Genomic DNA, 115,343 nt, shown 5'->3' with positions numbered 1-115,343 from the left:
ATAACCTTTTTAAGGGCAATTTTAGCCTTATCATACTGACCGGCAAACAAATAAGCCTTTCCGGCAAGAGCATATGCAAAGCCCTTGGTTACCTTCACAGCTCCATCCTTGTCATCCTTACTTTTACGCTCATCCAAATCGTTGGCAGCATTCTCACATTCCTGCGCAATCCACTCTATCAACTGTTGGTGATTCATAGGATGCTCAGGATCCTTATCACAATTAAAAGGCTGCGCAGAAGCATCCAGAACATGAGTTACCAATGGTGGAGTACCCCAAAGATTAGCTAACAGGAAATAATCATAAGCACGAAGCACACGAGCCTCTGCAGCGCAACGTTTCTGCACAGCGGTAGTAGCATCGGCAAAGTGATCGAGTACAAGGTTACAGGTATATACAGAGAGATAGAGACCTGTGTACATAAACTTTGGCACCTCAGCCTCAGCATCATAATAGAACTGATTGAGCATGATACCAAACGTATTATCACCAGAGTTGGCACCTGCTGCCAACACATCGTCTCCACACTCATTGACTATCAGTTTCAATGGAGTATAAATACCTGGGCCACCACCATCGTGGTTACGTCCCATCACATTACACATAAAGCCTTCGTATGCAGCAACGAGGGCTGCCTCTGCATCAGCATCGGTCTTATAGAAGTTCTCGGTAGGTATTACACCCTTCTGCTCAATGTCTAGCTGATCCTCACAAGACGTAGTGAGCGTCATTGTTCCTGTGGCAGCAAGAGCCAATATTGTTGAAAATAATATTTTCTTCATTGTTTTTGAATATTAAAGGTTAGAATGTTACATTGATACCAAATACCACCTTCTTGGAAGTTGGATAAGTACCATTATCAAAACCACGAGATGCGCCACTATTCATAGAAGCGGTCTCCGGATCAGCACCAGGATACTTGGTGATGGTGAAGAAATCATCCAGTGAGCAATATACACGAAGATTGCTGATACCTGCCACGCTAGAGATAGCCTTTGGCAATGTATAGCCCAACTGAATCTGCTTGATCTTGAAATATGAGCCACTGAACACAGCTGCATCAGAACTGAAGAACTTCCAGTCTGTAGCAACCTTTTTCATATCAGGATATTTAGCATTGGTGCGGTCTGCTCTCCAAGAATCCTTCCAGTAGGTATCAATTCCATTGATCAACGGACGGTCTGCAGAAACCATCAAGTTGTAAATCTTGTTGCCAGCAGCGCCTGTTCCAAATACGGTGAGGTCAAAGCCCTTATATTCTGCATTAAGAGTAATACCATAAGTAAACTTAGGAATAGCTGAGCCCAAATCCTGCTTATCTTCATCGGTTGGAGCTGAAGTTGTTTCGCCATTCTTATTATAATAGAGAGCACTACCATCTTCGGCTACACCTGCATACTTGTAACCACGGAAATACCATACCTGATGGCCAGCCTCGAATGTAGGCTTAAGCTGGTTATTGAATCCATCAATACCTATTTCGGTCAAACGGCTTATAAGGTTAGAAACCTCCTTCACCTCATTCTTCAGAGTTGAACCATTTACGGTCACACTATACTTGAAGTCCTTGATGTTGTCTCTCCAACCCAACTCGAAATCAAGACCAGAGTTAAGTACCTTACCTGTATTAACAACACTCTTGTTTACACCAATCTCAGGAAGAGGAGTAATCTCAATCAAGAGGTCTTTGGTAGTCTTGCGATACCAGTCAACACCCAAGGTAAGACGGTCGTTAAGGAAACGAGCATCAAGTCCAAGGTCAATCTGCTCTGAAGTTTCCCACTTCAAGTCTGGGTTAGCAAGTCCAGAAGGCTTAGAACCAAAAGTCAGCTTACCATCTCCAATAGAAGGATTATACTGATAGAAACTCTGATTAAGAGCTAAGGTAGAAGCATAACGATAATTGTTCAAGATATTGACGTTACCATTCTGACCCCAAGAACCACGAAGTTTCAAGAAAGAAATGGCATCACGACTTATATTGTCCTTGAAGAACTTCTCATTGCTGATAGCCCATCCTGCTGAAACTGATGGGAAGTTACCCCAACGTGCCTTCTTTGAAAGTTTTGATGTATCGAAAGCATCACGACGGAAGTTAACCTGCATGAAGTAACGGTTGTCATAGCTGTAAGATACACGACCAAAGTAAGATAACTCTGTAGCATCTGAAGGAGCGTTACCTACATTCTTGGTTGCATTAGCCAACAAGTAGTCGATGTAATGGAAGTTTGGCTCATAAGATGTGAGTATGTTACCTCCTGTAGAACTGATGGAACTATTATCCCAATGATTCTTGGTAAACGACATACCTGCCATGGCACCAATAGTGTGCTTGCCGATTGTTGTCAAATAGTTGGCAAAGTTCTCCCACTGATAGTACAAACCATTATTGGTTTTCGCTTCAATGGTATAGTTTTCACTATGTGCCATAGATGATAACCAATATGGAGTCTCGTAGTTATGATAGTTACTCTGAGTGATACGATAACCTAAGCGAGAAGTAAATGTAAAGCCCTTGAATGGCTTGATATTGGCAGCAACGGTACCACGTACATTGATACCAGAAGTCCATGTGTCATGACGATCGCGCTGATAGAGAGGGTTACCAGTAGCATCATCTACATATTTAGAAGTACCATAGTAGTCATTGTTATGGCTTGGATCTCTTGGAACTGGGCCACCGGCTTCTACCTGGGCCTTCATGCCAGGAGCCAAATCCTCCACATTACTGATATAAGCTGGAGTCAAAGGATCGATAGAAACCACAGAGTTCAGCAATGAACCATAACCTCTAGTTACACCTTTGGTCTTGTACTTTTCAAAAGATGTATTAGTAGTCACGTTCAACCACTTATAGATATCATAGTCGGCATTGATCTGACCAGTGAAACGCTTATAAGTATCCTTGCTACCTTTAACGATACCATCATTGTTCAGGATATTCAAGCTGGCGAGGAAACGTCCCTTACCGTTACTTGCCTGCAAGGTGAGACTATGCTGGTGAGCCAGACTGTTCTCAAATACCTCGTCATACCAGTTGGTGTTCTGACCATTATAGTTGTTCTTCTTCAGAAGATCATCGTTCAAGTCGCCCAAATACTTGTGATACTCGATATACTCAGGAGCATCAAAGATATCAGCCTTCTTTCCCAACGACTGGATAGTGAACTTGCTGCTGTAAGAAATCTGAGCCTTACCGCCATTGGCAGCACCCGTCTTGGTAGTAATGATAACGACACCATTACCAGCCTGCGCACCATAGATGGCAGCAGAAGCGGCATCCTTCAATACCTCCATGCTCTCAATCATAGATGGATCCAGGTACTGGATGTTATCCACCTTCAGACCATCGACGATGAGCAACGGACCGATATTACCACTATTGGAAGAATAACCACGGATACGGATATCGGCAGCCTCACCCGGACCACCCGAGTTGATAATCTGCACACCGGCAGCCTTACCCTGGAGGGCAGCACCGGCATCGGTAGCTGACAAACCCTTGATGTCATCGCTCTTGATAGATGCAACTGCACCTGTCAAGTCGCTCTTCTTCTGAACGCCATAACCGATGACAACGACATCATTCAGAACTTTTGAATCATCCTTCAAGGTAATGGAAAGGGTTTTACCAGCCTCAGCTTTCACGGTCTTAGGCTCCATACCCACATAGGTAATTGTCAATGTTGCATCAGGTGCAGCATCAATGCTAAACTTACCATCCAAGTCGGTAACAACACCCAGCTTGCTACCATCTACTTTAACAGTAGCACCAATCACAGGTTCTCCACTTGGATCAGTCACTATACCTTTTACTATGCTCTGAGCCGAAACTCCCAAAGGAAGCAAACAGAGCAGGAATAGCAATACAAACGGCTTTTCAATCATTTTAAAATTCACCATCATAAAAATAGATTAATAGTTATACTTACTTGTCAGTTGCTAAATATTACATTATTATATTCTACATCCTAAATTCTCAAAAAAATCATTAAGGATGCTGAAACACGTCGCAAAAATAGATAAAAACATTAAAACGCATTTTATCTCAAGTAACAAATACTTTATCAAACATAACATCTACCCAAAAAGAGACAAAATGAAACATATTCTGAGACCTGAGAAAAAAGAATCACCTTATTATATAACAAAGGGAAAAGTTATTGATATATGAGACAAAGCACGTATGGAAATCTTTTCATAACTTTGCAAACAGAACAGAAAATGAAAATCAATCTAATAATTTAATTAAATATAAACTATGAAGAGATTATCAATCTTAGCATCGATGCTCGCGATGGCGTGCCTACCTATGATGGCACAGAAAACGGGCAGTAAGGTTCAGGAAAAGCCTGATCCAAATTTTCAGATTTATCTCTGCTTCGGACAGTCGAACATGGAAGGAAATGCGGCTATCGAAGACATCGACCGAACGGGCGTGAACCCGAGATTCCAGGCTATGTATGCCGTGGATGATGAAAAGGCAGGATGGAAGAAGGGACAATGGCACACCGCTGTGCCGCCACAGGCAAGACCCTCTACAGGACTGACTCCTGTTGACTATTTCGGAAGAAAGATGGTGGATAACCTGCCAGACAGCATCAAGGTGGGAACCATCACCGTGGCCGTGGGCGGAGCCAGCATCGACCTCTTCGATAAGCGTACCTATAAGGCTTATCTCAAGAAACAACCCGACTGGATGAAGAACTTTGCATCCCAATATAACGGAAATCCATACGCCCGACTGATAGAACTGGCAAAAATAGCCAAGAAGCAGGGTGTTATCAAGGGCATCCTCCTGCATCAGGGCGAAACCAACAACGGCGATGCCAACTGGCCTAACCGAGTAAAGACAGTTTATAACGACATCTTGAAGGATTTGAATCTGAAGGCAGAAGACGTACCTCTGCTCGTAGGCGAAACCGTACAGAAGGATATGGGCGGAAAATGCTGGGCACATATCGCCATCGTTGATGATATTGCCAAGACCATTCCTACAGCCCACGTCATTTCTTCAAAGGGCTGTCCACAACGTGGCGATGGTCTACACTTCATCGCAGAAAGCTACCGCACCATGGGCAAGCGCTATGCAAACATGATGCTCGCCCTGCAGGGAATCATTCCAGACAGCAACTATCCGCGTGTAGATAAGGACCGCAGAGCTTATGTAAAGCTCCATGCTCCTGAGGCAAAGAAAGTAATCTTCGACATCTGCGGCAAGCAATATGAGATGAAAAAGGATTTGGATGGCGACTGGTACGGCGTGAGCGATCCGCTGGTAGTAGGATTCCACTACTATTTTCTGAATGTAGATGGCGTGCAGGTAGTTGACCCTGCCAGCGAAACCTACTTCGGCTGCTGCCGTGAAGCAGGCGGTCTGGAAGTTCCAGAAGGAGCAGAAGGCAACTACTACCGTCCTCAGCAGGGCGTAGCCCACGGTCAGGTTCGCTCAGTATCTTACTATGCAGCCTCTCAGAAACAGTTCCGCCGCGCCATGGTTTACACCCCTGCCGAATATGAAACCAACACCACCAAGCGCTATCCTGTGCTCTATCTGCAGCATGGCATGGGCGAAGACGAAACGGGCTGGAGCAAGCAGGGAATGATGCAGCACATCATGGACAACCTGATAGCAGAAGGCAAGGCTGAGCCTATGATTGTTGTCATGGAGAGTGGCGATGTAAAGAAGCCTTTCGTTGCCCGTCCAGGCAAGAATGTAGATGAAGAGCGCAGCCACTATGGAGCTTCTTTCTATGATGTGATTATCAAGGATCTGATTCCGATGGTTGACAAGACATTCCGCACTTATACCGACCGCGAGCATCGTGCGATGGCAGGATTGTCATGGGGCGGATACCAGACATTCAACACCGTATTGCCTCACATGGACAAGTTTTCTGCCCTTGGAACCTTTAGCGGTGCACTCTTTGGCGTGGATGTAAAGACCTGTTTCAATGGAGTTTTTGCCGATGCAGAGAAATACAACAAGAACATTCATTATATGTTTATGGGCTGCGGTTCGGAAGAGAACTTCGGTACCGAGAAGATGGCACAGCAGTTGAAGGAACTGGGCATCAAGCTCGATGTTTATGTATCACCAGGCACTCATCATGAGTGGCTCACCTGGCGCCGTTGCTTCAAGGAATTTGTTCCTCACCTCTTTAAATGGTAAACAAACTATCAGACACAATAAATCCCAGAACTGCTTGGAAGAGCGATTCTGGGATTTATTTATATACTTCTTACCATTGAATTCCCGCACAGAAATTACGTCACGACGTATCTTTTACTACGTCCGGACGTAACTTTTGCTGCATCGGGACGTAGCAAATCCCTCAAAAACACCGTTATTTTGCAGATTTTATGCCAAAAGTGGTAATAGGTGGCAATAAGGTGACAATAAAAACACCCCTTATTGCCACACGTTATCCTCTAATAATCAAAGAGTTAAGTATAAGTGTGGCAAATGTGGCATTAAATTAGAAAAAAATACACAGGTTCTTCTCAAATTTTGGTACATTTATGTATCTAAGTTTGAGGAGACCTTTATCTGTAAAAGAGAAATCGATGCTCTTCCACCCATAATTCGCTTTGCGGTCTTTATCTTGTTGACCGAACCTTCAAGGATTCCATTGTTCAATTTGCTAGCAATAGAATTATTGATGGCGGAATAGTCCTTAATCAGTCCTTTGGCAAACTTTTCCATTTTCTCATTACCACATCCTATGACCATGTTAATCCATTTGTACAAGTTCATTTTGACCTCTCCGCTCAAAATGCCTTGAAATGTTGTTATATAATAGGCTAAATCGGTAACATGCAAGTCCTGCAGAAACAATCTGACAGTCTCCGTCTTGGTTTTCCAGTTGAAGTGAACTATTGAATTCCAAAGGTCATACTCTTCGTTCCTGATAGTTACCTTTGCAAGAAATGCCTTGTAGGCATCATCGTATGCCTTCCAGTCTTCCTTCCATTTTTCTCTCAGTAGAAAAAGAAGTCTTTTCAGTATTTCTTTCTTCTCTGTAGAATGTAACCCCTTGGTAACCACAGAGTAATCCAATGACTTTTTACAGAGAATCCTGTTTGTAATAGATTCTATGGCTTTGTAAGCCCTTAGTTGCGTTGGGTTGAGCAAGTCCTCATATTTGGTGTTCCTTAGCTTTCCCATCTTAAATCCATCAAACCCTGTTTTGTCATGGATTTCACTCAAAGTCAGTCCTTGCCTTGCATAAAGATCCATGAAAGTGTTCCATTCAGTCATTTTCTTGATTCTTCTTGCATCCTTGCACATCGATTCCAAGACTGCATATATGCTGTTATAAAGCCAACCTCTACTTATTTGTGGCTTAATGGGACCAACTAGACCTTGAGTCAGCAACTCCATTCTCTTATGCAAAAACTCCTGCAGAATCTTTGGAAAGACTGCGCTCGTCAAGTCTTCAATGACATGGAATTTGTCTGTGATAGCATGTGCTGATGGGGCTCCTTGCTTGATAGCCTTAATGAAGCATCGTCCCCTATCACGAGTGATAGTATTGACTTTCTTGTATTGTTTCAAGACATTTGCCACAATCGAAGAATCTCTAGAGTCTATCAGTTCCAAAATCTCGCCTGTGTCATGGTCTACGATAACACTGCCATAGGTATGTCTCTTTCTCTTGGCAAAGTCATCTATGCCTATATTCCTGGCAGTCCTGTCTGGAAGTCTTTGGATCTTTTTCAAATGATTTATGCAAGTATTTGGACAGCAAGTGATTCCCATCTTTCTCATGACCTTGGAGGTCGACACAGATGACATATGTATATGAAGCAGGTTCATCAACTCTATGCATCTTACACTGAATCTTGCATATTTGTTTAGCCACTTCGTCTGTTGCTCTACAAATATATGTTTATCAGACTGGCAGTAAAAACGGCGCATGTAAAGGGTGAGAACAAACCGTTTACACCCTAAAGGACACATCGTGACCGTTCTCTTTTGCCAGCCACGGGTATGAGTGGTTTTCTTGCCACAACGGTCGCAGAAGGCATGGGTAGCCGTACTCACGAGAACCATTTTGAGTTCCGTGGAAGAGAAGTCACAACTTGCGATAAAAAAGCCATCTATGGCAGGAAAAATGTCCATAAGAAGTTTTTCTCCGACCGTAGAAGCATTTATATCGGATTTTATTTGGTTGTTTCTTATCTTTTTTATAATTTTGCATCTGTTAGCGATTGTATCCATTGTAAGTCATATTTTATGATCACTTTAAACTTACATATTTTTGGAGACAATCGCTAATTTTTTATATTAAACTTTCTCAAAAATATTGCTCCTTCATATAAAATATGGGGCTTTGTACTAAAATTTGAGAAGAACCAATACACATGTAATACTACAGGATACTGATATAGCTCAGTCAGCTAACTCAAGTAGTTCAATCAGCTAACCCAAGTAGTTCAGTAAGCTAACTCAAGTGACTCAATCAGCTGACGCAGATATCTCGACAAGCCGAAGGATACGTCTCCGTTAGCCTACGGAGTCGTATCCGTAACCCAACGGAGTCATATTCTTAACCCAATGCAGTCATATTCTTAACCCCACGCAGCCATATCTGTAGGCAAACGGAAGCACATCATGGCAAACTATCAGACATAATAAATCCCAGAACTGCTTGGAAGAGCGATTCTGGGATTTATTATACCATTTGTTTAATATTTATATTATATAGATTAATTCGTTACTGAAGTTTCGCATGTAAGCCCCACACGCCCTAAAAGGGCGTGTGGGTAATTTCAACCGTACAGGTCGAAAAGTTTTAGAAAAAGTTATCAGATAGTATTGGGGATAGCAAAATCTTTACCTTTTTACCTTTTTACTTTTTTACCTTTAAAAATCCCAGAAATCTCTTGCAGATATGAAAATAAAACCGTAACTTTGCGGCATGGATTTTTAATACAGATGATTATGAAGCAGGTAGAAGAAAGATACATCAGCTTGCTGACCGACTTCGGTTTCAAGCGAATTTTTGGAACAGCAATGAACAAGGATTTGCTCATTTGCTTCCTCAACAGCTTGTTTAATGGCAGACAGGTTGTAAAGGACGTATCGTATCTGAACCCGGAGCATGTGGGAGATGTATATACCGACCGCAGAGCCATCTTTGATGTATATTGTGAGGGCGAAAACGGCGAGAAGTTCATCGTAGAAATGCAGAATGCGTACCAGACGTATTTCAAGGATCGCGCCCTCTTCTACTCCACCTTCCCTATCCGAGAACAGGCACCCAAGGGGAATGAGTGGGATTTCAAGCTCAATCATATCTATACCGTTGCCCTGCTCAACTTCAGCATGAACGAGGATGCATTCGACAAGGAGAAAATCCGCCATCATGTGCAGTTGTGCGACACTGCTACCCACAAAGTATTTTACGACAAGCTCGAATATATCTATGTAGAGATTTCCAAGTTCAACAAATCCCTGGAACAACTGGATACGCTCTACGAGAAGTGGCTCTATGCACTGAAGAACCTCTATAAACTTACCCAGCGCCCTAAAGAGCTGTGCGACAAGGTCTTCGACCGCCTCTTCGAGGAAGCCGAAATAGCCAAGTTTACTCCGCAGGAAATGAGGGAGTATGAGACCAGCAAGATGGCATATCGCGACATCAAGAATTCCGTAGACACTGCTAAGCGTGAAGGCAAACAAGAAGGTCTTGCGGAGGGTATAGAAATAGGCAGGGAAAAGGGCATGAAGGAAGGTATGGAAAAAGGTATGGAGAAAGGTAGAGCAGAAGGCAAGCATGAGGCCAACACAGAAACAGCACAACGATTGCTGGCAATGGGACTTTCTGCCGAACAGGTTTCCAAAGCTACCCAGCTACCTTTGGAAATCATTAAGAATCTGAGCAATACATAAAAAATATAATAGCGGAGATATTGATGCCAAATATCACCATAATAAATCCCAGAACTGCTTGGAAGAGCGATTCTGGGATTTTTTATACCATTTGTTTAATATTTATATTATATAGATTCTACATCATCGTACACATTATTATATATAGTACGATGCGAGCATTGTAAAACGTCTCATCTATTACTTGATAACCATCTTTTTACCATTCTTGATGACAACGCCCTTATAGTTCTTACCTACCTGCTGACCAGCGAGGTTGAAGCACTTGCCATCCTTAGCTACATTTGCACTCTCAATATTAGAAATGCCTGTAGTAGGCTCTTCTACAATTTCAAATGTAGCAGCATTCTGCCAAGCTGGATAGTGAATAGTCTTAGTAGCATCATACTCACCAACTGTTGCATTATCAAAATCCTCTGTTGAAAGGAGGTTGCCATCTGCATCATACACCTTAATGCTACCAATATAGATGACTGCATCCTTAGGCATCTTTCCTACATTCAGCAAGAGTGCAGTAGCTGCATACTCATAATCCTTCAAAATTTCCGGATTACAATTTTTGGTATTACCATTTGTATGATCTATCTCCATTCCTGGCTTTGCAGTACAGTGGGAGTGACAAGTAACCGTGGTCTTACCAGGGAAGTTTATTACTGCCTCTGACTTTTGATTAGTCAAGGTAAGTTCCTCAGTATAATTGAACACTGCAGAAGCATTCCACTCCGTCATATGCTCTGTCTGAGTCTCGTCAATAGCCTCTGTTCCGATTTTGAATTCGGTACCAGCTGTAGTGTACACATCAAACTTCACGACATAAGCCTTGCCCTTCTCTAGATTCTTAAGGTTGATATAACACTGGCTGTCCCAAGGATTAACCTTGTCAGCGGTGCCAGTAATCTTCAGCACCTTGTTAGCTGCACTCACGTTAACTGCCATCAAGGCAGCAGCAATCAAAGTAAAAATTTTTTTCATAAGCTTTTAATTTTAAGTTTATTGATAATAATTGTTCATTCGTGGAACGAGAAATGTTTCTCATTTCCGCTTGCAAAAGTAACAGAAAAGGCTGAAAAAGACTTTGCGTGGTATAACAAATACTTTGTGAGAAGTACCAAATAGGTTTGATAGCCAACATTATAACGAAAATGATACACCATCAAACCTATTTGAAGAGGAAATCACAACAAAGGAGTCATATAAATCGGTAAGAGGAGCGTTTGTCCATCTTTCTTCAAATCCTTTGTATACAAGAGATATCTCTTATCTATTCGATCAGAATATTTAGCACAAAACTCGTCTAGTGACTTATGAGTATTATATCCTGAGGATTTCACCTCTATCGGATAAATTTTCTTTCCTCTTGAAAGAAGGAAATCCACTTCATAACTTTTATGGCTAGTAGCATGAATACATCACGTCCTTCTCTAGGAAGCCAAATTAAAGATTTTGGCACGAAAACGCAAGGCATTGAATATTGGTGGCGTGGCTAGCGAGGCTTACATTTGGTGTTGCCAATGGCATCCATTCAAGTATAGTAAACAGCGAAGTCACACTAGACAATCTCTTTCAAGAATGACACATAGGAGAAAGAGAATATTTTCATCATTAAAAAAATGCAAAAAGGTTGACCGTGTCATCACAACACAGCCAACCTTAACGACTAACATCTTTTTTCGGTTAATCTTTGTATGATAAAACCTAAAACTAATGTCTTTTAGAGTAATTACTTGGCTTCCTTCCAATATTCTGGAGCACCAAGACCTACAGCGAAACCTGCATAGGTATGCTTGCGATAATAATCCAAATCCCAGAGGCCTACTGGCAAACCAGGACGCCAACCACTATTGGCAGGACTGTCAGTAGCACACCACTGGCAGATACCCCACTGCTGCTCCTTAGGAACAATCTCAAGATATTTCTTGACGATAAACTCGTAGTAAGCACGCATTGCCTTGTGCTGTTCCTCGGTCATATCAGTAGTCTTTACTTGGATATATGGGTCTTTGCTGTTCTTATCCACGTTCGGAACCTCCAAGCCCATATCCAACTCAGAAATACGAACCAACCTACCTGTACTAACCATCAGGTTGAGCATGTTCACGTAAGCATCCTCTCTTTTTTTCTGCTCAACAGGATCCATGCAGCATGAAACGTGCATCTGACTGCCGATACCATCAATCTTGGTAACGCCGTCCTTCTCCCACTCCTCAATCCAATGAATCAGACTCTTGAGCTTCTTGTTATCGTCGTAAGCAGTTTCGAGGTTATAATCATTGATGAAGAGCTTCAACTCCTCAGGTTTTCCACCAGCATCAGCAAAGCCCTTGCGAGCTGCAGCTACAGCAGTGCGAACATAATCAAGGTCACCCAGGTAATCCTGCCAGTAGAATTTGTTCTTGGCATCATCTGGAGAAACTGTACCACGTGTGGCAGACTGGAGATCGTAGTAACCATCGCCATCAATATCTTTACCAGAGATAGACTCGTTTACAACATCCCAAGCCTTCACCTTACCCTCGGTAGCTGCCATCATGCCGTAAATCCAATTCTGCAAAACAGGAGTAAGTGCTTTCTTCTTTTCCTCATCTGTAAGAGGAATAGTATTTGAAGGCTTCGTGTAGTAAACTTCAAAATCATCAATATGGAGGGTACCCGCATATTTGCCGATATTCAGCAGCAGGCGCAAGGCATTGTCACCATTACATGTGGTAGCTACATCAACTTCCTTCCAATCAGTTGTAACCTTGATGGTAGGGAAGTCACCACAGCCTATGTATCCTTCAGGATTCTGGAATCCAGCACCAAATTCGCCAGCTACAGAACCCTTGATTTTCATCTTCAAGTGATAGGTTTTACCATTCTCGAAAGCGAAACCTGGTTCATAGTTAACCTGTGCATTCCAAGGGTTTTCCTTGGCTGCGTTGTTACCAACCTCACAAACACCATTTACAATCTTTGGCGCATTATCCATACCCCATCCACCAAGGTTCTGACCATCATCAAAGGTAAGATGCCCAACACTTACAGGGATTTCAACAGAAGGAGCCTCGAAATGAGAGATTTTAATAGACTTCCAATAAATCTTACCTGCAAAATCTCCGTGCTGGAAGAAGAGACCATTACTATCCATGACAGGAGTTACATCGAACGAAACTTCTTTATAATCACCACCTACAGGAATCTTGAAGGTATTCTTGGCGCCAGCTCCCCAGTTACCCAACTTAAAGCGGATATTAGCAGGCGATTCACCTTCTGCCTTGCAAAGGAAGGTAATCTTATATTTAGTGCCTGTTTTAAGAGGAATGCCATTTACCAGCCAGTACTGAAGCTCATAAAATGGGTCTATCGGCTCTGGATTGGTTATGACCACAGCACCACCTTTATTCCACTCTGTTTTTACAGAAGCAGGCGAACCCGTCCAATCGTAAGATGAAAGAGTAGAACAGTCAAGTTCATAATCAGTCTTCTCAACTTTCTGACTAGGGTCTACTTCTATTACCTTATCAGCAATCAGCCCATTCAGATACTTGTTAGGCTGCTGTTCATGCCAAGCCAAGGTATGACCATAAACCGAAAGACCTGCATCTGTGGCATTCTTAACATATTCACTTACATTATCAAAATTCATGCGACCATCATCAGCAACACAAGAAGCCATCTTCATGGCGTTGCCGGCTACAGTCTCATTGAAATTGCTACCAGCAAGACAATATACAAGTCCCTGCTTGTTGAATTCGGCTGCTTCAAGCGCAATGCCCAACTTAAAGTTGGGATTGCACTTGCCGGCAGCTTTCATATCTTCCACGTATTTCTTCAAAGGCTCGTAGTTATTCAGATACTGATATTCCTTCAAACTCTTGGTCATATCAGTTCTGTACTCCGAGAACTTGTCATCAGCACAAGAAGACAAAGCCAAGAGAGCCATCAAGCCTAAACCTAAATTAATATTTTTCAATTTCATAATAATCAAATTATTAGAATGACACTTATCTATCAAGAATATTACTTCCTGATATACTGAGGACTGAATTGAACAATACCATTGGTGTTACCACGAGTCTGGGCAACAAACTGATCGGATGTTTCCAAAACAATGCCTGAACCGAAATCAACCTTGTAATTGAGAGTCAGGATGTCACGATCCTTGTTACCCCAAGCCAACTTTGCTCCCTTTTCTACAAACTTACCTGTACCAGAAGCAGTCATGCCCTCTGTATCAGAAGAAACGGTACAATTACCATTATCATCGAACGTAAGTTTCAAGTTGCAAGTGACCTTTGAGCCGTCAGCTTTATTTACAGAGGCTACGAAATTACATTCCTTCAAACTCTTGGTTGTAATTCGACTCACTTCATCCTTTTCAATAGTTGCACCTTCACGCTTTACCTCATGAGTTTGTCCATTCTCTGTAATCTTGTCAGTTCCTCTACGGAAATAAAAGCCATCCCATGGATTCATAAACTTAACGCAATAAAGGATATAATCCTTAGGAGCAATTAACCAAGCTGAAGCATCAGTACGAACAGGAGTTGTACCTGCAACGGCAGGAGAACCCGAAAGAATAGAATCGGCTCCCACCATTTCCTTGATGCGAACTGGGATTACATATGTATTCTTTGCACAATCAGGGTCAGCAAAAAAAGCATCCTCCAACTTAACCTGAAGACGTCCCTGCATTTTCCCATTATACGCAACCGTCTTGGTAGGAATTGTATAATAATTGCTAGGCATTGGCTTTACAGGAGTGACCCCATCCTCAAAATACAGATTGTCACACAATGAATTATCAACATCTACATTCAATGTGATGTTTTTTCCATTATATGCTCCACCCATTGTAGATACAATATACAATACATGATTATTATCATCCGTATTATCGCGATTCTCATCATTGCCTAAAACTACAGAACGTTCGATATACTGATAAGGATAATATACAGTAGTACCGCCCTCATAATCAGGAAATTCTTGGTTGCCATTCTCACAAGAGTTAAAGCCAAAAGCCAAGATTCCCAATGCAGCCATGGACAAATATTTGCTTATCTTCATTGTTTTCATCATTTTAAATATTAGTCGTTATTTTTTACTTCCCAGCCCTTATTCTGCTGCAAGTTGCTCCACTTCAACATTTCGCTCTGTGGTATAGGACCGTAATACATGTAATCTTTATAGTTGCGATCCTCAACCTTCATGACTTTGTATAATGGGGCACCAGCCTCTAAAGTGATTTCTATACCACGCACAGCCTCATTTAGAGGAGCTTTCCAACGGCGAAGGTCACTAAAGCGCTTATTTTCAAAACAAAGTTCCAAACGACGCTCGTTTCGAATCAACTCACGCATTTTCTCTTTGCTACCAGCGCACTCATCCAAGTATGGATCCTCGCCAAACTCGCCAATTCCGGCACGCTCACGGATTGCCTTGATTACATCGTAAGCTGAGTAGTTGTGAGTTCCCTTACCCTTTGGTCCCCAAGCCTCGTTGGCAGCCTCAGCGTAATCGAGGAATATCTCAGTATAGCGAATATACACAGGATAATGATACTGAGGATTCTTTGAATTAGGGTCAGGATTACAATCCTCACGCAACAGCTTTTTCATGTAATAGCCTGTACGAGTAGAATTGGAAATCTTATTCAAACCATCATTGTTATTAGCCGTCGTAATGTCTGTATGAATGGTCTTTCCCTTATAAGTACTACCATCATGAATGATATAAAGGTCAAGACGAGGATCTCGATTGCTGTAAGGATTCAACTTATCATACTCAGAACGATCATCGGTGATAGGATAACCATTTACAGCAGGGAATGCATCGACCAGATTCTGAGTTGGGTTGATTCTACCCTTACCATAAAGAGACGGAGGGAAATTATCAGACTCTTGGTTCAGACCAAGATCCCAGTCATCAGCACCATTGGTACGACTGCCACGCCAAAGAATTTCAGCAGGACAAGCACCTGAGCCAAGCGCATCGATTTCCCTGGTTTGCATAAACCAATTATTACCTGTAGCAGACAATCCATTCACACCATTGATACGGTCAAGAACGGTAGCTGCATCGTCAGCAGCCTTAGCATAATCCACGTTTGTACCTTCAGAGAAAGCAGGACTAGCTGCAAGCAAAGATACCTGTGAGCGAATAGCCTCAGCGATACGACCGCTGATACGACCACGCATAATGGAACCAAACACACGGTTGTAGTCTCCTGCGGTCTTTACTCCGATTTCCTTATACTTGGCAGGAACATCGTTATCATCAGTCAAATCATTGTAATCAAGAGGGAGAAGCTTGGCAGCCTCGTCCAAATCGCTATAGATTTGATCCAAGCACTCTTGGAATGTATTACGTGGCTTGTTGAAATCATCAGTAGAAGTCTCTGGTTCTGTCAAATTAGGAACGCCAAGCAATTTGCCATCGGCTGTCCATCCACCATGATTCATCAAAAGATAATACAAGTTGAGAGCTCTCAAAGCATAAGCTTCACCTTTACGGCTATCACAATACATCCTACGGGCATTTTCGTCCTTTGCCCAGTTTACCTTATCTACCTCCTGAAGGAAGATATTGAGATATTGGATACAAGCACGACCATTTGCCCATCTAGACATAGGATCGCTATTAGCAGTCCAAGAACCTGTAGCCATCTTGAGAAAGCTATTTGTCAAGTCATTGCTTACAGCGTCATCTGTAGCAATATCAGTAACACTCTTGGTATTGTAAGGAAGCATCGCATAACCATATCCCAATAGTCCCTGAGCGTATGTTGGCTCATTGTAAATCTCATCCAAGCCACGGTTGTTTTCCTCTGCAGGCTCGAAGAGATCTGAGCAAGAAACCAAGGTAAGCGACATTGCTGCTAATATAAATATATTTTTTACTTTCATTTCTTTCTACATTTTAAAATGATTAGAATGTTGCCTTTACACCTATATTATAATAGCGTGTCTGAGGCGCAGACCCAACGTTCATCTCTAAGACTTCGCGCTCTCCTGAAATGGTAAGCAAGTTAGCTCCGCTTACGTATGCCGACAACCCCTTAAGCCATGTCTTTTGGAACAAAGTACTAGGCAAGTCGTAAGTTATCTGGACCTTAGCCAAGCTGAAAGCATCCGTCTTGTACATCCAGAAGTCTGATGTCTGGAAGTTGTTGTTACCATCAAGAGATGTCAAACGAGGATAGGTTGCAGTCTCTTTGGTTTCCTCTGTCCATCGGTTACGAACTACAGCAGAATATTTGCTATCGCCCTTTACCCACCAATAAGAATTATTCTTGACTCCCCAAGCACCGAAGTTACCGGTACCAAGAGCGAAGAAGGTAAAGTTCTTCCACTTAGCTGTAAGATTGACACCAAGCGTGAATGGTGCTCCATACCAACCACCCTTACCCAAGAAGACTTGGTCGTATTGGTCAATTTTATTATCACCATTTACATCCACATACTTGATGTCACCAGGTTTAACTGTTCCACCAAAATAGCTTTGGTCTGGAGAAGTTTTGATTTCCTCCTCGCTTTGGAAGAGACCTGCGCTCTTGTAACCCCAAATGCCATCAACTGCCTTTCCTTGTCTGTTCTGATACTGCTCTACGTTGTTCTCATCTCGTTTGGTAGCCTTGGTTGTATAGTAAGTACCTGTCACACCAAGTGAGAGATCCACATCACCTACCTTCTTATTGAAGTTGGCTGCGAAATCAAATCCTACTCTACGATTATTGTTGTAATTCAGTACAGGCATAAACGAAGCCGCTGGATAACCAGTATTCAAATGAGATGGATAGAATGTTGGCGAAGAGATGAGATAACCCTCCATCGAATTGATGAAGAAACTTGCATCCAATGTCACCAATTTCTGCCACAGGGATGTCTTGAAATTCAGAGACAACTCTTTGCGCTTGATAAAATCAAGGTCTTTGTTCTCACCTCTTTTTGAATAGGTGTATTTATCGCTAGATCCATCATACCATCCATAGCCGTAATCAGAAGTCCAAATACTCTGATAGAGATAGTAGCGATTGTCACCATTTGCTATATCAATATCCTCATTGATAATACTACCTGATACACTAATCATCATGTCATCTACCACCTTGGAATTCTTCAAGAAAGACTCATTCTTGAGTCTCCAACCCAAAGAAAGTGATGGTGAGAGAGCCTCACGATGACCTGGAGCCAACTGGGCAGAGTGAATGGCAGCTAATCCAAAATCTGCGTAATACTTCTGGGCATAATTGTAAGAAGCATCGAATGCAAGATTGGCACTAGAGTTCTTATGATACTGTCCAGACTTCGACTGCTGGAAGCCAGAAGCTATCAACATTGCCGACAGATTGTGAACCTTGTTGAAAGTATTGTTGTAGTTGAACTGACCAGAGAAAAACATGGTCTGGTTATCTGTACTTCCGCTGATGTTCTGGTTGCCAGACTTTTTATCCTCACCTTCCTTCTTCAATGCGACAATCATATCCTTGCCATCAATGTTAGCCCATGTTGGGATATAAACAGCATAGCTATTATCGAAAGAAGTATTATAAGAGGTGGCATAGTCAACTGCGAAATGAGTCTCGAAAGACAAGCCCTTCAACACCTTGTGCAAGTTGATATTGATACCCGTATCAAACTGGAATTGACGACTAGTAAATTTACTACTTCCTGCAGAATAGATATCAGCAAAAACATTGGAAGAGTTTGCCTGAGTACCAGCAAGGAAGTATTTGCCATCTACCAACTTCGCAACGCTCATCAAGTCCCAAGCAGCCTTAGCATTAGGGGCTATCATATCTGTGGAGATAAGAGGAGCTGCATTCTGTGGAAAATTAGGACGCCAAGTAGCAGCAGCTTCCCAGTAATTACCCTTTGCAGAATGAGAATCATAGAAGGTTGCACTGGAGTTGACCCAAGCCTTAATATCATCAGTAATGTCTATATCCACATTACCACGAACGCTGAAGCGCTGGGTATTATTATTCTTTGCCTCACCAAACTTGAAATAATCGCCCTGACGATAATAGTTGATATTGCTATAGAAATGAGCTCGCTTACCACCACCGCTGATTTCTGCAGTAGCCTCATAACGGCTGTTCATCTTTCTGAGATAATCAGAAGAATAGAAATCGAGATTAGGATAACGATAAGGGTTCAAACCTGCTCCATGATTATAGATGTCCTCAGCAGAATAAAGCTCAGACAGACCATCATTACGACGAGCCTCGTTATAGAGAGTCATATACTCTGCACTGCTAAGATACTCAGGATAAGACTTTGCTACATTCAAACCTGCATTAGCCTGCACCTCGACCTTCAAGCCGTCATTATGACCACGCTTGGTAGTTATGACTACAGCACCCTTGGCAGCCTTGCTACCATAGAGCACCACAGCCTGCGCACCCTTGAGGAAAGAAATCTGTGCAATCTCACTTGGTTGAACGTTGTTAGCTTCACGAGGCACACCATCTACCAAGACGAGATAACCAGCGTTGTCGGCATCCATACCCCAGAGAGAATTGCCATTCCAACCACCTACATAACCTTGCATATTGTCGAGGCTATAAGTATGGTAATTCTTCTTCATCAAGTTCTCTACATCGACTACAGACACACCGCCCAAGATGTCATCCTTGGCTACCTTTCGGTAAGCCACCTGAACCATCTCCTTGTCGGCACTGGCTGTATCGGATTCGCTTGTCTGTGCAGTCTTGGCATTGGCACCAAGAGGAGCCAAAGCCACGAGACTTGCTACAAAAAGCTTATAATTATATGATTTGAATCTTGAATTCATACTATCATTATTCATTTAGTATTACTAATTTATAATTTTAAACCTTACCAGCCTGGATTTTGTTTAAACTCTGAACTGATCTGAGTCTCCTTGATTGGCAATGGGAACCAATAGTGCTTGGTACCAAAATTACGAGTCAATATCAACTTTCTACGATAATTGGCAACCCGAGCGTCCTTAGGATCATTCTTCGTATAGAAGTCTGCACTTTCCACACGGTCAAACTCCTGTGAGAATTTTTGATTATATGGTGCCTCTGTCAGAAGCAACCAACGCTGCAAGTCACAAAAACGGAATCCTTCGAAAGAAAGTTCTACCTCACGCTCACGACGGACCTCATCCATGAACTTATGGTTGTCTGCAACAAATTCTGGAGCAACATGACCTGCACCACAACGGTCGCGAAGTGTATTAATTGCATCTTCTGCGGTCTTGCCAAAGTTTGAAGACTTGCCAGAAGCACCACCGAATGCAGCACAAGCCTCTGCATACATCAAGTATATGTCTGCAAGACGCATATATGGCAAATAGCAGTGTAAAGCTGAACCCCAATCGTAATCTTTATCCACTTCATTACAAGTATGAGGCACCAACTTCTGAATGAAATAACCCGTACGGCTTGCATTTGCTATTGGGCGCATATTACCACCCGTATATAATTGGCAATACTGTAAATCTGCATACTGACCAGGTGTTCCGTTCAAATACTTAAAACCATCGAAGACGATATCGTGGTAGAAACGGGGATCACGATTTTTGAAAGGATGCTCAGGGTCGAAACCAGACTTTGGATTGGGTACATACTGACCATTCTCAACCAAATAGATTGGTTCTCCGTTAGCCATTCCATAAGCCTCTACAAGGTTGGCCGTAGGTTGGTGAATGACATTATCATGAGCAACTACTTTCTGTACCTTAGGGCCAAAGACCTTAGAGGTATTCCAGTTAGAGCCATTAAAATCAGGAGATGGACCACGGAAGATAGCTTCAACCGTTCCAGGCATTTTCCAGTTCTGCTTCTTGGTATAGAATATATCAGAAAAACAGCTATTGGCATCAGCAGATTTCTCATGATTGTAGATGTCTGAGTACTTAAACTCTGCCAATGCATATTGTGTCTGACCAGCTTCCACAAGAGAGAGCAGTTCACCAAAAGCCTCAGCTGCCTTCTTAGCATATTCCTGATCATAATCATAAGTCTTGCCATTCTTGCTGGCACCAATCTGCGCACCATTCTTCATCAAAGGACTAGCAGCCCAAAGATAGGTTTTACCAAGATAACCAAGAGCCATGATCTTATTGATGCGAAGATCATTCTTACCTTGTGTGGCAGCACCTGCAGAAGTCTTATCCCAATTAATAGGCAACAAATCGGCAGCCTTGCGGAAATCAGCTGCCGCTCTATCAGCGCATTCCTGATAAGAAAGACGTGGCAATCTCTGCTCGGCATTGGCATCGAGATAAGTATCCACATAAGGCATACCACCAAAATACTCCATCATTTCCTCATGCCACCATGCACGGAAGAAATAGAGCTGACCCTCTATCAGTTTTTTCTCTTCAGCACTTCCAGTCACAAACTTGTCGATATTCTGTAAACCGAGATTACATTTTCTGATGCAATACCACGCATGGTTCCAAATACCGTGTGCGAACTTATCTGTGGAAGTAGAAGAACCATCACGCTTTAGCCAGTTACCAGTAGATTCCCATGCACGGAAGTTACCTAAATCAACCTGATGGGTCATTCTATTATCAGCCTCAGGATTGAAGATTTCATCATCACCCCAGTTCCATGAAGGACAATAGTTACATTTCTCTTTATCAGGGATACAGTTGTATATTTCCTCAACGAAACCTTGGAAATTACGGAAATTGGCAAAGGCATCGTCTGCAGAAACTGTTGAGTCTGGCTCCTTGTCCAAGTAGTCTTGACAAGAACTCAGCGAAGTACCGAGAGCCAGCGAGACGCATCCCGTCAACAATATTGTCTTTATCTTATTTTTCATCTGAATATTTTTTTTAATAATTACAATGAGAATTTAACACCTAAGTTGAAGCGGCGAACCGTAGGGTATGCTCCCAACCAGCCACCACCACCGAGGTTTGCCTCACGGTCATCAGGCATACGAGTCCAGAGCCAGAGGTTATTACCATTCAAGTAAATCTTGAGGTAGTTTACGCCTAATGCCTTAATCCAACCCTTGGTCCAGGTATAAGCAATCTCGACATTCTTCAATCGAATGTAAGAACCATCATACATAAACTGTGTACCATAGGTGTAACTTGAAGCAGTGGCACCCCAACGAGGAAGGATACATTCTGCATTGCTTTGATTCTTATTCCACCAAGTACCAGTATCATAAACATTATCAAGCATATTACCAAAGCTTGTCAATGATACGTCACGGGTCACATTAGTTACTCCATAGAACTGAGCGAAAGCTGAGAACCCTTTCCATTCGAAACCAATAGTAGCATTATAGGTGTTCTGCGGACTACTGCTATAACCTACAGGAGCCGAGTCCCTGCTATCAACAACACCATCACCATTGAAATCAACAATGTAATAGTCACCAACCAAACGGTGATTGTCATTGGAGTCGTGCGCCGGAGAACCTATCAAATCATCAATATTATTGATAAAGCCCTTATCTATATAAGAGTGATACTGATTCATGGCAAATCCTGCCTCCTTTTGATAATTTGGAGTAAAGATGGCATCATCCTTCAAAATTACCTTATTCTTGGCATGGGTCATATTGAAATTACCCCAGAGACGCAAGCCATTAGCAAACACCTTATTAAGTTTCAATTCCCACTCGTAACCACTGGTACGAACCTTACCTTTATTAATAGTAGGTGCTGTCGTTCCGAAATAAGAAGGAACAGAACGGTTGGAGCCGAAAATCAAGATGTCATTACGACGATCACAGAAGAAATCCAAAGAACCAGTAATCAAGCCTCCCAAGAAACCATAATCAATACCGAAGTTGGTTTTCTTAACTGTTTCCCATTTCACATTATCATTTCCAAGAGTGTTCTGTCGATACCATGTATAGATGCTCTCTGTATGGTCGAGATCCATCGTAGTCTTGCCGCCATACGCCCACTGGCTCATATACAACCAGCGACGAGAAGAATCAAATGGGTCACCAATGTTGTCATCACCAATCTCACCATAGGAAGCGCGGAACTTCAACATATCGATGATGTGATTGTCACGAAGAGACTTCATGAAGTTTTCCTCAGTGATGGTCCATCCGATAGCACCTGAATTGAAGAAGGCAAAACGATTGTCCTTGCTGAACTTTTCTGATCCGTTATAGGCACCATTATACTCGATGTTATAACGACCTGCATAGCTATAGGTAGCACGGAACGCCCAGTCCTCACGGTAAGTTGGCATCACGCTACCACGTGCATTCTCCTGACGTGAGAACAAGCCCATGGCTGATACATCATGCTGTCCAAACTTGCGAGCCCAGTTGAGCTGCAACTGATAGTAGAGGTTGCGAACAGTCTGGTTATTATCTACAGAACCACCTTCCGTTGACCAGTTCACACCTTGCTGCCAATCAAACTTATTATTTCCTTCAAGTTCTTTACCATAAGTAACCTGACCTGTTTCAGGATCAATATACTTAGTCTGGGCTTCATTATTCAAGTCATTGATACCTCGTCCTGTCTCAACAAAAACATTATCCCAAGAGATAGTACCACGGAAATTTAAGCCTTTGGTTATGAAATCCAATTTCTGCTCAAGGGTAAAGTCTGTATTGATACGAGTGGTTGTAGCCTGTGCTGTACCACCGATAGCAAGATTCTGTGCAGAGTTACTTACATTGGAAGCAGATGGATAGAATCCCCATGTGCCGTCAGAATATTGTGGCAAGAACACATCTGGAGCGATGTTATAAGCACCAGCCCACTGCTGACCAATCTGCCACTCACTATTGCTCATGTTACTCCAAGGAGCTTTTCTTACGCCATTGCTACCAGCCACATTTACCTTCAAAGTAGTGCTACTTGTGATGGCAAAGTCCAAGTTACTACGAACATTGATACGATTGTATCCATAGCCAGAGTTGTAGTTACGACCATTGTCATACTCACGGAAGAGGTCACCCTCATGCACGAAATCAGCAGAAGCGAAGTACTTAACGAATTTTGTACCACCACTCACGTTCACGTTCGCATTATAGGACATAGCAGACTTTTTGAAAAGTGCATCCTGCCAATCCACATTGGCATAACGTTCACGCTGCTCCTGCGTAGTCTGGTTTCGATAGTTGTCTATAAAAGACTGAGGACGAAGATATGAAACACCTTCAGGATAAATGCCCAGTTCACGTTCTACCACTTGGTTGCGAAGCATCAACGCATCATAAGAGTCGTACTTATTAGGCAACTTAGAAGGAGCTTTCAACGTAGCATTGAAACCAATGTCAATCTTAGCCTTGCCTTCCTGACCACGCTTGGTGGTAACCAAGATGACACCATTGGCTCCCTTCACACCATAGACTGCAGTAGCAGAAGCATCCTTCAGTACAGAGATGCTCTCCACAGAAGAGATGTCCACGCTGCTCAGAGGACGTTCAATACCATCAACGAGAACGAGAGGGTCGGAATTGTTCCATGAACTAGAACCACGGATGATAATCTGAGGTTCCTCCTCACCAGGCATACCATTGCCTTGGATTGTAACAACTCCTGGGAGGTTACCTGTCAAGGCTGAACCGACGTCGCTGACACCAGCTGCACGCTCCAAAACCTCACCAGTAGTCTGGGTGATGGAACCTACGACAGAAGCCTTCTTCTGCTGACCATAACCAACGACTACAACTTCGCCGATGGCGTTGTCATCTTCAAGAGTAAGTTTGAACTCTCTCTTCTTACCAATCTTTACTTCCTTGGTCTTCATACCTACGTATGTAAATACGAGGATAGAATTCTCAGAAGGAACACTGATGCTGAAATTACCATCTAAGTCGGTGACCGCACCGACGCTGGCATTACCTTTCACTTTTACAGTGGCACCTATCAGAGGCTCACCTGTACCGTCAACAAGATTACCCTTGACCTGGATATTCTGTGCCTGAGCATTCAGGCTGCAGAAAGCTCCCACCAAGCATAAGGCTGCTGTCCGTTTCATTGTTAACACTTGTTCAATCATGTTCTATTCATTTTTGATTTATGCTTTAAAAATTTAGGCGTGCGCTAAAACTGTTTATTCACGGCGGCAAAGGTATGGATTTCTTTCGAAACATACTTTGCGTGGTGTAACAGAAAGTTTATCATTTTAGAAAAACCTTGCGAGAACGTATTTTTCCATTACTTAACAGTTGTTTTATTATATAAACACCTGCAGTTGGCTTTTCAACTTCTTTTCCTTCTATATTATAATATAAGGTGGAAACCACGTCTGCCTGGGTTTCTAATTGTTTAATTCCCGTTGTATTTTGTTTCAAATACCACTCTTTATACCAGTTCATACAGGCATAGCCGCAACACTCTTCGAACAATCCGTGTTTCTTGGCATTCTGGAAACCTGGAATCACCTTGCCCGTTTTAAGATATACATCAATATCGTAATATTCCTGTGGATGGGTAATCGTCATTCCGATATTGCCAAAGTGATCGTGAACTGCCTTCCATGCCAATCCCCATTTCGAGGTAGATGCTGTTGCCCAGCTTCCCAGGTTAGGTTGTATCCACTGTCCCCACTCATTATAGTGACCTTCGCTCGCCTTGTCGGGATCTTCCGGACTCCAGTCTATCTCCGTTACCATGATAGGCTTCGTCTCTACCATCGGCACCTGATTTTTGAAGTTGCGGATGAAAGTATCGTGATCGTAATTCTTATCGGTCATATTTCCATACCATCCGGAATAAACATGTACTGCATAAGAGAAATTGTCCTCGCTATCGGTGATAGGATACTTGACGTAATCCTGGTACTGACTCTGATAACCTGCGCCCGGAACCCAGATGATTCCCTTGAAGCCCTGCTCGCGAATCACATCCACCACCGGCTGGAAGTAGTCATGCAAAGCCCTTTCCGAATTCGTTCCGTCTGAAAGATGTACTCTCACAGGCTCGTTGGCAAGTTCGATGGAGATTACTCCTTCATTCTGCTTGATGTATTCATCGGCAGCAAATGCTTTCCAGATAGCCTTCAGATAGCGGTTATACTTGTCGCCAACACTGATATCACCAGGACAGACACCCGGTGGGCGTACGATGACGTAGAGTCCGTGGGCGATGGCATCCTTAATTAATGGGATATAGAGTTTCTGCAGATAGAGTCGGTAGCGCGCCATGTTGAATGCTGAGATGTCAGCCTCATTCTCTGCCTTCTTCGATGGATCGTTGGTCCAACATGGATCCATGTGCAATCGGAACACGGTACAATAAGCCCCCTGCTTCTTGTCGGTGATGGCAGAAAACTGCTTAGAGAAATATTCCAGGCAAGGCTTTATGTCTGACTCCGAATAGTCAGCCTTCCACTGTTGCCATCTCCACCCATTGAAGTAGCGGTTCGGTGTATCCATCACACCATGCAAGACAACAGTCTTACCATTGGCATCCACCAGATTCTTACCCTGCACACGGAGTGCCGGCAGATTATCTGCAGCCAGCCCCGCCATTGACAGCATAGTCATGGCGAGTGACATTAACAATTTCTTTCTGTTCATTGTTACAATTATTTTTAGATTTATCATATATTGTCAGTCTTCATATCAAATCATGGAGGATTGTCAGGTTCAAGTCTACAGAAAAGGATGCTGGTCTTTTAAAATGGAATGGCGCGTAATCACTACGCACCATTTCCGAAAACCAATTAATCATGATTCTATATAAAAACCATAATATCTAAATCATTTAGAAAATCTTAAACCTATTCTACAAACTATTATGTATAAACCTAACTAACCTAAATATACTAAATATATACAACTTAAAAACCGATGCAAAGATACTTCTAATCTATCATATATACTTTATAATAAGTAACCAATAGTTTTTCTCTCGTACCACATGTAACATTATCTTTACCCTACGTAACATTTTAACATCTTTTTTAATATATTCTCGTAAAAAACATACCTTATCATGCATTATTCTCCCATTAATTTTGTATTTTTGCAAACGAATATAAAAAAGCCAAAAAAGACAATGAAACCAAGAATCATGATGATTTCCATGAAATCAAATCTCAGAACAATGAGATACATCGGTCTTTTACTGATGTTTATCTTCTGTCTCACTGCGCAGAACATGATGGCGCAGCGAGGAAAACTTTTCAATTCAGACAACCAGCTTTCGAGCAACCTTGCCACTCAGGTGTTCCAGGATTCAAATGGTTTCATTTGGATTGCCACCCGTAACGGCTTGAATATCTATGATGGCTATAACTTTATGGTCATCAGAAAAACCTACAACAACAGTAACGGGCTCAACAGCAACTATATCAACTGTATAACACAGGATGAAAAGGGGCGTATTGTGCTGGGAACAAACAAGTCGCTACTTATACTTAATGGTAAAAGGTTCTGCAACGTACCTATGCTCGATTCAAGAAATAAGCCTATAAACACTTACGTTACCCAGGTAAGCCGTTTGCACAATGGCGATATTGCTGTCGTTACCTCCGGTTACGGCATCATGACCAAGAAAACAGATGCAAACGCCTGTTACACCATGAAAGGAGAAGTGGAGAACTTGAAATACATACATAAAATTCTGGAAGACAAACAAGAAAGGCTCTGGATTATCCTGGAAAACGGAAAGCTGTTACGGAAAGAAAAGAACGGCAAGCTTGTTTCACGCATCATGGGAACAGAGCAACTTAACACACAAGATATCAGGCAAGACGACAAGGGCAACATTTATCTTGCTACCAAGAATGAAGGTGTTTACCTTCTCAAGGCTGGTTCAACCGCCTTCACCAAGATAGCCGGCATTGGCAATCTTCCTATTGACAACATCTATATCAGCCGCGACCAGCGCTTGTTTATCGGTTGCGATGGTATGGGTATCTTCGTGTATAATCCTATAACAGGATTCTTGCAAAATAATCCTCTGTTCTGCCATGAAGTAAATCTTGCCAAGAGCAAGATTACCAGCATTATAGAAGATTCTACGGGAAACATCTGGGTGAGTATGCTCCAGAAGGGCGTATTCATGCAGTCGCAGGCTCAATGCGATTTCAACTATATGGGCTACCGTTTGGACAGCCGCAACGTGATAGGCGAAAACAGCATCACAAGTCTGTGTGCCAACCAGGGCGATCAAGTCTGGGTGGGCACCGACAAGGATGGTCTTTACCTCTTTGACATAAAAACAGGTAGCATCAAGAGCCATTTATTAAGCAACACCACGGTACTGGCACTCTGCAAAGACAAGAAAGGCAGAACATGGGTAGGAACCTATACTGACGGCATCGGATTGATAGATGCGGGGGGATCTTTCCATCCATTCAGCCTAGGCATAGGCAACCAGGCGGGCATCTTCGATATCCAGGAAGACCCGCAGGGCAATGTATGGTTTGCTACCATGGGCAAAGGACTTTTCCGCCTTTCTCCAGATGGAAGCATCAAGCAATGGAAAACACAAGATGGTGCCGACAACAACCTGAAAAAAAACAGTATTCCTAATGATTACCTCATAAAACTTAGCATCTCAAAAGATGGTAAGCGGGTTTTCGTAGCCACTTCTGTGGGTCTGGCTTGCTATGACCAGCAAAAAAATAGCTGGACTTCCACTTTCGGTGGCGTCAACTGTCTGAACAAGGGCAGTTTCTCTCATTGCGTTTATTCTGACAGCAAGAATCGCGTATGGTTTGGCACTGAAGACGGCGCAATCTGCTATGATCCGAAGAAGGGATATGCTCATCCGAAGATTTATAACACAGAACTTGGACTTTCAGACAACAGCGTAGCCAGCATCATAGAAGATTACAAGGGCAGAATCTGGATAGGAACTACCTGTGGCTTAAACCAGGTAGATACAGAAAAAGGAACTATCAACAAGTACTTCTCGGACAATGGCTTACAGAGCAATGAGTTCAGCGATGCAGCTGCCTGCACGCTCTGGGGAGGAAAGATGCTGGTGATGGGCGGAACCGGCGGTATCAACTGGTTTGATACGGACAAGGTGAAACAGCATCCTTGGCAGGCAAAAGTTACCATATCAGGACTTCTTGTTGGCAACAACCCTGTATACCCGGATATGGAATCGGGCATCTATACTATCACCGACAAAGGCGCCTACAACAGCGACAAGTTCTCCTTATCTCATGAAGACAACACCTTCACCATCCAATTGTCTACTCTTACATATAATAATGTAGAGCAGATCAGTTACGCCTACAGCATCAATGGTGAGGATTGGCGAACCATACAGTCTGGCATGAACGAACTGTCATTCTCACATATGCCAGCAGGTACCTATAAGTTCCGTGTCAAGGCCATCTGCAACGGATACGAAACCCCTGTCAAGGAGTTCTCCATCATCGTCCACCCAGCCTGGTACGCCAGCATCTGGGCAAGACTCTGCTATCTGCTTGCCTTCCTGGGGCTCTGTCTGCTCTATATCAAGCACCGCAAACGCAAGATGGAAGACCAGCTCATATTGCAGCAGCATATCCATGCGGAAGAGATGGGCGAAGCAAAACTGAAGTTCTTCATGAACATCAGCCACGAAATCCGTACCCCATTGACCCTTATCCTCACTCCGCTGTTCACGCTGATTAAGGAAGACAAAGACGCTCACCGACAGGGCATCTACGATATGATGCGTAAGAACTCGGAACGAATCCTGCACCTGATTAACCAGATGATGGACCTGAGAAAGATTGACAAGGGACAAATGGTGATGCACATGAGTGAAACCGATATGGTTGCCTTTATTGGCGATGAATACAAACTCTTCTGCCAGCAGGCGATAGCCAAGAGCATCCAATTCACCTTTGAGCACGAAGACGAGGCCCTCCCGGTATGGATAGACCGCGACAACTTTGACAAGGTATTGATGAATGTCCTGTCAAACGCCTTCAAGTTTACTCCTGCAGGCGGCAGAATCCGTATCACCCTCTCCCACTCGCCTCATTATGTCCGCATCGCCATCAAGGACAGCGGCAAGGGCATTCAGGAGGAAAAGCTCGAAACGATTTTCCAGCGCTTCTATCAGAGTACCACCACTTCTTATGACCGGAATGTAGGTACGGGAATCGGTCTCGACCTGACGCGCTCACTCGTGGAACTGCACTACGGAACCATTACAGCCGCCAACAACAAGACACTTGATGAAGCCGACTGGAAGGAAGGAAGCCAGTTCCTCATCACGCTGCCTCTGGGCAACGAGCATCTGAAACCGGAAGAAATGATAGATGCACCGGAGCCACAGACTGCTGAAGACATCAAGGAACTGGAAGAAAACATGGAGGAAGGAAACGAAGAGAATGCTGCCGATACAGCCAATGACGCCGAAGAAGATTTCAAGAGCAAGGCAAAGAGCACCATCGCTGTGGTAGAAGACGATGAGGCAATACGTAATTTCCTGAAGACCCAACTACAGGAAACCTACAATATCCTTACCTTCTGCAACGGAAAGGAGGCGCTGCCGGAGATTATCAAGCAGAAGCCAAGCCTCGTTATCTCAGACATCATGATGCCAGAGATGGACGGCAATACGCTCTGTACCAAGATCAAGAACAATGTGAACACCAACCACATTCCAGTGATTCTGCTTACAGCGATGAGCAGAGAGGAAGACCAGCTGACCGGTTTGCAGTCGGGTGCCGATGCCTATGTGGTGAAGCCGTTCAATATGGACATTCTGCGTCGCACCATCATCAACCTGCTCAACGTGCGCCGTACTTTGAAAAACAAGTTTATGGGCAACGAGAGACAGAGCGACAGGCAGATTGCGATAGAAAAAGCCCTTTCGCCAAAAGACCAGCTGATGGAACAGGTGATGAAGGTAATCAATGATAACATGGATAATGAGGACCTGAGTGTGGATATGATTGCCCGCGAAGTAGGACTGAGCCGTGTGCATCTGCACCGCCGAATGAAGAAGCTGACCAACCAGACACCACATGCCTTCATCCGCAATACCCGTCTGCAATATGCCGAAAAGTTGCTGACCCACTCTAACAAGACGATAACAGACATCATGTTTAGCTGCGGTTTCTCCAACCCAGCCAGCTTCAGCACCATGTTCAAGAACTTTTATGGCTCTTCGCCTCGCGATTATATGCAGGCACACCGGAAAATCTAGCCTTTTCACTGCAGAAAAGGCCAGATGTTTCCCAAAATAAAGTATTTGTTACATATAGAGATGTTTATGATACGCCTCGCAAAGTGTTGGTAACATTCTGTGGGGGTATATTTAAAAGGAAAGCGGTAACTTTGCAGCAGAATTCTGAATACATGTTTCAGCCATGAGTTCAGATACTCATTCTGTAATTTTAAACCCAATAATAAAATGAAGAAAATTGCAATCTTATCGCTTTCCCTGACGCTTGCAGCCGCTGCACAGGCGCAGACAGCTGAGTTTGACTATTTCAAGTATGCGGGTAATGACGCTCGCTTCAATGTTGAAATCGACAAGACTCACCAGTATTACAACCCGGTACTGGCTGGTTTCTATCCAGACCCATCACTCTGTCGCGTAGGCGACACCTACTATCTGGTAAACTCTTCGTTTACCTTCTTCCCAGGTGTGCCTCTCTCAACCAGTAAAGACCTGGTCAACTGGCAGCCTGCCGGTCATGTCCTCGACCGCACATCACAGGTTCCATTGAAGGGCCAGCAGGTATCAGCCGGTATCTTCGCACCAGCCATCAGCTATAACAAGAAGAACAAGACCTTCTATATGATTACCACCAATGTGGGAGCCGGCAACTTCTTTGTGAAATCAAAAGATCCTTCTAAAGGCTGGAGCGAGCCTATCTATCTGAAGAAGATTGACGGCATCGACCCTAGCTTCTTCTTCGATGACAACGGAAAGGGATATATCGTGCATAACGGTCCGGTAGTTGGCGGTGCCGACTATGAGGGTCAGCGTGCTATCCGCTGCTTCGAATTCGACGTGAAGGGCGACAGCATCAAGGGCGACTTCAAGGAGATTCTGCGTGGCGGAACCCATGTAGAGGCGCGTCCTATCTGGATTGAGGGTCCTCACCTCTTCAAGAAGGGCAAGTTCTATTATCTGATGTGCGCCGAAGGTGGTACAGGCGGATGGCACAGCGAGGTTATCCTGCGTGCCAAGAATCCGATGGGACCATGGGAGGAATGCCCTAACAACCCTATTCTTACCCAGCGTACCGGTCTCGACCCTAACCGCAAGGACCCAGTATCAAGTGCTGGTCATGCCGACATCGTAGAAGATGGCAAGGGTAACTGGTGGGCTGTATTCCTGGCTTGCCGTCCTTATGAAGAGGATATGTACAACACAGGTCGCGATACTTATCTCCTGCCGGTAACCTGGAAGAATGGATGGCCAGAGATTCTTGCCAAGAATACTCCTATCTCTACCGTTGGAGAGAAGGCTGGTTTGAAGCCTGCCGCAAAGAATGAGTTCTCAGGCAACTTCTCTTATGTGGATAACTTCGAAGTTGATAACAATAAGGCGGGTCTGAAAGAGTTGAATCCACGCTGGATGTTCCTCCGCGACTTCGTTGACTGTTACAAGGTAGAAAACGGCAAATTGAAGTTCAATCTCCTGCCAGGCAATATCTACAAGCGTGAGCCGATGTCTGCCATCTGGGCACGTCAGCAGCACGGCACCTTCACAGCTGAGACAGAAATCAACTTTACTCCTCGCAACGACAAGGATATCGCAGGCTTGGCACTTCTCCAGAAGGAAGATCACAACTTCGTATTGGGTAAGACCATGAAGAATGGCAAGCTGTTGATTACCCTGACCCGTGCCGAGAAGAACAACGTAACTATCGCCTCTGCTCCTATCAAGGGAGGTAAGCTGAAGCTGAAGGTAGAAGGTCATGACAGATATTATGATTTCTATTATGCTGAAGAAGGCGGCAGCTGGCAGCTTCTTGCCAAGGGTGTAGATGCATCTAACCTGAGCACCCAGAAGAGCGGTGGCTTCCTCGGTGCCTGCATCGGTCTCTATGCTTCTTCCAACAAGGAATAAGGATTTGAGAAAAGATTAACGTTTTAGGAATAGATAATTAAAGAAAAGGTTGATACCTCGCATTTTGCCTGGTATCAACCTTCTTTTTTTATTTATTCTTCACAATATCCAATGTCATTTTTCCTACCCAGATAGCGCTCTTGCCGTTCTGGTCGATTGGCACCGGTTTGCCATCGAGATTGTTCAGATACTCCAACTGCTTGAAGTAGGTATGGCTATGACCGCCCAGTATCAGGTCGATGTCACGGGTAGCTGGGGCTACCTCGGAATCGTCGATGCCATCTATCTTCCAGCCCAGGTGGGAGATGCAGATGATGACATCACACTTCTCTTTCTTCTTCAATATCTCTGTCATTTCCTTTGCCTTGGCGATAGGATCGAGATACTTGATGCAGCCATAGTTGGCTTCGGTTACCAAGCCGGCAAGTTCCGGACACAAGCCGAAAACGCCAATCTTCAGTCCCTTGCGCTTGATAATGGTATAAGGCTTTACGACATTTGCCAGTTCGGTACCGGTGAAATCATAGTTGGAGCAGACGATAGGAAACTTCGCCATCTTGAAGATGCGCACCATGTTGTCTATTCCGAAATCAAACTCATGGTTTCCGATGGTAGCAGCATCATATTTCATCTCGTTCATCAGTCCTACTTCCACATCTCCCTTGAAGAGAGAGTAATAAGGTGAACCCTGCGAGAAATCGCCACTGTCAAAGAGCAGCAAGTCGGGATTCGCCTTACGCTCCTGCTTGATCATCGCCACCCTACGGAGGAAACCGCCACGATTGGCAGTTGCCGTATCTGCGAGATTCGGATTGATGGGCATTACGCATGAATGCGTATCGTTGGTATGGAGCACTACGAGTTGCTTTACCACCTTTGCCTCTTTCTTAGCTTTAGCCTGAACGGCTGCCGGCTGCATCATGAAGGATGCCAGAGCCAGACCTATATATAATAATGTATGTTTCATCAGAATTATCAACTATAAACTATTAACTATTCTACCACGCAGCGACCTTCAATCTTAGATTCCACCCTCTTGCCCTGTGCCTGCATCTCACGGAAATAATTCATGATGATGTAGCGCACATTGTTCTCTTTCTGCTTAGGAGCAAAGACATCGGTTCCGCTCTTGAAGGCTACGAGCTGGTCATTACCTTCGGCAAGATAATCGAGGGTTGCAACGCGGTAATTCTTCTCCGGATCAACTGGTTCACCGTTCAGCGTAACGCTCTTCAGTTTTCCATCCTTGGTGATTACCATTCTAACAGCATGGCTCAAGCCTTCGCCGCCACGATGAGCTATCTGCTGGAAGAGTTCCAGAACCTTATCGCCCTTCAGGGTCAGGAAACAGATTTTGTTCTCGAAAGGAGCCATATCGTTCACATCGCCTACAGTAACCTTACCCCTAGCAAGATTAGAACGGATGCCACCCATATTGTAAACAGCGAAAACAGGCTGTTCTTCAAACTGCTTGCCACCCCATACCAGGATGTCACAGAGCAAGTTACTGAGTTTGCTCTCCGGACGGTGACGGGTCATATCATGAGCAATATGACCTACAACAGGGCCCATGATACTGTCTACCTTACTCTTATAAGGAGCGATAAATCGGGTAGCCTCAGCATCAGGCAGTGCATCCCATTTCTGATCAACCAATATTCGGGTTCTCTCCACCTTCGCCACCTTGTATTTCTGGGCGAAAGCCGGACTTGCCATCAGCAGCATCACCGTTGATGCAAGTGCCACCTTCATACCATTCTTTTTCTTCATATTTATTGTTATCTTAATGTTTTGGAGTGCAAAAATACAAAATAAATCTGTGAAATCCGTGAAATCTGTGGGAAAAGACGCTGACCAGAAAGAAAAATAGTTAAATCTGCGAGAAAAAAGAAAGAAAGTGTCTGAAAATTTGCGAGATACAAGAAAAAGTAGTAACTTTGCACCCGCTTTTCGGCGTAACCGCTGTTGTCTGGGCAGAAGTGTTGTCCAAGTCCATGTTGCGTTGGAACGACAAACAATTTTTAATTTTATACAAAAAATGGATTTGATTAAAGTTGCTGAAGAAGCATTTGCAACCGGCAAGAAGTTCCCTGAGTTCAAGGCAGGTGATACTATCACAGTCGCTTACAAAATCGTCGAGGGTACTAAGGAGCGTATCCAGCTCTATCGTGGTGTTGTTATCAAGATCTCTGGTCATGGTGACAAGAAGCGTTTCACAGTTCGCAAGATGTCTGGTACTGTAGGTGTTGAGCGTATCTTCCCTATCGAGTCACCAGCTATCGATTCTATCGAGGTGAACAAGCGTGGTAAGGTTCGTCGCGCTAAGTTGTATTACTTGCGTAAGCTTACTGGTAAGAAGGCTCGTATCGCTGAGAAGAAGACTGTAGCTAAGGGTGCAGAATAATTTTTCTTAGGAGACCTAATCAGAAAAAAATAAAGGGAATCCAGTCTCACGACCGGGTTCCCTTTTTATATCTACAATCTTATACCGAAAAACAACTATCTTTACAATTCAATAAATCATGGCTGCCTACTAAACCAACCATGCTCCATTCTTTCATTTTTCGCCCGCATCATAATTCACAAGCCCATCCTCCGTGCCGTGTAAAGCACCTTGGAAATCATCCCAACTCTGGAATCCGGCGAGCAGCGCCAACTTGTCCAAAGTCTGGCGGGAAGGCTTCTCCTTCCCTTTCAATACATCCCACATTTTGTGGAAAACATGTGCCTTGCCAACCTTCTTTTCTATGTGTTCAGCAAGGACTTTCAAATCCTGTTTCATAACAACCCTCTCATATTTACTAACTGGGAGCAAAAGTACTGAAAAAGAATGAAACAGAGTACATTTTTCCCGACTTTTTTATGTTTTGGGGTAAAAAAAATGCTTTATATCATAAAAATGCTGTTTTTTAGGGCTTTTTACGAAACAGAAGTCCAATATCTCAATCATTTTTTGTAACTTTGCGCCAAATTCCAAAATACATTTCTTAGAAGATGAAAGAATTAGCACTTAAGTACGGATGTAATCCAAATCAGAAACCTTCTCGCATCTATATGGATGACGGAAGGGAGCTTCCTATCGAAGTGATCAACGGCCGTCCTGGCTACATCAACTTCCTGGATGCCTTCAATTCCTGGCAATTGGTCAAGGAACTCAAGGCTGCTACAGGAATGCCTGCTGCCGCTAGTTTCAAACACGTTTCTCCTGCCGGTGCAGCTATCGGCTTGCCTCTGAGCGACACATTGAAGAAGATTTACTTCGTTGATGATGTCAAGTTTGAGCTCTCTCCATTGGCTTGTGCCTATGCTCGTGCGCGTGGCGCTGACCGCATGTGCTCTTATGGCGACTTTGTTGCGCTGAGCGATGTATGCGACGAGGCTACAGCCCTCCTCATCAAGCGTGAGGTGAGCGATGGTGTCATTGCTCCTGGCTATACTCCTGAGGCTATCGAGGTTCTGAAGGAAAAGCGCAAGGGTACCTACTGCGTTATCAAGATTGATCCTGACTATGTGCCAGCTCCTATCGAGCGCAAGCAGGTGTTCGGTGTTACCTTCGAACAGGGACGCAACGAGGTGAAGCTTGATGATCCTGCTCTCTTCGAGGATGTTCCTACCAAGAACAAGACTTTCACTCCTGAGGCTAAGCGCGATCTGATTATCTCGCTCATCACCCTGAAGTATACTCAGAGTAACTCTGTATGCTACGTAAAGGATGGTCAGGCTATCGGTATCGGTGCCGGCCAGCAGAGCCGTATCCACTGTACCCGTCTGGCTGGTTCTAAGGCTGATGAGTGGTGGTTGCGCCAGTGTCCTAAGGTGATGAACCTGCCTTTTAAGGAGAAGATCCGTCGTGCCGACCGCGACAATACCATCAATGTCTATATCTCCGATGAGTGGGAGGATGTATTGCAGGACGGCGTTTGGGAGCAGTTCTTTACAGAGAAGCCTGAGCCATTGACCCGCGAGGAGAAGAAGGCTTGGATTGCCCAGAACAAGGGTGTATCTGTAGGTAGTGATGCTTTCTTCCCATTCGGCGACAATATTGAGCGTGCTCATAAGAGTGGTGTTGAATACATAGCAGAAGCAGGCGGTAGTATCCGTGACGATCATGTTATTGATACCTGCGACAAGTACGGCATCGCTATGGCGTTCACTCACGTTCGCCTCTTCCATCACTAATTTATTATATAATTAAGGTATATGAGTGACATTGACGATATTATCATGGGCGGTATGGTCTTCAAGGGCGGCGGTGGTCCTAAGAAGGATGACGACGACAAGGTGAAGACCAAAGCTAAGAAGAAAAAGTACATAACGGGTGCTCACGGTAGTGGCTCTGCCCGTCAGAAGGCAAAGTATCGCCAGCAGAGAGCCAATCGTAAATCCCAGAAGAAGAAATAATACTTCTCTATCATAAATAAATGTTTCGCCCGTGTGCTGTATAATAACAGCGCACGGGCGAACTATTTTCAGATAATGGAAAACATGAATAGAGTACTGGCAAGCGAAAGACAGCATACTGGTATAAGTAAGACAGCCCACTAGCAAGCGTATTGCCAGTGGGCTGTTCTTCTTAAACAGTTACTGGTTCTTTACACTCTTTACGCCCCTGCCCTTCGTTAGATGAAGGGTTACAGGCTTCAATTGATGCTTTCCGTGGTCATAAATGATAGCTGGATCCAGTCGTCTACCGCCAAAGCTAACCTCGAAATGGAGGTGCTCTGTTGTAGCCCTACCGGTACGGCCCGTCAAACCGATTACCTGACCAGCCTTTACCTTATCGCCCTTCTTCACCTTGTTCCTACTCTGATGACTGTAGAGCGTCTCGAAACCATAAGCATGCTTGATACGGATGCAGTTTCCGTAGCCATAGAAGGGTCCTGATGCAACAACCGTACCGTCAAAGGCTGCCACAATCTCATCATTCGGGCACGTCTTGAGGTCAACCCCCGAATGACGGCGCTTGCCACCATAAGGACTGATTACCTTGGCACCCGGCAAAGGATAAGCCCAGGCTGTCTTTTCTATCTTCTCCAAATCAAGCTCGAAAGTATTGGTAATGGTAAACGGATCATTAACCTCATCAGGATCGAGCGTCATTCCATCTCCTATTCCACCCTTTTTCTTGCCAGATGCCTCCTTGTCAGCCTCAGCATTTCTTCCTACAGAAGAATCCTTGCCACCGATAACCGAAGCAATGACACGGGCACCATGCTTGCGGAACTGCACGGTCTGGCGGCGCAACTTATGCGATTTCAACTCTACGAAAGTTTCCGGATTCAACCTACCGCCATTCACCATGATAGAGAAGTCGCAATAAGTTTCCCCCTCCTTAGAGCCTACAATGGCAATCGTCTGTCCGGCATCCACATGCTGTCCAACCTTAACCAGGTTCTCGGCATTGTTGGCATAAACGGTTTCCAGACCGCAATCGTGGCGCACCACGATGACATTACCCATTGATTCCGACTTTCTGGAAAGTCGCACATAACCTTCGAGCATCGCCTTGACAGCATCGCCTTTAGAGGTAGAAATACGCAACACATGATTGTTCAGAAGGGTTGCTTTGCCCACAGGAAGCGGGAAGGAATATTCCTTAGCACGGAATATCTCAAAGTCTACATTAAATGCCTGACTCTGGGCAAAGAGACCGGGTGTTGCAATACTCACCTGCTGCTGTTCGGCTGCCGTGAATACATTTTTAGCGGGCATAAAACTGCTCAGCGAGAACACCATGAGTCCTGCCACAGCCAATAGCCGCAATCCTTTTTTCATTCTTTTCATTATTTACTTTTTCTTTCCGATTTTCAAAATATTCTATAAACTATAAACTGAAAAACATCCATTTCTCCCTCTCCGTTCTTACAGAAAAGGAAAAATGGATGTTATCTTGAAAACTATCTGATACTTACCTGCTACCAGGCTTTTACTTCAACAAGATGCCAGTATAGATTCTGCCGCTCTCGATACCCAGCTTTCTGGCAGAGAAGTACTCATCGCTATGGGCAAAGGTACAGATGCCACAATCCTGGATATTCTCTTCGGCCACTCCACAATGCAGAAGAATCTGTCTGTTGCAGAGCGGAAGATTGAGATGCCATTTCAGCGGCTGCACGATATTCCCCTCAGCAGCCAGACGCTCACGCTCAGCAGGATCAACCGAGAAGGCGGCATTAGGACGCTGTTCGGCAATCTCTTCCATAGGGAAAGCTGCCTGCTCGAACGCCTCGTAAACCTCATCGCCCACCTCGAAATGGTCGAACGAAATGCCCGGACCTATCACCGCCTTCAACTTCTTCGGGTCGGTATGATAGGTAAACGCCATCTCTTGAATGGTTTTATGCACGATGCGAGCCAGCGTACCACGCCAGCCGGCATGGATGGCAGCCACAGCATGATGCTCCTCATCATAAAGAAGCACAGGGATGCAATCGGCAGTAGAAACACCGATACATACACCTTTCTGGTCAGTCATCACGGCATCTACACCTTCGAGCACCATCTTGCGGATATTCTCAGGCATGGTGAGAAACTCGCCGGCAATATTGCGCACCTCTACTCCATGCACCTGATGGGGCATGATGATATGGGCTGTATCAATACCCAACTCTGTGGCAAGACGCTTGCGGTTCTCGGCAACATGCTCGGCAAAATCGCCGCAATATTCGTTGATATTAAATTCGCCATAGTTGCCCTGGCTTACTCCTCCCTTGCGGGTAGTAGAGAAAGCCATGACACCAGCGGCTACCTGATATTCTTTGATCATAACATTTACTCGTATTCGAAATCATCGAGGTCGTCAACATCCTCGATTTCATCCTCATCAATATATTCTACTACATCCTCGCCCTCTGCAGCCAGTTCCTGCTGGAAGCGAGACATATCCTTGTCACGGTGAACAAGCGTATCTTCGGCAGTAATCTCCTGAAGCTTGTTGCTCTCAGAATTGAGTTCCTTCCAGAGCACGTCCTTCAGTTCCTGAATACCCTGTCCGGTAACAGAGGAGATGAAGACCACCGGAAGATCGGTAGGCAAAGTTTCCTTGAGCATTTCAATCAGTTCTTCGTCGAGCAGATCGCACTTGGTGATAGCCAGCACGCGATGCTTGTCGAGCATCTCTGGATTGAAGTTCTTCAGTTCACCCAGCAATACTTCATATTCTTTCTTGATGTCGTCAGTATCGCCCGGAACCATGAAGAGCAGCAGAGAGTTGCGCTCAATATGGCGGAGGAATCGCAAGCCCAAACCTTTTCCTTCGCTCGCGCCCTCGATGATGCCAGGAATATCAGCCATGACAAAACTCTGGTGATCGCGATAATCTACGATACCCAGCGATGGTTCGAGCGTAGTAAACGGATAGTTTGCAATCTTAGGACGGGCACTTGATACGGCACTCAGCAAAGTTGACTTACCGGCATTAGGGAAACCTACCAGACCTACATCGGCAAGGAGCTTGAGCTCCATGATGATGGTCATCTCCTGCATAGGTTCGCCCGGCTGTGCATAGCGAGGAGCCTGGTTGGTAGAGGTACGGAACTGGAAGTTGCCCAATCCGCCACGACCGCCCTTGAGGAGCAGAACTTCCTGCCCGTCATAAGCCACATCGCATACAAACTTGCCTGTTTCGGCATTATATACCACGGTACCACAAGGCACATCGATATAAATATCCTTGCCATCGGTTCCATGACACTTATCACGGCCACCATTTCCACCATGCTCGGCAAAGAAGTGGCGCTGATACTTGAGGTGCAGCAACGTCCAGTAGTTATGGTTGCCGCGGAGATAGATGCTTCCTCCACGTCCGCCGTCGCCACCGTCAGGACCGCCGTTAGGCTGGTACTTTACGTGGCGCAGGTGCATGGAGCCCTTGCCACCCTTACCAGAGCGGCATTGTATCTTTACGTAGTCTACGAAATTGGATTCAGCCATTTATTCTTTTCTTTTTATTTATTTAATGAATAAATCTTCCCCACCATAGAGCGGGGAAGATTCTTTATCTTGATTACAAGTTGTCGATTACATTGCAAACACGAGCGAAGATCTCATCTACAGTACCGAGACCCTCGATGTGGTGATGAATGCCTTCCTTCTCATACCAGTCGATGAGCGGAGCAGTCTGTGTATGATAAACATTGAGACGCTTCTTGATAGTCTCCTCGTTATCATCAGAACGGCCGCTTTCCTTACCGCGGTTAATCAGGCGAGCCATCAGCTCATCCTCAGGAACAGCCAACTCAATCATCGCAGCAATCTTATGACCACGCTCAGAAAGCATCTTCTTCAGAGCCTCAGCCTGTGGAGTGGTACGTGGGAAACCGTCGAAGATTACACCAGCGTGATCCTTACCGAAGCTATCGTATACACTTGCGAGGATGTCAATCATCAACTCGTCTGGAATCAACTGACCATTGTCGATATAACCCTTAGCTGTCTTACCAAGTTCTGTACCGTTCTTGATTTCGTTACGAAGTACATCACCTGTAGAAATGTGACCGAGACCATACTTCTCGATCATCTTGTCGCTCTGTGTGCCTTTACCTGCACCTGGAGCGCCGAAAATTACGATATTTTTCATTTTTACCTTAATATATATATAAAATATTTATGTTGTGTCAGAAACTTAACTATATTTATTAACCCACTTCTGCCCCTTTGGAGACAAAAGAACTGCAAAAACAATTCCAAAGAGAACTGTTACAACGCCTAAGAAAAATAATGCATCCATTTTATGTCCTCCTATTTTTCTACAATGGTGTAGATGTCGCGGAGGTTTCTGCCTTCTTGGTCATAATCCAATCCATATCCCACGATGAAATCGTTAGGGATTTCCATAACAGCATAGTTGATATCAAGATCAACCTTCAAGTTGCCTGGTTTCACGAGGAGGGAACAAATTTCGATGCTGGCTGGGTTCATCTTCTTCAGGTCTTCAATCATGTGAGCCATGGTGAAACCGGAATCTACGATGTCCTCTACGATAACCACGTGGCGGCCTGCCAAATCCTGGTTCAAACCCATCAGGGTCTTCATGCTGCCCGTAGAGGAGGTACCCTCGTAAGAAGCATACTTCACGAATGAAATCTCGCTTGGCACGGTAATCATTCGCATCAAGTCGGCTGCAAAGATAAATGCGCCGTTCAATACTGCCAAGAACACGGGGGTCTTGCCTTCATAGTCCTTGTTCAGACGGTCTGCTACGACCTGTACTTTCTTCAGAATCTCAGCCTCAGGAATCGATGTTTTGAAGCTCTTATCCTTAATCTTTACTATGCTCATAGTCTGTTCTATAATAATATTTTCTGCAAAATTACGAAAAAAACATGAAACTTCGTGCTTTCATCAACTATTTTTTGTACTTTTGCATGAAAATAACCGTTTATCTGCATGGGTTGACAAATTATCACGACAGTTCGCGCAGATAATACTAAGATTATCAGATAATATGAAGATTTTCACAAGCGCTCAGATTCATGAGTTGGATAAATACACCATTGAGCACGAACCTATCAGTTCGCTCAACCTGATGGAACGTGCAGCCAAAGCGCTGACACGCGCCATAGAAGAGGAATGGTCTAACCGCACACCAGTAGTTGTCTTCGCCGGTCCGGGAAATAACGGCGGCGATGCGCTTGCTGTGGCGAGAATGCTCAGCGAGGATGGATATGATGTAAGTGTATACCTCTTTAATGTACAGAACAAACTGTCGGCAGACTGTCTTGCCAACAAGAAGCGTCTGCTGGATGCAAAGAGAGTGAAATTTACTGAGATTATCACTAACCTGGACCCTCCTAAGCTCAATGCAGAAACGCTGGTGGTAGACGGACTCTTTGGTAGCGGACTCAACAAACCATTGGCTGGCGGATTCGCCGCGATGGTGAAATATATCAACCAGAGTCCTGCCAAGGTAGTAAGCATCGATATCCCTTCGGGACTGATGACCGAGGACAATTCCTATAATATCCATGCCAACATCATCCGTGCCAGTCTGACCCTTACCCTGCAGCAGAAGAAACTGTCGATGCTGATGGCGGATAACCAGCAGTACCTGGGCAGACTGCGCGTTCTCGACATCCGACTTTCCCAGGAATTCATCCAGAATACGGAGTGCCAGTGCCGCATACTCGAAGAGAACGACATCCGTCCGCTCCTGAAATCGCGCAGCGACTTTGCTCATAAAGGCAGCATGGGTAATGCGCTGCTCATAGCGGGAAGTTACGGCATGAGCGGCGCTTCGGTATTAGCCACCAAGGCTTGTCTGAGAACCGGTGCGGGCAAGGTAACAGCCCATACCCCAAAGCGGAATTATGAAATCATGCAGATTTCGGTACCTGAAGCGGTACTGCAGATGGATGCAGAAGAAACCATATTCAGCGAACCGGTAGATACAGAGATGTTCGATGCGCTGGGCGTAGGTCCCGGATTGGGACAGAACGAGACAACAGCCATCGCCCTCATCGCCCAACTGCGCCGTGCTACCTGTCCGCTCGTCATTGATGCCGATGCGCTCAATATTCTTTCCAGCCACAGGGCGTGGATGCAGCAGTTGCCAAAGAATATCATCATGACACCTCATCCGAAGGAGTTCGACCGGCTTGCCGGCAATGCGAGCAGCAGCTGTACCGAAAGACTGATGAAGGCAAGCGAACTGGCTGAACGACTCCAGGCATACATTATATTAAAGGGACATTATTCTGCACTCTGCCACCCTGACGGAAAGATTGACTTCTGCAGTACGGGCAACAGCGGTATGGCTACAGCAGGCAGCGGTGATGTGCTGACAGGTATCATCACCGGCCTTCTGGCTAGAGGATACAAACAGGAAGATGCCTGTCGCCTGGGTATGCATCTTCATGGTCTGGCTGGCGATCTTGCTGCCAAAGATCTGGGCAAAGAGAGCCTCATCGCCAGCGACATTATCCAGTATCTTCCGAAAGCATTTCTCAGATTGGAAGAATAATTATCAAGAAAATAAGAATATCCATAAAAGTCAGGAGTTCTCGGCTTCTGACTTTTTTACTTGTTTCTGCGCATCATAGAACCTTACTTCCAAGGTTCTCCTCAAATCATCGCGACGGTCCATATTCAACTTTTTGCGGATATGGCAACGCTGGCTGGTGATATTTGATTCACTCTTATTGAGTTCTGCACAAATTTCCTTTAAAGTATGCCCCTGAAGAATCAGCTTGCATATTTCCTTTTCGCTGAACGTAAGCCCATCACAAACCTGATCCCATGCCACTCTATCCAATTCTTCATTAAACAGATGTTTAGAAGCATGGGGTATAATCTTCTCCCGGACATCAGGAGTCAGACGCTTCATCAGGCTTTCTGCTGCTTCCGGTTCATTATCCTTCAAATCGGCAAGCATATTCAACGCCTTGTTTTCAACCCGAGCCATCCGTTTCGGCTGGCGCAACCCCTTGGTTACAATACTCATATTATATACTGCCACATAAACCAGCATCATGAAACCCAGAAAAATCGTCTTCATACTGAACAGAGCTGGCACAAGCGGAGTGCTGAACAGGTATATCAGCAACATCGGTATCATACCCACCGTGATGATGATACAAGTCTTATATAAGGTTTGGCTCAACGCTGTAATAGCCAGGATAAAGACGACAAACAGGTTGCAGATAACGCTCAAATTATCATTAGCAAAACCGAAATTGATGCAAAATACGCTATCAAGAGCCAGTTTGGCGAACATCAGAAAGTAAAGAGAAGAAATACCTTTCACGAAAGCTATCTTCCGTTTCCAGACCAGGAACTGCAGGATGCAGAACACGAATGTATGCAAGCCACAGAGGCTTAAACCATAAGGTTCTTTCACAAGCAGAAAGAGCATAATATGATAAGGTATGATAATCAGCTCGCTTATCGTCAGAAGTAGAAAGGCGATAACGCGTCGGCGATCTACCACACCACAATATTGAGGGCATAAATGATGCTCTACCCTCACTATCAGGTTTACAATGTCATTCTTCAGTTTCATTTCGTTTTGGTTATTTTCTTAAATCTTGCTTATGCTTTCGTAAGTCAAACGGCTCTTTTTCTTGGAAATTGCCATTTTCTGGGAATTATTGATTTCGGCTGCAAAATTACAAATTATATCAAAAAATCTTGTTCAATTATCTGAAAATCGTGCAACTTTAACGATTTAAAGCATAAATTAGTGTACGATTTTGTTAAATAAGGCATTTTTCAGTATTTTTCAGTGCTTAAAAATTTGGTCATTTCTAATATTCATTCTAATATTACAGTTTCGCGGCTTTTTTATATTAAAAACCTTGCCACTTACAATTTTATTTTGTAATTTTGCACCCATTAGTAATATCATTAATTCCAATATAAAGATGATGGCAAGATTCATATTCCTCAGTTTCTTCATGCTGGTTGGAGCCTTAGCCCCAACCAAGGCTCAGAACAGTTTCCCTTACCCTGCTCTGCCAGACAGTCTGCGCAGCGTAGAGCAACGTGCTGCATACCTGAGTGAGCACTATTGGGACAACTTCAACTTCGCAGACACCCTGGAACTGGCAAACAAGGAGATGGCAGAACAGGGCTTTGTCAACTTCATCGACATTCTGGCACGTTTCGACCAGGAAATAGCCCAGAAGGGTATTGCAGCCTTTACAGCCAAAGCTTACCAGCAGAAGCCATCCAAAGAGAAGTTTGAAAGCCTCATCGAGCATTATTATGAGAACCCTGAGTCGCCCATGCGCAACGACAGGATATATGCCCTGTTTCTGGAAGACATGGCGAAATCGCCTTACTTCGATGAAACCGAGAAAGAAAGAATCGGTTTTAAACTGAAACAGGCAAGAAAGAATTTGCCTGGCACACAGGCTACCAACATCAGTTTTATGCTGGAAGACGGTAAGACGCACCAGTTGAGCGATTACCGGGCAAAAAAGGTTATCTTATATTTCTACGATCCTGACTGCGAGAACTGCCACAAGATATCTGCATGGCTCGACAAACAGACAATACCAGCCGGCATCAGCCTGCTCCGCATCGTAGCGGATAACCGATTGAGCACGATTTACGGGCTCAAAGCCATGCCAACCATTTACCTTTTGGATAAAGAGAATAAGGTGATATTAAAAGACTGTACACCGGAACAGCTCATGGAAACGTTACGGGGAAATGAAAACAGAAAGTAAAAACTAGACTGGTCGAAAGAAGCGACATCTGTTATTGAATAAACATATCATTTACTATAGGGCTTGTACCCCTCTTATATGTTCTTTCTTTCGTTTAGATATTGCAAATATAGGGAAAAAGCCAATAGAATGCAAGTTTTCATGGTTAAATAATGTAAAGATTTTCTTGTTATCGTGCACAATATGCATTACATGCTGACAGATTGTATGATTGCGAGAAAAAAGGGGATAAAACAAAAGCGGGAACCCTTTCGGATTCCCGCTCATATCTTGTGTTGTAAAATCTCGAAGATTAGTCGAGGTTAGCCAACTTGTTGTCAGAATGAAGAACATCCTTGATCTTGTGGCTATAGAGGTCAACCATGTACTCACGAGCCTTACCGCAGTACTGACGTGGGTCGAAGTACTCTGGGTGAAGAGCCAATGTCTCACGAACACCTGCTGTGAAAGCAAGACGAGAGTCAGAGTCGATGTTGATCTTGCAAACAGCGCTCTCAGAAGCCTTAGTCAACTGCTCCTCTGGGATACCAACTGCATCTGGCAACTTACCACCGAACTTGTTGATGATTTCAACATACTCCTGAGGAACTGAAGAAGAACCGTGGAGAACGATAGGGAAACCAGGAAGCTGCTCCTCAACTGCTGCCAATACGTCGAATGCCAATGGAGGAGGAACGAGGTGACCAGTCTTAGGGTCACGTGTGCACTGCTCTGGCTTGAACTTGTAAGCACCGTGAGAAGTACCGATAGAGATAGCCAATGAATCAACACCTGTACGTGTAGCGAAATCTACAACCTCCTCAGGCTTTGTATAGTGAGACTCCTCAGCTACTACGTCATCCTCAACACCAGCGAGGACACCGAGCTCACCCTCTACAGTTACACCGAACTGATGAGCGTAATCAACAACCTTCTTTGTCAATGCAATGTTCTCCTCGTATAGAAGTGCAGAACCATCGATCATTACAGAAGAGAAACCGAAATCTACACAGTCTTTACATGTCTCGAAGCTATCACCGTGATCGAGGTGAAGAACGATCTCAGGATGGTTGCAACCCAACTCCTTTGCATACTCTACAGCACCCTCTGCCATGTAGCGGAGCAATGTAGGGTTAGCATACTTACGAGCACCCTTAGATACCTGAAGGATAACTGGTGACTTCAAGTTTGAAGAAGCCTGGATGATAGCCTGGAGCTGCTCCAAGTTATTGAAGTTGAAAGCAGGAACGGCCCAACCGCCCTTGATAGCTCTTGCGAACATGTCCTTAGTGTTCACAAGACCGATTTTCTTGTAATCTACTGCCATAATTTTACTTAATTTATTGTTTAATGAAACATTCTTTTTTTCTTATATATAATAAGGTGTAGAACTTATGAGGCTCTTTCCTTACCGAGTGCAAATTTACCTTTTTCTTTTGAGACAACAAAATGATAATTCGATTTTTCGTGTTGCAATCGAGTTAAAAAAGTTAATTCCGCACCAATACCCTACAAAACACAAAGCTTTTGCTAAACGCAGTTAGCAATTTAACATCTTTATATTTACATCTTTCTGTCCAACCGCCAGTTACTTCTTGGCAAGTTTATATTCACGAGCCGCATAAGCCAGAACGATGACAAATCCTATGAGCGGTACCAGGAAAGGAAGTGTGAAATGAGTACGGTCGGCGATGAGTCCCATCAACAGGAAACCGCAACCTCCGATTGGCGTCATCATCAGAAGCGAAGAGGCTGTCTTGGTAAGGTTGCCCAAACCCGTGAGGGCGATACTGAAGATGGTAGGGAACATGATGGCCTCGAACATATAGTTGCAAAGCAGGGCTACCAGCGATAGCTTACCCAGATTTGACAGGACTAAAAGTATACAGACAACACACCCCACAGCGCAGATCAGCAACATCGTTGTTGCCTTGATTCGGCGCATAATCCAGGAACCGAGGAATCTGCCTACCATAAAGAATGCCAGCGCACAAGTCAGGGCTACGGAAGCCGTGCGGTCGTCCATCCATTTCATGCCCGTAACGAAATTGATGAAGTAGGAATTGATTGAAATCTCTGCCACTTCATAGCTCAGCAAAGCCAGAAGTCCAAACACGAACATCTTGTGATGGGAAAAGAGTTTGCTGATATTAGAACCGGCTGCCTCATCTTCTGCTGTTGCCACATGACTGATTTCCGGTAAATCTACACGTGAGAAAACCAGAGCTATCACCAGCACCAGAATACCCAGAATGGTATAAGGCACCACCACATTGCCGCCCTCTTCGGTCTGGTTGAAGAGGAACTGGCCGATGCAAAGTGTGGCAAAAATACCACCCAATCCATTAAACGACTGCGATAAGTTCAGTCGGCTGGTAGCTGTTTCCTTGGCACCCAGTTCGGTAACATAGGGATTGGCGGCTGTTTCCAGAAACACCAAACCGCACCCGATAATGAAAAGGCAGAGCAGGAATGCTGAGAAACTGCCCACCGTAGCACCCGGGATAAAGAGCAAGGCGCCCACACCAAAGAGGAGCAGACCGAAGACTACTCCACGGCGATAACCATACCGGTTGATAAAAAAGCCAGCAGGTATTGCCATCAGGAAATAACCCAGATAGGTGGTAACCTGAATAAGGGCGGAATGAGTAATACTGATGTGCAGAGCATTCTGGAAGTGCTTGTTGAGCACATCCAGAATGGCACGAGCGAAGCCCCACAAAAAGAAGAGCGACGTAATGAGAATAAATGGGACAAGATATCTCCTGTCGGTTGTCTGATTTGTATCTGTCTGTTGTTCTGTTAACATATTCATAAGGCATTCATTTTAGCTGGGAACAAAGGTAAGGCTTTTCGATGGAAATTCCAAACTTTCCCAGGATTATTTGTTGTTTATATCAAATATAATTGTCTTTACAGCCAGATGAAATCTCCGTTCATCGACGCTGAACGGCGGTTCAACGTCTTTGAACGGCGGTTCAACGTCGCTGAACGGACATTCAACGTCGATGAACGAAGATTTTATCTGATAGTAAATACATCTTTAACTAGAAATAGAACGTTTCTGATGGCTATTCAGAGACAACTCTTCCCGTCATTCCTTCGGAATCAAGACGGCTCCCTCCTGCTTCTTACCATCCATCAGAATTCTCATCGGGTGCTCAAAGCGTATATGACGGACATATTGCGTCTCCTCTACAGCCGGCATTGCATCCAGGATTTCCTTATTTACAAAGCCGCCTTCACCTGTATTTGTATCTACCGTAAAGTATCCCACGCCAAAAGAGGTGAGGTTCTGGAAGAAGTGAGTACCCTGACTAGGATCGATATTGTAATTCTTCAGAGCCACCTCTACGATAACCCGGGCAGCGCTGATATGCGGCCATTTTACAGGTACACCTAAATAATGGTCGCTGGAGCCCCAACGGCCAGGACCTATCAGCACATAGTTCTTGCCGTCAGCAAGGAACTTGCGGTTGATTCGTTCTATATCATCGGCTACATAAAAATTATTCATCGCAGAGAAGCGGTCATCATACTTCACATAAACCACATCAACCACATCTTCGCTGATGCCATGACCCAGCGAATTGTGCGAACGCAACAGGCAGTCGGAATCAGGGATAGCCTTCACATCTTCATCAAGCATCTCCTTGGCATCAACGATAGGACGAATCTGAAGAAGATAGAATTCGCAAGTCCTGTCATTATTGATATTGCAGGCAAACTCTATCTCCACAGGTCTGCGCATAGCCCCTGCTCCATACTTCATCGACATCTGCAGTATCTCTGGCAAAGGCACCACTCCATGCTGGAGCACACTTGAGAAAGTTATCAGTTTGCGGCCATTCTCATAGACTCCATCATTGATGACCTGATCGTATGGATCGAAAGTAGATGCGATATAGGTAAGGCTCTGGTCTTCTACGGCATCCTTCACTCGGAGTTTAAGAATATTAAAGCCATCATCTACCTTGAAATCATTGCCCACATGCTTCATATCCAGCGCATAGAACTGGGTCTGGGTGTCGCGCAGAGCCAGCTCGGTTTCCGATGTCTGGAGCACCTGATTCGGATGGTAAGGACAAACACGAAGGGTCTGACCTCCATCTACGATATATTTACCCAAGCCCAAGGCCAGACTGGCTATACCCTCTTCAGCCTCTTCATCACCTATCGGATAATAATTGAGCGAACGGAGCACACCGCTCATGGTAGGATAAAACCTTGTACCATAGTCTTTGCCCACAACCTGCTGCAAGATAACAGCCATCTTTTCCTGATCGATGACATTGCTCGTTGCGGTCATGTAAGCCTTCGAGTCGCGATAGAACACAGAAGCATAGACACCCTTGATGGCACAGGCCAGCATCTGCAGCATCTGATACTTATCTTCTAGATACGGAATCATATAGGTAGAATAGATACCGGCAAACGGCTGATAGTGGGCATCTTCGAGCAGCGAACTTGAACGGATTGCGATAGGACTCCTGGTTGCCTCAAAGAAGGTGAAGAAGTCGGCTATCAGCGAATCGGGCAGCTGGGCATGCAGGAAGTGCTTCAGAATCTCATCGTCGCTAGCATCACTCAAAGCTATCGGATAGAGATTGTTGCTCATCATAAATTCATCAAAGATATCGGTACAGAGCACAACGGTCTTCGGAATCTGCACGGTGGCATTCTCAAACTGATTGAACTCAGGGTGACGCTTGATGACATTATCCAGGAATGCAAGACCTCTACCCTTTCCGCCCAGGGAGCCTTCTCCGATACGGGCAAAGTGGGCATACTTGTCAAACTTCATGCGGTCGAAAACAGCCACTACACCGATGTTTTTCATGTGACGATACTGCACGATGGCATCGAAGATAATCTGTCGGTGAGCATCTACATCCTGTAATTTTTCCCAGGTAACATGCTTCAGGAAAGCTGATACAGGGAAGATGGCACGAGCACAAAGCCAACGGCTCATATGGTTGCGGCTGATATGATAGAGCATGGAATCGTTAGGAATATTGAAGATGTTATCCTGCAATTCCTTCAAACTATGAATGCGCATAATCTCCTCATGAGTCTTAGGATCACGGAATATGAAATCGCCAAAGCCCATGTGCTCTTCCATCAGACGGCGAAGATCTACGCTCATCTTCTTCGAGTTCTTGTCAACAAAGCGGAAACCTTCTGCCTCTGCCTTCGCACGGTTCTCACTTTCAGAACTTTCTATGATGAGCGGAACGAAAGGATCATTCTTCCTGATATAACGGAAAAGTTGCAAACCTGCATCTGGACATTTCTCGCGACCGAAAGTATCCGTACGATGCTTAGGCTTCTCTTCAGGCATCACTTCATTACCAAAAGCTTTGGCAGCACTCTTTAACGGGAAACGTGCATCGCTGATTACACCCAACGTGTTATCAGAATACTTATCATACAGTTTCTGGGCTTCCTCGTAAGTACGAGCCAAGACCACCTTAGGACGGCCACGCATACGCATGGTAGCCGCATGCCGGTTCAGAGCCTCCTGAGAAAAGTTCTTGCTCTGCTCCAATATGTAATTATAGAGATTAGGCAATATAGAACTATAGAAACGGATAGAATCTTCTACCAGCAGAATCATCTGCACGCCTGCTTCCTGTATGTCATGTTCAAGATTCATCTTATCCTCTATCAGCTTGATGATAGAAAGAATAAGATTGGTGTTGCCAAGCCAGCAGAAGACATAATCGAAGATACTCAAGTCTTCATTCTGCATACGCTTGGTAATGCCATGAGAGAAAGGCGTAAGAACAACACAATGGATATTGGGAAACTTACCCTTGATGTCGCGCGCTACGTCGAAGGCATCATTATCAGCATTGCCAGGCATGCAAATCACCAGATCAATGACGGTAGAACGCAGCACAGCAGCAGCCTCTTCGGTAGTAGAAACCTGAGTAAAGGTTGGCGGATAGCGGAGCCCCAGCTCCATATATTCATTATATATCTTCTCTTCGATACGTCCATCATCTTCAAGCATGAACGCATCGTAAGGATTGGCTACAATCAGTACATTGTAGATACGGCGCATCATCAGATTCACAAACGATACGTCTTTCAAGTAGAATTTATTCCACTCCTGAGGTATATTATTTTCCATAAATGAAGTTAAAGTTTGTGCAAAGATACTGATTTTCTGAGATTTACTTGCATCTTTCAACATTTTTTTTTATATTTGTGCCATAAAATATGAAGATATGGTTACAAAATCTTTCATCACAGCCATCTTGGCTATATTCAGCCTGGTTCCATGCTACGGACAAAAGCACCAGCACGGCAAGGCATCATATTACTCTAAAAGAGCAACAGGTGCCCGTTCTGCAAGCGGCCAGAGAATACATCATGACAGTTTAACATGCGCACATCGGTTTTATCCCTTCGGAACGCACCTCAAGGTTACAAACCTTAGCAATGGCAAGAGTACTATCGTAAAAGTCATCGACAGAGGGCCGTTTGGAAGAGGTAGAATCATCGACCTATCATGGAAGGCTGCAAAAGAAATTGGTATGATTGCACAAGGCGTAGCTTCTGTAAAAGTTGAAAGGGTGGAAAAACCGATTCCTTACAAGCCAGAGGACACAAAATTGCCTAAAGTTGATTTCGAAGTGGCTGAAACGGAATATGAATTTCCAAACAAGTGGGGAACTACTGACAGGAATAAGGAAAATCATCACAGCAGTAAAAAAGAAACAAATAAAATTACTTCAAAGGTAATAAATAAAACAGAACACCATAAAAGCAAAGAGGTGACAAAGGCTGAACTAAAAAAGCATAATACAGATAAAGCAAAAAGTAAAGGCGAGAATCATCATTGATTCTCGCCTTTACTTTTTTATTTATAACGGAATCCTAAAATAAGATACTATCATACAAATTCATGATCTTACCGGAATCTTATCTGGATTTTGTCGGAATATCAAACTGATTAACCTTGGAAATCGTCTTACCGCCTTGTATCACTGAAACACAGAAACAAGCAGTACCATTCTTCAAACGGTTATCAGCCTTGACCATTGCTGTATAGCGAATCACATGGCCAGGAGCAATACTTTCTACATGAACACTTGGAGATATGAAAATATGCTTATTGCCGGTAGTCTCAATAACGGTAGGAACTACATCATACAACGTGTGAGCTCCGTTATTTCGAATTTCAAAAATAACCTTAGCTGTTTCATTCCGATTCAAATAATTGTCCTCATTTGAATCAACAAAACGAGCATTCATTATTTTCAAAGATGATGAATAAGCATAATTCTGACCAAGTTCTTCCAGTGTAGAACTAGGAATAGTGGCAACAGGCTGCTGAGCACTGTAACTTCCGGTATAATCCCTATCATTGAAATCATAAATCCTATCATCACCAGAATTAGTAGAATCAAAGATTTCGTCATTGGAATAAACAGGTGAAGATTGCTGGTAAACTCCATCCTGATAAGAATGATGAACACGGTGTGATCTATCTCGATAAACAGATTCTCTTTGCTGCTGGGATTTCTGGTCAGCCTGACTACCAATGGCCGCTCCAACTGCAGCACCGCCAGCCATGCCGATAATAGTACCCATATCTGAACCTCTAGGACCACCAGACAAGCCACCGATAGCAGAACCAAGAATAGAACCAAATGTGGCACCAGCATAAGCACCACTTCCAGTATAAGTATCGCAGCTACTCAACAGCAAAGAAGAGCAAGCTACAAAAAACATAATCTTTTTCATCTTCATTAAGCTTTAAATTTCTGCTGCAAAGATACAAAGAACTAAAAGAATAAAAACAAAAAAAGCCCTAATAATGATAAGGAAAAACCCTCAAAAAGCAAATAGTTTTGATTAGAGACAAAAAAAGCGCCCTTGTCAAAACAAGGACGCTAAATTTATCTGAGATGGTTGAAAATTATTCAGCCTTTGGAGCCTCCTCAGTTGCAGGAGCCTCAGTCTCAGCTACAGGAGCCTCTTCAGCCTTTGTTGCCTTACGACTACGACGAGTCTTCTTAGCAGTAGCCTTCTGAGTCTTAGCCATATTCTCATCAAAGTCAACGAGCTCGATGAAAGCAATCTCAGCTGCATCACCCTGACGGGTACCCAACTTGATTACGCGAGTGTAACCACCTGGACGGTTAGCTACCTTCTCAGCTACCTCACCGAAGAGAGCCTTAACAGCATACTTATTCTGAAGATAACGGAAAACTACACGACGTGAAGTTGTTGTATCGTTCTTAGAACGAGTAATCAATGGCTCAACATACTTCTTAAGAGCCTTTGCCTTTGCGAGGGTCGTAGTGATTCTTTTGTGCTCGCTCAAGATAAGTGATGAAGCCATGTTAGCCAACATCGCGTTACGATGAGAAGCAGTACGACCTAAATGGTTGAATTTCTTATTATGTCTCATTTCTTGTTTTTGCTTTTTGGACTACGAACCTTTAAGATTCCTTGTCTAATTTATACTTTGAAATATCAGTTCCAAAAGACAGATTCAGACTCTCGAGCAAATCATCAAGCTCTGAGAGCGATTTCTTACCAAAGTTGCGGAACTTCAAGAGGTCAGTCTTGTTAAACTGAACCAAATCACCAAGAGTCTCAACATCAGCTGCCTTCAAGCAGTTGAGGGCACGAACACTAAGATTCATGTCTACGAGACGAGTTTTAAGCAACTGACGCATATGAAGAACCTCTTCATCAAACTCCTGATTACTCTCCTGATCCTGTGTCTCAAGAGTAATCTTCTCATCAGAGAAGAGCATGAAGTGATAAATAAGAATCTTCGCAGCCTCTTTCAGTGCATCCTTTGGACTAATGGAACCATCAGTTGTAACTTCAAGTACGAGCTTATCATAGTCGGTCTTTTGCTCAACACGATATGGTTCAACAGCGTACTTTACGTTACGAATAGGGGTGTAGATGGAATCGATTGGGAGAACGTTAACGTCAGTGCAGAATTGACGATTCTCATCAGCAGGAACATAACCGCGTCCCTTATTAATAGTCAAATCGATCTGCATCGAAGCTTTGGCATCTAAATGACAAATCACCAAATCAGGGTTTAACACTTCAAATCCAGTCAGATACTTACCGATATCACCTGCTTTGAATTCTGTAGAATTCTCAACGGTGATACTAACTTTCTCATTCTCGAATTCTTCTACTACTTGCTTGAATCGAACTTGTTTGAGATTCAAGATAATGTTAGTAACATCTTCCTTTACACCAGGAACTGAAGAGAACTCATGCTCAACACCCGCAATGCGGATAGTGTTAACAGCATAACCCTCCAATGATGAAAGGAGAATGCGGCGCAAGGCGTTACCAATGGTAACACCGAAGCCAGGCTCCAAAGGACGGAATTCAAACTTTCCGAACTGGTTATCAGCCTCTAACATTACTACTTTATCAGGTTTTTGAAATGCTAATATCGCCATTAATGTAATGATTTATTTAGAGTACAACTCAACGATTAACTGCTCCTTAATATTCTCTGGGATGTCGGCACGCTCTGGCTTGTGTAAGAACTTACCGCTCTTTGAATTATCGTCCCACTCAATCCATGGGTACTTGCTATGATTGAAACCTGCAAGAGCTGCTTCGATAACCTCGAGAGACTTAGACTTCTCACGAACACCAACAACCATACCAGGCTTAACTGCGAATGAAGGGATATTAACTACCTTACCATCAACAACGATGTGCTTGTGACCAACCAACTGACGCGCAGCAGCACGTGTTGGAGCGATACCAAGACGGAATACAACGTTATCAAGACGGCACTCGAGATTCTGAAGAAGAACCTCACCAGTAATACCATCAGCCTTAGCAGCCTTATCAAACATATTACGGAACTGACGCTCTAATACACCATAAGTGTACTTAGCTTTCTGCTTCTCTGCCAACATGACACCGTACTCAGACATCTTACGACGACGGTTGTTGCCATGCTGTCCAGGAGGGAAGTTTCTCTTGGACAAAACTTTGTCAGCGCCGAAGATTGGCTCACCAAAACGACGCGCAATTTTAGATTTCGGACCTATATATCTAGCCATAATATTATATAAATGCTATATTGTTTGTATCTTAATTAATAATGCTAACCTCAAGCGTTATACACGACGACGCTTTGGAGGACGGCAACCATTGTGTGGTAATGGAGTTACGTCAACGATTTCAGTAACCTCGATACCTGCACCGTGAATAGCACGGATAGCAGACTCACGACCATTACCTGGACCCTTAACATAAGCCTTAACCTTACGAAGACCAAGATCAAAAGCGACCTTTGCACAATCCTCTGCAGCCATCTGAGCAGCATAAGGAGTATTCTTCTTAGAACCACGGAAACCCATCTTACCAGCAGAAGACCAAGAAATGATCTGACCCTCATTATTAGCAAGAGATACAATAATGTTATTGAATGAGCTATGAACGTGAAGCTGACCGATAGCGTCAACGCGTACATTTCTCTTCTTAGATGTTGCTTTTTGCTTTGCCATAATTAATTTCCTCCTTCAGAATTACTTAGTAGCCTTCTTCTTATTAGCAACAGTCTTCTTCTTACCCTTACGTGTACGAGCATTATTCTTTGTGCTCTGACCGCGAACTGGAAGACCATTACGATGTCTAACTCCACGATAGCAACCAATATCCATCAGTCGCTTAATGTTCATCTGGATCTCAGAACGGAGATCACCTTCAACTTTGAACTCAGCGCCGATAATTTCACGGATCTTAGCTGCCTGGTCATCAGACCACTCGCTAACCTTCAGGTCACGGTTTACACCGGCCTTATCCAATATCTTTGCTGAACTACTTCGACCAATACCATAGATATAGGTCAATGCGATTTCGCCACGCTTATTCTGGGGCAAATCTACTCCAACAATTCTTATTGCCATTGTTTAAATAAATAATTAAAAAATTAATACCTTTCGTTTAAAGCGTTGCAAAAGTACAACTATTTTTTGAAATAACGGAACTTTTACAATACTTTAACATTAACCCTGACGTAATTTCATCTTAGGGTTCTTCTTGTTGATGACGAACAGACGACCTTTACGACGAACGATCTTACAGTCAGCTGAACGCTTCTTTAATGATGCTCTTGTCTTCATAACCTTATATATGATTATTATTTGTATCTAAAAACAATTCTACCTTTGGTAAGGTCATATGGACTCATCTCCACCTTTACCTTATCACCAGGTAAAATCTTGATGTAATGCATTCTCATCTTACCAGAGATATGAGCTGTGATGTCAACTCCATTCTCTAATTCTACTCGGAACATCGCATTTGACAATGCTTCTACAATTGTTCCATCTTGCTCAATAGCGGCTTGTTTTGCCATAATATAAATATTTGTCCTTCTTAAATGTTAAACTTCTACGAATGAAGATAAAATTGTGCTTTATCTTTTCGAGCAACTTTGTGCCATCACTATCAGATAAAATCATAATTAGATGACATATTAGCGGGAAAAGGCTCTCCAAGTGGATGAGGATTTACCTATCCAAATGGAGAGTCGTCTCACATAATATAGTAAATTCAAGTCAGCTTTACTTTAAGATGAAGTAAAACTGCACTCTGAATAATTTCATCTTCTGTCTTCAGAAATTTCTCATTTCAAAAGAAAAAGATTAATATGCAGCAACACCACCCTGACGCGTATGGCCTGAATTCAAAAGACCATCATAGTGGCGCATAAGCAAATGACTCTCGACTTGTTGTAATGTGTCAATGACAACACCAACCAAAATCAATAGAGATGTACCTCCAAAGAATTGAGAGAAAGCTTGCTGTACATCGAGAAGTCCTGCTAATGCAGGCATGATTGCAATAAACGCAATAAATAACGAACCTGGTAAAGTAATACGAGACATTACGGTATCAATGTACTCAGCTGTATCCTTTCCTGGTTTTACGCCAGGAATGAAACCATTGTTACGTTTCATATCCTCAGCCATCTGAGTAGGATTCAATGTAATAGCTGTATAGAAATAAGTAAATGCAATAACCAAGATTACATAAACAACATTATATAGTAAGCTACGATTATCCATCAACTGCTGAACAACACTGCTAGCATTTTCAGACTGATAGCGAACTATCGCCAATGGAATAAACATTAAAGCCTGTGCAAAGATGATAGGCATTACGTTAGCTGCAAAAAGCTTCAAAGGAATGTACTGACGTGCACCACCATATTGCTTATTTCCAACCAAGCGTTTAGCATACTGAACAGGAATCTTACGTGTACCTTGTACCAAAAGTATTGAAGCACAAACTACAGCATAAAGGATAAGAATCTCTACAATAAACATAATAAGACCACCACCAGAAATTGCCTGCAAACGAGAAGTTACCTCCTGAACGAAAGCCTGTGGCAAACGGGCGATAATACCAATCATAATAATAAGAGAGATACCATTACCTACTCCCTTGTCAGTGATACGCTCACCTAACCAAAGGATAAACATACTTCCTGCAGCCAAGATAATTGTTGCCGGTATCATGAATACCGTCCAACTAATACCTGTGGCTAGAGCATTGGCAGCCTGCATTTTCAAATTCAAAAGGTAACTAGGAGCCTGAAAGACCAAAATGGCCACAGTCAGGACTCTAGTATACCATTGTATTTTTTTGCGGCCGCTCTCGCCCTCGCGCTGCATCTTCTGGAAATAAGGTACAGCAATAGCAAGAAGCTGCATAACGATTGAAGCTGAGATATAAGGCATAATTCCGAGTGCAAAGATAGATGCATTGGAAAATGCACCACCAGAGAACATGTCCAATAGCGACATAAGACCGCCAGAGGTCTGCGACTGAAGTTTTTCCAACATGCCCGGATTGATACCTGGAAGTACCACAAACGAGCCAAAACGGTAAATAGCCGTAAACAGAAGAGTAATGAGGAGTCTCTGACGGAGATCCTCTATCTTCCAACAGTTCTTTAGTGTCTCAATAAACTTTTTCATTTACTTAGATTATAGTTGCGTTACCACCTACTGCCTTGATTGCTTCTTCGGCAGTCTTTGAGAAAGCATTAGCTTCAACTTCCAATTTTGCTTTAAGTTCACCGTTACCGAGAACCTTTACAAGTTCCTTGCCGTTTGTGAGGCCAGCAGCCTTAAGTTCCTCAATACCGATTTTAGTAAGGTTCTTTGCTTCAGCAAGAGCCTGAAGAGTTGAAAGGTTTACTGCGAAGTACTCCTTATGGTTGATATTCTTAAAACCAGCCTTTGGAACACGACGCTGCAATGGCATCTGACCACCTTCGAAACCAATCTTTCTCTTATAACCAGAACGAGCCTTGGCACCCTTATGACCACGTGTAGAAGTACCACCGAGACCAGAACCTGGACCACGACCAATACGACGACGTGAATGGGTAGAACCTGCAGCAGGTTTCAAATTATTTAATTTCATAATCGTTCCTAATTTAAAAAGATTAATTAATCAACTACACTTACGAGGTGATGAACCTTACGGATCATACCACGGTTGCTAGGAGTATCCTCTACCTCAACAACCTGAGAAATCTTGTGGAGACCAAGACAAGCGAGAGTACGCTTCTGATCTACTGGAGCACCGATTTTACTCTTAATCTGCTTGATTTTAATTGTTGCCATATTCGATTTTTCCTAATTAACCGTTAAATACTTTATCCATACTGATACCACGCTCACCTGCTACAGTATAAGCATCACGCATCTCTGCAAGAGCAGCGATAGTAGCCTTCACAAGGTTATGGGCATTTGAAGAACCCTTAGACTTAGCGATGACATCCTTGATACCTACGCTCTCAAGTACTGCACGCATAGCACCACCGGCCTTCAAACCAGTACCGGCTGCAGCTGGCTTAATAAGAACCTTAGCACCACCAAATGAAGTTTCAACCTCATGAGGAACAGTACCCTTGAGTACAGGAACCTTTACCAAGTTCTTCTTAGCAGCTTCAGTACCCTTTGCGATAGCAGCAGTAACCTCACCTGCCTTACCAAGACCGTAGCCGATTACGCCATTACCGTCACCTACAACGACGATAGCAGCGAATGTGAAAGTACGACCACCCTTTGTAACCTTAGTTACACGGTTGATAGCAACCAAGCGATCCTTAAGTACTTCTTCGTTATTTACTTTTACTTTATCCATTGCCATAATCGTTTAAAATTTAAGACCACCATTACGAGCACCTTCAGCCAACTGCTTTACACGACCATGGTAAAGGTAACCATTACGGTCGAAAACTACTGCCTCAACGCCAGCAGCCTTAGCCTTCTCAGCAATGAGCTCGCCAACCTTAGTTGCCTGCTCCTGCTTAGGCATCTTCTCCAAACCGAGTGAAGAAGCTGATGCAAGTGTAGTGCCTGTCAAATCGTTAATAACCTGAGCGTAAATCTGCTTGTTAGAGCGGAATACACTAAGACGTGGACGCTCAGCTGTACCGTTCACACTCTTACGAATGCGGAACTTTATCTTAATTCGTCTTTCTACTTTCTTTGTTGTCATAATCGTAAATAATTAAAATTACTTAGCTGAAGCACTCTTACCAGACTTTCTGCGAATAACTTCACCCTTAAAGAGAATACCCTTACCTTTATAAGGCTCAGGCTTGCGGAAAGAACGAATTTTTGCACAAACGAGTCCCAACAACTGCTTGTCGCAAGACTCCAATGTCAAGATTGGGTTCTGGTTTCTTTCAGACTTAGTCTCAACCTTAATCTCCTTAGGCAACTGGATGAAAATAGGGTGAGTGTAACCCAAAGCAAACTCAATGATATTACCCTGGTTAGAAACACGATAACCAACACCTACCAATTCCAAAACCTTTGTATAACCAGCGCTTACACCAACAACCATGTTGTTAACGAGAGAGCGATACAAACCGTGGAAAGCCTGCTTCTGCTTAATATTTACAGGACTATTTTCATCGATTTCAAAGCTAATCTGACCATCTGCATTATTAAACTTGATAGATGGATCAATCCACTGAGAAAGTTCACCCTTAGGGCCCTTTACTGTACAAACATGAGAAGCCTCATCATAATTTACAGTAACACCTGCAGGGATACTAATTGGCAATTTTCCTATTCTAGACATATAAAAGCCTCCAATTAATAAATATAGCAAAGAACCTCACCACCGATCTTAAGATCAGAAGCTTCTTTGTCTGTCATTACACCTTTGGATGTAGATAAGATTGCAATACCTAATCCGTTAATAACTCTTGGCATGTCCTTGTAACCGGTATACTTACGCAAACCTGGAGTTGACACGCGCTTCAAACACTTGATAGCGTTTTGCTTTGTAGTTGGGTTGTACTTCAAGGCAACCTTAATTGAGCCCTGAGGGCCATCCTCTACAAACTTGTAATTGAGGATGTAACCTTTCTCGAAGAGGATCTTAGTGATCTCTTTCTTCAAGTTAGACGCAGGAACTTCTACAACACGGTGATGAGCCATGATTGCATTTCTGAGTCTTGTCAGATAATCTGCTATTGGATCTGTCATAAAATATAAATGTTTAATTAATCGGGACTACCCCGACAATATTAAATAAAAAAATATTCTTACCTTTGAAAGGATTACCAGCTAGCCTTCTTTACACCTGGAATCAAACCAGCAGAAGCCATCTCACGGAACTGGATACGAGAAATACCGAACTGACGGATATAACCCTTTGGACGACCAGTAATCTTGCAACGATTGTGAAGACGGATTGGGTTTGCATTCTTAGGGATAGCCTGAAGCTTACGAGCTGCCTCGTATGCTTCGGCTGGATCATTAGAAGTTGCAATAATCTTTTTCAGTGCTTCGCGCTTTTCAGCGTAACGAGCTACAAGCTTTGCACGCTTAACCTCGCGAGCTTTCATTGATTCTTTTGCCATATCTCTTAATCTTTATTTGCGTTCTTGAATGGAAGGCCAAAGGCCTTCAAAAGAGCAAAACCTTCTTCATCAGTCTTAGCTGTTGTTACGAAGGTAATATTCATACCCTGAATACGATCTATCTCATCGATATTAATCTCAGGGAAGATAATCTGCTCTGTGATACCTAATGTATAGTTACCACGACCATCAAACTTGCTCTCAATACCCTTGAAGTCGCGAATACGAGGAAGAGAAACACGAACGAGCTTCTCCAAGAACTCGTACATACGCTCACGACGCAATGTTACCATAACACCGATAGGCATCTTCTTACGAAGCTTGAAGTTTGCAATATCCTTTTTAGAATATGTAGCAACAGCCTTCTGACCGGTGATAGCAGTAATCTCATTGATTGCTACATCAACAATTTTCTTGTCCTGAGTAGCATCACCAAGACCCTGATTGATGACAATCTTCTTCAATACTGGAATCTCCATAGCTGAAGAGTAGTTGAACTGCTTCTGAAGAGCAGGAGCGATTGTCTCCTTATATACTTTCTTTAACTGTGCTGTATCCATTACTTGATTTCCTCCCCTGACTTTTTAGCGATGCGAACAACGTTTTTACCCTCATGCTTGATAGCAACACGAGTAGCCTTGCCACTCTTAGGATCAATCAAACTCAAATTTGAGATATGAATAGGAGCCTCCTGCTTAACAATACCTCCCTGAGGATTCTTAGCAGATGGCTTAGTGCTCTTAGAAACCATGTGCACACCTTCTACGATAGCACGGTTCTCCTCAACGAGGACCTTAAGCACCTTACCAGTCTTGCCCTTATCTGCACCAGCAATAACGATAACGGTATCGTCTTTCTTAATATGTAACTTACTCATTACTTCTTACTTTTTAAATATTAAAGAACCTCAGGTGCTAAAGAAACGACTTTCATATTTACTGCACGAAGCTCACGAGCAACAGGACCGAAGATACGGCTACCACGAAGCTCACCTGCATTGTTAAGCAATACACAAGCGTTGTCATCGAAACGGATGTAAGAACCATCTGCACGACGAATTTCCTTCTTTGTGCGAACAATCAAAGCCTTTGATACTGCACCCTTCTTCAAATCACTTGATGGGATAACGTTCTTGACTGCAACAACAATAACGTCACCAACGCTAGCGTAACGACGGCCTGTACCACCGAGAACTCGAATGCAAAGAGCCTCACGAGCACCGCTGTTATCACATACTGTAAGTCTTGATTCAGTCTGTATCATAATTACTTAGCTTTTTCAACAATTTGTACTAATCTCCATCTCTTTGTCTTAGACAGAGGACGAGTCTCCATGATCATAACTGTATCACCTACGTTAGCCTCATTATTCTCGTCATGTGCATGGTACTTCTTTGTCTTCTGGACAAATTTACCATAAATAGGGTGCATCTCCTTGAACTTAGCTGCAATAACAATGGTTTTATCCATCTTGTTGCTAATAACAACACCCTGTCTTACTTTTCTTAAATTTCTTGTTTCCATCTGGACCATTATTATTTGTTAAGTTCTCTCTGACGAAGTTCAGTTTTCATACGTGCAATATCACGACGAGCAACCTTAATCTCTGATGGATTCTCAAGTGGAGTTACATTATGATTGATCTTCTTCTTGTTCAAAGCATCAACAGCTGCCTCCAACTTCTCAACCAATTCTTTGGTCTCGATATTTTTAATTTCTGCAATCTTCATAATTAAGCGTTTTTATCGTAATCACGTCTAACAATAAACTTAGTCTTAACAGGAAGTTTCTGAGCGCAAAGGCGAAGACCTTCTTTTGCAATATCGAAACTAACTCCTTCAACTTCGAAGAGAATTCTACCTGGTGTAACAGGTGCAACCCATCCTGCTGGATCACCCTTACCTTTACCCATACGGACATCAGCAGGCTTGCGAGTGATTGGCTTATCAGGGAAAATTCTAATCCAGACCTGACCTTGACGGTTCATATAGCGGTTCAATGCTACACGAGCTGCCTCAATCTGACGACTATCGATCCACTTTGATTCAAGAGTTTTGATACCAAAAGAACCGAAAGCCAATTGTGTACCTCTGTGAGCGTTGCCTTTGTTGCCACGACCATCTTGAGGTCTTCTATATTTAACTCTTTTTGGCTGTAACATGATAGCTTTCTAAAATTTAACGGTTATTGTTTCTTTTACGATTACCACCACGGTTGTTAGAGCGACCGTTACCACGGTTGTTGCTCTTATTGTCCTGTGAGAAGTTTGGAGTAAGATCAGCCTTACCATAAACCTCACCACGGCAAATCCAAACCTTAATACCAAGCAAACCTACCTTTGTAAGTGCCTCGCACTGGCAATAGTCGATGTCTGCGCGGAATGTATGAAGAGGAGTACGACCCTCTTTGTACATTTCTTTACGTGCCATTTCAGCACCATTCAGACGACCTGTAATCTGTACCTTGATACCCTCAGCGCCAGCACGCATGGTGTTAGCAACTGCCATCTTGATAGCGCGACGATAAGCAATCATGTGCTCAATCTGAGTCGCAATATTCTTACCAACGATAGTAGCATCAAGCTCAGGCTTTTTAACCTCGAAGATGTTGATCTGAATATCTTTCTTATAAAGCTTCTTCAACTCTTCCTTCAACTTATCAACATCCTGACCACCTTTACCAATGACAATACCTGGACGGGCTGTACAAATAGTAATGGTAACAAGTTTCAATGTACGTTCGATAATAATACGAGAAATGCTTGCTTTAGCAAGACGCTCGTTAAGATACTTACGGATTTTCTGATCCTCAACGAGGTTATCACCGAAGTTCTTACCACCGAACCAATTTGAATCCCAACCACGGATAACACCAAGTCGGTTACTAATCGGATTAACTTTCTGTCCCATTCTACTTAATTATTTTTCGTCATTAGTTTTTGCATCAACAAAAAGAGTTACATGGTTAGAACGCTTACGAATTCTATAACCACGACCCTGTGGTGCAGGTCTCATACGTTTCATTGTAACGCCTTCGTCAACGAAGACCTTACTGATATAAAGCTCACCGTCTTCAGCCTTGCGATTATTCTTAGCTTCCCAGTTAGCGATAGCTGAACGAAGTAATTTCTCTACATCAGCTGATGCCTGCTTCTTAGAGAAGCGAAGTACTCCGAGTGCACGGTTAACCTCCATACCACGAATCATGTCTACTACATAGCGCATCTTACGTGGAGAAGAAGGAACGCCTACCAACTTTGCGAAGTACAAGTTTTTACGGGCTTCTTTCAATTTCTCAGCCGCAATATGTTTTCTTGCTCCCATTATTTACTTAAATTTTAAATGGTTTAACCCTTAGCTTACTTTCTGTTACCAGAGTGACCGCCAAAGCGACGTGTTGGAGCAAACTCTCCAAGCTTGTGGCCAACCATATTCTCTGTAACATAAACAGGGATAAATTTGTTACCGTTATGAACTGCAACAGTATGTCCTACGAAATCAGGAGATATCATTGAAGCTCTAGCCCATGTCTTAACAACATTCTTCTTGCCACTCTCGTTCATAGCGAGAATCTTCTTCTCGAGAGAAACGTTGATGTATGGACCTTTTTTAAGTGAACGACTCATAATTTACTCTTTATTTTTTGTTAGCTCTTTCGATAATATACTTGTTAGAAAGCTTCTTAGGTGCGCGAGTCTTAAGACCCTTAGCGTACAAGCCCTTACGTGAACGTGGGTGACCACCACTCTGGCGACCTTCACCACCACCCATTGGGTGATCAACAGGGTTCATAACAACACCACGGTTGTGTGGACGACGACCCAACCAGCGAGAACGTCCAGCCTTACCAGACTGTTCAAGAGCGTGGTCAGAGTTACCAACACTACCAACTGTAGCTTTACAAGCACTCAAAATCTGGCGTGTTTCACCAGAAGGGAGCTTAATTACACAATAACTGCCCTCACGAGAAGTCAACTGAGCAAAATTACCAGCCGAACGAACCAACAAAGCACCCTGACCAGGACGCAACTCGATGTTGTGAATCACTGTACCTACAGGGATGTTTGCCAAAGGAAGACAGTTACCAATCTCAGGAGCAGCTTCTGCACCTGACATCAAAGTAGCGCCTACCTCAAGTCCGTTAGGAGCAATAATGTAACGTTTTTCACCATCAGCGTAGTAAAGCAATGCGATACGAGCCGAACGGTTTGGATCGTACTCGATTGTCTTAACAACTGCTGGAACACCATCTTTCTCACGTTTGAAGTCGATTAAACGATACTTCTGCTTGTGACCACCGCCAATGTAGCGAACGGTCATCTTACCGGTGTTGTTTCGACCGCCGGTAGAACGTTTACCGTAAACGAGAGACTTCTCTGGCACGGATGCAGTAATATCCTCGAACGTGCCAATAACTTTGTGTCTTTGACCCGGAGTAACCGGTTTTAATTTACGTACTGCCATTTTTTATTTTAAATATTGCTGTAAAAATCAATTGTATCGCCCTCCTTAAGAGTAACGATTGCCTTCTTGAACGCATTCTTCTGACCCTTAACAAGACCTGCCTTAGTGTAACGGGCAGAGCGCTTGCCAGCGTAACGAATAGTGTTCACGTCAACTACTGTAACATTATACAGACTCTCAACTTCCTTCTTAATCTCGAGCTTATTAGCCTCAGGACGAACAACGAAGCCATAGCGGTTAGGCTGCTTGTCTGTAATCTTGGTCATCTTCTCAGTAACCAATGGTTTGATAATAAATGCCATATTCTAATATCTCCTTTATTTTGTTAAGATCTGGTCGATAGTCTCCAGCGACTTTTCTGTAATCACTACTACATCAGCGTTCAAAACTTTGTACGAATTGACGTTAGATGCGAGGATAACCTCAGCTCGCTGTAAGTTACGTGCAGACAAATATACGTTTTTATTTGATTCTGGCAAAACGAAGAGCACTTTTTTGCCCTCAATTTTAAGATTCTTAATAATACTTAAGAATTCTTTAGTCTTTGGAGCCTCAAATGTAAAGTCTTCCAACATTACAATTGCGCTTTCCTGTGCCTTATAAGACAGAGCAGACTTACGAGCAAGAATCTTTACTTTTTTGTTGAGCTTGAAGCGGTAATCACGTGGCTTAGGACCAAAAACGCGAGCACCACCTACGAGTACAGGTGAGTTAATATCACCACGGCGAGCACCACCGCCGCCCTTCTGACGACCAAGCTTACGAGTAGAACCGCTCATCTCGCTTCTCTCCTTAGACTTAGCTGTACCCTGACGCTGGTTAGCGAGATACTGCTTTACGTCAAGATAGAGAACGTGATCGTTAGGCTCAATGCCGAAGACTGCATCATTAAGAGCTACCTTGCGGCCGGTCTCCTGACCTTTGATATCTAATACGCTAACTTCCATTATTTCTCAATTAAAACAGTTGAACCTTTGCATCCAGCGAAAGAACCCTTAACAATAAGAAGATTCTGCTCTGGAATTACCTTTAACACCTGAAGGTTCTGAGTTGTAACTCTGTCACCTCCCATTTGGCCGCCCATGCGCATACCCTTGAATACCTTTGCAGGGTAAGAACAAGCACCAATAGATCCCGGCTTACGAGCGCGGTCATCCTGACCGTGAGTAGACTGACCTACACCACCGAATCCGTGACGCTTAACAACGCCCTGGAAGCCTTTACCCTTTGATGTACCAATTACATCAACGAACTTGCAATCGTTGAAGATTTCAACTGTAATTGTGTCACCGAGGTTGTACTCCTCATCAAACTTGAACTCGGCCAAGTGCTTCTTAGGTGTTGTGCCTGCCTTCTTGAAGATTCCCATCATAGGCTGAGAAGTACGCTTCTCCTTTGCCTCTTCGAAACCTAACTGATAAGCCTTGTAACCATCCTTTTCTACAGTTTTCACCTGGGTTACAACACAAGGACCTACTTCGATAACAGTGCACGGAATATTCTTACCGTCGGCACTGAAAACGGATGTCATTCCGATTTTCTTTCCAATTAATCCTGGCATTTCAATTTAATTTAAATAATTAGACTTTGATTTCTACTTCTACACCACTTGGCAATTCAAGCTTCATCAAGGCATCAACTGTCTTAGCTGTTGAGCTGTAGATGTCAATGAGACGCTTGAAATCTGAGAGCTGGAACTGCTCGCGAGACTTCTTGTTAACGAAAGTACTGCGGTTTACAGTAAAAATACGCTTGTGTGTTGGCAATGGAATAGGACCACTAACGATAGCGCCTGTTGCCTTTACAGCCTTCACAATCTTCTCAGCTGACTTGTCAACCAACTGGTGGTCGTAAGACTTCAGCTTAATTCTGATTTTCTGACTCATTTTTAAAATTAAGTTATTATTATATGAATTATTTAGTCTAATGGAAGAAGAGGTACGCTGCTTAAGAGTCATTCGCTAAGCAGCGCCTCATCTTACCGTTATTTCTTTGTTATTAAAGAAGATCTGCGTGACCCTTAACCTCCTCCAACACAGCCTTAGCAATTGTTGAAGAAAGAGGTGCATGATGATCGTACTCCATAGAACTTGTTGCACGACCAGAAGTGATAGTACGCAAAGCTGTTACATAACCGAACATCTCAGCCAATGGAACCATTGCCTTTACGATGCGAGCACCGCTACGACCTTCTTCCATACCCTGAACGAGACCACGGCGCTTGTTCAAGTCACCGATTACGTCACCCATGTTCTCTTCTGGAGTAACAACCTCTACCTTCATGATAGGCTCCATCAAAACTGGACCAGCCTTAGGGCAAAGTACCTTGAATGCCTGATGTGCTACCAACTCGAATGACAACTGGTCAGAGTCAACTGGGTGGAAGCTACCATCGGTCAAAGTCACCTTCAAACCTGTCATTGGGAAGCCACCGAGTACACCATTTGACAAGCAATCAGCGAAGCCCTTCTGTACAGATGGGATGAATTCCTTAGGAACGTTACCACCCTTAACCTCGTTTATGAACTGCAAGTCGCCTTCCTTGTAATCCTCGTCCTTAGGACCGATGGTTACATCGATACAAGCAAACTTACCACGACCACCAGACTGCTTCTTATAAGTTTCACGGCTCTGAGCTGTCTTAGTGATAGCCTCCTTGTAGTTAACCTGAGGCTTACCCTGATTACACTCAACCTTGAACTCACGCTTCAAACGGTCGATGATGATATCCAAGTGGAGCTCACCCATACCAGAGATAATTGTCTGACCGCTCTGCTCGTCGGTACGAACTGTGAAGGTTGGATCCTCCTCAGCCAACTTAGCGAGACCATTATCCATCTTAGCGATGTCTGCCTGGCTCTTTGGCTCTACTGCGATAGAAATCACAGTATCAGGGAATGTCATAGACTCCAATACGATTGGGTGTTCCTCGTCACAGAGTGTATCACCTGTACGGATATCCTTGAAACCTACACCTGCACCGATATCACCAGCATCGATAGACTCCATTGGGATTTCCTGCTTAGAGTTCATCTGGAACAGACGGCTGATACGCTCGCGCTTGCCAGAACGTGGGTTGTAAACATAAGAACCAGCAACGACCTTACCTGAGTAAACGCGGAAGAATACCAAGCGGCCCATGAATGGGTCAGTAGCAATCTTAAATGCGAGAGCAGATGTTGGTTCATCCTCAGATGGTTTACGATCCTCTTCCTCCTCTGTATCAGGGTTAGTACCGATGATATTTGGAGTATCCATTGGTGAAGGCAAGAATGCACATACATAGTCGAGCAATGGCTGAACACCCTTGTTCTTGTATGAAGAACCGAGCAACATTGGGCAGCACTCCATAGCACAGCAACCCTTACGGATAGCAGCAAGAAGCTTTTCTTCTGGAATATCCTTACCATCGAGATAAAGTTCCATAACCTCATCATCGAAGTTTGCAGCACCCTCAAGGAGCTTATCACGCCACTCAGCAGCCTCGTCAGCCAAGTCTGCAGGGATATCCTCTACATCATACTCAGCACCCATAGTCTCATCGTGCCAAAGGATAGCCTTCATCTTAATGAGGTCAACTACACCCTTGAAGTTCTCCTCTGCACCAATAGGAATCTGAATAGCAATTGGATTAGCGCCCAAGATATCCTTCATCTGCTGAACTGTCTCGAAGAAGTTAGCACCAGAACGGTCCATCTTGTTTACATAACCGATACGAGGTACATTATACTTATCAGCCTGACGCCATACAGTCTCAGACTGTGGCTGAACACCATCAGCTGCAGAATATGTAGCAACAGCACCATCAAGTACACGGAGAGAACGCTCAACCTCAGCAGTGAAGTCAACGTGTCCCGGAGTATCGATCAAGTTGATCTTATAAGACTTACCGAGATAGTTCCAGTTACAAGTTGTAGCCGCAGAAGTGATAGTAATACCACGCTCCTGCTCCTGGGCCATCCAGTCCATTGTAGCAGCACCATCGTGTACCTCACCAATCTTATGAGTCTTACCTGTATAGAACAAAATACGCTCAGAAGTTGTTGTCTTACCAGCATCGATATGCGCCATGATACCGATGTTACGAGTCAAATGTAAATCGCGATTTGCCATTTTCTTTTAACTATATTATATATTAAATTAGAATCTAAAGTGAGCGAACGCACGGTTAGCCTCAGCCATACGATGCATATCCTCCTTACGCTTAAATGCACCACCCTGATTATTAAAAGCATCCATAATCTCTGCAGCAAGCTTATCAGCCATAGTCTTACCACCGCGCTTACGTGCAAAAAGAATAAGATTCTTCATAGAAATACTCTCCTTACGATCAGGACGAATCTCTGTAGGAACCTGGAAGGTTGCACCACCGATACGACGGCTCTTAACCTCTACCTGAGGAGTAATATTATCAAGTGCCTGCTTCCAGATTTCAAGAGCAGACTTTTCCTCGTTAGACATCTTAGCCTTTACAATGTCAAGTGCATTGTAGAAAATCTCATAAGATGTATTCTTCTTTCCATCATACATCAAATGATTTACGAACTTTGAGACCTTCTGGTCATTAAAGACAGGATCTGGAAGGATCACTCTCTTCTTTGGTTTTGCTTTTCTCATTTTAAATAAAACTTTTTTTAATTCTGCATGGGGCTGTATAATGTTCTTCAACGCTCGCACCCGAGCATTTACTCAACCTGATTACTTCTCCAGCAAAACTTTTATTAAATATTTTAACCCCAACTCCCGACCTTCTCCGACCGTGAGTCTGCGGTTTTGTCTAAAATTTAAGAAGCTATATTACTTCTTTGCCTTAGGACGCTTAGCTCCGTACTTAGAACGACGCTGTGTACGATTCGCAACACCTGCAGTATCAAGTGTACCACGAACAATGTGATAACGTACACCAGGAAGGTCCTTTACACGACCACCGCGAACCAAAACAATTGAGTGCTCCTGCAAGTTGTGACCCTCTCCTGGAATATAAGAGTTTACTTCCTTTGAGTTTGTCAAACGTACACGTGCAACTTTACGCATTGCTGAATTAGGCTTCTTAGGAGTTGTTGTATAAACACGAACACAAACACCACGACGCTGAGGACAAGAATCCAAAGCTGGTGACTTGCTCTTGTCTACAAGAACTCGTCTGCCTTTTCTTACTAACTGTGAAATAGTAGGCATAATTTTACTTTTTAATTTATATATTTATTTTTATTTATTGTCTTATTTCGATGTAAGCCACTACTTTATAGAGCCTTTTCGGGGTGCAAAGGTACGATTTTTTCGGCAAACTACCTAAATATTAAGGAGACTTTTAAAAAACGAAGGTTAGTTTTAACTTTATATAACTATTAAAAACAAATATTATAAAGAAAAAGCGGAATTTAGCAGAGAATTTAGTCTTAGTATGTATGCTGTAGTACATTATGCCTCACCCTTTGGTGTGCCAAATGGAGCGATTGTACGTTCTTGCTCATCAGACAACTTAATTTTACCGAAGGACTGCTCGTAGTTATAAATATTGCTCTGCAATGCCTGGAGCAATCGCTTAGCATGTTCAGGTGCCATGATAACACGACTCTTGATCTGAGGTGCAGGCATGCCAGGAAGTGCACATGCGAAATCCAAGATGAAGTCTGAACTAGAATGAGTAATCAGTGCCAAGTTTGAGTATGTACCCTCTGCAACTTCAGGGCTGATGCCCATCTGGAACTGATTCTGCTGCTGTTGATTATTCTTATTTTCTTCCATAATTTTACTAAGTTAATAGGATTAAACTTTAAATGATAGTGCAAATTTACACATAATATCTGAAAAAAACGAATAATCTGCCACTTATTTTAAAAAAAACATCATAAGACAACAGAAGATGGAATCTTGATTCTTTGCTTTTTTTCATCTGTTACAGATAATAAAAGGGTGCGCCATAGACTTATGACGCACCCTCATTATACCTATTTATATATAGTACTCTATTCTACGATTATTCTCCTATTGGAGAATCAGCATAGTCGAGCACATTTTTCTTATTAGCCTGCATACGCTCATATTCTTCTTTAGAGCCTACGATGAGCTTATCCCACTGACGAAGACCAGTACCTGCAGGAATCAAGTGACCACAGATTACATTCTCCTTCATACCCTCAAGGTAATCAACCTTACCACGGATAGCAGCCTCATTCAAAACCTTAGTAGTTTCCTGGAATGATGCAGCACTCATAAAGCTCTTAGTACCAAGAGCAGCACGAGTAATACCCTGGAGGATCTGTGTAGAAGTTGCAGATACGGCATCACGAACCTGTACAAGTTTCAAGTCGCGACGCTTCAATGCAGAATTCTCATCACGCAATCTACGAGCCGTTATGATCTGACCTGGTTTGAGACTTTCACTATCACCACCGTCAGTAACAACTTTCTTACCCCAGATACGATCATTCTCTTCTGCAAAGTCAAGTTTATCAACCAACTCTTGCTCCAAGAAGGTAGTATCACCTGGATCGTCAATACGAACCTTACGCATCATCTGACGTACCACAACCTCAAAATGCTTATCATTAATAGCCACACCCTGAAGACGGTAAACGTCCTGGATCTGGTTAACAATATACTCCTGAACAGCGGTAGGACCCATGATGGCGAGAATATCGCCAGGAGTTACACTACCATCAGAAAGAGGAGTACCAGCACGTACAGCATCATGTTCCTGTACCAAGATCTGCTTAGAAAGAGATACAAGATACTTCTTCTGATCGCCAGTCTTAGATGTTACGATGATCTCACGGTTACCACGCTTTACCTTACCCATAGTTACCTCACCATCGATTTCAGATACAACAGCAGGGTTAGAAGGGTTGCGAGCCTCAAGAAGCTCAGTTACACGAGGGAGACCACCAGTGATATCACCTGCACCACCTACAGCACGAGGAATCTTAACCAAAACCTCACCGGTATTAATTGTCTGTCCATCCTCAACAGCCAAGTGACCACCTACAGGGAAGTTGTAAGTACCAAGGATTTCACCATTAGCATCGATAACATCACAAGATGGAACCATTGCCTTATTCTTGGAATCGGTGATAATCTTCTCCTCCAAACCTGTAGTCTCATCGACCTCAGCACGATAAGTCTGATCCTTCTGAACGTCATTGAACTTCAATGTACCCGCATACTGGCTGACGATAACGGCGTTAAATGGATCCCAACGGGCGATAACAGTATCCTTTTCTACGATTTCACCCTCCTTGTGATACAATGAAGAACCGTAAGGAACATTCAAAGTTGCAAGAACGATGTTTGTATTAGGATCCACGAAACGAATTTCAGCCAAGTGGCTTACTACCTTTTCGCATTTGATATCGTTTCCTTCCTCATCTTCCTCTACGAATGGTACTGTACTCAACTCATCAAACTCGATACGAGACTTATTCTTCGCAGCAATCTTAGCATTGGCAGCAGCATTAGATGCAATACCACCGGCGTGGAATGTACGGAGAGTCAACTGTGTACCAGGCTCACCAATAGCTTGAGCAGCGATGACACCAACGGCTTCACCCAACTGTACCATACGGGCCGTTGCCAAGTTACGGCCATAGCACTTCATGCAGACACCCTTTTTGCTCTCACAGGTGAGAACCGAACGAATTTCAACACTCTCGATAGGAGATTCATCAATAGCCTTTGCCTTAGCCTCGGTGATTTCTTCACCAGATTTGACAATCAGTTCACCAGTAGTTGGATGAATAACATCATGCACAGAAACACGACCCAAAATACGCTCATAAAGAGATGAAATAATCTCATCACCATTCTTTAAAGCTGTACAAACCAAGCCACGCAATGTACCACAATCCTCTTCGGTGATAATAACATCGTGAGAAACGTCTACAAGACGACGAGTCAAATAACCAGCATCGGCAGTCTTCATAGCGGTATCAGCAAGACCCTTACGGGCACCGTGAGAAGCGATAAAGTACTCCAATACAGACATACCCTCCTTAAAGTTAGAAAGGATAGGGTTCTCGATGATCTGCGCGCCCTCTGCACCAGCCTTCTGAGGTTTAGCCATCAAACCACGCATACCAGACAACTGCTTAATCTGATCCTTAGAACCACGGGCTCCGGAATCAAGCATCATGTATACGGCGTTGAATCCCTGGTCAGCTTCGGTCATCTCCTTCATCAAGATATTACCCAAATCTGTATTTACGTGAGTCCACGCATCAATAACCTGGTTGTATCGTTCCTTGTTGGTGATGAAACCCATATTATAGTTATTGGTAATTTCCTCAACCTCCTTGCGACCGCGCTCAACAATAGCTTCCTTCTCTGGTGGAATAATAATATCACCAAGGTTGAATGACAATCCTGCGACATAAGCCATACGATAACCTAAGTTCTTGATTCCATCAAGGAATTCACAAGCCTTAGCCATACCAACAGCCTTGATAACATTAGAAATCAAACCACGGAGGGTTTTCTTGGAAATCACATCATTGAAGAAGCCAACTTCATCAGGAATGATACCATTAACGATGACACGTCCAACAGAAGTTTCTACCATTCGTTTCTGGATTGTACCATCAACCAAGTCGTCAACTACAACCTTAATCAAAGCATGAAGATCACATCGGCCCTCGTTACGAGCAATCAATGCCTCTTCAGGACCATAGAATGTCAAGCCCTCACCCTTTGCACCTGGACGAATCTTAGTAATATAGTAAAGACCAAGCACCATATCCTGAGAAGGAACGGTGATAGGCGCACCATTAGCTGGGTTGAGAATGTTATGACTCTGGAGCATCAGGATTTGAGCCTCCAAAACAGCCTCATTGCTCAATGGAAGGTGAACAGCCATCTGGTCACCATCGAAGTCGGCGTTGAACGCTGTACATGCCAATGGATGCAACTGAATAGCCTTACCCTCAATCATCTTAGGCTGGAATGCCTGGATACCGAGTCGGTGAAGCGTAGGGGCACGGTTCAACATAACCGGATGACCCTTCATTACATTCTCAAGAATATCCCAGATAACTGGCTCGCGACGATCAACAATCTTCTTGGCACTTTTTACAGTCTTTACGATACCACGCTCTATCAACTTACGGATGATAAATGGTTTGTAAAGCTCTGCAGCCATCAGTTTTGGAAGACCACACTCACCCATCTTCAACTCTGGACCTACAACGATTACAGAACGGGCAGAATAGTCAACACGCTTACCCAGCAAGTTCTGACGGAAACGACCCTGCTTACCCTTTAAAGAGTCAGAGAGTGACTTCAAAGGACGATTGCTCTCACTCTTAACAGCAGAACTCTTGCGTGAGTTGTCGAACAAGCTGTCAACAGCCTCCTGCAACATACGCTTCTCGTTACGGAGAATAACCTCAGGAGCCTTGATCTCAACCAATCTCTTCAAACGGTTGTTACGGATAATCACACGACGATAGAGGTCATTCAAGTCTGATGTTGCAAAACGACCACCATCCAATGGTACCAACGGACGAAGCTCAGGTGGAGTAACAGGAATAATCTTCATGATCATCCATTCTGGCTTATTAATACCTTTACTAGCACGGAAACCTTCTACAACTTGCAGACGCTTCAGAGCCTCAGTTTTACGCTGCTGACTTGAATCGTTATTTGCGCGATCGCGGAGTTCGTATGACAAAGAGTCAAGGTCTACATTCTGGAGCAACTGATAAATTGCTTCAGCACCCATTTTTGCGATAAACTTATTAGGGTCCGTATCGTCCAAAAGTTCATTGTCACCATTAGGATCATACTGGTCAAGAAGAGCCATATATTCATCTTCTGACAAGAGATCAAGTTTGTGAGAACCGTTCAATTCAAGACCATCAGCATCAGTCTTTCCCTCAAGAATACCAGGCTGGATAACTACATACTTCTCGTAGTAAATGACAGCATCAAGTTTCTTGGTCGGCATACCTAAAAGGTAACCAATCTTATTTGGAAGAGAACGGAAATACCAAATATGAGCAACAGGTACGACAAGCTCAATGTGACCAGAGCGTTCACGACGAACTTTCTTCTCTGTAACCTCTACACCGCATCGGTCGCAGACGATTCCCTTATAACGGATACGCTTGTACTTGCCGCAGGCGCATTCATAGTCCTTAGTAGGACCAAAAATACGCTCGCAGAACAAGCCATCACGCTCCGGCTTATATGTACGATAATTAATGGTTTCCGGTTTAGTAACCTCACCATACGAATTTTCCAAGATCTCCTCTGGCGAAGCGAGACCGATGGTAATCTTCGTAAAATTATTCTTTACCTTTGTATCTTTTTTGAAAGCCATGTTTCTATATATAAATTAGGGGTTCTCAAAATTAATCAAGTTTGATGCTCAAACCAAGGCCACGAAGCTCATGGAGCAATACGTTAAGTGACTCAGGAATACCAGGAGTTGGCATTGGATCGCCCTTTACGATTGCTTCGTATGCCTTGCTACGTCCTACAACATCATCTGACTTAACAGTCAGGATCTCCTGCAAAACGTGGCTTGCACCGAATGCCTCGATAGCCCAGACCTCCATCTCTCCGAATCGCTGACCACCAAACTGTGCTTTACCACCAAGTGGCTGTTGTGTAATCAAAGAGTATGGACCGATAGAACGAGCGTGCATCTTATCCTCAACCATATGACCCAACTTCAAGAAGTAAGTCATACCAACAGTAGCTGGCTGGTCAAACTGCTCTCCTGTCTCACCATCATAAAGGTAAGTAGAGCAGAAACGTGGCAAGCCTGCCTTATCTGTCCATTCAGAGAGATCATCCAATTTAGCACCATCAAAGATAGGAGTAGCAAACTTTACACCCAACTTTTTACCTGCAGCACCCAAGATACACTCGAATATCTGACCAAGATTCATACGTGAAGGCACACCCAATGGATTCAATACCATATCAACAGGACGACCGTCAGCCATAAATGGCATATCCTCCAAACGAACTACCTTAGACACAATACCCTTATTACCATGACGACCGGCAAGTTTATCACCAACCTGGATCTTACGCTTCTTAGCAATATATACCTTAGCCATCTGAAGAATACCTGATGGAAGTTCATCACCAATAGTGATAGCAAACTTACGACGCTTTAATTCAGCATCAAGTTGCTTATACTTGCGGATATAGTTCATAATAAGTCTCTGAATCAAGCCATTGGTATGCTCATCCTTAGTCCACTTATTAGACTGAACACCATCATACTCCAAATTCTTCAAGGCTGTAGCAGTAAAGGTACTGCCCTTGGTGATAATCTCAGCACCTGTATAATCCTTAACACCCTCAGAAGTCATACCTTCTGTAAGCGTAAGTAACTTGTCTACGAGGATATCCTTCAAGTCATCACCCTTTGCCTCATACTCCTCATCAATCTTAGCAAGAATAATCTTATCCTGCTTCTTTGACTCACGGGTCTTGATAGCACGAGAGAACAACTTCTTGTCAATAACAACACCGCTCAATGATGGATTTGCCTTCAATGAAGAATCCTTCACATCACCAGCCTTATCACCAAAGATAGCGCGAAGCAACTTCTCTTCTGGTGAAGGATCACTTTCACCCTTAGGCGAGATCTTACCAATCATGATATCACCTGGTTCAATTCTTGCACCAACACGCACGATACCATTATCATCAAGATCCTTTGTAGCTTCCTCGCTGACATTAGGGATATCAGATGTGAATTCCTCTACACCACGCTTAGTTTCACGGACATCAAGAGAGTATTCGTCAACATGTACAGATGTCAATACGTCATCACGAACCATACGTTCAGAAATAACAACAGCATCCTCATAGTTGTAACCCTTCCAAGGAATATAAGCTACAAGCAAATTACGGCCCAAAGCCAACTCACCGTTTTCTGTCGCATAACCCTCAGTCAGGATATCACCCTTCTTTACACGCTGTCCCTTATTACAGATAGGACGCAAGTCGATGGTCATATTCTGGTTGGTACGACGGAACTTAGGAATACGATACTCCTTCAAAGCTGGTTCGAAGCTTACAAACTCATCGTCTTCTGTGCGATCGTAAAGGATACGGATAGTTGTAGCATCAACATATTCGATAACGCCCTCACCTTCTGCAGTAACCATAGTACGTGAATCCTCACAAACTTGCTTCTCAAGACCAGTACCAACTATTGGTGCATCATTATGAAGCAATGGTACAGCCTGACGCATCATGTTACATCCCATCAACGCACGGTGACCATCATCATGCTCCAAGAATGGAATCAAACCTGCGGATACAGAAGCAATCTGCTGTGGAGAGACGTCAACATAATCAACTTGATCCGGACCTACAACAGGATAATCAGCATCCTGACGACACTTTACTACATCACGAATGAAAGAACCATCAACAGTCAAAGGCGCATTACCCTGACCGATAATCTTAGACTCTTCATCCTCAGCTGTCAAGTATACAACATCCTCATTAGCCATATCGACCTTGCTATCATTCACCTTACGGTAAGGAGTAACAATAAAACCAAGATCATTAATCTTTGCATACATACAGAGAGAAGAAATCAAACCGATGTTTGGACCTTCAGGACTCTCAATAGGACAAAGACGACCATAGTGTGTATAATGTACGTCACGAACCTCGAAACCGGCACGCTCACGAGACAAACCACCAGGACCTAAGGCAGAAAGACGACGCTTATGAGTTACCTCAGCCAGAGGGTTAGTCTGGTCCATGAACTGTGACAATGGATTAGTTCCAAAGAAAGAATTGATAACACTAGAAATTGTCTTAGCATTAATCAAATCAGTTGGAGTAAACACCTCATTGTCGCGAACATTCATACGTTCACGGATAGTACGGGTCATACGTGCCAAACCAATAGAGAACTGGTTAGCCAACTGCTCACCTACAGTACGAACACGACGATTAGACAAGTGGTCGATATCGTCAACTGTTGCACTAGAGTTGATCAGCTGAATAAGATATTTAATGATCTCAATAATATCTTCCTTAGTCAAGACACGAACATCAATGTCAGTATCAAGATTCAATTTCTTATTGATACGATAACGACCTACCTCACCCAGATCATAACGCTTATCCGAGAAGAACAGGTTTTGGAAAACCTCACGTGCACTTGCGTCATCTGCAGGATCAGCATTACGCAACTGACGATAGATATAGTTAACAGCTTCCTTCTCAGAGTTACTTGGATCCTTTGCCAAAGTATTGAAGATAATAGTAAACTTGTTGGCAGCTTCCTCATCCTTATGAAGCAGAACAGTCTGCGCTCCACTCTCAACAATCTCCTCAATATTATCAGCAGTAAGTTCAGTCTCACGCTCCATGATTACTTCATTACGCTCGATAGATACTACTTCACCAGTATCCTCATCAACGAAGTCCTCATTCCAACTCTTCAAAACACGAGCAGCAAGCTTACGACCAATAGCAGCCTTCATATTCTTCTTGTTAACCTTCACCTCCTCGGCGAGATCAAAAATCTGAAGAATATCCTTATCCTGTTCGTAACCAATAGCACGCAACAATGTGGTTACAGGCAACTTCTTCTTACGATCGATATATGCATACATTACATTGTTAATGTCAGTTGCAAATTCAATCCAGCTTCCCTTGAAAGGAATGATACGAGCAGAATAAAGCATGGTACCATTTGCATGAACACCCTGGCTAAAGAACACACCAGGAGAGCGATGAAGCTGAGAAACAACAACACGCTCAGCACCATTAATCACGAAAGTACCATTATCGGTCATATATGGGATAGTACCAAGGAACACATCCTGAATAAATGTACCGAAATCCTCATGATCAGGATCAGTACAATACAGTTTCATCTTAGCCTTCAAAGGTACACTATATGTAAGACCACGCTCCAAACACTCATCAATAGAATAGCGAGGAGGGTCGATATAGTAATCCAAGAACTCAAGAACGAAATTGTTACGTGTATCGGTAATAGGGAAGTTCTCAGAGAACACCTTATACAAACCGTCATTCTTGCGTTCCTCAGGCGGAGTATCCAACTGTAAGAAGTCCTTGAAAGACTTTAACTGCACATCGAGGAAATCCGGATATGGATACGGATTATGCACGCTGGCAAAATTTACTCTGTTATCAACAATTTTTGTAGCCATTAGAAGTTATTAAATGGGTTTTATTAATAATATAATAAAAGACACAAAAAGGTTAGGACTCACCTACTTGGAGAATCCTAACCATTTATATAAAAAATGTATTACTCTAATTACTTGAGCTCTACCTTAGCACCGGCCTCTTCGATAGCCTTCTTAAGGTTCTCAGCCTCGTCCTTAGCTACACCTTCCTTGATTGTAGAAGGAGCACCGTCTACGAGATCCTTAGCCTCTTTCAAACCGAGACCACAAGCCTCCTTAACAGCCTTTACAACCTGGAGCTTAGCGCCACCAACCTCAGCGAGGACTACGTCGAATGTAGACTTCTCCTCAGCTGCAGCTGCACCACCAGCAGCAGGACCAGCAGCTACAGCTACAGCTGCAGCAGCAGGCTCAATACCATACTCGTCCTTGAGGACTGTTGCCAACTCATTAACTTCCTTAACAGTAAGATTTACTAACTCTTCTGCAATAGCTTTGATATCTGCCATTTTATTCTAAATTTTATTTTTGTTTATACTATAATTAATGATAACATTGTGATTGATTACTCAGGACGCTCGCCCAATGTCTTAAGCACACCATGAATAGTGTTGCTTCCTGATTGAAGAGCTGAAACAACGTTCTTTGCAGGTGACTGGAGCAAAGCAACAATCTCTGCGATAACTTCGTTCTTGCTCTTGAGAGCTGAAAGTTCTGCAAGTTTGTCTGCGCCAACGTAGAAGCTTTCCTCTGCATAAGCAGCCTTCAGTGTTGGAACACCTTCCTTGTCATATTCCTTCAACAACTTAGCTGGTACATTAGCTGTATTGGCAAACATTACAGCAGTAGTACCCTTCAAGCAGCCATAGAGCTCAGAGAAATCGATATCTGAAGCCTCGAACGCCTTGTGAAGCAAGGAATTCTTAACAACAACCATCTTAATCTCGCTCTGGAAGCACTTACGACGGAGTGCGCTTGTCTTCTCAGCATTCAATCCTGTAACATCTACAAGATAGAAATGAGGAAACTCCTGCAACTTCTGTCCAAGTTCAGCGATAATAGTATCTTTAACTTCTTTCTTCATTTTACAAAACTTTTAGAGTTATTCAACTGATTTAGGATCAATCTTGATACCCTTACTCATAGTGCTAGAAATAAAGATACTCTTGATATATGTACCTTTAGCAGCAGCAGGCTTCAGCTTGATAACTGTGTTGATGAATTCCTTAGCATTTCCATAGATCTGCTCAGGAGTCATGCTAACCTTACCGATTGAAGTATGGATAATACCAGCCTTATCAACCTTAAAGTCAATCTTACCTTGCTTAACTTCCTTTACTGCCTTAGCAACATCCATAGTTACAGTGCCACTCTTAGGGTTAGGCATCAAACCACGAGGACCGAGTACACGACCCAAAGGACCAATCTTACCCATACAAGAAGGCATTGTGATGATGACATCAATATCTGTCCAACCACCCTTAATCTTCTCAACGTATTCGTCAAGACCTACATAATCAGCGCCTGCTTCCTTAGCAGCAGCTTCCTGATCAGGAGTACAGAGTGCGAGCACACGAGTAACCTTACCTGTTCCGTTTGGCAATGAAACAACGCCACGAACCATCTGGTTAGCCTTACGTGGATCAACACCTAAGCGTACATCAATATCAAGAGATGCATCAAACTTGGTAGTGGTAATTTCCTTTACCAACTCTGAAGCCTCCTTCAATGTGTATGCCTTCCCTGCTTCAACCTTATCAGCTACTGATTTTTGATTTTTTGTCAGTTTACTCATTTTTCTAATTGAAGTTTTAAATTATTTACCAGGGAAGTCCCCTTTTACAGTAATACCCATACTTCTTGCAGTACCAGCGATGAGCTTCATAGCTGATTCTACAGTAAAGCAGTTCAAGTCCTTCATCTTATCCTCAGCGATTACTTTTACCTGATCCCAAGTAAGAGAAGCAACCTTCTGACGATTAGGCTGAGCAGAACCTGACTTGATTTTGGCAGCCTCTTTCAATTGAACTGCAGCAGGTGGAGTCTTGATAATAAAATCAAAAGACTTGTCAGTATAATAAGTAATAACTACTGGCAACACTTTACCTGCTTTGTCCTGGGTACGGGCGTTGAATTCCTTGCAGAATCCCATAATATTAATACCCTTAGAACCCAATGCAGGTCCTACTGGAGGTGAAGGATTCGCAGCGCCACCTTTAATCTGTAATTTGATTAATCCAGCAACTTCTTTAGCCATTTCTTTGTTAATATTTAAAATTGAAACTTATAAGGAATAACAATCTCGTAACAGAATCCTATTCCTTTTCTACTTGCATAAAACCTAATTCCAACGGAGTTTTACGTCCGAAAATCTTAACCGTAACTTTCAGCTTATGCTTTTCAGCATTAACCTCTTCAACGATTCCGCTGAAACCACTGAATGGACCTTCCATAACCTTAACGGTATCATTAACCAAGTAAGGACAATCAAGATTCTCCTCAAACTCAGTCTCCTCTGCAGAACCCAGCATACGATTGATATCGCGCTGTGGAACTGGCGTTGGTTCATCCAAACCTCCAAGGAAACCCAAAACATTAGGGAGGAAACGCAACGTATGCGCTACATCACCCTTCAGTTTGGCCTCCACAAAAACATAACCTGGAAGAGAGACCTTTTCTTTAACGACTCTCTTTCCATTACGCACAGTTGCATGCTTCTCAACTGGAATCAACACCTGAGAAACATTTGCTGCTAGTAAATCATTGTGCTTCATTTCAGCTTCGATGTATTCTTTCACCTTAGCTTCTTTACCACTAACGGCTTTAAGCACATACCATTTATTTCCTGCGTCTGCCATTTCCTTAAAAAATTAACCTGGATAAACTACACCCATAAAGGCTTTGAAAATAGAATCCATCGCGAACACAACAAGTGCAATGACTAGGGAAGCAGATAATACAACCATTGCACTATGAGTAAGTTCGGCACGTGATGGCCAAGTAGTCTTATGCGCAAGTTCATCGTAACATGCCTTGCAATAATTTACTATTTTATTCATATTATCTTCTATTTAGCACGGGTTGAAGGGCTCGAACCCTCGACACCTGGTTTTGGAGACCAGTGCTCTACCAACTGAGCTAAACCCGTAGAAAGACTCCCGCTCCCTTAGGAGGGGAGTCTGATATATATAGCAAATTAGATAAATCTAAATTACTTGATATCGTCGAGAATTGTTGTAATCTGACCAGAACCTACTGTACGACCACCCTCACGGATAGCGAAACGAAGACCCTCGTTCAAAGCAACCTTATAGATCAACTCTACCTCAATCTCTACGTTATCTCCAGGCATTACCATCTCAACTCCCTCAGGAAGCTTGATTTCACCTGTACAGTCCATAGTACGGAGATAGAACTGAGGACGATACTTGTTACCGAATGGAGTGTGACGGCCACCCTCTTCCTTCTTCAATACATAGATAGAAGCCTTGAAGTGATCGTGAGGAGTAATAGCACCTGGGTGTACAACTACCATACCACGCTTAACCTCAGCCTTATCGATACCACGGAGAAGCAAACCTACGTTATCACCAGCTTCACCCTCTGCAAGGATCTTACGGAACATCTCAACACCAGTAATAACTGACTTCTTGTCCTCACCAAGACCGAGCAACTGAACTTCGTCACCTACCTTACAACGACCTGTCTCAATACGACCTGTAGCAACAGTACCACGACCTGTAATTGAGAATACATCCTCGATAGGCATCAAGAATGGCTTATCAATCTCGCGCTCTGGCTCCTGAATCCACTCATCAACTGTATCCATCAAAGCCTCAACAGACTTAACCCACTTCTCAACACCGTTCAAAGCACCGAGAGCAGAACCACGTACAATTGGAGTATCCTCCTCATAACCATACTGCTCGAGGATCTCACGAAGCTCCATCTCAACGAGCTCAAGCATCTCCTCATCATCAACCATATCACACTTGTTCAAGAAAACAACCAAGCGAGGTACGTTTACCTGACGTGCAAGAAGTACGTGCTCACGTGTCTGTGGCATAGGACCATCAGTAGCAGCACAAACCAAGATTGCACCATCCATCTGAGCAGCACCAGTAACCATGTTCTTTACATAGTCAGCATGTCCAGGACAGTCAACGTGTGCATAATGACGCTTTGCTGTCTCATACTCGATGTGAGCAGAGTTGATAGTGATACCACGCTCTTTCTCCTCAGGAGCATTATCAATCTGATCGAATGACTTAACTGCCTCAGTTGTACCGAGCTTCTCGTTCAATACCTTAGAGATAGCAGCGGTCAGAGTAGTCTTACCATGGTCAACATGACCAATTGTACCAATGTTAACATGCGGTTTGGTACGCACGAATTCTTCTTTAGCCATAGCTTTTCTTTTTATTTATATAAATGAATAATCTGTTCCTCTACCATCCTAAGCATCTAGAACGATAGAGCTGTAACTGAGAGTTGAACTCAGGACCTCTTCCTTACCAAGGAAGTGCTCTACCACTGAGCTATTACAGCAAGTTAATAAATTGAGCGGAAAACGGGGCTCAAACCCGCGACCCCCAGCTTGGAAGGCTAGTGCTCTATCAACTGAGCTATTTCCGCTTATCAAAGAAAGTGGGTAGTGATGGATTCGAACCACCGAAGGCATAGCCAGCAGATTTACAGTCTGCCCCATTTGGCCACTCTGGTAACTACCCAAACTTTTCTTTTTTTTCTGAGCCTCTTGTCGGATTCGAACCAACGACCCCGAGATTACAAATCACGTGCTCTGGCCAACTGAGCTAAAGAGGCAATCTTTACAACCGCAATACGGCTAAATTTCCATCTACCGGAAAACGGCTGCAAAGATACAACTATTTTTTGAATCAACAAAATTTTTTCGAGTTTTTTTTATCGATTCCTTGATTTTTCTTTAAATTTGGTCAATTGAACCTTCATTGAGTCCACTGCCTGGTCAATTCCTTCCTCAAAAGTGTCACATGTCTTTTCTACGAACAACTTGGTTCCAGGGACAGCAACTTCCAGATGAACTTCCTTATTCAAGGCAGTAGCAGGCTTCACGACCTTTAATTGCACCTCTACTTTCTGTATATCTTCAAAAGTTTTTTCTAACTTGGCGACTTTCTTTTCGATAAACGCCTGTAACTTCTCGGTAGCGTCGAAGTGAATCGACTGAATCTTAATTTCCATAGTTACCTCCATTTTTTAAAAGGTTACGCCCGAGGATGGGCTTCAATATAAACTCGTTTCAACTGTTCAAACGTTGTATGCGTATAAATCTCGGTCGTCGAGAGTTTCGCATGTCCTAACAGTCTTTTCAAACTTTCAATTCCTGCACCATGATTCAACATTGCAGTAGCAAACGTATGCCTCAACACGTGCGGACTGTTCTTTTTCAACGAGCAAACCCTTGCGAGGTTCTCCTTCACGATTTCTCTGACTTGAACCGGACTCATCCGTCCGCCCTTATCCGCAAGCAAAAGAGCTCCAGACCTAACCATCACCCTTTGTGCTCTTAGAGCCAAATATTCCGAAAGAGCATTTTTAAGCTCGTTACCAAAAGGAACTATACGTTGTTTGTTTCCCTTACCCGTAATCTTTATCTCTTTTTTGATAAAGTTCACATCGTCAACATCAAGTCCTATCAACTCTGACAATCGCATTCCCGTCTCATAGAACAATATTATAATAGTACGTGCGCGTACATTATTATAATCATCGCCCCACATTTTCCTGTCAAGCAGCTCATCCATCTCATTTTCTTTCAAGAATTGAGGTAGCGGTCTACTCTCCTTAGGTCCTTTGAGGCTATGAGCGGGATCCGACTCCACATAATGTCTGACTAAAGCAAACCGATAGAACATTTTCAAAGCACTCAACCGGCGATTAACCGAGGTTGCCTTATTTCCTGCATCTATCATATGCTCCATCCAGTTGCGAATCATATCAGAATCAACAGATTCCCAAGTGAAGGATTCAGACAAGTTCCTAGCATACTGCTCAAAGAGTTTCAAATCTTCGCGATAGTTTTCTACCGTCCTCTGCGACCTGTTCAGTTCAGAGCGCAAATATTCCAAGAACTTATCTATACTCAACATAACGTCGTACCTTTTTCATTTCGGCAACGAAGTTACGAAAATTATTTTAAACTACCAAATTTTTTGAGGATTTTTTACTTTTATTCCTCGTTTGCACGCAACTGCTGTACGTAGATGGCGTGTTCCATCTTGAGACGCTTCAAAACAGAAGGCTTGTCATACTGCTGACGAGCACGAAGCTCCTTAACAACACCTGTCTTTTCGAATTTTCTCTTAAACTTCTTGAGAGCTCTCTCGATGTTCTCACCGTCTTTAACTGGTACAATAATCATTTTTTTGCTTTTAATTTATTATGTTAAACTTATGTTATTCAATGCGAAATATGGCAATGCCACAATTTGCGGGTGCAAAATTACATCTATTTTATCAAACTACCAAGTTTTTCTTCAACTTTTTACTCTAAAATGTTCATTTTATGGGTTTTGTAGCATTTTCAAGCCATATTTTCTCCTCTTCATCAAGGAAAGGAGACAATTTTTCATAAACTGAATGATGATAAGCATTGAGCCAGTCAATCTCTTCAGGCAACAACATATCAACATCTATAGGAGTGGTATCTATAGGACAAAGAGTAAGAGGCTCTATCTGCAGGAATTTACCGAACTCAGTAGACATGTAGTCTGAAATCAGCACCGTATTTTCTATTCTTACGCCGAACTTACCTGCCAGATACAAACCAGGCTCATCAGTCAAGGTCATTCCAGCTCTCAAAGGTGTAGGCATCCACTCCATTCTTATTTGATGAGGGCCTTCGTGCACACAGAGATACGAACCTACTCCATGGCCTGTACCATGCAAGAAATTATATCCTTCACGCCACATACACTCTCTTCCTACAGCATCCAACTGTGTTCCTGATGCACCATCGGGGAATTTAACCAATTCCAACTGAATATGCGCTTTCAGAACCAAGGTATAAATATGCTTCATCTCTTCAGATACGGCCCCCAAGGCTATGGTACGGGTAATATCAGTAGTACCATCCTGGTATTGAGCCCCAGAGTCTATCAGGATCAAGCCTTCCGGTTTCAGAACGACATCTGTTTCAGGAGTTGCCTCATAATGGACTATTGCTCCATGCTGCGCATAGCCGGCAATCGTATCAAAAGAAATATCTCTGAACAGTTTCTGTTCGGCACGTAGCGATGTTAATTTCTCATCAATGGAAATTTCTGTTTGTCCGCCAGCCTCAACAGCAGGTTTCAGCCACTTCAAGAACTTAACCATAGCAACACCATCTTTAAGCATTGCACTACGGTAGCCCTCTATTTCTGCTTTATTTTTCACAGCCTTCATAGCCGGAATAGGAGAACCAGCAGCAACAATTTCCTGGCATTTTACAGCTTTCCACAGATAATAGCTCGTTTCATCTCCATCTAACAGGATATTATATTCCGAATATGATTCAAGGCATTTTTCCACCTTATTATATTTATAGAGAGAAACCTGATTGTCTTGAAGATACTGTTTTACTTCAGGAGATAATTTATTATCATCCACGAAAAGAGAAACTTTATCGCTTTCAATCAACAAATAACTTACAAATACAGGATTGCAATGAACATCTGTACCACGAAGATTCAAAGTCCAAGCAATATCATCCAAAGCAGAAACGAGCATACCATCTGCATGAAGTTCTCTCAAAGACTTACGGATACGGGCCACTTTAGAGGCTAGCGTCTCTCCAGCATATTCCAATGGTTGAATTTCTACAGGATTTGCAGGAAGCGAAGGACGATTCTCCCAAATCTGATCCAAAGGGTCCAAATTCGTTCTAAGCGTAATTCCACCGAGTTTACGGAGAGAATAGCTTAAATCTTTAACATAATTATAAGAGTTGACCATGCCATCAAGTCCAACCTCAGGAGATTGTACATCCTGCAATTCTTTTCCCAACCATTCTGCGATAGTAGGCGTACCTTCCATTTTCAGCCTCATCAACTGATATTCAGTACCTTCCAACTGTTCTTCCGCAGCCAGGAAGTAGCGGGAGTCAGTCCATAAAGCAGCCGATTTCATTGTAACGACAGCAGTACCAGCCGACCCGTTAAAACCAGAGATCCACTCTCTTCCTCTCCAATGGTCGGCAACATACTCGCTCTGATGAGCATCTGTACTAGGAAAGATGAAAGCAGAAAGATGTTCACGCTTCATCAACTCCCTCAATCTAGCTAAACGTAATTCGATTTCATTCATAATTGTTATGCAATTTAATGTTTAACTTAACTCCAAATAATGCATTTTGCTAATTAGAGATTACAAAGATAACATTTTTAAGAATTAACAACAAATTTAAGCGCAAAAATATGCACGATTTACATTACTTTTTATTAATTTTGCGGTCGGAAAGTAAAAAGAAGGAGTTTTACAAACTTTATTCCAGATACATTCCGCTATTTTTCAGGAGAAAAAGATTATAAACATTTAAATAAGAATTGTAGTTATGAATTTTTTAACAAATGACAAACTCGTTATCGTCGGTGCAGGCGGTATGATCGGTTCTAACATGGTACAGAGCGCTTTGATGCTCGGTCTTACTCCAAACATCTGTCTTTATGATATCTTCGAGCCAGGTGTACATGGTGTATTCGATGAGATTCAGCAGTGCGCATTCCCAGGTGTTAACGTAACTTATACTGTTAACCCAGAGGAGGCTTTCACTGGTGCTAAATATATCATTTCTTCTGGTGGTGCTCCTCGTAAGGAGGGTATGACTCGTGAGGATCTTCTTAAGGGCAACTGCAAGATTGCTGCTGAATTTGGTGACAACATCAAGAAGTACTGCCCAGAGGTTGAGCACGTAGTTGTTATCTTCAACCCAGCTGACGTTACAGCTCTTACTGCACTTATCCACTCTGGTTTGAAGCCAAACCAGTTGACATCACTCGCAGCTCTCGATTCTACTCGTCTGCAGCAGGCTTTGGCCCTCGAGTTCGGTGTACAGCAGGATAAGGTTACTGGCGCTCACACTTATGGTGGTCACGGCGAGCAGATGGCTGTATTTGCTTCTCAGGTTAAGGTTGACGGCAAGCCATTGGCAGAGATGGGTCTTTCTGACGAGCGTTGGGAAGAGATCAAGCACCACACAGTACAGGGTGGTTCTAACATCATCAAGCTCCGCGGCCGTTCTTCATTCCAGAGCCCAGCTTACAACGCAGTTAAGATGATCGAGGCTGCTATGGGTGGCGAGAAGTTCACATTGCCAGCAGGTTGCTATGTAAACCACGACAAGCTCGGTTTCAAGAACGTAATGATGGCTATGCCTACTACTATCGACAAGACTGGTGTTCACTTCACAGAGCCTACAGGTACTGAGGAAGAGCTCGCTAGCCTCCAGAAGTCTTACGAGCACCTTTGCAAGATGCGCGATGAGATCGTAGAGCTCGGCATCGTTCCTCCAGTAGCTGAGTGGAAAGAGATGAACCCTAACTTGTAATTCTCCGCTTCGGATTTTTAGAAGTTAACTCGATAAGGGCTGAATCGTGAAAATGCTTCATGATTCAGCCTTTTTTCATTTATTTTTCCCCTATAGCGACCATTTATCCCCAAATACGCCATATCGTTACATTTTTATGTAAATCAGGTTATACGAGTTTGGTATTATTTTTGTAATTTTGCACACAGAAATAACAAATAAAAAAAGGATAATAGAAAATTATGGAATTGATAAAGAACAAATCATTCGGGGGCGAGCGCCCTCTTTTCGGTGCTCACGATGTACGTTTAGAAGATATTACGATTACAGATGGCGAATCGGGCATCAAGTGCTGCCAAAACATAGAATGCCACCATTCCAAGTTTTATGGCAAATACCCTTGGTGGCATGTGGACGGTTCCCTTATCACAGACTGCTACTTCGCCCCAGAAAGCCGCTCAGCCATCTGGTATAGTGATAATATGGTGATGAAAGACTGCACCATCGATGGGCCTAAGTTCTTCCGCGAAATGAAGAATCTGGATTTGGAGAACGTAAACATCACGGATGCAGACGAGACTTTCTGGAAGGTAGATGGCTTGAAACTAAAGAACGTAAAACTCCACGATGGAACCTATCCATTCATGTTCTCCAAGAATATCTATGTAGACGGACTTGAGAGCGACTCTAAATATGTATTCCAATACTGCAGCAACGTGGAGATTCACAACGCCAAGATTACAACCAAGGACAGTTTCTGGGAGTGCGAGAATGTAACCGTCTATGATTCGGAACTGAATGGCGAGTATCTGGCCTGGCACAGCAAGAACATCAAGTTCGTACGTTGCCACATCAGCGGCGAGCAGCCTCTCTGCTACATGGACCATGTAACTCTGGAGGATTGCACCTTTGATAAGGAATGCGACCGTGCCTTCGAGGATTGCACCAACATCGATGCACAGATCAAGGGAAGTATCACCAATATCAAGAACCCTATCTCCGGAAGAATCGAGGCAGACGAAGTGGGAAGCGTAACATATACTGAGTTTGCCAAAGCGCCAAAGGGTGTATGTGAAATCACAGATAAATCGAAATAGTTTAAGAGGTAATTACAGAAATGACAACAATCAAGTAAATTACTTATTGTTCCCATAACTAATTATTCTTACACTTAACTGAAATCTCCGTTCATAGACACTGAACGGCCGTTCAAAAGCTTTGAATGTACGTTCAATGTCTTTGAACGGAGATTCAAAGTCTATGAACGAAGATTTCAATTAGGAGAAAAAGAGAATCATCCTATATAAATAAGAGATTTATCCTATATAGATAGAAGAAACAACATAGATAGAAAACAAATATGAAATACAATTTTGATGAAATCATCGAACGTCGTGGAACCAACTCATACAAATGGGATTTGGTGAAGGAAGACGGCGTTATTCCGATGTGGGTAGCAGATATGGACTTCCAGACAGCTCCCTGCATCATCGAAGCCCTGCAGAAGCGTGTAGCTCATGGCATCTTCGGCTATACCCTCGTACCTGATTCTTATTACGAGGCTATCATCAGCTGGTTCTCCCGCCGCCACCAGTGGAAGATAGAGAAAGACTGGATTCTCTATACTTCAGGCGTTGTACCAGCCATTTCCTGCTGTCTGAAAGCCATCTGCATGCCTGGCGAAAAGGTATTGGTACAGACACCTGTCTACAACTGCTTCTTCTCCTGCATTACAAACAGCGGCTGCGAAGTAGTAGAAAACGAACTGAAACGCGTGGGCAACTGCACTTATGAGATAGATTTCGAAGACTTCGAGCGCAAATGTGCCGATGAGAAGACCACAGCCTTCATCCTCTGCAATCCTCACAATCCAGCCGGAAGAGTATGGAAGAAAGAGGAACTTGAGCGAATGAACGACATCTGTCTCAAGCACGGGGTAAAGGTCATCGCAGATGAAATTCATTGCGAGCTCATCATGCCAGGCTATCAGTATACTCCATTTGCCAGCATCAGCGAAGCTTGCCGCGACAACTGCGTAGTATTGAATTCTCCATCAAAGTCATTCAATATTGCAGGACTTCAGATAGCCAACATTATCTGTCCGGATGCAACATTGCGCCGCCGCATCAACCGTGCCATCAACATCAACGAGGTTTGTGACGTAAACCCATTCGGCGTTATCGCTCTCCAGGCAGCTTACAATGAGGGAGAAGAATGGTTGGATGAATTGAACCAATATCTCTACGAGAACTATCAGGCAGTAAAGGAATTCTTCAATACCGAATTGCCACAAGTTCGCGTTACCCGCCTTGAAGGCACCTACCTGGTATGGCTCGATATCCTGCCATTCGAACTGTCAAGCGACGAGGCTTATGAAAAGCTGATGAACGATGGTAAGGTATTCGTCAACAGTGGTACGATGTATGGCAGAAAGGCTGGTCAGGGCTACCTGCGCCTCAACATCGCCTGTCCTCGCAAGACCCTGATGCAGGGTCTGATTCGCATCGCACGAGTTCTCAGCCAGTATATGGATGAAGAGGATTTAAGCGGATGCCCTGCATAAAAGAGCGAAGAAAGAGAAAAGATTTCTAAATAAAATGTTTAAAACAAGATAAGATGGAAAATGAAGTTTTGAAAGCCATTAAGGAGAGAAGAAGTATTCGTCGCTTCAAGGCAGATCAGATTACCGACGAAGAGTTGAAGACGGTATTGGAAGCCGGCACATGGGCAGCAACAGGTCATGGAACCCAGGAGCCTTTCATCATTGCCGTTCAGAATCCTGAGATTTGCGCCCAGCTTCGCAAGATGAACGCAGAAATCATGGGTGTAGAAAGCGATCCTTACTATGGGGCGCCAACCATCGTAATCGTTCTGGCACCAGAAAGCAACGTTAACGGTGTGAAAGATGGCAGCCTTATCTTAGGCAATATGATGCTTGCTGCCCACTCTATCGGCCTTGCATCTTGCTGGATTAACCGTGAAGACGGCATGTTTGCATCAGAAGAAGGCAAGAAGCTGATGAAGGACTGGAATCTTCCAGAAGGGCTGATGGGTATCGGTGCCTTAGCCTTGGGTTATGCTTCTTCGCATCCTCATACCGTAAAACCAAGAAAAGAGGATTACTACCGCATTATCAAATAAAGGCAGGATGCCTGGTTTACGGCACATACATTTACAAGAAAAGGTCTCATGAAGGAAAACATTCATGAGACCTTTTTATATATGTATATAATGAAGCTATTACAACTTTACACTTGCCAAGACCTTATCAGTAGCGCCAGCCAAATGAGCCACGAAGGTGCCAGCCTTATCGCCAGCCTGTTTCAGGAAGGTCTCATCATTCATCAGAGAACTCATCAAACCTGAGAAATCCTCATAGGTATTGATTTCAAAACCTCCACCCGATTTCAGCAAGCCCTGAGCCTCCTGAAACTTTTTATTGTTCGGACCAAAGATAACCGGCATATTCCATACGGCAGCCTCCAAGGTGTTATGAATACCTACACCAAAGCCACCACCGATATAAGCCACATCACCATAGTTGTACATACTGCTCAACAATCCGAAACAATCGATGACCAAGACATCAGCCTCCGCTGCTTCTTCAGGAGTTGTTTGCGTATAGCGCACAACCTTCTTTCCCTTTATCAGAGAAAGAATCAACTTCAGATGCTCTTCAGCGATGACATGAGGAGCAATCAGCAGGCGCCAATCCTTATGCTCATTAAAGAAAGGTATAAAGATATTCTCATCTGGTGGCCAAGAGCTACCGGCAACAAATACCTTGAAATCATGATGAGGTACATCCGCAGACTGAGATGAAGCCACTCCTGTTCTGAAAGCCTCGCAAATCGGCAATTGCTTGGCAGCCTCCTTTATCTGGAGAACACGGTCGAAACGGGTATCTCCTACCACATCCACAGCCGTGATGCCGATACCTTCGAGCAATCGCTTACTCTCTTCGTTCTGTACGAAGAAACGGGTAAAGCACTTCAGCACTCCAGCATAGCTTCTGCCATACCATTTGAAGAACACCTGATCCTCGCGGAAGATACTGCTCACGCTATAAGTAGGAATGTTGCGATGCTTCAGGATATGAAGGAAATTAGACCAGAACTCATACTTGATGAAGAAAGCCATCACAGGACGTACCAGTCTAAGGAAACGGATGGCGTTCAACCGAGTATCCACCGGCATATAACAGATGATATCAGCTCCCTCATAGTTCTTGCGCACCTCATAACCTGAAGGAGAATAGAAGGTAAGCAGAATCTTATACTGAGGATTGTCCTTGCGGATACGTTCCATCAAAGGTCGTCCCTGTTCAAACTCACCGAGCGATGCAGCATGAAACCAAATGTACTTAGCGTTAGGATCCACCTTCTGCTTCAATATTTTGAAAGCCTCACGCTCACCACGCCACATCTTGCGCACCTTTTCATTAAACAGACTTGCAATGGCTATGCCCCAAAGGACGAAATATATTACGATATTATAGATCATGATATTTCTTTATATTGGTTACTATCTATAAATACGTGAACTCTCTGAATAGCCTTCAGCAACATGCTGCAGAAAGCCATTCAGAGAGAAATTATTGTGAATTAACCCAAAACTTCGATTGCCTTGCGAAGACGGCGCAGAGTTTCCTCCTTGCCAAGGAAGGCAGAGATATCGAACATACCCGGGCCCTTGCCCTCACCTACGAGAGTCAGACGGAATGCGTTCATCACATCACCCAGCTTATAGCCCTTATCCTCTACCCATTTCATCACGACAGGTTCCTGACCTTCGATAGAGAAATCCTCAATACCTTCAAGCACATCAGCAAGTTCTGTCATCTGCTGTGCAGAATATTCCTTCCAGCGCTTCTTGGCTGTCTTAGCATCATACTCTGTAGGAGCAATGAAGAAGAAAGAACACAATGGCCACAGTTCATAGACAAAGTTCACACGATCCTTCATCATGTGTACCACCTGCTTTACGCGGTCCAGAGTTTCCTCTACACCATTGTTGGCAACAATAGGGGCAAAGAGGTTAGCTATTTCATCATCGCTCTTCATCAGAATGTATTCGTGGTTGAACCAGATTCCCTTCTTGAAGTCGAACTTGGCACCAGCCTTAGAGCAACGTGAAATATCAAAAGCCTTCACCAGTTCATCAAGAGAGAAGATTTCCTGTTCTGTACCAGGATTCCAGCCGAGGAGAGCCAGGAAGTTGACTACAGCCTCTGGGAAGTAGCCACTCTCACGATAACCGGAAGAAACCTCGCCAGTCTTAGGATCATGCCATTCCAGCGGGAATACCGGGAAACCGAGGCGGTCGCCATCACGCTTACTCAGCTTACCTTTACCTTCAGGCTTAAGAAGCAAAGGAAGATGCGCAAAACGAGGCATGGTATCTTCCCAACCGAAAGCCTTATAAAGAAGTACGTGCAAAGGCGCACTAGGCAACCACTCCTCACCACGGATTACATGAGAGATTTCCATCAGGTGGTCGTCTACGATATTTGCCAGGTGATAAGTTGGCAATTCATCAGCACTCTTATAAAGTACCTTATCATCCAGGATATCACTCATAACCTTCACGTCACCACGAATCATATCGTTCACGTGAATTTCCTGTCCCGGTTCAATCTTGAAACGTACAGTATACTGCTTTCCGTCAGCAATCAGCTTATCAACCTCTTCCTTAGAAAGAGTCAGAGAGTTGCGCATCTGCATACGAGTATGAGCATCATACTGGAAATTCTGGATTTCGGCACGTTTCGCTTCCAACTCCTCAGGAGTATCAAAAGCAATATACGCCTTATCATTATCCAGGAGCTGCTGAACATACTGCTTATAGATATCACGACGTTCACTCTGGCGATAAGGTCCATGCTCTCCACCGAAACTTACACCCTCGTCAAACTGGATACCCAGCCACTTGAAAGATTCCAGGATATATTCTTCGGCTCCAGGCACGAAACGATGAGAATCTGTATCCTCAATACGGAACACCAGCTCACCTCCATGTTGGCGAGCAAACAAATAATTATACAGAGCGGTACGAACACCGCCAATGTGCAATGCACCCGTTGGACTAGGGGCAAAACGCACCCTTACTTTTCTATCTGCCATGTCTTTTTATAGCTATTTTCAAATTTTTCTGCAAATTTACATCTTTTTTTGCGATTTTAGCCGTTTTTTTTCGTATTTTCGCACTGTAAAACGAAATAAGTAAGAAAAAAGTAGGAAAATGAGCATATTTAACAACCCAGAAGAGAACTATTGGCGCAATTTCGCCACAAAAACGGTTTTGATATTAATTACCGTTGCTATCATTGTTTGGTTCCTTCCTCGCAACGAAGGAAGGATGTTCCGGTACGATGTTGGAAAGCCATGGATGTATGGTTCCGTCATCGCAAAATTTGACTTTCCGATCTATAAGACCGATGAAGCCATCAAGCGTGAACAGGATTCGCTGATGAAGCAATTCCAACCTTATTATTCTGTCAATGAATCCATCGGCAGCGAACAGGTGAGCCGTTTCCTGCACGACTTCAGCCAAGGTGTACCAGGTTTGCCAAAAGAATATGTGGGACTCATAGCCCACCAGCTTCAGCACCTTTACCAGACCGGCATCATCGCTACCACGGAATATAATCGTATCTACAAAGATTCTACCAGTATGATACGAATTATCAACGGAAAGAATGTGAAGAGCGTACCTATCGGTTCGTTCTACTCTACTATTGCCGCTTACGAACGCATCTTCTACGATGAGAAACTGGCAACCCAGCGACAGCTTTTATCCCGTTGCAACCTTAACAATTATGTTGAAGCTAACGTCATATATGATAAGGAAAGAAGCGAGGCAGAGAAAGCCGACATGATGAGCAGCATTCCACTGGCAAGCGGAATGGTGATGAGCGGACAAAAGATTGTGGATCGTGGTGAAGTGATTACGAACAACACCTATCGGGTGCTCAATTCATTCGATAAGGAGATGAAGCGCCGCAGCTCTACCCAGGAAGAACTGACAACCACTATCATCGGACAGGTACTGTTTATCTTCATTCTTGTCATGCTGTTTACCTCTTATCTCTCACTTTTCAGAAAAGACTATTTTGATAAGCCGCGCAGCATTACCATGCTTTATGCGATGATTACGCTGTTCCCAATCTTTGTGTCACTCATGATGAAACACAATTTCTTCAGTGTCTATATCATCCCATTTGCCATGGCGCCTATCTTCGTACGTGTGTTTATGGACTCGCGTACAGCCTTTATCAGCCACGTTACGATGATTCTTATTTGTGCAGCAGCAGTAAAGTACCAGTACGAGTTTATCATCGTACAGCTGGTAGCTGGTCTTGTTGCTATTTACAGTTTGCGTGAACTCAGCAAGCGCTCGCAGATATTCATCACAGCCCTGTTGGTAACTATAGCCAGCGGTGTAGTATATCTTGCCCTTCAGCTGATGCAGGACAACCAGGTGTTCAACGTAGATGCCAGCATGTATACCTACTTTACCGTAAACGGCATCTTCCTGCTACTCTCTTATCCGCTCATGTACATTATAGAAAAGATGTTTGGATTTACATCTAATGTTACACTTTTCGAGTTGTCAAATACCAACAAGGGATTACTTCGCAACCTGAGTGAGATTGCTCCAGGCACCTTCCAGCATTCTATCACCGTAGGTAACCTGGCAGCAGAGATTGCCAACCGCATCAGAGCCAACAGTCTTCTGGTACGTACCGGAGCACTCTATCATGATATCGGTAAGATGACTAACCCTGTTTTCTTCACAGAGAATCAGGCGGGCGTTAATCCTCACGACCAGTTAAGCGACCTTGAGAGCGCACAGATTATCATAAGCCATGTTTCAGAAGGTCTGAAGATGGCAGAGAAGGTTGGTCTGCCAGGCATCATAAAGGATTTCATCACTACTCATCACGGAACGGGCATCACCAAGTATTTCTATATTAATTACTGTAATGCTCACCCTACAGAGGTGATTGACAAGTCGCAGTTCCAATATCCAGGACCGAACCCATTTACCCGCGAACAGGCCATCCTGATGATGGCAGATACGGTTGAAGCAGCTTCGCGCTCTCTGAACGAATATACAGAAGAAAGCATCAGTAACCTCGTCAATAAGCTCATCGACGGACAGGTGGCAGATGGTTTCTTCAAGGAGTGCCCTATCACGTTCCGAGACATCGCTCTCGCTAAGCAGGTACTCATCGAACGACTCAAGGCCATTTACCATACCCGTATTTCGTATCCTCATTTGAACGTAAGACAGAATGCCGGCAAAAATACGAGTCAGGAGTCTAAAGAACAAGAGTAAAGATACAATTCGTGAAGTTCTTATGCCGTAAAGCGTATAAACGGATATACAAAAAGGTAAAACATAACCGATAAAAGCCCTTTTTCTTGCACAGTTTTTTAAATCTGTGCAAGAAAAAGGGCTTTTTACGTTAATATGTTTTAAATATTTAATGAAACCAATAGCGAAATAGAACATTATAATTACCTTTGCGGACGTTTATATTTAATTTTATTAAGATGAAGAAACTAAAATTAGTTAGTTTAGCCATTGCGATGGCTTGTGCAACCCCATCTTTTGCAGGCGGTTTGCTCACCAACACCAATCAACATGTAGCATTCAACAGAATGATGAGCCGTGAGGCTTCAATTGGTATCGACGGCGTTTATTACAATCCAGCCGGAGTTGTATTCATGGGTGAAGGTCACCATCTTGCCATCAACTGGCAGTTGGCTTACCAGACACGTAGCATTGAAAATGATTATGCATTGTTCACAAACAATGTGAACAATCCTATTACTCCTCGTACATTCAAGGGTGAGGCTTTTGCGCCTGTCATCCCTTCATTCCAGTATGCTTATAATAAAGGTAGATGGTCACTTCAGGCTAGCTTCGCCCTCACAGGTGGCGGCGGCAAGTGTACCTTCGATAATGGTCTTGGCTCGTTCGAGAAGATCGTAGCAGAGACTGCAATGGCTGCTTGCGGTTTGGCAAAAACTGTTGACAACGTATTGGGCAATACACTTGGACAGCCAGGAATGCAAATGTTTACAACCGATCAAGCTTTCGGTCAGAAAGGCGAATATAGTTACAATAGCTATATGCATGGACGTCAGTACTATTACGGTCTCTCTGTAGGTGCTGCATACAAATTCAGCGACAATTTCAGCGCATTTGCAGGCGTACGTGGTGTCTATGCTTCAACAAACTACTATGGATATGTTGAAAATATCAAGGTAGGCAACATGCCTCTGTACAAGGTACTCGACCCTAACAAGGAAAATGCAGCCAACATTGAATTGAGCTGTGACCAGAGCGGCATCGGCTTTACTCCTATCATCGGTGTAGATTTCAAGACAGGCAAGTGGAACTTCTCTGCAAAATATGAGTTCAAGACTCGCATACGTTTGAAGAACAAGGCTGTAAATCAGGCTCCTAGTATCAGTGCTCTCCCAGACAACTTGTCCAGACAGATGGTTGGAACATTGACTCAGGTGTTCACAAATAAGGGTATGACTCCAGAGAATGCTCAAGCTGTAGCAGCAAATACTACTCAAGCTGTTTTGACTAACGGTGATGTAGTAAAGACAATGGCTGGCTTGAAGACCGAGTTCGACACCAAGCTCAAAGAGGCTATCGGCGAATACGAAGATGGCAAGAAGATTGCGGGTGATATTCCTGCTTATCTGGCTCTCGGTGTAGGCTATAGTCCAGTAAATACAGTAAGAGTAAACGTAGGTTTCCACTGGTTCGATGACAAGCACGCTACATCTTACAACAACCGACAGGAGAAGTTGAAGCGTGGTACATTGGAGTACAACGCAGGTGTCGAGGTAGACGTAAACAAGAAGATTACCTTGAGTACTGGCTGGCAGAATACTAACTATGGTTTGAGCGATGAGTACATGGATGACAAGTCATTCGTTGTCGGTTCCAACTCTGCAGCAATCGGTGGTGTTTATCACATCAACAAGAAGATGGATCTGAACGTAGCTTACTTCCATACCTTCTATCAGCACAAGAAGACTTCAGAGAATGTAGAACTAACAGGAAAGACCTACAGTTCAGATTACACACGTAACAACAACATATTCGCAGTAGGTCTCGACATCAACTTCTAAACATAACTACAATTATCATAATTAAAAGGCTACCCGTTCTTGCAACAAGTAACGGATAGCCTTTTTCATTATATTTACCAATCTTATTTTCTTCCATTCTGCCGGAGAAAGGGATGAGCAGGAAACTACAATGGGTCTACATCATAATAAATCTGCAGAGCTCCATATCTCGGATCCTTTCCCATCTGTTGCTGAGCAAACTTCAGATATTCTCTTACCTTCTGCTGGTCAATACCATTTTCCAGTTTGATAACAATCTTTCGAATGTTCATCGTCTTAACCCTTGCCACAGCAGGTTTATCGGGTCCCAGCACACGCTCGCCAAACCAGCTTCTCAGCATTTTGCTGAGCTCATGGCTAGCCTGTTCGCATACCTTATCATATTTATGTTTTACATACACATTAATCAGGTGGAAGAAAGGTGGATAATGAAAAGTTCTTCTCTCCTCCAGAATACCCTGATACAAGCCTTCATAATCATTATGCACCACCTGTCCGATTACAGGCAAGGTAGGATTCTTGGTCTGTAGAATCACCAAGCCACGCTTACCTTTTCTTCCAGCTCTACCACTCACCTGTGCCATCATCATGAAAGCATGCTCGTAGGCGCGGAAATCGGGATAGTTGAGCATCGAATCAGCATTCAAGATGCCTACTACACTCACCTTATCGAAATCGAGACCCTTAGAAACCATTTGCGTGCCTATGAGAAGATTCGTCCTGCCTTCAGAGAAGTCTGCGATAAGTCGTTCATAGGCATTTCGTGTACGTGTTGTATCCAAATCCATTCTGGCAATCTTGGCTTCCGGAAAGATTTCTGCTATCTGGTCTTCTATCTTCTCGGTACCAAAACCACGTCCCATGATTTCCGTACTGCCACAGTTAGGACATTCCGTAGGAACCGGATAAGTGTAACCACAATAATGGCAAGTCAGCAGGTTAATGCTTTTGTGTAACGTAAGCGAGACATCACAGTTCTTACATTTCGGCACCCAACCACATACCTTACATTCAACCATCGGCGCAAAACCACGACGATTCTGAAAGAGAATTGCCTGTTGCCCATTCTTCAAAGCCTCTCTTACTGCAGCCAAAAGCTGTGGAGAGAAAGGACCGCTCATCATCTTACGGCGGCGCAAGTCTTTTACATCTACCACCTGAATTTCCGGCAACTGAATACCTTTGTATCTTGTTTTCAGTTCTACCAGACCATACTTGCCTTGCTGCGCATTATAATAACTCTCCATCGAAGGCGTAGCCGTACCCAATAAAGTCTTAGCCCCATACATCTTGGCAAGCACTATGGCAGCACTTCTGGCATGGTAGCGCGGAGCGGGATCCTGTTGTTTGAAGGAAGTCTCGTGCTCTTCGTCTATAATGACGAGTCCCAAATTCTTAAATGGCAGGAAGACGGCACTTCTTGCGCCTAGGATTACATCATAAGGGTAATCAGAGAGTTGTTTCTGCCAGATTTCTACACGCTCAGCATCACTATATTTAGAATGATAGATGCCCAGCCGGTCGCCGAAAACTCTATGAAGGCGCTCCATGATTTGTACGGTCAGAGCGATTTCCGGCAGAAGATAGAGCACCTGCTTATGCTCCTCTATGGCTTTTCTGATAAGATGAATGTAGATTTCCGTCTTTCCGCTGGATGTCACACCATGAAGCAATACAACATCCTTTTTCATCATTTGCATCAGGATACCATTATAGGCATCTTGCTGCGCCAAGGAGAGAGGTTTAATCAAGTCAAGATGAGATTCTCCATTCGTATTCAATCGTCCTATTTCCAATTCATAAGTAAAGAGAATTCCCCTGTCGATAAGCGCCTTGACAACAGCAGCCGTACAATGGCTCTCGTTCATCAGTTCTTCCTTGGTCACTTTTTTAATGCCTTCTCTAGGCGTATCACCATCAAGACTGTCCCAATGCGAGAGACTCAGAAAGGTTGTCAGGGCTTTGGCTTGCTTCAAGGCTCTCTGCACCAAGTTGAGCGCTACGTGAAGAGCCTGCTCACTACGGTATGTACTGGCAAGTTCCACATAGAGTTCCATCTTGGGTTTGAATTTCTCTGTAGATTTCAAACCTCCCGGCATGGCAGCATTATAGACATCGCCTAAAGGAGCCATATAATAATAGCCAATCCATTGCCACAATCTCATCTGCTGAGGCAAAAGCGAAGGCGTATTGTCAAGCACCGCCTCGACAGGTTTGCAGGAGAATGCAGGCTTATCATCATGCAGTCGGGTAGCCATTGCGATATATTTCTTACTTTTACCAAGAGGAACCAGCAAGCGTACCCCGGGCACAACTTTCCCTTCCATCCCATCAGGGACAGAATAAGTAAAGGTTCCGTCGAGCGGAAGGGGTAATATCACATCTACATATTTCATATCTAATCTTCTTTAACCTTGAAATATCTGCCATTCAGACTTTCGACTTGCAAAGTTAGCAAAAAAAAAGCAGATACCCATCATCGGATACCTGCTTTTATATATTTTAAGATGTACTAGGCGAGACCATACGATGTTCTCACCCATAATCTGTCCTGTTCTTTTACGGGATTAGAACCAATAACCCAAAGCAATCTGCCAACTGTTATTCTTACTGTTACCATTCACAATCTTGTCGCTTGCTTCCTTCCAGGTAACATCTGCAGTCTTACCGCAAGCGATGTTATAGTTTGCAGAGAGTTGGAGATGGCTCATCAGGGTAACACCCAGACCTACGTTTACGCTGAAGTTAGATTTCTTCAGAGAATAACAGCCTGATTTATCCCACTCGAAGTTCTTGTCACCAACATTGATACCCCACTGTGGACCAGCGAAAACGAAAACATTAGCCAAGCTGCTCAAGCCGAAGCCATAACGTACGTTTACAGGGATATTAAGAGATTTCTGAGTCATTTTTGTCTCTGCATCATTTACAGACACCTTAGCTTCCTTCTGGTCGTACAAGGCAGCAGCATCAAAGCTCAGACCAACAATAGGAATAGTAACCTTAACCATTGGACCAACAAAGAAACCTGTCTTGTTAGATGCATCGAAAACATCGTTACTCAAAGACATGTTAGTAACATCCAAACCGCCCTTCAAACCAAACTTAATCTGGGCATTTGCATTAGTAGCAAACATCATGGCTGCTACAAGCATTAATACTGATAAAACTTTCTTCATTCTATATTTACTTTAATTCTTATATAAATTAATGACGTTCTCTACGAACCGTTACTCTAGCCGAGCCACCAGAAGAAACGTTACTTCCTCCTGATCTGCGTTTTTTAACAGTAGAAGTCTTAGCTGGTTTAGATGCAGAACCACTTCTTCTGTTACGGCTTTTCTTCAGAGTCTTGGCATCCATATTCTTTTCTGCCTTGGCAATACTGTCAAGAGAATCCTTCCGAGCCTGATTACCCCAGATATTCTTCTCAAAGGCTTCCAACTCAGCTTCTATGCGTTTCTGTTCCTTCGCCATGGCTGTATCCGAAGGACAGTATTGTGCCAGGGTATTGCCCTGCATATTATTGGTCTTGTAGATTTTACCCTGATACAGATTCTTGGTAAAATAATCTTCTGCACTCATCACAGCAGCATTGTTCACATTACTGGTCATCAGCTGCTGCTTAGCCAGGAAAGGAGCTAAGTCATCATACTTCACCCAGAAGAGCGGATACTTGTTTCCTACATCTCCAAAGTCATCATTACGGGTCATGATAGGGCACAAAGCCAATACCTTGGTATGGAAAGAAGCTGTTTTCTGGTCATAGTAAGAAGTCTCCTTCACATAGTATGCCTTCACTTCTGCTGATGGAATATCGCTGTCATCAATATGCACCTTTCCGTTATCAGTCTTCTCGTAGTAGATATGATAATTATCTACGAATGCTTTCGGAGTAAGACGGTTGGCGGCAGAAAAATCTTCATTACCATCCATACGATACTGATAAACAGGCACTCTACCCGTAAACATCAGTTTAAAGATATAGGTAAAGAGATTCATCTTACCATCTGTTGGCTCTACAGGATAATACAAGGCAGCATTGGCATCATCTGTGAGATTGAGTTCACGATAGATGTCTCTTCTCCAAACCACGTCCTCATCCATCGGGATGGCTGTAGGGAAATAGAGTTTGGCACGCAAGGTCATATTATCAGCATTAGACTGTTGTGCCTTTTGCTGAGCCTGCTTTCTGCGAGCCGCTGGCTGTGCCATGATGCTCTGCACCATTCCCAAAAGCATGAATATGAATAATATCTTTTTCATTACATTGAACTTTGAACATTGAACTTTGAACTTTATGATAAGTAAAGCCGTTGAACTCTTCACTTACCTGACGATAACTTCCATTGCTGCCGGCAGATTTCGGGTAATTCCATCAGGACCTACAGCCTTGATATGCGAGATATAGAAGCGTCGGTTTCTTGACAGTTTTCTAAACTCTTCGCGCTGTCGTTCTGAGAAACTGGAACCCGCAGAAGCCAGAGGTATGGCATTGCCCATATTATCGAAGAATACGGTTTCGAAGCCCAGCACCTTAAACGGAATATCAAGGAGTCCGTCATCTATGGCTGCATGAATGCCTGGAGCACCCATCAGAGCACCTTTCGATAGAGCACCACCTCTAAATCTGTCTGTACCCATCGCAATATAAGCGGTTGGGTCAGGAAGTTTTCTTACATGGAAAACGAATGGAGGCAGACTTCTCACCTGTCCCTTATCGCGGGCTGTCACATGGATGGTAACATCCTTACCCACCGCTGAAGGTGTAGCCACGAAATGACCATTGCCCTTAGCTACGAAAGAACCGCCTGTCATAGTTGCAGAGATAGCATTTGCCGGAACACCAGGAACGCTGATGCTGATAGGATTGGCATAGCCTGCATAGAGCACATTCATCAGGTCGGCAGCAACGGTAGCTGTATTAGGAACAGGCAATACGGTGTATTTCTGAACGAAATTGCGTCGCATCATCTCGCCATTCTTGCCTCTCATCAGAATGTAACCGCCAAACTGATGCTCACCTACGCCACCTGCCACAAAACTGTATCTGCCATTCTCGGCATTCAGCCTACTACCATTCACATAGATTTCCGGGCGCTGTGTACTGTCTATTGCAGCCATCACCACATGCGAATTGAAACGTTCACCGGCATAGAGGGTTGTTTTCTCTGGAATAACGAATGCATCGAGTTCATTCACATTCAGTTCTACCAGATCTATATTTTTCTTCTCCTCATCCGATTTCTTCCCATCATCGGCAAGACTTTTCTTGATTTTCTCGACAATAGACTTGCCTTTGACACCGAATTCCTCATCTGTAGGAGTATTCAGCGCCAACATAGCCATCAGGATGACATACATCAGGTTAATCATCTTCTGACGAGGCGAAACCGGTCTTTTCTTGATTGCCATGGATATAAATTTGCTTGATTCTATTTATTTTCTTCGTCTTTACTCTTCACTTGTTACATGAGGAGCCGCCACACGCATATTGATGGTCATGGCATCAATCATACGGGTATAAATCTTGTTCAACTGTTCTATCTGCTTTGCCATCATCTTGGTCTGCTCATTGATCTGGTCAATGGTACCAATCTGCTGGCTGGCACTTTTCAGCTGCATCTCGTATACCCTGCTGATACCTGTCAAGGTACGGTTCAGATTCTCCATCTCCTCGCTGTCACGAGTCAGTCGGCTACTCTGTTCGTTCACCTTACTCAAGGTTTCTACCAGGCTCTTCAACTGTTCTACGTAGCTGTTCTGAACTTCCACCACCTCAGGATTAAGTGGAGTCAGTTCTGGCGCAGCAGCCATTACAGGAGAGACAGGAGAAGCAACCTGAGGTTGAATGGTTTCAGAACGATTCTTGGCAGTCATCATTTCTTCTGCCGACACCTTTCCTTCCAGATACTCCTCTGTAGCATGGGTAGGCAAGTCTCTACCTTCAGCTGTTTTGTCGAAAGGACGGTCGAAAGCAGAAAGGAAGAACACGAGAATCTCGGTTCCCATACCTAAGAAAAGCATGAAATTGGCACCAGGAAGATGGGTCAACTTAAAGAGGGTACCAGCGATTACGATAGAGGCACCCCAACTGTAAGCATAGTTAAGGAATGTCTGACCCGGCACACTATCCATCCACTTCTGCAAGCGGTATACAATATTGAATTTGCTATAATAGCTCATATTATTTATCTCCTATTCTTATTCTTCAATGGTTTCTGTTTTCCGCTTGCCGTAGTAGCAAGACTTCTCACGCAACGGAATCCGATGTATGAGCGAGGCTGATTCTGGTACTCGAAAGTGCGCCATGCCGAACGGATAAACGACTCAGGGTCTTTCCAGGAACCACCTCTTACACTCTTCTTCTTCAAACGGTAAGGATCTTCTATGGCAGCATTATACTGTAAAGTTGGGTTAAAATCGCTCATGGCGTCTACACCAGCCTCTGTATAAACGGTACTTGTCCACTCTGCCACATTACCAGCCATATCGTAAAGTCCATTAGAATTTGGCGAATAGATAGCCACCTTGCTGGTTATCAGGTTGCCGTCTTTGGTATAGTTGCCCCTGTCTGGTTTGAAATTGGCGTAAAAACAGCCATCCCCATTCTTCACATCCGCATTGTCCCAAGGAAATTCATTCTGGTTCTTGCCTCTTGCAGCATATTCCCATTCTGCCTCGGTTGGCAGACGGTAACGCTGTACAAATCTTGCTTCAGGACCTAAGCCCTTCAACAGATAGTCTGTTCTCCAGGCGCAGAAGGCATTTGCCTGTTCCCAGGTTACACCGACTACCGGATAGTCATTATACGCAGGATTGCTGAAATAACTTCTCAGATAGGTTTCATTCTCTGCATTTCTGAAGTCGTTTACCCAACAGGTAGTGTCAGGATAAACATTCACGATATAGGTATTCAGGAAGTCCCATGGTCCTGAAAGCGGACGGTTGATGGTCTCACGCACCACTCTACCCTCATCATCATAATAAGCGGTATCTTTTGAAATCATCACCACCTCGTCCGGATTTATCTTCACATCGGTGTTGAAGGTACGTTCCTGGGGATTCAGACGGAACTTACGCTGAGCCGCAGCTGTATAATCATAGATTTCGTATTTATAGTTGAGCTGGCGCCAGTCGATGAGTTTTTCTCCTGTAACCGGATTGGTTTCATACAAACTTTCAAAAGCTCTCTGCTCATCCTCATTAGGTTTCTTAGGCAGCGCTTTCTTCCAGTTTACATGAGGTGTAACCGGATCGCCATTCTTATCTTCAGTAATCATGTAAGTCTCGTCGCCTCCATAAGCAGGATCAGCCAGACGGGTACGAAGAATAGAATCGCGCACATAAGCCACAAACTGCTTATATTCTGAATTGGTGATTTCGGTATCATCCATCCAGAATCCATCCACCGACACATCCTTGCGTGGTGTTTTCATTCCCCAGAGTGAGTCTTGGGTCTCCATTCCCATTTTCAGGAAGCCACGGTTTATCTTTACCATACCATAAGGGGCTGGCTCTACAAAGCTTCTACCGCTCACGCCAACCACCTCGCCACCTCTGCCTGCAACAGAAGCTTGCTTGGCACCGAAGCAGCCGCTCAAGGTGAGCAATATAGCGAATGCACTAAGGAGCAATATACTTTTCTTCATTGTTTTATGATTCTACTATGTTCTTATTTCTATTTACATTATAATATTCTGACGCTCTGATGACGGTTTCTGCCTTTCTTGGTCAGGTTGATATCGGTCTGATACCCTACAAAGAGTTCATGACTGCCATTTCCGGCACTGAGTTTAGAGGTGTATGCCTCGTAACTGTAACCAAGCACTACCCCATGGAAACTACCGCCTACCAGCACGGTTACCGATCTGTCCGGACTATAGGTTACTCCACCATACAACATCCGTTTTTCATATTGGTAAACCAATCTTCCTGTCAGGTCGCCTCGCCATGTGGTACCATCTGTTGTAACAAGAACAGACGGCTTTATTGTTAAGAACGGATTTCTCAGTCGAATATTGTATCCACCTGTCAAATAATATGTGGCATCTATTTTCAATTCGTTGGTCTCACCTAGATTTATCGTAGGCGATGTAAGATGCTGGGCAGAAAGTCCTACATACCAGGCCTTATGCTGATAATACAGACCCAGACTCAAATCCATTCCGCTTCCATTTACGTCTGAAGTAGAAAAGGCAGGGTCACCACTTTCTCCCAAATCCACCTTGCTTCCATCAAACTTCTCACTCAGCATGCCTCCTTGCACACCCACGCTCAGCGTTCCACCCAGGAGTTTATTCTGCAAAGCATACTGTAAAGCCAGTCGCTGATGAGTAAAAAGACCAATCTGGTCATTCAGTAGCGACAAGCCTACTCCATGCCGGTGATTGAGCAAGAAGAAAGGCATGTCAGCCGCCACCTGAAAGGTACGGGGGTTATGTTCGAATCCAGCCATATCAAGTGCGTAGGCCGCCGCAACATTAAGTTTCGACTGCTTACCCACAGCAGCAGGATTGAATGATGGTTCCATGTCAAAATAATGACTGAAGGAAGGATCATACTGTGCCCTCATTTCGAGCACCCCCACTAGCAGAATCCATATAATGATAAATCTTTTCAACACAATAAGATAACGGAATTTCTTACACATTATTATATATAAGCAAGAAACAAAAGATGAAAAAGGCTACCCTCTTATAAGAGAGCAGCCCTATCATCGAGATTAATACTCGTCATCATTCCAGAGGAATATTAGGGCTGAATACCAAACACTTATAGCCTTCTAACTTTTTTATTGAACATTTTATTAAGGAGTAAAAGTCGCTAAAAGGCTTTTCTAAACCTATCTTGCAACTCCTTGATTCGCTCTAAAAGTTTTTCGAAAGATAAAGTCTGACCATAGATAAAGTGGTTACACATCTCTGCATAATCACCTTCCCAATCCTTCATCAACTCTTGCCTAGGAACGAAATCAATCTCACTAGGCATCAACTTAGAATAATCTACATACCCAACAGCATAGTATATGGAACGATGCTTAACTATACGCTCATACAAATCAATATCCTGCAGGGCTTGTTTGCCAAATCCTGTATCCATCAAGCGTTCGAGATCATAAAGATGTCTAGACATTCGGACATGACGAGGAGTCTGTTTCTGAAACTCCTCGCATAGCAGGAATGCCTTCTCTAGGAATGTTCGAGTAGGCACAACTGTTCTGACCGTAGCTGTAGCCGCCGCATCTTCTCCAGGGAAAGTCTGCTCAATATATGATGAAATCAAACGGTCTTCCGTAGGTTCATTCATAGACAAGCAACTAATCTCTATCTTAACTCTTGGCGGAATATACTCTATCGTATGACCAAGCATAGACTCATAATGAACGAGAATGACAGACGGATCCTTATCACTTGCAACGGGACTTGCCTTACCATCCTCATCAAATTCCTCTACTACATTTTCTATATGGTATCCTTCCACACCAAGTTTCTTTAGATTTTCATCCAACTCTGCAGAAACTGTATCAAGAAAATACCTACGTGCCTTCTTGCGAAGTTTTTCACGCTGATTCTTTGTCGTCTTCTCTATACCGAAGAATTCATGGCTTACAGATAAGTCTATATCCTCACTGAATCTTTCTATCAAATTCCATCCTTTACTGAGACTTGTACCTCCCTTAAAGATGAGTTGATCTGCACATGAACATTTGAAAAGAGCGTTGAGCACCACAGTTACTCACCAGTCCTTTTCAATTGCAACCTGATTAATACGAAACTTCTCTTCCGCACGTTGCAACATTGCTATTCGTTCATCTATTGTGTGATTTAACCAAAGTGTCATAATGCTCGTTTTTATCTATTATATCAGTTATCAGCTTTCTCATCCATACTGGCATGAGAGTAAGGTCTTGTACAAACAAGTCTTTATGTTCCTCTTCATTGACCAATTTTCTTATGGTAGAGAGTTCTTGATTACCTACATTCTTTTGTCCTAATGTTCTAAGAGCTTGTACAAGAAGCGCTGCCAACACTGTCTGAAAAGCAAAGTTCTTAGGAACACTTCTCTTCAACTCTATAGTCCGATTTCCAAGAGTCAAGACTCTTCCACTTCCCGATGTCAGATAAGTATATTTTGTAGGCACCTGTGTTGAGAGTCCAAGTTTGTTGAGCGCTGTAACTCCTGAAGGTTGTATTTGTACCTTATCTCGCTGGGCTATAGCCATCACCATTTCATCTATTGATGGATAGACTATCCCAAATCGGGTATTCTTAGGGCGAAGATAAACCCCATTAGCTAATCGAACTATATTTCCCTTTTTTTCTTCTACAGAAAGTGCACGACTTACCACCTTCTCATTATCATTGATGTCCGAGAAGTCTGAGATGAAGAGAATCTGCCCTTCACTTGTCTCGTATATACGGTTTGCTATTTCTGCCATATCGTTTTCTTTCTTTAATGGTGCAAAAATACAAAAAATCAGCGATATGCGTAACATACCACTGATTAAATTAACTTTTTTTATGTAGAAAACTTTGCAAACATTTTCCACAATCACTTATTCTTATTCACTCTTAGCTGTCTGTGGTACTCACAGCTCTTGCGTTGTAGTTCTTCCTTATGACTGGCATAATATCGACGTTGATACTCTTTTTTCGTGGCAGTTTTTCACTCTTTAGGAGACATACAGGCAAATTCTCCGAATGAATCTGGATACTGCTTGATTATTGCAGTAAAGACTGCGGACAAGACCTGCACGACAATGGAGTTTCCGGCTCGCCAATATAGAGAATAGTCAGAAGTCTTACGATGACGACCATTTATAAACATAAGTTTCGCTATTTGTTCTTTTGTGTAACCTTCTTTACCTCAAATCCGCAACCTATAGGGTTTAGTGGGATTTTGCTTGCAAAGCGACAAAATTCATTTTATTGTACATATTTCTTGCATAACAGAAATGTCGCAGACACAAAATCCCCTTACCCCATAAAGCGACTTGAGGTAATACGCTGGTTTAACCAGAAAAGCATGGTCTTTAACCAAAGTCTGTCTTGAACAGGTTGGCATAAGCATTGTTGTCTGAGTAAATGTTCAATACATGCCTACGTGATGTCTTAATCCATTTCGCAGGAACAGAGATGAACTTGAAAACAAAGGTCTTGATTCTGCTGGTGGCACGCAATCCAAATTCATGGGTTTTCAATCTCTGCATAATAGCTTTGTAGAAGTTTCTGATGAGAGCTGTCATAAGCAGGAATACAGTATTCTGTGCCATGAACGATTTTGGCAATCGATTCCAGCCAAAGCCATTGTTCATGTCATCGAAGATGCGTTCCTTGCCACCACGAAGATTGTAGAATTCCACGATGTCTCTTGCACTCGACTTGTAATCGTTAGCCAGTATACATCTGTAGGTATATTCGCCTTCCCAAATGTCAAGGTCTCCATCTATTCGCCTTTGTCTCTGTATGACAAGACGATACGGTTTTCCTTTCCATTTCTCAACAAGGATAGAATTCAACTCAAACTCAATACCGTTGATTTCAACAGTTTTCCATCCAGTTAAGGCAAACATGGAATCGTAGAAAGAAGAGCATCTGTTGGCACGAATATAAAAATGCCTGCAATGAGCCTCTACCATATCTACGATTTCCTCCGAACATGAGCCGCAATCCATGCGGGCACGAGAAATATATATTTCCGAAGCCTCCAATCGCTTGAAGATTCTTTCCAAAGTTTCTTTTTGGTTGAAGCGCACGTTTGTGTTGCCGTCTCTATTTTCAATACCAACAATCATGTCGTTAATGACAGCTACACCTGGACTATAGCCCAAGAACTTCTTGTAGGTTGGTTTTGCATCATACTTCTCTGTTTCAATGAACTGATGGTCAAAGTCAAAATCATATTCTTGACCGGATTTCAATTGACCAGTAGCAAGCAGGGCATTGACCAGTAAGCAGTTCATCTTGTCTGCAGTATTGAAATCATAGGATTTGCCAGAAGCAGACTTATAGGTGATGCTCTTAAAAGTCAGTTCTTCGATAGCACGTAATATGGTGTCTGCGCTGCAAGTGCGAAGAGTTGGATGAAGAGACAAATGTTTCATCAGGTGAGTTGTAACATCCTCAATACATGAGCCACCACAAAGATATACGCACATCAGAGAGCGTAGAATCTCGCTATATTGATAACCAAACATAGTGCATCTCAATCCCAAGGTGGAATCAATGGTTTGAGCTAAAAGAGCATCAAATTGCTCCATAATCGAAAAAATTCCCCCAAAAGGAGTGAGTTTCTCAGATTTTATTTGTATCTTTGCCATGTCATATTAGAGTTTTGCTTGTCTTCTTTTCGCAACACTAAGGTAAGTGAAAATTCTGACATGGCAAAATCCTGGGCAACTTTTTGTTGCTCAGGCACTTATAAATAATGTTAAACTATAGTGTTGCGGAATTAATGAACATGAAAAAAAACAGAAAAAAGCAAATCGTAGTTTTGTGTATAGCTTTAGTTTGCATCTTCATCTTGGTGTTCTCATTGTCCCATAAATCAGCTACAAAAGGTAGCGCGAATCCTCCATTAACAGATGTTTTGACTGATAGCATTTCTCAGATTGTCTCGGCTTGTCCTGGTGAAATTGGTGTGGCGGTTATTATTAATAACACAGATACGGTTAGTGTTAATAATAAAAGCATTTATCCTATGATGAGTGTATTTAAGGTTCATCAGGCATTAGCTCTTTGCAATGATTTTGACAAAAAAGGCCTTTCCCTTGATACCTTGGTAAAGATAAATAGGGAAAAACTTGATCCAAAGACATGGAGCCCTATGATGAAAGATTATTCAGCACCAGTTATATCGTTGACAGTAAGAGATCTGTTGCGCTATACTCTTTCCCAGAGCGACAATAATGCAAGCAATATCATGTTTAAGAATATGCTCAATACTGCACAAACAGACAGTTTTATAGCGAAACTCATACCACGTTCGAGTTTTCAGATAGCTTATACAGAAGAGGAAATGTCCGCTGACCATGACAAAGCTTACTCTAATTACACATCTCCTCTTGGTGCTGCAATGTTGATGAATCGTTTGTTTACAGAAAGTCTTATCAGTAATGAGAAACAAGATTTCATTAAGAATGCATTGAAAGAATGTAAAACAGGTATAGATAGGATAGTAGCTCCACTTCTTGATAAAGAAGGGGTTGTAATAGCACATAAGACAGGTTCTGGTAATGTCAATGAAAATGGTATTCTTGCAGCTCAGAATGATGTAGCCTATATATGTCTGCCTAATAAGGTCTGCTATACCTTAGCTGTATTTGTTAAGGATTTCAAGGGAAATGAATCACAAGCGTCACAATTTGTTGCGCATATATCAGCGGTAGTATATTCTTTATTAATCAATACTGCGTTAAATTAATATTTAATCGTCTGTAAATCAATAACTTATATTAAGAAATGCTTATGAAAACTTAACTGTAAAAAGTTGGTCAAGTCGCTGATTTTCAGTAACTTTGTAGATCACGACAAATACAATATTACATGAATACAGGACTTGACCAATATATGGATATCTTTAAAGATGCAGTTGAAGATTCAGCTGCAAAGATAACAAAAAGTTTCGAGAAAATACTCATCGAGGTGATAATTTTGTTCATGGTAATACCAAGAAAGATAAATTTCACCCAAATGGGGAGGTATGGCTTGCATGTTGAGCAAACCTATCGCAACGCATTCGGCTTGAAAAAGTCGAAGTGCATTGATTGGCTCAAACTTAATGTCTCACTTGCCAAGCGCTTCTTGGGTAAACAGGGAAGATGGGCTATTGCCATTGATCCCAGCTACATCAGTAAAGCTGGCAAGAAAACACCACATATCGGTCGTTTTTGGTCAGGATGTGCTCAGTCTGTTAAACATGGTCTCGAAATCATGGGTATTGGACTCATTGATATTGATACCAAAGACTGCATGATGTTAAGAGCCCACCAGTCGCTAAATAATAAAGAACTGAGTCTTAGAAACAAGACTATGGTAGATTTCTATATCAGCGTCATTAAGCGTTACCGCAAGGAACTTCTTAAACTCTCAACCCTCATAGTTGCAGATGCTTACTTCTCTACAAGTACATTTGTTAATGGGATAAAGAAAGAAGGGTTCTCTTTGATAAGCCGCTTTCGTGACAATGCTTGTCTCTTTTATGTCTATACTGGTCCACGTACTGGAAAACGTGGTCGCCCCAAGACCAAGGATGGCAAGATTGATATGAAGAATCTTGACCTCACTCGAATGGAGAAGATGGAGATGAAAGATATAGAAGGAACAGCTTATACTTTGATTGCCTATTCCAAGGCACTCAAGTGTAAAGTTAGACTTGTCATCTGGCAGATGCCGAATGGCAAGAAGAAACTATTCTTCTCTACATACACCTCACTTTCGGGTGAAGAGGTACTTCTTTATTATAGAACCAGGTTTCAGATCGAATTTTGCTTTCGTGACGCCAAAGGCTATACTGGTCTTATGGACTGCCAGGCTCGCGATAAGTGGAAACTCGATTTTGCTTTCAATGCTTCGTTCACATCACTAAATGTTGCCAAGGTAACTATGAAGGAGATGGGAATGGAATATTCTATGTCTTCATTCAAGTCACTGATGACCAACATTTATCTGGTGAGACGAATTTTTAAAGCATGCGGGTACATCCCGAACCGAACTTTAATTAGCAAGATTTTCAAAGATCTCTCGTGCTTACAGCGTATAGCTGCTTAGCACATTATTGAATTATTAACGAACTATTGTACAAAATCAAGTCCGTTTCATTGCAAAATACTGCATAAAAGACTATAATTCAACTGTTTCAAAGATCGAATTGCCCTTTTTTATTGGACAGTAGTGAAATCGATTGACAAGACATGGAATCAGATTTAGCTATCTTTGCATCCCAAATGCATAATATAAAAGTACGCTACCACATTGTGGGAAAACAAGAAGAGTTGCAAGAGATATATGACCTCTATCAGACTTTCATACAGAAAGAACGCCCTGCTATGGAAGAAGACGAGGCCGATGATTGGGAAGGAAACATCATCTTAGCTCTTGGTGTGGACTATGGGACTTGCAATCTCTGTGGTAATATCA

99 protein-coding genes, 5 tRNA genes and 3 pseudogenes (2 of these 107 running past the window's edge) are annotated in these 115,343 nt (G+C 43.3%); 19 read left to right on the top strand and 88 right to left on the bottom strand.

Features of this window, described 5'->3' with window-relative positions; translation table 11 throughout:
* A protein-coding gene (locus KUA48_RS11060) for a RagB/SusD family nutrient uptake outer membrane protein (protein WP_218432498.1) crosses the window boundary here: on the bottom strand, positions 1-782 show its 5' portion. The gene continues 1,012 nt to the left of window position 1, outside the view; only the first 782 of its 1,794 coding nucleotides appear in the window; it begins with the start codon at positions 780-782; its stop codon lies off the left edge, out of view.
* Positions 783-801: 19 nt separating this feature from the next.
* A complete protein-coding gene (locus tag KUA48_RS11055) occupies positions 802-3,906 on the bottom strand; it encodes a TonB-dependent receptor (RefSeq protein WP_256624431.1) in 3,105 nt (1,034 codons plus the stop codon).
* A 391-nt stretch (positions 3,907-4,297) separates the two neighbouring features.
* On the opposite strand from KUA48_RS11055, the gene KUA48_RS11050 reads away from it, so the two are divergent.
* On the top strand, positions 4,298-6,172 hold the full coding sequence (locus KUA48_RS11050) for a sialate O-acetylesterase (protein WP_371833708.1): 1,875 nt from the start codon (positions 4,298-4,300) through the stop codon (positions 6,170-6,172).
* A 348-nt stretch (positions 6,173-6,520) separates the two neighbouring features.
* On the opposite strand, the gene KUA48_RS11045 is transcribed toward KUA48_RS11050, so the two are convergent.
* Positions 6,521-8,056 (bottom strand): ISL3 family transposase, encoded by a 1,536-nt coding sequence (locus KUA48_RS11045; protein WP_369503332.1) that lies wholly within the window; start codon positions 8,054-8,056, stop codon positions 6,521-6,523.
* Between the two features lie 885 nt (positions 8,057-8,941).
* On the opposite strand from KUA48_RS11045, the gene KUA48_RS11040 reads away from it, so the two are divergent.
* Complete coding sequence (locus KUA48_RS11040; protein WP_153095006.1) at positions 8,942-9,898, top strand: Rpn family recombination-promoting nuclease/putative transposase; 957 nt, start codon at positions 8,942-8,944, stop codon at positions 9,896-9,898.
* Positions 9,899-10,078: 180 nt separating this feature from the next.
* On the opposite strand, the gene KUA48_RS11035 is transcribed toward KUA48_RS11040, so the two are convergent.
* The 9 genes and pseudogenes from KUA48_RS11035 to KUA48_RS10995 all read right to left on the bottom strand — a co-directional run bounded on the left by KUA48_RS11035 (position 10,079) and on the right by KUA48_RS10995 (position 26,373).
* Positions 10,079-10,870, bottom strand: coding sequence for a hypothetical protein (locus KUA48_RS11035; RefSeq protein WP_153072886.1), 792 nt, complete (start codon positions 10,868-10,870; stop codon positions 10,079-10,081).
* Positions 10,871-11,073: 203 nt separating this feature from the next.
* Positions 11,074-11,283 (bottom strand): annotated as a pseudogene (locus KUA48_RS11030) (ATPase); the annotation flags it as partial.
* 335 nt (positions 11,284-11,618) lie between these two features.
* Positions 11,619-13,856, bottom strand: a complete 2,238-nt coding sequence (locus KUA48_RS11025; protein WP_218432812.1) for an endo-1,4-beta-xylanase — start codon at positions 13,854-13,856, stop codon at positions 11,619-11,621.
* Positions 13,857-13,897: 41 nt separating this feature from the next.
* Positions 13,898-14,947 carry a DUF5627 domain-containing protein gene (locus tag KUA48_RS11020; RefSeq protein WP_218432814.1) on the bottom strand — a complete coding sequence of 350 codons (1,050 nt, stop codon included), beginning with the start codon at positions 14,945-14,947 and terminating at the stop codon, positions 13,898-13,900.
* A 20-nt stretch (positions 14,948-14,967) separates the two neighbouring features.
* Positions 14,968-16,785 carry a RagB/SusD family nutrient uptake outer membrane protein gene (locus tag KUA48_RS11015; protein ID WP_218432815.1) on the bottom strand — a complete coding sequence of 606 codons (1,818 nt, stop codon included), beginning with the start codon at positions 16,783-16,785 and terminating at the stop codon, positions 14,968-14,970.
* 22 nt (positions 16,786-16,807) lie between these two features.
* Complete coding sequence (locus KUA48_RS11010) at positions 16,808-19,675, bottom strand: SusC/RagA family TonB-linked outer membrane protein (RefSeq protein ID WP_218432817.1); 2,868 nt, start codon at positions 19,673-19,675, stop codon at positions 16,808-16,810.
* Between the two features lie 44 nt (positions 19,676-19,719).
* On the bottom strand, positions 19,720-21,684 hold the full coding sequence (locus KUA48_RS11005; protein WP_218432819.1) for a RagB/SusD family nutrient uptake outer membrane protein: 1,965 nt from the start codon (positions 21,682-21,684) through the stop codon (positions 19,720-19,722).
* A gap of 20 nt (positions 21,685-21,704) precedes the next feature.
* A complete protein-coding gene (locus tag KUA48_RS11000; protein ID WP_371833696.1) occupies positions 21,705-24,830 on the bottom strand; it encodes a SusC/RagA family TonB-linked outer membrane protein in 3,126 nt (1,041 codons plus the stop codon).
* A gap of 142 nt (positions 24,831-24,972) precedes the next feature.
* Complete coding sequence (locus KUA48_RS10995; RefSeq protein ID WP_218432822.1) at positions 24,973-26,373, bottom strand: cellulase family glycosylhydrolase; 1,401 nt, start codon at positions 26,371-26,373, stop codon at positions 24,973-24,975.
* 481 nt (positions 26,374-26,854) lie between these two features.
* On the opposite strand from KUA48_RS10995, the gene KUA48_RS10990 reads away from it, so the two are divergent.
* Entirely contained in the window at positions 26,855-30,961 is a 4,107-nt protein-coding gene (locus tag KUA48_RS10990; protein WP_256624447.1) for a two-component regulator propeller domain-containing protein, read from the top strand.
* A 207-nt stretch (positions 30,962-31,168) separates the two neighbouring features.
* Positions 31,169-32,839, top strand: coding sequence for a glycoside hydrolase family 43 protein (locus tag KUA48_RS10985; protein WP_218432823.1), 1,671 nt, complete (start codon positions 31,169-31,171; stop codon positions 32,837-32,839).
* A gap of 88 nt (positions 32,840-32,927) precedes the next feature.
* On the opposite strand, the gene KUA48_RS10980 is transcribed toward KUA48_RS10985, so the two are convergent.
* Complete coding sequence (locus tag KUA48_RS10980; protein ID WP_256624450.1) at positions 32,928-33,761, bottom strand: bifunctional UDP-sugar hydrolase/5'-nucleotidase; 834 nt, start codon at positions 33,759-33,761, stop codon at positions 32,928-32,930.
* 71 nt (positions 33,762-33,832) lie between these two features.
* Complete coding sequence (locus KUA48_RS10975) at positions 33,833-34,609, bottom strand: 5'-nucleotidase C-terminal domain-containing protein (protein ID WP_256624448.1); 777 nt, start codon at positions 34,607-34,609, stop codon at positions 33,833-33,835.
* 268 nt (positions 34,610-34,877) lie between these two features.
* Between KUA48_RS10975 and rplS the strand changes: the two genes are divergently transcribed.
* Positions 34,878-35,243: a 50S ribosomal protein L19 gene (gene rplS, locus KUA48_RS10970; RefSeq protein ID WP_117695693.1), complete on the top strand. Its 366-nt coding sequence runs from the start codon at positions 34,878-34,880 to the stop codon at positions 35,241-35,243.
* 153 nt (positions 35,244-35,396) lie between these two features.
* On the opposite strand, the gene KUA48_RS10965 is transcribed toward rplS, so the two are convergent.
* Positions 35,397-35,621, bottom strand: a complete 225-nt coding sequence (locus KUA48_RS10965) for a hypothetical protein (protein WP_022122172.1) — start codon at positions 35,619-35,621, stop codon at positions 35,397-35,399.
* A 212-nt stretch (positions 35,622-35,833) separates the two neighbouring features.
* On the opposite strand from KUA48_RS10965, the gene KUA48_RS10960 reads away from it, so the two are divergent.
* A complete protein-coding gene (locus KUA48_RS10960) occupies positions 35,834-37,018 on the top strand; it encodes a phosphoribosylaminoimidazolecarboxamide formyltransferase (protein ID WP_118064527.1) in 1,185 nt (394 codons plus the stop codon).
* Positions 37,019-37,039: 21 nt separating this feature from the next.
* Positions 37,040-37,240, top strand: coding sequence for a hypothetical protein (locus tag KUA48_RS10955; RefSeq protein WP_006848784.1), 201 nt, complete (start codon positions 37,040-37,042; stop codon positions 37,238-37,240).
* Positions 37,241-37,420: 180 nt separating this feature from the next.
* Here the strand turns inward: KUA48_RS10955 and KUA48_RS10950 are convergent, their stop codons facing one another.
* The 5 genes from KUA48_RS10950 to hpt form a co-directional block, all read right to left on the bottom strand.
* On the bottom strand, positions 37,421-38,614 hold the full coding sequence (locus KUA48_RS10950) for a peptidoglycan DD-metalloendopeptidase family protein (protein ID WP_218432825.1): 1,194 nt from the start codon (positions 38,612-38,614) through the stop codon (positions 37,421-37,423).
* A 151-nt stretch (positions 38,615-38,765) separates the two neighbouring features.
* Positions 38,766-39,605 carry a peptidoglycan editing factor PgeF gene (gene pgeF / locus KUA48_RS10945; protein WP_118254511.1) on the bottom strand — a complete coding sequence of 280 codons (840 nt, stop codon included), beginning with the start codon at positions 39,603-39,605 and terminating at the stop codon, positions 38,766-38,768.
* Positions 39,606-39,610: 5 nt separating this feature from the next.
* The gene (obgE, locus tag KUA48_RS10940) at positions 39,611-40,771 is read right to left on the bottom strand and encodes a GTPase ObgE (protein WP_006848787.1); all 1,161 of its coding nucleotides are present in this window, start codon (positions 40,769-40,771) and stop codon (positions 39,611-39,613) included.
* Positions 40,772-40,844: 73 nt separating this feature from the next.
* Positions 40,845-41,417: an adenylate kinase gene (locus KUA48_RS10935; protein ID WP_022122168.1), complete on the bottom strand. Its 573-nt coding sequence runs from the start codon at positions 41,415-41,417 to the stop codon at positions 40,845-40,847.
* Between the two features lie 161 nt (positions 41,418-41,578).
* Positions 41,579-42,118, bottom strand: a complete 540-nt coding sequence (gene hpt, locus KUA48_RS10930; protein WP_118254512.1) for a hypoxanthine phosphoribosyltransferase — start codon at positions 42,116-42,118, stop codon at positions 41,579-41,581.
* A gap of 166 nt (positions 42,119-42,284) precedes the next feature.
* On the opposite strand from hpt, the gene KUA48_RS10925 reads away from it, so the two are divergent.
* Entirely contained in the window at positions 42,285-43,799 is a 1,515-nt protein-coding gene (locus KUA48_RS10925) for an NAD(P)H-hydrate dehydratase (RefSeq protein WP_153086863.1), read from the top strand.
* A 30-nt stretch (positions 43,800-43,829) separates the two neighbouring features.
* Here KUA48_RS10925 and KUA48_RS10920 read toward each other — a convergent pair whose 3' ends face one another.
* Positions 43,830-44,837 carry a LuxR C-terminal-related transcriptional regulator gene (locus KUA48_RS10920; RefSeq protein ID WP_218432826.1) on the bottom strand — a complete coding sequence of 336 codons (1,008 nt, stop codon included), beginning with the start codon at positions 44,835-44,837 and terminating at the stop codon, positions 43,830-43,832.
* A 364-nt stretch (positions 44,838-45,201) separates the two neighbouring features.
* Between KUA48_RS10920 and KUA48_RS10915 the strand changes: the two genes are divergently transcribed.
* Positions 45,202-46,008 carry a DUF5106 domain-containing protein gene (locus KUA48_RS10915; protein ID WP_218432827.1) on the top strand — a complete coding sequence of 269 codons (807 nt, stop codon included), beginning with the start codon at positions 45,202-45,204 and terminating at the stop codon, positions 46,006-46,008.
* Between the two features lie 292 nt (positions 46,009-46,300).
* Here the strand turns inward: KUA48_RS10915 and KUA48_RS10910 are convergent, their stop codons facing one another.
* From KUA48_RS10910 to KUA48_RS10900, 3 genes are all read right to left on the bottom strand, one after another.
* Positions 46,301-47,314, bottom strand: coding sequence for a class II fructose-bisphosphate aldolase (locus tag KUA48_RS10910; RefSeq protein ID WP_218432829.1), 1,014 nt, complete (start codon positions 47,312-47,314; stop codon positions 46,301-46,303).
* 261 nt (positions 47,315-47,575) lie between these two features.
* On the bottom strand, positions 47,576-48,802 hold the full coding sequence (locus KUA48_RS10905; RefSeq protein ID WP_118150912.1) for a sugar MFS transporter: 1,227 nt from the start codon (positions 48,800-48,802) through the stop codon (positions 47,576-47,578).
* 279 nt (positions 48,803-49,081) lie between these two features.
* A complete protein-coding gene (locus KUA48_RS10900) occupies positions 49,082-52,123 on the bottom strand; it encodes a PEP/pyruvate-binding domain-containing protein (protein WP_218432832.1) in 3,042 nt (1,013 codons plus the stop codon).
* A 97-nt stretch (positions 52,124-52,220) separates the two neighbouring features.
* On the opposite strand from KUA48_RS10900, the gene KUA48_RS10895 reads away from it, so the two are divergent.
* Complete coding sequence (locus KUA48_RS10895; protein WP_153080035.1) at positions 52,221-52,838, top strand: septal ring lytic transglycosylase RlpA family protein; 618 nt, start codon at positions 52,221-52,223, stop codon at positions 52,836-52,838.
* Between the two features lie 79 nt (positions 52,839-52,917).
* On the opposite strand, the gene KUA48_RS10890 is transcribed toward KUA48_RS10895, so the two are convergent.
* The 52 genes from KUA48_RS10890 to KUA48_RS10635 all read right to left on the bottom strand — a co-directional run bounded on the left by KUA48_RS10890 (position 52,918) and on the right by KUA48_RS10635 (position 88,824).
* Positions 52,918-53,742: a glycine zipper family protein gene (locus KUA48_RS10890; protein ID WP_218414916.1), complete on the bottom strand. Its 825-nt coding sequence runs from the start codon at positions 53,740-53,742 to the stop codon at positions 52,918-52,920.
* A gap of 175 nt (positions 53,743-53,917) precedes the next feature.
* Complete coding sequence (gene rplQ, locus KUA48_RS10885; RefSeq protein WP_118254522.1) at positions 53,918-54,412, bottom strand: 50S ribosomal protein L17; 495 nt, start codon at positions 54,410-54,412, stop codon at positions 53,918-53,920.
* 31 nt (positions 54,413-54,443) lie between these two features.
* Complete coding sequence (locus tag KUA48_RS10880) at positions 54,444-55,439, bottom strand: DNA-directed RNA polymerase subunit alpha (RefSeq protein ID WP_118152793.1); 996 nt, start codon at positions 55,437-55,439, stop codon at positions 54,444-54,446.
* 12 nt (positions 55,440-55,451) lie between these two features.
* Entirely contained in the window at positions 55,452-56,057 is a 606-nt protein-coding gene (gene rpsD / locus KUA48_RS10875) for a 30S ribosomal protein S4 (protein ID WP_006848811.1), read from the bottom strand.
* 57 nt (positions 56,058-56,114) lie between these two features.
* Positions 56,115-56,504, bottom strand: a complete 390-nt coding sequence (rpsK, locus tag KUA48_RS10870) for a 30S ribosomal protein S11 (RefSeq protein ID WP_022122153.1) — start codon at positions 56,502-56,504, stop codon at positions 56,115-56,117.
* Positions 56,505-56,525: 21 nt separating this feature from the next.
* On the bottom strand, positions 56,526-56,906 hold the full coding sequence (rpsM, locus tag KUA48_RS10865; protein WP_006848813.1) for a 30S ribosomal protein S13: 381 nt from the start codon (positions 56,904-56,906) through the stop codon (positions 56,526-56,528).
* 99 nt (positions 56,907-57,005) lie between these two features.
* Complete coding sequence (gene rpmJ / locus KUA48_RS10860) at positions 57,006-57,122, bottom strand: 50S ribosomal protein L36 (protein ID WP_006848814.1); 117 nt, start codon at positions 57,120-57,122, stop codon at positions 57,006-57,008.
* A 17-nt stretch (positions 57,123-57,139) separates the two neighbouring features.
* The gene (gene infA, locus KUA48_RS10855) at positions 57,140-57,358 is read right to left on the bottom strand and encodes a translation initiation factor IF-1 (protein ID WP_006848815.1); all 219 of its coding nucleotides are present in this window, start codon (positions 57,356-57,358) and stop codon (positions 57,140-57,142) included.
* Positions 57,359-57,647: 289 nt separating this feature from the next.
* A complete protein-coding gene (gene secY / locus KUA48_RS10850) occupies positions 57,648-58,985 on the bottom strand; it encodes a preprotein translocase subunit SecY (protein WP_118152791.1) in 1,338 nt (445 codons plus the stop codon).
* 4 nt (positions 58,986-58,989) lie between these two features.
* Positions 58,990-59,436: a 50S ribosomal protein L15 gene (gene rplO / locus KUA48_RS10845; protein ID WP_006848817.1), complete on the bottom strand. Its 447-nt coding sequence runs from the start codon at positions 59,434-59,436 to the stop codon at positions 58,990-58,992.
* Positions 59,437-59,462: 26 nt separating this feature from the next.
* Complete coding sequence (gene rpmD / locus KUA48_RS10840) at positions 59,463-59,639, bottom strand: 50S ribosomal protein L30 (RefSeq protein WP_006848818.1); 177 nt, start codon at positions 59,637-59,639, stop codon at positions 59,463-59,465.
* Positions 59,640-59,655: 16 nt separating this feature from the next.
* Positions 59,656-60,168 carry a 30S ribosomal protein S5 gene (gene rpsE, locus KUA48_RS10835; protein ID WP_006848819.1) on the bottom strand — a complete coding sequence of 171 codons (513 nt, stop codon included), beginning with the start codon at positions 60,166-60,168 and terminating at the stop codon, positions 59,656-59,658.
* 6 nt (positions 60,169-60,174) lie between these two features.
* The gene (gene rplR / locus KUA48_RS10830; RefSeq protein ID WP_022122151.1) at positions 60,175-60,519 is read right to left on the bottom strand and encodes a 50S ribosomal protein L18; all 345 of its coding nucleotides are present in this window, start codon (positions 60,517-60,519) and stop codon (positions 60,175-60,177) included.
* A gap of 18 nt (positions 60,520-60,537) precedes the next feature.
* Positions 60,538-61,110 (bottom strand): 50S ribosomal protein L6, encoded by a 573-nt coding sequence (gene rplF, locus KUA48_RS10825; RefSeq protein ID WP_118152789.1) that lies wholly within the window; start codon positions 61,108-61,110, stop codon positions 60,538-60,540.
* Positions 61,111-61,124: 14 nt separating this feature from the next.
* On the bottom strand, positions 61,125-61,520 hold the full coding sequence (gene rpsH, locus KUA48_RS10820; protein WP_006848822.1) for a 30S ribosomal protein S8: 396 nt from the start codon (positions 61,518-61,520) through the stop codon (positions 61,125-61,127).
* A 74-nt stretch (positions 61,521-61,594) separates the two neighbouring features.
* Positions 61,595-61,897, bottom strand: coding sequence for a 30S ribosomal protein S14 (rpsN, locus tag KUA48_RS10815; protein ID WP_006848823.1), 303 nt, complete (start codon positions 61,895-61,897; stop codon positions 61,595-61,597).
* Positions 61,898-61,902: 5 nt separating this feature from the next.
* The gene (gene rplE, locus KUA48_RS10810; protein WP_022122149.1) at positions 61,903-62,457 is read right to left on the bottom strand and encodes a 50S ribosomal protein L5; all 555 of its coding nucleotides are present in this window, start codon (positions 62,455-62,457) and stop codon (positions 61,903-61,905) included.
* Positions 62,457-62,774: a 50S ribosomal protein L24 gene (rplX, locus tag KUA48_RS10805; protein ID WP_006848825.1), complete on the bottom strand. Its 318-nt coding sequence runs from the start codon at positions 62,772-62,774 to the stop codon at positions 62,457-62,459. The genes rplE and rplX overlap by 1 nt, the downstream gene beginning before the upstream one ends.
* 20 nt (positions 62,775-62,794) lie before the next feature.
* The gene (gene rplN / locus KUA48_RS10800; RefSeq protein WP_006848826.1) at positions 62,795-63,160 is read right to left on the bottom strand and encodes a 50S ribosomal protein L14; all 366 of its coding nucleotides are present in this window, start codon (positions 63,158-63,160) and stop codon (positions 62,795-62,797) included.
* A 2-nt stretch (positions 63,161-63,162) separates the two neighbouring features.
* On the bottom strand, positions 63,163-63,429 hold the full coding sequence (gene rpsQ, locus KUA48_RS10795; protein WP_006848827.1) for a 30S ribosomal protein S17: 267 nt from the start codon (positions 63,427-63,429) through the stop codon (positions 63,163-63,165).
* Between the two features lie 2 nt (positions 63,430-63,431).
* Entirely contained in the window at positions 63,432-63,626 is a 195-nt protein-coding gene (gene rpmC / locus KUA48_RS10790) for a 50S ribosomal protein L29 (protein ID WP_006848828.1), read from the bottom strand.
* A gap of 2 nt (positions 63,627-63,628) precedes the next feature.
* Positions 63,629-64,057, bottom strand: a complete 429-nt coding sequence (gene rplP / locus KUA48_RS10785; RefSeq protein WP_006848829.1) for a 50S ribosomal protein L16 — start codon at positions 64,055-64,057, stop codon at positions 63,629-63,631.
* A 16-nt stretch (positions 64,058-64,073) separates the two neighbouring features.
* On the bottom strand, positions 64,074-64,805 hold the full coding sequence (rpsC, locus tag KUA48_RS10780) for a 30S ribosomal protein S3 (protein WP_006848830.1): 732 nt from the start codon (positions 64,803-64,805) through the stop codon (positions 64,074-64,076).
* Between the two features lie 9 nt (positions 64,806-64,814).
* The gene (rplV, locus tag KUA48_RS10775) at positions 64,815-65,219 is read right to left on the bottom strand and encodes a 50S ribosomal protein L22 (RefSeq protein ID WP_006848831.1); all 405 of its coding nucleotides are present in this window, start codon (positions 65,217-65,219) and stop codon (positions 64,815-64,817) included.
* Positions 65,220-65,254: 35 nt separating this feature from the next.
* Complete coding sequence (gene rpsS / locus KUA48_RS10770; RefSeq protein ID WP_006848832.1) at positions 65,255-65,521, bottom strand: 30S ribosomal protein S19; 267 nt, start codon at positions 65,519-65,521, stop codon at positions 65,255-65,257.
* 10 nt (positions 65,522-65,531) lie between these two features.
* A complete protein-coding gene (rplB, locus tag KUA48_RS10765) occupies positions 65,532-66,359 on the bottom strand; it encodes a 50S ribosomal protein L2 (protein ID WP_022122147.1) in 828 nt (275 codons plus the stop codon).
* 8 nt (positions 66,360-66,367) lie between these two features.
* A complete protein-coding gene (rplW, locus tag KUA48_RS10760; RefSeq protein ID WP_006848834.1) occupies positions 66,368-66,661 on the bottom strand; it encodes a 50S ribosomal protein L23 in 294 nt (97 codons plus the stop codon).
* A 15-nt stretch (positions 66,662-66,676) separates the two neighbouring features.
* A complete protein-coding gene (gene rplD / locus KUA48_RS10755; protein WP_022122146.1) occupies positions 66,677-67,306 on the bottom strand; it encodes a 50S ribosomal protein L4 in 630 nt (209 codons plus the stop codon).
* The gene (rplC, locus tag KUA48_RS10750; protein WP_022122145.1) at positions 67,306-67,920 is read right to left on the bottom strand and encodes a 50S ribosomal protein L3; all 615 of its coding nucleotides are present in this window, start codon (positions 67,918-67,920) and stop codon (positions 67,306-67,308) included. The genes rplD and rplC overlap by 1 nt, the downstream gene beginning before the upstream one ends.
* A gap of 19 nt (positions 67,921-67,939) precedes the next feature.
* On the bottom strand, positions 67,940-68,245 hold the full coding sequence (rpsJ, locus tag KUA48_RS10745) for a 30S ribosomal protein S10 (RefSeq protein ID WP_006283658.1): 306 nt from the start codon (positions 68,243-68,245) through the stop codon (positions 67,940-67,942).
* A gap of 112 nt (positions 68,246-68,357) precedes the next feature.
* The gene (gene fusA, locus KUA48_RS10740; protein WP_022122144.1) at positions 68,358-70,472 is read right to left on the bottom strand and encodes an elongation factor G; all 2,115 of its coding nucleotides are present in this window, start codon (positions 70,470-70,472) and stop codon (positions 68,358-68,360) included.
* A 27-nt stretch (positions 70,473-70,499) separates the two neighbouring features.
* A complete protein-coding gene (rpsG, locus tag KUA48_RS10735; RefSeq protein ID WP_006848838.1) occupies positions 70,500-70,976 on the bottom strand; it encodes a 30S ribosomal protein S7 in 477 nt (158 codons plus the stop codon).
* A 180-nt stretch (positions 70,977-71,156) separates the two neighbouring features.
* Positions 71,157-71,537, bottom strand: coding sequence for a 30S ribosomal protein S12 (gene rpsL / locus KUA48_RS10730; RefSeq protein ID WP_006848839.1), 381 nt, complete (start codon positions 71,535-71,537; stop codon positions 71,157-71,159).
* Positions 71,538-71,780: 243 nt separating this feature from the next.
* The gene (locus KUA48_RS10725) at positions 71,781-72,107 is read right to left on the bottom strand and encodes a DUF3467 domain-containing protein (protein ID WP_006848840.1); all 327 of its coding nucleotides are present in this window, start codon (positions 72,105-72,107) and stop codon (positions 71,781-71,783) included.
* A gap of 232 nt (positions 72,108-72,339) precedes the next feature.
* Positions 72,340-76,674 carry a DNA-directed RNA polymerase subunit beta' gene (gene rpoC / locus KUA48_RS10720; RefSeq protein WP_117727213.1) on the bottom strand — a complete coding sequence of 1,445 codons (4,335 nt, stop codon included), beginning with the start codon at positions 76,672-76,674 and terminating at the stop codon, positions 72,340-72,342.
* Between the two features lie 31 nt (positions 76,675-76,705).
* Complete coding sequence (gene rpoB, locus KUA48_RS10715) at positions 76,706-80,518, bottom strand: DNA-directed RNA polymerase subunit beta (protein WP_022122142.1); 3,813 nt, start codon at positions 80,516-80,518, stop codon at positions 76,706-76,708.
* Positions 80,519-80,628: 110 nt separating this feature from the next.
* On the bottom strand, positions 80,629-81,006 hold the full coding sequence (gene rplL / locus KUA48_RS10710) for a 50S ribosomal protein L7/L12 (RefSeq protein WP_006848843.1): 378 nt from the start codon (positions 81,004-81,006) through the stop codon (positions 80,629-80,631).
* A 56-nt stretch (positions 81,007-81,062) separates the two neighbouring features.
* The gene (rplJ, locus tag KUA48_RS10705; protein WP_117586710.1) at positions 81,063-81,581 is read right to left on the bottom strand and encodes a 50S ribosomal protein L10; all 519 of its coding nucleotides are present in this window, start codon (positions 81,579-81,581) and stop codon (positions 81,063-81,065) included.
* Positions 81,582-81,599: 18 nt separating this feature from the next.
* Positions 81,600-82,292 carry a 50S ribosomal protein L1 gene (gene rplA / locus KUA48_RS10700; protein WP_117586709.1) on the bottom strand — a complete coding sequence of 231 codons (693 nt, stop codon included), beginning with the start codon at positions 82,290-82,292 and terminating at the stop codon, positions 81,600-81,602.
* Between the two features lie 21 nt (positions 82,293-82,313).
* Positions 82,314-82,754, bottom strand: coding sequence for a 50S ribosomal protein L11 (rplK, locus tag KUA48_RS10695; RefSeq protein WP_006848846.1), 441 nt, complete (start codon positions 82,752-82,754; stop codon positions 82,314-82,316).
* A gap of 58 nt (positions 82,755-82,812) precedes the next feature.
* Complete coding sequence (gene nusG / locus KUA48_RS10690; RefSeq protein ID WP_006848847.1) at positions 82,813-83,355, bottom strand: transcription termination/antitermination protein NusG; 543 nt, start codon at positions 83,353-83,355, stop codon at positions 82,813-82,815.
* A gap of 12 nt (positions 83,356-83,367) precedes the next feature.
* The gene (gene secE / locus KUA48_RS10685; protein ID WP_006848848.1) at positions 83,368-83,556 is read right to left on the bottom strand and encodes a preprotein translocase subunit SecE; all 189 of its coding nucleotides are present in this window, start codon (positions 83,554-83,556) and stop codon (positions 83,368-83,370) included.
* Between the two features lie 16 nt (positions 83,557-83,572).
* Positions 83,573-83,645, bottom strand: a tRNA-Trp gene (locus KUA48_RS10680).
* A gap of 63 nt (positions 83,646-83,708) precedes the next feature.
* Positions 83,709-84,905, bottom strand: a complete 1,197-nt coding sequence (gene tuf / locus KUA48_RS10675; RefSeq protein ID WP_153072993.1) for an elongation factor Tu — start codon at positions 84,903-84,905, stop codon at positions 83,709-83,711.
* Positions 84,906-84,973: 68 nt separating this feature from the next.
* Positions 84,974-85,045 (bottom strand) — tRNA-Thr (locus KUA48_RS10670).
* Positions 85,046-85,059: 14 nt separating this feature from the next.
* A tRNA-Gly gene (locus KUA48_RS10665) sits at positions 85,060-85,132 on the bottom strand.
* Between the two features lie 13 nt (positions 85,133-85,145).
* Positions 85,146-85,227 (bottom strand) — tRNA-Tyr (locus KUA48_RS10660).
* Between the two features lie 20 nt (positions 85,228-85,247).
* Positions 85,248-85,321: transfer RNA gene (locus tag KUA48_RS10655), tRNA-Thr, on the bottom strand.
* Positions 85,322-85,420: 99 nt separating this feature from the next.
* Entirely contained in the window at positions 85,421-85,720 is a 300-nt protein-coding gene (hpf, locus tag KUA48_RS10650) for a ribosome hibernation-promoting factor, HPF/YfiA family (protein ID WP_022122138.1), read from the bottom strand.
* Between the two features lie 23 nt (positions 85,721-85,743).
* A complete protein-coding gene (gene xerA / locus KUA48_RS10645; protein WP_218432834.1) occupies positions 85,744-86,628 on the bottom strand; it encodes a site-specific tyrosine recombinase/integron integrase in 885 nt (294 codons plus the stop codon).
* An 80-nt stretch (positions 86,629-86,708) separates the two neighbouring features.
* Complete coding sequence (gene rpsU, locus KUA48_RS10640) at positions 86,709-86,900, bottom strand: 30S ribosomal protein S21 (protein ID WP_006848852.1); 192 nt, start codon at positions 86,898-86,900, stop codon at positions 86,709-86,711.
* A 136-nt stretch (positions 86,901-87,036) separates the two neighbouring features.
* Entirely contained in the window at positions 87,037-88,824 is a 1,788-nt protein-coding gene (locus tag KUA48_RS10635; RefSeq protein WP_218432836.1) for an aminopeptidase P family protein, read from the bottom strand.
* A gap of 247 nt (positions 88,825-89,071) precedes the next feature.
* Here KUA48_RS10635 and KUA48_RS10630 point away from each other — a divergent pair, with 247 nt between their 5' ends.
* The 4 genes from KUA48_RS10630 to KUA48_RS10615 all read left to right on the top strand — a co-directional run bounded on the left by KUA48_RS10630 (position 89,072) and on the right by KUA48_RS10615 (position 93,184).
* Entirely contained in the window at positions 89,072-90,064 is a 993-nt protein-coding gene (locus KUA48_RS10630) for a malate dehydrogenase (RefSeq protein ID WP_118140326.1), read from the top strand.
* Between the two features lie 221 nt (positions 90,065-90,285).
* Complete coding sequence (locus KUA48_RS10625; RefSeq protein ID WP_218432837.1) at positions 90,286-91,140, top strand: DUF3737 family protein; 855 nt, start codon at positions 90,286-90,288, stop codon at positions 91,138-91,140.
* Positions 91,141-91,403: 263 nt separating this feature from the next.
* On the top strand, positions 91,404-92,606 hold the full coding sequence (locus KUA48_RS10620; protein WP_022122133.1) for a MalY/PatB family protein: 1,203 nt from the start codon (positions 91,404-91,406) through the stop codon (positions 92,604-92,606).
* Between the two features lie 53 nt (positions 92,607-92,659).
* Positions 92,660-93,184, top strand: coding sequence for a nitroreductase (locus KUA48_RS10615; RefSeq protein WP_200756899.1), 525 nt, complete (start codon positions 92,660-92,662; stop codon positions 93,182-93,184).
* Between the two features lie 99 nt (positions 93,185-93,283).
* Here the strand turns inward: KUA48_RS10615 and KUA48_RS10610 are convergent, their stop codons facing one another.
* Together KUA48_RS10610 and gltX are read right to left on the bottom strand one after the other, a co-directional pair.
* A complete protein-coding gene (locus KUA48_RS10610; RefSeq protein ID WP_218432855.1) occupies positions 93,284-94,543 on the bottom strand; it encodes a 3-deoxy-D-manno-octulosonic acid transferase in 1,260 nt (419 codons plus the stop codon).
* Positions 94,544-94,647: 104 nt separating this feature from the next.
* Positions 94,648-96,165: a glutamate--tRNA ligase gene (gltX, locus tag KUA48_RS10605; RefSeq protein ID WP_022122130.1), complete on the bottom strand. Its 1,518-nt coding sequence runs from the start codon at positions 96,163-96,165 to the stop codon at positions 94,648-94,650.
* Between the two features lie 118 nt (positions 96,166-96,283).
* Here gltX and KUA48_RS10600 point away from each other — a divergent pair, with 118 nt between their 5' ends.
* Both KUA48_RS10600 and KUA48_RS10595 read left to right on the top strand, forming a co-directional pair.
* Positions 96,284-98,383, top strand: a complete 2,100-nt coding sequence (locus KUA48_RS10600) for an HD family phosphohydrolase (protein WP_215652627.1) — start codon at positions 96,284-96,286, stop codon at positions 98,381-98,383.
* A gap of 218 nt (positions 98,384-98,601) precedes the next feature.
* Positions 98,602-100,203 carry an OmpP1/FadL family transporter gene (locus KUA48_RS10595; RefSeq protein WP_153094986.1) on the top strand — a complete coding sequence of 534 codons (1,602 nt, stop codon included), beginning with the start codon at positions 98,602-98,604 and terminating at the stop codon, positions 100,201-100,203.
* A gap of 125 nt (positions 100,204-100,328) precedes the next feature.
* On the opposite strand, the gene priA is transcribed toward KUA48_RS10595, so the two are convergent.
* The 10 genes and pseudogenes from priA to KUA48_RS10545 form a co-directional block, all read right to left on the bottom strand.
* Positions 100,329-102,599 carry a primosomal protein N' gene (gene priA / locus KUA48_RS10590; protein WP_218432838.1) on the bottom strand — a complete coding sequence of 757 codons (2,271 nt, stop codon included), beginning with the start codon at positions 102,597-102,599 and terminating at the stop codon, positions 100,329-100,331.
* Positions 102,600-102,770: 171 nt separating this feature from the next.
* Positions 102,771-103,382, bottom strand: a complete 612-nt coding sequence (locus tag KUA48_RS10585; protein WP_218432839.1) for a porin family protein — start codon at positions 103,380-103,382, stop codon at positions 102,771-102,773.
* Positions 103,383-103,410: 28 nt separating this feature from the next.
* A complete protein-coding gene (gene gldN / locus KUA48_RS10580) occupies positions 103,411-104,469 on the bottom strand; it encodes a gliding motility protein GldN (RefSeq protein ID WP_118140344.1) in 1,059 nt (352 codons plus the stop codon).
* A gap of 63 nt (positions 104,470-104,532) precedes the next feature.
* A pseudogene (gene gldM, locus KUA48_RS10575) lies at positions 104,533-105,429 on the bottom strand (gliding motility protein GldM); the annotation flags it as partial.
* 228 nt (positions 105,430-105,657) lie between these two features.
* Positions 105,658-106,389: a gliding motility protein GldL gene (gldL, locus tag KUA48_RS10570; RefSeq protein WP_218432841.1), complete on the bottom strand. Its 732-nt coding sequence runs from the start codon at positions 106,387-106,389 to the stop codon at positions 105,658-105,660.
* A gap of 5 nt (positions 106,390-106,394) precedes the next feature.
* A complete protein-coding gene (locus KUA48_RS10565) occupies positions 106,395-107,855 on the bottom strand; it encodes an SUMF1/EgtB/PvdO family nonheme iron enzyme (protein ID WP_119237483.1) in 1,461 nt (486 codons plus the stop codon).
* Between the two features lie 38 nt (positions 107,856-107,893).
* Positions 107,894-108,856 carry a type IX secretion system membrane protein PorP/SprF gene (locus KUA48_RS10560; protein WP_153085979.1) on the bottom strand — a complete coding sequence of 321 codons (963 nt, stop codon included), beginning with the start codon at positions 108,854-108,856 and terminating at the stop codon, positions 107,894-107,896.
* A gap of 173 nt (positions 108,857-109,029) precedes the next feature.
* Positions 109,030-110,046 (bottom strand): annotated as a pseudogene (locus tag KUA48_RS10555) (nucleotidyl transferase AbiEii/AbiGii toxin family protein).
* Positions 110,015-110,644, bottom strand: a complete 630-nt coding sequence (locus KUA48_RS10550) for a DUF6088 family protein (RefSeq protein WP_089543958.1) — start codon at positions 110,642-110,644, stop codon at positions 110,015-110,017. Before KUA48_RS10550 ends, KUA48_RS10555 begins: the two are co-directional and overlap by 32 nt.
* A 594-nt stretch (positions 110,645-111,238) precedes the next feature.
* A complete protein-coding gene (locus tag KUA48_RS10545; protein WP_106811463.1) occupies positions 111,239-112,525 on the bottom strand; it encodes an IS1380 family transposase in 1,287 nt (428 codons plus the stop codon).
* Positions 112,526-112,665: 140 nt separating this feature from the next.
* On the opposite strand from KUA48_RS10545, the gene KUA48_RS10540 reads away from it, so the two are divergent.
* The 3 genes from KUA48_RS10540 to KUA48_RS10530 all read left to right on the top strand — a co-directional run.
* Positions 112,666-113,628 (top strand): broad-spectrum class A beta-lactamase CfxA6, encoded by a 963-nt coding sequence (locus tag KUA48_RS10540; RefSeq protein WP_117664257.1) that lies wholly within the window; start codon positions 112,666-112,668, stop codon positions 113,626-113,628.
* Between the two features lie 122 nt (positions 113,629-113,750).
* Positions 113,751-114,974, top strand: a complete 1,224-nt coding sequence (locus tag KUA48_RS10535; protein ID WP_369503226.1) for a transposase — start codon at positions 113,751-113,753, stop codon at positions 114,972-114,974.
* 206 nt (positions 114,975-115,180) lie between these two features.
* On the top strand, positions 115,181-115,343 hold the beginning of the coding sequence (locus tag KUA48_RS10530) for a hypothetical protein (RefSeq protein WP_153080145.1). It continues 218 nt past the right edge of the window; the window shows 163 of its 381 coding nt (coding positions 1-163); it begins with the start codon at positions 115,181-115,183; its stop codon lies off the right edge, out of view.

Source organism: Segatella copri (assembly GCF_019249795.2).
In the GTDB taxonomy this organism is placed as follows: Bacteria; Bacteroidota; Bacteroidia; order Bacteroidales; family Bacteroidaceae; genus Prevotella; species Prevotella copri_B.
This window is presented reverse-complemented; position numbering and strand designations above follow the sequence as displayed.

Excerpts from the sequence above, each read along its gene's own strand:
- KUA48_RS11055 (WP_256624431.1), bottom strand. The coding sequence starts at position 3,906 with ATGATGGTGAATTTTAAAATGATTGAAAAGCCGTTTGTATTGCTATTC.
- KUA48_RS11050 (WP_371833708.1), top strand. The coding sequence starts at position 4,298 with ATGGCGTGCCTACCTATGATGGCACAGAAAACGGGCAGTAAGGTTCAG.
- KUA48_RS11045 (WP_369503332.1), bottom strand. The coding sequence starts at position 8,056 with ATGGTTCTCGTGAGTACGGCTACCCATGCCTTCTGCGACCGTTGTGGC.
- KUA48_RS11040 (WP_153095006.1), top strand. The coding sequence starts at position 8,942 with ATGATTATGAAGCAGGTAGAAGAAAGATACATCAGCTTGCTGACCGAC.
- KUA48_RS11035 (WP_153072886.1), bottom strand. The coding sequence starts at position 10,870 with ATGAAAAAAATTTTTACTTTGATTGCTGCTGCCTTGATGGCAGTTAAC.
- KUA48_RS11025 (WP_218432812.1), bottom strand. The coding sequence starts at position 13,856 with ATGAAATTGAAAAATATTAATTTAGGTTTAGGCTTGATGGCTCTCTTG.
- KUA48_RS11020 (WP_218432814.1), bottom strand. The coding sequence starts at position 14,947 with ATGAAGATAAGCAAATATTTGTCCATGGCTGCATTGGGAATCTTGGCT.
- KUA48_RS11015 (WP_218432815.1), bottom strand. The coding sequence starts at position 16,785 with ATGAAAGTAAAAAATATATTTATATTAGCAGCAATGTCGCTTACCTTG.
- KUA48_RS11010 (WP_218432817.1), bottom strand. The coding sequence starts at position 19,675 with ATGAATTCAAGATTCAAATCATATAATTATAAGCTTTTTGTAGCAAGT.
- KUA48_RS11005 (WP_218432819.1), bottom strand. The coding sequence starts at position 21,684 with ATGAAAAATAAGATAAAGACAATATTGTTGACGGGATGCGTCTCGCTG.
- KUA48_RS11000 (WP_371833696.1), bottom strand. The coding sequence starts at position 24,830 with ATGAAACGGACAGCAGCCTTATGCTTGGTGGGAGCTTTCTGCAGCCTG.
- KUA48_RS10995 (WP_218432822.1), bottom strand. The coding sequence starts at position 26,373 with ATGAACAGAAAGAAATTGTTAATGTCACTCGCCATGACTATGCTGTCA.
- KUA48_RS10990 (WP_256624447.1), top strand. The coding sequence starts at position 26,855 with ATGAAACCAAGAATCATGATGATTTCCATGAAATCAAATCTCAGAACA.
- KUA48_RS10985 (WP_218432823.1), top strand. The coding sequence starts at position 31,169 with ATGAAGAAAATTGCAATCTTATCGCTTTCCCTGACGCTTGCAGCCGCT.
- KUA48_RS10980 (WP_256624450.1), bottom strand. The coding sequence starts at position 33,761 with ATGATGCAGCCGGCAGCCGTTCAGGCTAAAGCTAAGAAAGAGGCAAAG.
- KUA48_RS10975 (WP_256624448.1), bottom strand. The coding sequence starts at position 34,609 with ATGAAGAAAAAGAATGGTATGAAGGTGGCACTTGCATCAACGGTGATG.
- rplS (WP_117695693.1), top strand. The coding sequence starts at position 34,878 with ATGGATTTGATTAAAGTTGCTGAAGAAGCATTTGCAACCGGCAAGAAG.
- KUA48_RS10965 (WP_022122172.1), bottom strand. The coding sequence starts at position 35,621 with ATGAAACAGGATTTGAAAGTCCTTGCTGAACACATAGAAAAGAAGGTT.
- KUA48_RS10960 (WP_118064527.1), top strand. The coding sequence starts at position 35,834 with ATGAAAGAATTAGCACTTAAGTACGGATGTAATCCAAATCAGAAACCT.
- KUA48_RS10955 (WP_006848784.1), top strand. The coding sequence starts at position 37,040 with ATGAGTGACATTGACGATATTATCATGGGCGGTATGGTCTTCAAGGGC.
- KUA48_RS10950 (WP_218432825.1), bottom strand. The coding sequence starts at position 38,614 with ATGAAAAAAGGATTGCGGCTATTGGCTGTGGCAGGACTCATGGTGTTC.
- pgeF (WP_118254511.1), bottom strand. The coding sequence starts at position 39,605 with ATGATCAAAGAATATCAGGTAGCCGCTGGTGTCATGGCTTTCTCTACT.
- obgE (WP_006848787.1), bottom strand. The coding sequence starts at position 40,771 with ATGGCTGAATCCAATTTCGTAGACTACGTAAAGATACAATGCCGCTCT.
- KUA48_RS10935 (WP_022122168.1), bottom strand. The coding sequence starts at position 41,417 with ATGAAAAATATCGTAATTTTCGGCGCTCCAGGTGCAGGTAAAGGCACA.
- hpt (WP_118254512.1), bottom strand. The coding sequence starts at position 42,118 with ATGAGCATAGTAAAGATTAAGGATAAGAGCTTCAAAACATCGATTCCT.
- KUA48_RS10925 (WP_153086863.1), top strand. The coding sequence starts at position 42,285 with ATGAAGATTTTCACAAGCGCTCAGATTCATGAGTTGGATAAATACACC.
- KUA48_RS10920 (WP_218432826.1), bottom strand. The coding sequence starts at position 44,837 with ATGAAACTGAAGAATGACATTGTAAACCTGATAGTGAGGGTAGAGCAT.
- KUA48_RS10915 (WP_218432827.1), top strand. The coding sequence starts at position 45,202 with ATGGCAAGATTCATATTCCTCAGTTTCTTCATGCTGGTTGGAGCCTTA.
- KUA48_RS10910 (WP_218432829.1), bottom strand. The coding sequence starts at position 47,314 with ATGGCAGTAGATTACAAGAAAATCGGTCTTGTGAACACTAAGGACATG.
- KUA48_RS10905 (WP_118150912.1), bottom strand. The coding sequence starts at position 48,802 with ATGAATATGTTAACAGAACAACAGACAGATACAAATCAGACAACCGAC.
- KUA48_RS10900 (WP_218432832.1), bottom strand. The coding sequence starts at position 52,123 with ATGGAAAATAATATACCTCAGGAGTGGAATAAATTCTACTTGAAAGAC.
- KUA48_RS10895 (WP_153080035.1), top strand. The coding sequence starts at position 52,221 with ATGGTTACAAAATCTTTCATCACAGCCATCTTGGCTATATTCAGCCTG.
- KUA48_RS10890 (WP_218414916.1), bottom strand. The coding sequence starts at position 53,742 with ATGAAAAAGATTATGTTTTTTGTAGCTTGCTCTTCTTTGCTGTTGAGT.
- rplQ (WP_118254522.1), bottom strand. The coding sequence starts at position 54,412 with ATGAGACATAATAAGAAATTCAACCATTTAGGTCGTACTGCTTCTCAT.
- KUA48_RS10880 (WP_118152793.1), bottom strand. The coding sequence starts at position 55,439 with ATGGCGATATTAGCATTTCAAAAACCTGATAAAGTAGTAATGTTAGAG.
- rpsD (WP_006848811.1), bottom strand. The coding sequence starts at position 56,057 with ATGGCTAGATATATAGGTCCGAAATCTAAAATTGCGCGTCGTTTTGGT.
- rpsK (WP_022122153.1), bottom strand. The coding sequence starts at position 56,504 with ATGGCAAAGCAAAAAGCAACATCTAAGAAGAGAAATGTACGCGTTGAC.
- rpsM (WP_006848813.1), bottom strand. The coding sequence starts at position 56,906 with ATGGCAATAAGAATTGTTGGAGTAGATTTGCCCCAGAATAAGCGTGGC.
- rpmJ (WP_006848814.1), bottom strand. The coding sequence starts at position 57,122 with ATGAAGACAAGAGCATCATTAAAGAAGCGTTCAGCTGACTGTAAGATC.
- infA (WP_006848815.1), bottom strand. The coding sequence starts at position 57,358 with ATGGCAAAACAAGCCGCTATTGAGCAAGATGGAACAATTGTAGAAGCA.
- secY (WP_118152791.1), bottom strand. The coding sequence starts at position 58,985 with ATGAAAAAGTTTATTGAGACACTAAAGAACTGTTGGAAGATAGAGGAT.
- rplO (WP_006848817.1), bottom strand. The coding sequence starts at position 59,436 with ATGAAATTAAATAATTTGAAACCTGCTGCAGGTTCTACCCATTCACGT.
- rpmD (WP_006848818.1), bottom strand. The coding sequence starts at position 59,639 with ATGGCAACAATTAAAATCAAGCAGATTAAGAGTAAAATCGGTGCTCCA.
- rpsE (WP_006848819.1), bottom strand. The coding sequence starts at position 60,168 with ATGGCAATGGATAAAGTAAAAGTAAATAACGAAGAAGTACTTAAGGAT.
- rplR (WP_022122151.1), bottom strand. The coding sequence starts at position 60,519 with ATGACAACAAAGAAAGTAGAAAGACGAATTAAGATAAAGTTCCGCATT.
- rplF (WP_118152789.1), bottom strand. The coding sequence starts at position 61,110 with ATGTCTAGAATAGGAAAATTGCCAATTAGTATCCCTGCAGGTGTTACT.
- rpsH (WP_006848822.1), bottom strand. The coding sequence starts at position 61,520 with ATGACAGATCCAATAGCAGATTATCTGACAAGACTCAGAAATGCAATC.
- rpsN (WP_006848823.1), bottom strand. The coding sequence starts at position 61,897 with ATGGCAAAAGAATCAATGAAAGCTCGCGAGGTTAAGCGTGCAAAGCTT.
- rplE (WP_022122149.1), bottom strand. The coding sequence starts at position 62,457 with ATGGATACAGCACAGTTAAAGAAAGTATATAAGGAGACAATCGCTCCT.
- rplX (WP_006848825.1), bottom strand. The coding sequence starts at position 62,774 with ATGAGTAAGTTACATATTAAGAAAGACGATACCGTTATCGTTATTGCT.
- rplN (WP_006848826.1), bottom strand. The coding sequence starts at position 63,160 with ATGATACAGACTGAATCAAGACTTACAGTATGTGATAACAGCGGTGCT.
- rpsQ (WP_006848827.1), bottom strand. The coding sequence starts at position 63,429 with ATGGTCCAGATGGAAACAAGAAATTTAAGAAAAGTAAGACAGGGTGTT.
- rpmC (WP_006848828.1), bottom strand. The coding sequence starts at position 63,626 with ATGAAGATTGCAGAAATTAAAAATATCGAGACCAAAGAATTGGTTGAG.
- rplP (WP_006848829.1), bottom strand. The coding sequence starts at position 64,057 with ATGTTACAGCCAAAAAGAGTTAAATATAGAAGACCTCAAGATGGTCGT.
- rpsC (WP_006848830.1), bottom strand. The coding sequence starts at position 64,805 with ATGGGACAGAAAGTTAATCCGATTAGTAACCGACTTGGTGTTATCCGT.
- rplV (WP_006848831.1), bottom strand. The coding sequence starts at position 65,219 with ATGGGAGCAAGAAAACATATTGCGGCTGAGAAATTGAAAGAAGCCCGT.
- rpsS (WP_006848832.1), bottom strand. The coding sequence starts at position 65,521 with ATGAGTCGTTCACTTAAAAAAGGTCCATACATCAACGTTTCTCTCGAG.
- rplB (WP_022122147.1), bottom strand. The coding sequence starts at position 66,359 with ATGGCAGTACGTAAATTAAAACCGGTTACTCCGGGTCAAAGACACAAA.
- rplW (WP_006848834.1), bottom strand. The coding sequence starts at position 66,661 with ATGGCATTTATTATCAAACCATTGGTTACTGAGAAGATGACCAAGATT.
- rplD (WP_022122146.1), bottom strand. The coding sequence starts at position 67,306 with ATGGAAGTTAGCGTATTAGATATCAAAGGTCAGGAGACCGGCCGCAAG.
- rplC (WP_022122145.1), bottom strand. The coding sequence starts at position 67,920 with ATGCCAGGATTAATTGGAAAGAAAATCGGAATGACATCCGTTTTCAGT.
- rpsJ (WP_006283658.1), bottom strand. The coding sequence starts at position 68,245 with ATGAGTCAGAAAATCAGAATTAAGCTGAAGTCTTACGACCACCAGTTG.
- fusA (WP_022122144.1), bottom strand. The coding sequence starts at position 70,472 with ATGGCAAATCGCGATTTACATTTGACTCGTAACATCGGTATCATGGCG.
- rpsG (WP_006848838.1), bottom strand. The coding sequence starts at position 70,976 with ATGAGAAAAGCAAAACCAAAGAAGAGAGTGATCCTTCCAGATCCTGTC.
- rpsL (WP_006848839.1), bottom strand. The coding sequence starts at position 71,537 with ATGCCTACTATTTCACAGTTAGTAAGAAAAGGCAGACGAGTTCTTGTA.
- KUA48_RS10725 (WP_006848840.1), bottom strand. The coding sequence starts at position 72,107 with ATGGAAGAAAATAAGAATAATCAACAGCAGCAGAATCAGTTCCAGATG.
- rpoC (WP_117727213.1), bottom strand. The coding sequence starts at position 76,674 with ATGGCTTTCAAAAAAGATACAAAGGTAAAGAATAATTTTACGAAGATT.
- rpoB (WP_022122142.1), bottom strand. The coding sequence starts at position 80,518 with ATGGCTACAAAAATTGTTGATAACAGAGTAAATTTTGCCAGCGTGCAT.
- rplL (WP_006848843.1), bottom strand. The coding sequence starts at position 81,006 with ATGGCAGATATCAAAGCTATTGCAGAAGAGTTAGTAAATCTTACTGTT.
- rplJ (WP_117586710.1), bottom strand. The coding sequence starts at position 81,581 with ATGAAGAAAGAAGTTAAAGATACTATTATCGCTGAACTTGGACAGAAG.
- rplA (WP_117586709.1), bottom strand. The coding sequence starts at position 82,292 with ATGAGTAAACTGACAAAAAATCAAAAATCAGTAGCTGATAAGGTTGAA.
- rplK (WP_006848846.1), bottom strand. The coding sequence starts at position 82,754 with ATGGCTAAAGAAGTTGCTGGATTAATCAAATTACAGATTAAAGGTGGC.
- nusG (WP_006848847.1), bottom strand. The coding sequence starts at position 83,355 with ATGGCAGACGCAGGAAATAAATGGTATGTGCTTAAAGCCGTTAGTGGT.
- secE (WP_006848848.1), bottom strand. The coding sequence starts at position 83,556 with ATGAATAAAATAGTAAATTATTGCAAGGCATGTTACGATGAACTTGCG.
- tuf (WP_153072993.1), bottom strand. The coding sequence starts at position 84,905 with ATGGCTAAAGAAGAATTCGTGCGTACCAAACCGCATGTTAACATTGGT.
- hpf (WP_022122138.1), bottom strand. The coding sequence starts at position 85,720 with ATGGAAATTAAGATTCAGTCGATTCACTTCGACGCTACCGAGAAGTTA.
- xerA (WP_218432834.1), bottom strand. The coding sequence starts at position 86,628 with ATGTTGAGTATAGATAAGTTCTTGGAATATTTGCGCTCTGAACTGAAC.
- rpsU (WP_006848852.1), bottom strand. The coding sequence starts at position 86,900 with ATGATTATTGTACCAGTTAAAGACGGTGAGAACATCGAGAGAGCTCTC.
- KUA48_RS10635 (WP_218432836.1), bottom strand. The coding sequence starts at position 88,824 with ATGAATGAAATCGAATTACGTTTAGCTAGATTGAGGGAGTTGATGAAG.
- KUA48_RS10630 (WP_118140326.1), top strand. The coding sequence starts at position 89,072 with ATGAATTTTTTAACAAATGACAAACTCGTTATCGTCGGTGCAGGCGGT.
- KUA48_RS10625 (WP_218432837.1), top strand. The coding sequence starts at position 90,286 with ATGGAATTGATAAAGAACAAATCATTCGGGGGCGAGCGCCCTCTTTTC.
- KUA48_RS10620 (WP_022122133.1), top strand. The coding sequence starts at position 91,404 with ATGAAATACAATTTTGATGAAATCATCGAACGTCGTGGAACCAACTCA.
- KUA48_RS10615 (WP_200756899.1), top strand. The coding sequence starts at position 92,660 with ATGGAAAATGAAGTTTTGAAAGCCATTAAGGAGAGAAGAAGTATTCGT.
- gltX (WP_022122130.1), bottom strand. The coding sequence starts at position 96,165 with ATGGCAGATAGAAAAGTAAGGGTGCGTTTTGCCCCTAGTCCAACGGGT.
- KUA48_RS10600 (WP_215652627.1), top strand. The coding sequence starts at position 96,284 with ATGAGCATATTTAACAACCCAGAAGAGAACTATTGGCGCAATTTCGCC.
- KUA48_RS10595 (WP_153094986.1), top strand. The coding sequence starts at position 98,602 with ATGAAGAAACTAAAATTAGTTAGTTTAGCCATTGCGATGGCTTGTGCA.
- priA (WP_218432838.1), bottom strand. The coding sequence starts at position 102,599 with ATGAAATATGTAGATGTGATATTACCCCTTCCGCTCGACGGAACCTTT.
- KUA48_RS10585 (WP_218432839.1), bottom strand. The coding sequence starts at position 103,382 with ATGAAGAAAGTTTTATCAGTATTAATGCTTGTAGCAGCCATGATGTTT.
- gldN (WP_118140344.1), bottom strand. The coding sequence starts at position 104,469 with ATGAAAAAGATATTATTCATATTCATGCTTTTGGGAATGGTGCAGAGC.
- gldL (WP_218432841.1), bottom strand. The coding sequence starts at position 106,389 with ATGAGCTATTATAGCAAATTCAATATTGTATACCGCTTGCAGAAGTGG.
- KUA48_RS10565 (WP_119237483.1), bottom strand. The coding sequence starts at position 107,855 with ATGAAGAAAAGTATATTGCTCCTTAGTGCATTCGCTATATTGCTCACC.
- KUA48_RS10560 (WP_153085979.1), bottom strand. The coding sequence starts at position 108,856 with ATGTGTAAGAAATTCCGTTATCTTATTGTGTTGAAAAGATTTATCATT.
- KUA48_RS10550 (WP_089543958.1), bottom strand. The coding sequence starts at position 110,644 with ATGGCAGAAATAGCAAACCGTATATACGAGACAAGTGAAGGGCAGATT.
- KUA48_RS10545 (WP_106811463.1), bottom strand. The coding sequence starts at position 112,525 with ATGGCAAAGATACAAATAAAATCTGAGAAACTCACTCCTTTTGGGGGA.
- KUA48_RS10540 (WP_117664257.1), top strand. The coding sequence starts at position 112,666 with ATGAAAAAAAACAGAAAAAAGCAAATCGTAGTTTTGTGTATAGCTTTA.
- KUA48_RS10535 (WP_369503226.1), top strand. The coding sequence starts at position 113,751 with ATGAATACAGGACTTGACCAATATATGGATATCTTTAAAGATGCAGTT.